Source organism: Gemmatimonadota bacterium (assembly GCA_009692115.1).
Classification (GTDB): Bacteria; Gemmatimonadota; Gemmatimonadetes; order Gemmatimonadales; family GWC2-71-9; genus SHZU01.
Genome location: SHZU01000010.1, coordinates 57,672 through 152,939 on the forward strand (window position 1 = coordinate 57,672; position 95,268 = coordinate 152,939).

At 65.5% G+C, this 95,268-nt stretch carries 83 protein-coding genes and 2 tRNA genes (1 of these 85 cut by a window edge); 18 read left to right on the forward strand and 67 right to left on the reverse strand.

The window, feature by feature from the left end; genetic code table 11:
• Both EXR94_12045 and smpB read right to left on the reverse strand, forming a co-directional pair.
• Positions 1-251, reverse strand: the 5' end (the start) of a protein-coding gene (locus EXR94_12045) for an N-acetylmuramoyl-L-alanine amidase (GenBank protein MSR03450.1). It extends 988 nt beyond the left edge of the window; only the first 251 of its 1,239 coding nucleotides appear in the window; the start codon lies at positions 249-251; the stop codon falls past the left edge of the window.
• Positions 248-733 (reverse strand): SsrA-binding protein SmpB, encoded by a 486-nt coding sequence (smpB, locus tag EXR94_12050; protein ID MSR03451.1) that lies wholly within the window; start codon positions 731-733, stop codon positions 248-250. The genes EXR94_12045 and smpB overlap by 4 nt, the downstream gene beginning before the upstream one ends.
• A 93-nt stretch (positions 734-826) precedes the next feature.
• On the opposite strand from smpB, the gene EXR94_12055 reads away from it, so the two are divergent.
• Positions 827-910, forward strand: a tRNA-Leu gene (locus EXR94_12055).
• A gap of 73 nt (positions 911-983) precedes the next feature.
• On the opposite strand, the gene EXR94_12060 is transcribed toward EXR94_12055, so the two are convergent.
• From EXR94_12060 to EXR94_12080, 5 genes are read right to left on the reverse strand one after another with little or no spacing between them, the layout of a single operon-like run.
• Positions 984-1,454, reverse strand: a complete 471-nt coding sequence (locus EXR94_12060) for an Rrf2 family transcriptional regulator (protein MSR03452.1) — start codon at positions 1,452-1,454, stop codon at positions 984-986.
• A 37-nt stretch (positions 1,455-1,491) separates the two neighbouring features.
• Positions 1,492-3,153, reverse strand: a complete 1,662-nt coding sequence (locus EXR94_12065; protein ID MSR03453.1) for a carboxypeptidase regulatory-like domain-containing protein — start codon at positions 3,151-3,153, stop codon at positions 1,492-1,494.
• A 10-nt stretch (positions 3,154-3,163) separates the two neighbouring features.
• Positions 3,164-4,363, reverse strand: coding sequence for an MFS transporter (locus EXR94_12070; GenBank protein ID MSR03454.1), 1,200 nt, complete (start codon positions 4,361-4,363; stop codon positions 3,164-3,166).
• Positions 4,360-6,018 carry an enterochelin esterase-like enzyme gene (locus EXR94_12075; GenBank protein MSR03455.1) on the reverse strand — a complete coding sequence of 553 codons (1,659 nt, stop codon included), beginning with the start codon at positions 6,016-6,018 and terminating at the stop codon, positions 4,360-4,362. Before EXR94_12075 ends, EXR94_12070 begins: the two co-directional genes overlap by 4 nt.
• Complete coding sequence (locus EXR94_12080; protein MSR03456.1) at positions 6,018-7,436, reverse strand: aspartate ammonia-lyase; 1,419 nt, start codon at positions 7,434-7,436, stop codon at positions 6,018-6,020. Before EXR94_12080 ends, EXR94_12075 begins: the two co-directional genes overlap by 1 nt.
• 28 nt (positions 7,437-7,464) lie before the next feature.
• Between EXR94_12080 and EXR94_12085 the strand changes: the two genes are divergently transcribed.
• Both EXR94_12085 and EXR94_12090 read left to right on the forward strand, forming a co-directional pair.
• A complete protein-coding gene (locus EXR94_12085) occupies positions 7,465-7,794 on the forward strand; it encodes a cupin domain-containing protein (GenBank protein ID MSR03457.1) in 330 nt (109 codons plus the stop codon).
• An 87-nt stretch (positions 7,795-7,881) separates the two neighbouring features.
• Positions 7,882-8,109, forward strand: coding sequence for a hypothetical protein (locus EXR94_12090; protein ID MSR03458.1), 228 nt, complete (start codon positions 7,882-7,884; stop codon positions 8,107-8,109).
• A gap of 43 nt (positions 8,110-8,152) precedes the next feature.
• Here EXR94_12090 and EXR94_12095 read toward each other — a convergent pair whose 3' ends face one another.
• The 3 genes from EXR94_12095 to EXR94_12105 all read right to left on the reverse strand — a co-directional run bounded on the left by EXR94_12095 (position 8,153) and on the right by EXR94_12105 (position 10,589).
• Positions 8,153-8,794, reverse strand: coding sequence for an MBL fold metallo-hydrolase (locus EXR94_12095; GenBank protein ID MSR03459.1), 642 nt, complete (start codon positions 8,792-8,794; stop codon positions 8,153-8,155).
• Complete coding sequence (gene trxB / locus EXR94_12100; protein ID MSR03460.1) at positions 8,791-9,735, reverse strand: thioredoxin-disulfide reductase; 945 nt, start codon at positions 9,733-9,735, stop codon at positions 8,791-8,793. Before trxB ends, EXR94_12095 begins: the two co-directional genes overlap by 4 nt.
• 176 nt (positions 9,736-9,911) lie before the next feature.
• Positions 9,912-10,589 carry a hypothetical protein gene (locus EXR94_12105; GenBank protein ID MSR03461.1) on the reverse strand — a complete coding sequence of 226 codons (678 nt, stop codon included), beginning with the start codon at positions 10,587-10,589 and terminating at the stop codon, positions 9,912-9,914.
• Between the two features lie 122 nt (positions 10,590-10,711).
• Between EXR94_12105 and EXR94_12110 the strand changes: the two genes are divergently transcribed.
• On the forward strand, positions 10,712-11,263 hold the full coding sequence (locus EXR94_12110; GenBank protein ID MSR03462.1) for a phosphatase PAP2 family protein: 552 nt from the start codon (positions 10,712-10,714) through the stop codon (positions 11,261-11,263).
• On the opposite strand, the gene EXR94_12115 is transcribed toward EXR94_12110, so the two are convergent.
• The 10 genes from EXR94_12115 to EXR94_12160 form a co-directional block, all read right to left on the reverse strand.
• Entirely contained in the window at positions 11,238-11,990 is a 753-nt protein-coding gene (locus EXR94_12115) for a hypothetical protein (protein MSR03463.1), read from the reverse strand. The genes EXR94_12110 and EXR94_12115 overlap by 26 nt on opposite strands.
• Positions 11,987-12,919, reverse strand: a complete 933-nt coding sequence (locus tag EXR94_12120) for a PHP domain-containing protein (protein MSR03464.1) — start codon at positions 12,917-12,919, stop codon at positions 11,987-11,989. The genes EXR94_12115 and EXR94_12120 overlap by 4 nt, the downstream gene beginning before the upstream one ends.
• Positions 12,838-13,095, reverse strand: a complete 258-nt coding sequence (locus EXR94_12125; protein MSR03465.1) for a hypothetical protein — start codon at positions 13,093-13,095, stop codon at positions 12,838-12,840. Before EXR94_12125 ends, EXR94_12120 begins: the two co-directional genes overlap by 82 nt.
• Before the next feature lie 19 nt (positions 13,096-13,114).
• Complete coding sequence (locus EXR94_12130) at positions 13,115-14,422, reverse strand: 2-oxo acid dehydrogenase subunit E2 (protein MSR03466.1); 1,308 nt, start codon at positions 14,420-14,422, stop codon at positions 13,115-13,117.
• A 9-nt stretch (positions 14,423-14,431) separates the two neighbouring features.
• Complete coding sequence (locus EXR94_12135) at positions 14,432-15,409, reverse strand: alpha-ketoacid dehydrogenase subunit beta (GenBank protein MSR03467.1); 978 nt, start codon at positions 15,407-15,409, stop codon at positions 14,432-14,434.
• 1 nt (position 15,410) lies between these two features.
• Complete coding sequence (locus EXR94_12140) at positions 15,411-16,430, reverse strand: thiamine pyrophosphate-dependent dehydrogenase E1 component subunit alpha (GenBank protein ID MSR03468.1); 1,020 nt, start codon at positions 16,428-16,430, stop codon at positions 15,411-15,413.
• A 6-nt stretch (positions 16,431-16,436) separates the two neighbouring features.
• On the reverse strand, positions 16,437-16,727 hold the full coding sequence (locus EXR94_12145; GenBank protein ID MSR03469.1) for a hypothetical protein: 291 nt from the start codon (positions 16,725-16,727) through the stop codon (positions 16,437-16,439).
• A gap of 11 nt (positions 16,728-16,738) precedes the next feature.
• Complete coding sequence (locus EXR94_12150; GenBank protein ID MSR03470.1) at positions 16,739-18,070, reverse strand: inositol-3-phosphate synthase; 1,332 nt, start codon at positions 18,068-18,070, stop codon at positions 16,739-16,741.
• A gap of 17 nt (positions 18,071-18,087) precedes the next feature.
• Positions 18,088-18,720, reverse strand: coding sequence for a CDP-alcohol phosphatidyltransferase family protein (locus EXR94_12155; GenBank protein MSR03471.1), 633 nt, complete (start codon positions 18,718-18,720; stop codon positions 18,088-18,090).
• A 108-nt stretch (positions 18,721-18,828) separates the two neighbouring features.
• A complete protein-coding gene (locus EXR94_12160; protein MSR03472.1) occupies positions 18,829-20,040 on the reverse strand; it encodes a DUF1343 domain-containing protein in 1,212 nt (403 codons plus the stop codon).
• Here EXR94_12160 and EXR94_12165 point away from each other — a divergent pair.
• From EXR94_12165 to EXR94_12180, 4 genes are all read left to right on the forward strand, one after another.
• Complete coding sequence (locus EXR94_12165; protein ID MSR03473.1) at positions 20,029-21,768, forward strand: hypothetical protein; 1,740 nt, start codon at positions 20,029-20,031, stop codon at positions 21,766-21,768. The two genes, EXR94_12160 and EXR94_12165, sit on opposite strands and share 12 nt — an antisense overlap.
• Positions 21,749-22,927: a class A beta-lactamase-related serine hydrolase gene (locus EXR94_12170; GenBank protein MSR03474.1), complete on the forward strand. Its 1,179-nt coding sequence runs from the start codon at positions 21,749-21,751 to the stop codon at positions 22,925-22,927. The genes EXR94_12165 and EXR94_12170 overlap by 20 nt, the downstream gene beginning before the upstream one ends.
• A gap of 140 nt (positions 22,928-23,067) precedes the next feature.
• Complete coding sequence (locus EXR94_12175; protein MSR03475.1) at positions 23,068-23,352, forward strand: iron-sulfur cluster assembly accessory protein; 285 nt, start codon at positions 23,068-23,070, stop codon at positions 23,350-23,352.
• Positions 23,353-23,452: 100 nt separating this feature from the next.
• Positions 23,453-24,358 (forward strand): ATPase, encoded by a 906-nt coding sequence (locus EXR94_12180; GenBank protein ID MSR03476.1) that lies wholly within the window; start codon positions 23,453-23,455, stop codon positions 24,356-24,358.
• Here the strand turns inward: EXR94_12180 and EXR94_12185 are convergent.
• The 10 genes from EXR94_12185 to EXR94_12230 form a co-directional block, all read right to left on the reverse strand.
• A complete protein-coding gene (locus EXR94_12185) occupies positions 24,325-24,756 on the reverse strand; it encodes a hypothetical protein (GenBank protein MSR03477.1) in 432 nt (143 codons plus the stop codon). The two genes, EXR94_12180 and EXR94_12185, sit on opposite strands and share 34 nt — an antisense overlap.
• Positions 24,757-24,820: 64 nt before the next feature.
• The gene (locus EXR94_12190; protein MSR03478.1) at positions 24,821-26,323 is read right to left on the reverse strand and encodes an amino acid permease; all 1,503 of its coding nucleotides are present in this window, start codon (positions 26,321-26,323) and stop codon (positions 24,821-24,823) included.
• A gap of 11 nt (positions 26,324-26,334) precedes the next feature.
• Entirely contained in the window at positions 26,335-26,883 is a 549-nt protein-coding gene (locus EXR94_12195) for an energy transducer TonB (protein ID MSR03479.1), read from the reverse strand.
• 330 nt (positions 26,884-27,213) lie between these two features.
• Positions 27,214-27,618: a biopolymer transporter ExbD gene (locus tag EXR94_12200; GenBank protein MSR03480.1), complete on the reverse strand. Its 405-nt coding sequence runs from the start codon at positions 27,616-27,618 to the stop codon at positions 27,214-27,216.
• Between the two features lie 11 nt (positions 27,619-27,629).
• Positions 27,630-28,097 (reverse strand): biopolymer transporter ExbD, encoded by a 468-nt coding sequence (locus tag EXR94_12205; protein ID MSR03481.1) that lies wholly within the window; start codon positions 28,095-28,097, stop codon positions 27,630-27,632.
• Entirely contained in the window at positions 28,081-28,827 is a 747-nt protein-coding gene (locus tag EXR94_12210; protein ID MSR03482.1) for a flagellar motor protein MotA, read from the reverse strand. Before EXR94_12210 ends, EXR94_12205 begins: the two co-directional genes overlap by 17 nt.
• A gap of 61 nt (positions 28,828-28,888) precedes the next feature.
• Positions 28,889-29,590, reverse strand: a complete 702-nt coding sequence (locus EXR94_12215) for a TonB family protein (GenBank protein MSR03483.1) — start codon at positions 29,588-29,590, stop codon at positions 28,889-28,891.
• Between the two features lie 101 nt (positions 29,591-29,691).
• Positions 29,692-31,137: a HAMP domain-containing protein gene (locus EXR94_12220; protein ID MSR03484.1), complete on the reverse strand. Its 1,446-nt coding sequence runs from the start codon at positions 31,135-31,137 to the stop codon at positions 29,692-29,694.
• 3 nt (positions 31,138-31,140) lie between these two features.
• Positions 31,141-31,809 (reverse strand): response regulator transcription factor, encoded by a 669-nt coding sequence (locus EXR94_12225; GenBank protein ID MSR03485.1) that lies wholly within the window; start codon positions 31,807-31,809, stop codon positions 31,141-31,143.
• Positions 31,806-33,335 (reverse strand): PAS domain S-box protein, encoded by a 1,530-nt coding sequence (locus EXR94_12230; GenBank protein MSR03486.1) that lies wholly within the window; start codon positions 33,333-33,335, stop codon positions 31,806-31,808. The genes EXR94_12225 and EXR94_12230 overlap by 4 nt, the downstream gene beginning before the upstream one ends.
• Positions 33,336-33,398: 63 nt before the next feature.
• Here EXR94_12230 and EXR94_12235 point away from each other — a divergent pair, with 63 nt between their 5' ends.
• On the forward strand, positions 33,399-33,953 hold the full coding sequence (locus EXR94_12235) for a LemA family protein (protein ID MSR03487.1): 555 nt from the start codon (positions 33,399-33,401) through the stop codon (positions 33,951-33,953).
• Positions 33,950-35,659 carry a DUF2207 domain-containing protein gene (locus EXR94_12240; GenBank protein ID MSR03488.1) on the forward strand — a complete coding sequence of 570 codons (1,710 nt, stop codon included), beginning with the start codon at positions 33,950-33,952 and terminating at the stop codon, positions 35,657-35,659. The genes EXR94_12235 and EXR94_12240 overlap by 4 nt, the downstream gene beginning before the upstream one ends.
• On the opposite strand, the gene EXR94_12245 is transcribed toward EXR94_12240, so the two are convergent.
• The 6 genes from EXR94_12245 to EXR94_12270 form a co-directional block, all read right to left on the reverse strand.
• Positions 35,656-36,216, reverse strand: a complete 561-nt coding sequence (locus EXR94_12245) for a hypothetical protein (GenBank protein ID MSR03489.1) — start codon at positions 36,214-36,216, stop codon at positions 35,656-35,658. The two genes, EXR94_12240 and EXR94_12245, sit on opposite strands and share 4 nt — an antisense overlap.
• Positions 36,209-36,778, reverse strand: a complete 570-nt coding sequence (locus tag EXR94_12250; protein MSR03490.1) for a redoxin domain-containing protein — start codon at positions 36,776-36,778, stop codon at positions 36,209-36,211. Before EXR94_12250 ends, EXR94_12245 begins: the two co-directional genes overlap by 8 nt.
• Complete coding sequence (locus EXR94_12255; GenBank protein ID MSR03491.1) at positions 36,669-37,268, reverse strand: superoxide dismutase; 600 nt, start codon at positions 37,266-37,268, stop codon at positions 36,669-36,671. Before EXR94_12255 ends, EXR94_12250 begins: the two co-directional genes overlap by 110 nt.
• 112 nt (positions 37,269-37,380) lie before the next feature.
• Positions 37,381-37,692, reverse strand: a complete 312-nt coding sequence (locus EXR94_12260; protein MSR03492.1) for a hypothetical protein — start codon at positions 37,690-37,692, stop codon at positions 37,381-37,383.
• 60 nt (positions 37,693-37,752) lie between these two features.
• A complete protein-coding gene (locus tag EXR94_12265; GenBank protein ID MSR03493.1) occupies positions 37,753-39,009 on the reverse strand; it encodes a membrane dipeptidase in 1,257 nt (418 codons plus the stop codon).
• A gap of 109 nt (positions 39,010-39,118) precedes the next feature.
• Positions 39,119-40,603 carry an amino acid permease gene (locus EXR94_12270; GenBank protein MSR03494.1) on the reverse strand — a complete coding sequence of 495 codons (1,485 nt, stop codon included), beginning with the start codon at positions 40,601-40,603 and terminating at the stop codon, positions 39,119-39,121.
• Here EXR94_12270 and EXR94_12275 point away from each other — a divergent pair.
• Both EXR94_12275 and EXR94_12280 read left to right on the forward strand, forming a co-directional pair.
• A complete protein-coding gene (locus EXR94_12275) occupies positions 40,562-41,359 on the forward strand; it encodes an enoyl-CoA hydratase/isomerase family protein (protein MSR03495.1) in 798 nt (265 codons plus the stop codon). The genes EXR94_12270 and EXR94_12275 overlap by 42 nt on opposite strands.
• Positions 41,352-43,166: a CocE/NonD family hydrolase gene (locus EXR94_12280; GenBank protein MSR03496.1), complete on the forward strand. Its 1,815-nt coding sequence runs from the start codon at positions 41,352-41,354 to the stop codon at positions 43,164-43,166. Before EXR94_12275 ends, EXR94_12280 begins: the two co-directional genes overlap by 8 nt.
• A 16-nt stretch (positions 43,167-43,182) precedes the next feature.
• Here EXR94_12280 and EXR94_12285 read toward each other — a convergent pair whose 3' ends face one another.
• The 17 genes from EXR94_12285 to EXR94_12365 form a co-directional block, all read right to left on the reverse strand.
• Entirely contained in the window at positions 43,183-45,264 is a 2,082-nt protein-coding gene (locus tag EXR94_12285; protein MSR03497.1) for an acylase, read from the reverse strand.
• Positions 45,252-46,874: a fatty-acid--CoA ligase gene (locus EXR94_12290; GenBank protein ID MSR03498.1), complete on the reverse strand. Its 1,623-nt coding sequence runs from the start codon at positions 46,872-46,874 to the stop codon at positions 45,252-45,254. Before EXR94_12290 ends, EXR94_12285 begins: the two co-directional genes overlap by 13 nt.
• 9 nt (positions 46,875-46,883) lie before the next feature.
• Positions 46,884-48,341: a hypothetical protein gene (locus tag EXR94_12295; GenBank protein ID MSR03499.1), complete on the reverse strand. Its 1,458-nt coding sequence runs from the start codon at positions 48,339-48,341 to the stop codon at positions 46,884-46,886.
• Positions 48,338-51,616, reverse strand: a complete 3,279-nt coding sequence (locus EXR94_12300; GenBank protein MSR03500.1) for a hypothetical protein — start codon at positions 51,614-51,616, stop codon at positions 48,338-48,340. Before EXR94_12300 ends, EXR94_12295 begins: the two co-directional genes overlap by 4 nt.
• 87 nt (positions 51,617-51,703) lie before the next feature.
• A complete protein-coding gene (locus tag EXR94_12305) occupies positions 51,704-52,939 on the reverse strand; it encodes a RagB/SusD family nutrient uptake outer membrane protein (GenBank protein ID MSR03501.1) in 1,236 nt (411 codons plus the stop codon).
• Positions 52,940-52,962: 23 nt separating this feature from the next.
• Positions 52,963-56,073, reverse strand: coding sequence for a SusC/RagA family TonB-linked outer membrane protein (locus tag EXR94_12310; GenBank protein MSR03502.1), 3,111 nt, complete (start codon positions 56,071-56,073; stop codon positions 52,963-52,965).
• Positions 56,074-56,181: 108 nt separating this feature from the next.
• Positions 56,182-57,309, reverse strand: coding sequence for a methionine synthase (locus EXR94_12315; protein MSR03503.1), 1,128 nt, complete (start codon positions 57,307-57,309; stop codon positions 56,182-56,184).
• On the reverse strand, positions 57,306-58,562 hold the full coding sequence (locus EXR94_12320) for a hypothetical protein (protein MSR03504.1): 1,257 nt from the start codon (positions 58,560-58,562) through the stop codon (positions 57,306-57,308). The genes EXR94_12315 and EXR94_12320 overlap by 4 nt, the downstream gene beginning before the upstream one ends.
• Positions 58,563-58,564: 2 nt before the next feature.
• Entirely contained in the window at positions 58,565-59,770 is a 1,206-nt protein-coding gene (locus EXR94_12325) for an amidohydrolase (protein MSR03505.1), read from the reverse strand.
• 633 nt (positions 59,771-60,403) lie between these two features.
• Entirely contained in the window at positions 60,404-61,897 is a 1,494-nt protein-coding gene (locus EXR94_12330) for an amidase (protein MSR03506.1), read from the reverse strand.
• Between the two features lie 11 nt (positions 61,898-61,908).
• Positions 61,909-65,136, reverse strand: a complete 3,228-nt coding sequence (locus EXR94_12335; protein ID MSR03507.1) for a hypothetical protein — start codon at positions 65,134-65,136, stop codon at positions 61,909-61,911.
• Between the two features lie 4 nt (positions 65,137-65,140).
• Complete coding sequence (locus EXR94_12340; protein ID MSR03508.1) at positions 65,141-65,836, reverse strand: nitroreductase family protein; 696 nt, start codon at positions 65,834-65,836, stop codon at positions 65,141-65,143.
• Between the two features lie 4 nt (positions 65,837-65,840).
• A complete protein-coding gene (locus tag EXR94_12345; protein MSR03509.1) occupies positions 65,841-67,328 on the reverse strand; it encodes a CoA-acylating methylmalonate-semialdehyde dehydrogenase in 1,488 nt (495 codons plus the stop codon).
• 7 nt (positions 67,329-67,335) lie between these two features.
• Entirely contained in the window at positions 67,336-68,463 is a 1,128-nt protein-coding gene (locus EXR94_12350; protein MSR03510.1) for an ArgE/DapE family deacylase, read from the reverse strand.
• A 67-nt stretch (positions 68,464-68,530) separates the two neighbouring features.
• Positions 68,531-70,498 carry a S9 family peptidase gene (locus tag EXR94_12355; protein MSR03511.1) on the reverse strand — a complete coding sequence of 656 codons (1,968 nt, stop codon included), beginning with the start codon at positions 70,496-70,498 and terminating at the stop codon, positions 68,531-68,533.
• Positions 70,499-70,596: 98 nt separating this feature from the next.
• Positions 70,597-71,934, reverse strand: coding sequence for a hypothetical protein (locus tag EXR94_12360; GenBank protein ID MSR03512.1), 1,338 nt, complete (start codon positions 71,932-71,934; stop codon positions 70,597-70,599).
• 2 nt (positions 71,935-71,936) lie between these two features.
• A complete protein-coding gene (locus EXR94_12365; GenBank protein MSR03513.1) occupies positions 71,937-74,978 on the reverse strand; it encodes a SusC/RagA family TonB-linked outer membrane protein in 3,042 nt (1,013 codons plus the stop codon).
• A 328-nt stretch (positions 74,979-75,306) separates the two neighbouring features.
• Between EXR94_12365 and EXR94_12370 the strand changes: the two genes are divergently transcribed.
• The 3 genes from EXR94_12370 to EXR94_12380 are packed head-to-tail and all read left to right on the forward strand — an operon-like array spanning position 75,307 to position 78,010.
• Positions 75,307-76,092, forward strand: coding sequence for an SDR family oxidoreductase (locus tag EXR94_12370; GenBank protein MSR03514.1), 786 nt, complete (start codon positions 75,307-75,309; stop codon positions 76,090-76,092).
• Positions 76,089-77,558 carry an aldehyde dehydrogenase gene (locus EXR94_12375; protein ID MSR03515.1) on the forward strand — a complete coding sequence of 490 codons (1,470 nt, stop codon included), beginning with the start codon at positions 76,089-76,091 and terminating at the stop codon, positions 77,556-77,558. Before EXR94_12370 ends, EXR94_12375 begins: the two co-directional genes overlap by 4 nt.
• 14 nt (positions 77,559-77,572) lie before the next feature.
• Complete coding sequence (locus EXR94_12380) at positions 77,573-78,010, forward strand: RidA family protein (protein ID MSR03516.1); 438 nt, start codon at positions 77,573-77,575, stop codon at positions 78,008-78,010.
• A 17-nt stretch (positions 78,011-78,027) separates the two neighbouring features.
• On the opposite strand, the gene EXR94_12385 is transcribed toward EXR94_12380, so the two are convergent.
• The 5 genes from EXR94_12385 to EXR94_12405 are packed head-to-tail and all read right to left on the reverse strand — an operon-like array spanning position 78,028 to position 82,979.
• Positions 78,028-79,029 (reverse strand): tryptophan 2,3-dioxygenase, encoded by a 1,002-nt coding sequence (locus tag EXR94_12385; protein ID MSR03517.1) that lies wholly within the window; start codon positions 79,027-79,029, stop codon positions 78,028-78,030.
• A complete protein-coding gene (locus EXR94_12390; GenBank protein MSR03518.1) occupies positions 78,816-80,204 on the reverse strand; it encodes an FAD-dependent monooxygenase in 1,389 nt (462 codons plus the stop codon). The genes EXR94_12385 and EXR94_12390 overlap by 214 nt, the downstream gene beginning before the upstream one ends.
• Positions 80,158-81,495 (reverse strand): kynureninase, encoded by a 1,338-nt coding sequence (gene kynU / locus EXR94_12395; protein MSR03519.1) that lies wholly within the window; start codon positions 81,493-81,495, stop codon positions 80,158-80,160. The genes EXR94_12390 and kynU overlap by 47 nt, the downstream gene beginning before the upstream one ends.
• Positions 81,435-82,445, reverse strand: coding sequence for an amidohydrolase (locus tag EXR94_12400; GenBank protein MSR03520.1), 1,011 nt, complete (start codon positions 82,443-82,445; stop codon positions 81,435-81,437). Before EXR94_12400 ends, kynU begins: the two co-directional genes overlap by 61 nt.
• Before the next feature lie 6 nt (positions 82,446-82,451).
• The gene (locus EXR94_12405) at positions 82,452-82,979 is read right to left on the reverse strand and encodes a 3-hydroxyanthranilate 3,4-dioxygenase (GenBank protein MSR03521.1); all 528 of its coding nucleotides are present in this window, start codon (positions 82,977-82,979) and stop codon (positions 82,452-82,454) included.
• A gap of 151 nt (positions 82,980-83,130) precedes the next feature.
• Between EXR94_12405 and fdhD the strand changes: the two genes are divergently transcribed.
• On the forward strand, positions 83,131-83,940 hold the full coding sequence (gene fdhD, locus EXR94_12410) for a formate dehydrogenase accessory sulfurtransferase FdhD (GenBank protein MSR03522.1): 810 nt from the start codon (positions 83,131-83,133) through the stop codon (positions 83,938-83,940).
• On the opposite strand, the gene EXR94_12415 is transcribed toward fdhD, so the two are convergent.
• The 8 genes from EXR94_12415 to EXR94_12450 form a co-directional block, all read right to left on the reverse strand.
• Entirely contained in the window at positions 83,937-84,890 is a 954-nt protein-coding gene (locus EXR94_12415; protein MSR03523.1) for a 2Fe-2S iron-sulfur cluster binding domain-containing protein, read from the reverse strand. The two genes, fdhD and EXR94_12415, sit on opposite strands and share 4 nt — an antisense overlap.
• Entirely contained in the window at positions 84,887-86,767 is a 1,881-nt protein-coding gene (locus tag EXR94_12420; GenBank protein ID MSR03524.1) for an NADH-quinone oxidoreductase subunit E, read from the reverse strand. The genes EXR94_12415 and EXR94_12420 overlap by 4 nt, the downstream gene beginning before the upstream one ends.
• 7 nt (positions 86,768-86,774) lie before the next feature.
• Positions 86,775-88,688, reverse strand: coding sequence for a formate dehydrogenase subunit alpha (locus EXR94_12425; protein ID MSR03525.1), 1,914 nt, complete (start codon positions 88,686-88,688; stop codon positions 86,775-86,777).
• A 74-nt stretch (positions 88,689-88,762) separates the two neighbouring features.
• Entirely contained in the window at positions 88,763-89,188 is a 426-nt protein-coding gene (locus EXR94_12430) for a DUF4287 domain-containing protein (GenBank protein ID MSR03526.1), read from the reverse strand.
• A gap of 236 nt (positions 89,189-89,424) precedes the next feature.
• Entirely contained in the window at positions 89,425-91,050 is a 1,626-nt protein-coding gene (locus tag EXR94_12435) for a hypothetical protein (GenBank protein ID MSR03527.1), read from the reverse strand.
• The gene (locus EXR94_12440) at positions 91,035-92,141 is read right to left on the reverse strand and encodes a pyridoxal-phosphate dependent enzyme (GenBank protein ID MSR03528.1); all 1,107 of its coding nucleotides are present in this window, start codon (positions 92,139-92,141) and stop codon (positions 91,035-91,037) included. Before EXR94_12440 ends, EXR94_12435 begins: the two co-directional genes overlap by 16 nt.
• Before the next feature lie 3 nt (positions 92,142-92,144).
• On the reverse strand, positions 92,145-93,149 hold the full coding sequence (locus EXR94_12445; protein MSR03529.1) for an ornithine cyclodeaminase family protein: 1,005 nt from the start codon (positions 93,147-93,149) through the stop codon (positions 92,145-92,147).
• Positions 93,150-93,197: 48 nt separating this feature from the next.
• Positions 93,198-93,545 carry a hypothetical protein gene (locus EXR94_12450; GenBank protein MSR03530.1) on the reverse strand — a complete coding sequence of 116 codons (348 nt, stop codon included), beginning with the start codon at positions 93,543-93,545 and terminating at the stop codon, positions 93,198-93,200.
• Positions 93,546-93,632: 87 nt separating this feature from the next.
• On the opposite strand from EXR94_12450, the gene EXR94_12455 reads away from it, so the two are divergent.
• Positions 93,633-93,705: transfer RNA gene (locus EXR94_12455), tRNA-Ala, on the forward strand.
• A gap of 46 nt (positions 93,706-93,751) precedes the next feature.
• On the forward strand, positions 93,752-94,108 hold the full coding sequence (locus tag EXR94_12460) for a hypothetical protein (protein MSR03531.1): 357 nt from the start codon (positions 93,752-93,754) through the stop codon (positions 94,106-94,108).
• Between the two features lie 215 nt (positions 94,109-94,323).
• Here EXR94_12460 and EXR94_12465 read toward each other — a convergent pair.
• Positions 94,324-95,268, reverse strand: a 945-nt coding sequence (locus tag EXR94_12465; protein MSR03532.1) for a hypothetical protein, incomplete at its 5' end; no start/stop codon positions are given.

Consider the following 95,268-nt stretch of genomic DNA (forward strand, 5'->3'; position numbering starts at 1 on the left):
GTGTAGTACGGCGCACCAAGCAGGAGCCGAAACGGCTGACTCGCAATCTCGACATGGGCCCAGGCCCCCACGACGGACGCGAGCCCGCCTAACGCCGGCACCAAGGCCGTCGCGGAGACCAGGGGGCCCGACACGTCGGGCCGAATCGCGATCCGGACATCGCCCTTGGGCGTCGCCACGACGAGAGTCGCCGGCAACGCCGGCGAAGCACCGGGCACTGCCGCGACGGCCAACAGCAGGGCCGCGATCATGCCCGCACCTTCAGTGCCCGCGCCAATTCACGGTCAGCCATCCGGCGTTTGATATCCTCCCGGCGGTCATGGACCTTCTTTCCCTTCCCGAGCGCCAGGGCCACTTTGGCCCGACCGCCCCGGAAATACAGTTCCAGCGGCACCAAGGTGCAGCCCTTCTGCTCGGTAGCGCCGATCAACCGCTCGATCTCCCGGCGGTGCAGGAGCAGCTTGCGCGAACGAAGGGGCGCGTGGTTGTACCGGTTCCCCTGTTCGTAGGGAGTGATGTGCATGCCTTCCAGCCAGACCTCGCCGTTACGGACCAACCCGAACGCCTCCTTGATCGAGGCCTTCCCGACCCGGAGACTCTTGACCTCGGTTCCGGTCAGGATCAGCCCGGCCTCGTGGGTTTCGAGAATATGATAATCGTACGTAGCCCGCGGATTCCGTGCCACCGAAATCCGGACCTCGTCATCTTTGGGTGCCTTCGGGCTTTGACTCATAAGTCTCACTCTCACATAAAGATAGAGTGACTGTGGCGGGCTCGCAACGAGCGCTTGCCTTAACCGATTGGCTCCTCTAGGTTTGCGCTTCGCGCCGGAGTGGTGGAACTGGTAGACGCGCTGCGTTCAGGGCGCAGTGGGCGCAAGCCCGTGGGGGTTCGAGTCCCCCCTTCGGCACTCGCAAGAAACGGACGGCCCAGAGGCCGTCCGTTTTTTTCGGCGGATCCCGAGTCTCTGAGCGGGTCCGAACTTATGCCAGGCTGGGTGAGGAAGTCAGGGTGACGAATTCCGGGGCGGTGGCGCGCTCATCCTTGAGCAAGTCCGCGAGGGTGACGCTGCCCAGAAAATCGTCGATCCGGCGTTGCAAGGCCTGCCACACCGGACGGATTGCGCAGGCACTGCCCGGAGCGCACCGCTCGGCGTCCACCGGATGGCTCTCGCAGTTCATTTCGAAGGTCTGATGCTCCGAGGCCGCCATGATCTGGCCAACCGTGATGGCGGCCGGGTCGGCGGCCAGGAAGTACCCACCCTTGGCCCCTCGAACGCTCTCGACGATCCCGGCCCGGCGAAGCCGGAGCAGGATCTGCTCGACATAGTCCGCTGGGAGGCGTTCGACCTCGGCAAGCTCGCGGGCTGCCACCGGGGCCACCCCGCCCCGGCCCCGTTTGGCCAAATGGATCGAGATGATGAGGCTGTATTCGGTCCAAGTCGTAATCCGCATGCCGAGAATGTAGTGCGTCCGGAGAATTCCGACCAGCCTACTCGGGGTGACGGATGATCAGCTCGCGAATCGCGACCGTATCGGCCCCCATCCGCCGTTGGATCGGGCCCCGACCCGGCACCTTCGTATGGACGTCGAGCGGGCGACCCCGGGGTACCCCGCAGACCTGGAACGCCCCGTTGGAGCCCGGCGTGATCTCCCATTGGGTTCCCTTACTGCCGATGGATACTACCCGGCCCGTCCGGGCGACGGTTTTGATGTCAGAGCTGACCGTGATCATGGCGTCGGCCAAAGCCTGACCGGTTAGGCTGTCCGTAATAATTCCGACGAGGAGGGCCCGACTAGAATCGAGTTGATCCAGGCGACAGAGCCGCCGGAGCGTGGCCACGAGGCCCGGCGTCGCGACGTCGGTCGTGTCGGTTTGGCCCCGACGAAGCTGGGCCGAAGCCCGGAGGGGGGCGAGTCCGACCAAGGGGAACCCGGGGTGCTCGACCGTAAGGAGGTAGTCCCCCGTCCCCGGGGAGACGATTCGATATCGCCCGGCCTGGTCGGTGGTATCCGCAAAGGCCCCCTGCTGGAGGCTCACCACGGCGCCGGCCAGCGGACGCGCTCGGAGCGAGTCGAACACGGTACCCACCACGGCGGTCGCCCCCGCGACCGGAGGGAGATCGGCCACGGCCCGAGCCGAACCGCCGGCTTCCCGGTAGCCGGCCACGCTATCGCGCTGCCCGACTCGAACCAGGCGGCGGCGGGTAACCGGCATCCGAATCGACCAAGCCCCGACGATCCAGCCCCCGCTCGCCAGGCGGACGAACTCGATGCGGCCTCCGATTGCCAGGGTGCCCTGAGGCCATTCGACCCCGGTATAGGTGTACTGGAGGTCGCGAAGCTCGAGGGTCTTGGCGTCCAACCACAGCACGCCGGAAATATCAGGCACCGATCGCGACGAGCTCGGTTGAAACTCGAGCCCGACTCGGAGGCTCGAATCGGGACCCGGATTGGCCGGGCGGAAGCAGTGGTCGTCCAGGAATTGCTCTGAGAGGAGGAGGTCCGCATCGGGACCGTGGAACCAGAGCCCGTCGGCACGCTCCTGGACGTAGCCGAAACGACTCAAGCTGTCGGGATCGATGCTGGCGAAAGGCCGGGCCGTGGTAGCCCGGCGGGCATCACTCGTCTCGCTAACAATCCGGCTGCGGGTATCGAGGCGGCGCTCGAAGGTCTTGACCTCGAGCTCCATCGGCCGGGCGCTGGTTATCTGCGTGCCCGTGAGGGCCTTATGGGCTTCGTCCCAGAGGCGAGCCGCCGCCGTTCCGCGCGCCTCTCCGAGCTCACACTGGGCCGGCCGAGTGCTGGCCACTACCAACTCGTTCAAGTTGAGGGGCGCCGCCTCCAGCGTCACCACGCGTTCGGGGGCCAGACCGGCTTGCAGATCAATCGGATTGCTGACGGTCCCCTGGTATCCGATGGCGTCAACCCGGAGGCGGTACCGGCCGGGCCGGGGTGCCGTCAAAGTGGCCCGGCCCCGTTCGTCGGTCAGGGTCTGGACCACCCGGGTGCCACCGAGGTCCTGCAGGGACGCGAGCGCACCCACGAGTGCCCCTCCAGCCGGCTGACCGCTGACCCGAACCGCGACAGATTGGCCGACCGCCAGGCCGGGGGCAAGGCCGAGTGACAGAAGGACCTGGAACCGGAAGCGCATCGGGTGAAACCTAGGCGCTCAACCCGGCCGGGCCTACCCGCCGCTTGGCTGCCATCCGAATGGCCACGAAGCCGAGGGCGGGGCCGACGGCCAGCAGTGGAAATGCCCAGGGCGTTGCCGGCCCACCGAGGCCGGCGACCATTTGAATGGCCGCCATGGTGAGCAAGAAACCGATCGAGGTCTGGAGAGTCAGGGCCGTCCCGACGGCGTGCGGCGGGGCCAGTTCCGTGACCAGCGCGCTATACTGGGCCGAGTCGGCGATGATGGCAACGCCCCAGACCAAGATTACGACGAGACGGAGCCACCCGGGACCGTGGAACACCAGCGCCGAGGCCACTGCGGCTGAGCCGCTGACGGCCAACGACCAGAGCACGACCCGCTCGCGGCCAACCCGGTCGGCGGCCAACCCGCCCGCGATGCAGCCGACGGCGCCCACGGCGATGCTCAAACCGGCCAGCGTGGCGACGGCCCGGGGCCCGGCGCCGGGGAGCGAGGCCGCCCAATACACGGCGACGAAACTCCAGAACGCATAGAGTTCCCACATGTGCCCGAGGTACCCCGCGGTCACCAGCCGAAGATCAGCGATCCGAAAGATCTGGCCGACCAGCCGCCAAGAGAATGGCCGGGGCGGAAACGCGAACGGACCGTCGCGATACCCGACCGAGACCACGAGTCCGGCCAGCGCAGCCGCAGCGGCCGTTGAGCCAATCACCGCGTCGAGACTCAGGCCGCCTAACGCTTCGACCCAATACGGAGAGGCCTTCCCGATGGTCAGGGCCGCGACGACCGTCCCGATGGCGAGGCCGCGCCGGTCCTTGAACCAGGTCGCCGCCATTTTCATCGCCGGCGGATAGACCCCGGCGAGGCAAAACCCCAGCAGGAAACGAGTCAGCAGGGCCGCCCCGTAGCCTCCCGCCCATAGCAGCGACACATTGGCGAGCGCGGCACCGATGGCGGCCCCCGCGACGTACCAGCGAGCCGGGATCACATCGGCCAGATTGAGTAGCGCCGCCGTTAACGTCCCAGCCACGAATCCAAGTTGCACCGTCGACGTGAGCCAAGCCACCTCGGAGCTGGTGAGGCTCCACGCGGAAGCCAATTGGTGAGCCGCCACCCCTCCGGCAAACCAGCCCGCCATGCCGAGGAGTTCGACGGCGGCGATCAGCCCCAGCATCACCCAGGGGCGGGTTCCCCCGCCCGGCGCGGTCACCGGCCTTCGACCGACGCCCGCTTCGCCACATGACGCGCCATCTGGCGCACCATCTCGGCGTTGGTGACCGGCTGCCACCCGTGCGGTTTCATCGGGCGGCCGTATTGGAAGGTGGCCTGCCCTTTCAGCGCCTTGAACGTCTCTTCCATCTTGTACACGCCAAGATTGAGGAAGTAATTATCCATGTCGCCAACCCAGACGGTGATTTTGCCGTTCAGGTCCTTCCCGATCCTCGACCAATTCTGCTTGAGGTAGTGGTTGAGATCGTAGCCATTGTCCCGCCAATATGCGGCGACCGATTTGTCGATCGTTCCGGTGACCCGATCGAACAGGGGCTTCGGATATCCGTCATCTCCGACGGGTCCATAGGTCGCATCATAGGCCTCCAGCTGCTGCCCGCCCCGGACCCGGCTCCCGAGGACCCGCTCGAGCTGGGCCATTTGCCGGACCGTGGTTTGCGGCTGGCCGTCCTCGGCCCGGCTCAAGAACCGGTCGTGCATCAACCATTGGTTGGGACCGGCATTGGGCATGAAGGCATTGGTGTCGGCATAGTTGTCAATCATCTGGTTCCGAGAGAAATCGACCCCATCCGGATAGAGCGACCAGGTGCCGCCGAAAAACTTCGGTTGCTGAATTTGGAGGGCAAGCGCTTCCCAGCCTCCGGTTGACCCCCCGGTGAGCAGCCTGGCGTACGACTTCGGAATCAGCCGGAACTTCTCCTCGAGATACGGAATCAGTTCCTGAATCAAGGCATCCTGATAGGGGCCGGTATTGGCCGAGTTCACCGCGTACGAGTCATCGTAGTACGGGGTGGGGTGCTGGAAGGTGATGGCCACCATCTTCGGGAACGCCGGGCTGCTCCACGATTGAGCGAACTCGTACCCCGGCTCGCGGGCCGAGCGGACGGTGCGGGCCGAGCGCGCCTCGGCTGTTTCGGGTTTGCCATCCGGATTGAAGCCGAAGGGGGCGCCCTCCCCGAAGTGGCCCTGGATGTAGATCGCTGGATAACGGGTGGTCGGGTTGTCCTCCCACCCCTTCGGAAGCAGGACCGTGGCGCCGAGGTACACCGGTTTGCCCCACCAGGCCGACAGGAGCGGGCTCTGGATCTTGATGCGCTTGACCCAGCGGGTGTCGGCCAGGGTTTCGACCGGCGGCAGCACTTTGGTGAGCGTCATGGTGAGATGGGATCCATTCGGATCCCAGGTCACAGACTGGACGTCGCTCACCAAATTGCCCGGGGTCCGGTTCCATTGGCGGCCCTCCCATTGGTCCCACGGCACCCAAATCGTCTTCCCGTGCTTGGGCGTGACCTTGGTATAGACGACCATCAGGCCCTGGACGAAGTAGCTGCCGGCCGGGATGTCGCGGAGGCTTTTGGTCGGAAAGCCTAACGTGGCCGCGTCGATGACCGCGGGCTGGCCGGCCTCGAGCTCACTCACGTCGACGCCAAAGAATGGGACCCCGCCGGCGTACGAGCCCGCCTGGAGCCGCGGCTCTCGCGAGTTGTCGCGAGTGAAGATGACGAACGCCCGTCCAGTGATGGGCGTGCTGCCGACGCCCCGGCCGACCACGACGTCGACCCGCTGCGCGGCGAGCGAAGTCCCCGCGCCGACGAGCAGCGCGATCGCCGCCCCGCATCCTCTCACGGTCCGCATCAGCCACCTCCAGGCAAAGGTTTTCCACCCGGGACGCCAAGTTCGGTCATCGCCCGGAGGTCGAGGGTGTCCTCGAGTTCGGTTCCGGTCAGGATCCCCTTCTTGGCAACCAGGTCCCTGACCGTCAAGCCCGCCGCGATCGCCTCCTTGGCGAGCTTGGCGGACTCAGTGTAGCCGATTCTCGGGGCCAGCGCCGTCACCAGCGCCGGGCTTCGTTCCAGCCAATACGCGCACTGGCGCTCGTCCGCCTCGGTGCCCCGGATGCAGGCCACGTCGAACTGACGGGACGCGTTCGCCAGGATGATCATGGCGAGCACGATGTTGTGGGTGATGACGGGCATCATCACGTTGAGCTCGAGTTGGCCGGCCTCCGCCGCCAACGCGACCGTGGTATCGAAGCCCAGCACCTGATAGCACACCTGATTGACCATCTCGGCGATCGACGGGTTGACCTTCCCGGGCATGATACTCGACCCGGGCTGAACTTCGGGAAGGCGGATCTCCGCGAGCCCGGTCCGGGGTCCCGATGCCAGTAGCCTGATATCGTTGGCGATCTTGTTCAGATCGAGCGTATACGCCCGGATCGCCCCGCTGAAGGTGGCGATGTCGCCCATCGATTGCATCAACTGGATCCGGTCGTCACCGACTTCGAGATCGAGGCCGGTCAACCGCCGCAGATTCGCCACCATCAGGGCCGGATACTCCACCTCGGCGTTCAAGCCGGTGCCAACGGCCGTCCCCCCGATGGGCATGGGCCGAAGCCACCGGGCCGCCTCGATGAGTTTGTCGCGGTGGCGGGCAATGGTGTGTCCGTAGGCCGTGAATTCCTGCCCGAGGCGAATCGGGGTCGCGTCTTGGAGGTGGGTACGTCCCGACTTCAGGACATGGTCGAACTCGCGGCCTTTGCCCAAGCAGGCCTCAGCCAGCCCTGTCATGGCTTCGAGCAGCGCGGGCAGCATCGCAAGGGTGGCGAGACGCATGGCCGTAGGAATCACATCGTTGGTGCTCTGGGCCATGTTGACGTGGTCATTCGGATGAACCGGTGCGTAGGATCCCCGCGAAGCACCCAAGAGTTCGTTGGCCCGGTTGGCGAGGACCTCGTTACAGTTCATGTTGTGAGAGGTGCCTGCGCCGGCCTGATACACGTCGACGACGAACTGGTCGCGATGGCGGCCGGCGAGGACTTCGTCGGCCGCCGCGATGATGGCATCGGCCAGCTTGGGATCCAGGCGCCCGGTTCGCCGGTGGGTTTCCGCCGCGGCGCGCTTGACCCAGATGACGGCATCGATGAAGGCCGGCAGCGGCCGTAGACCGGAAATCGGGAAGTTCTCGACCGCCCGAACCGTTTGGATCCCAAACAGGGCGTCGACCGGGACCGGCTTCTCGCCGAGCGGGTCTTTTTCGATCCGATATGACATAACGGTGGCCACAGTTCGCAAAAGGGAGATGACCGTGTCAGTCTACTTAATCGATCCGGTGGCCCACGCCACGTTTTCAGCGGCGAACGGAACCAAGGCCGACTTGGCCCGCGGCGACTGCCTGTTCCTCGGCCTCAACTGCTTCGAGCCGGGACAGCACCAACGTGTCCACCGCCACGACCGCGCCGACAAATTCTATCTGATTGTCTCGGGAAAGGCGAGAATGGCCGTCGGTGAGGACGTGTTCGAGGCCGGTCCCGGCTCCCTGGTCTGGGCCCCCGCTGGAGTGCCGCACGGCGTCCTCGAGGTCCATGAGCACACGGTCATGATCGTGGGGCTTTCCCCGCCGCCGGGGTGACCGCCTAACCGTCGTGGGCGGATTGGCGCCGTCCCGTGACGCCGCCTTGACACGGCGGTGGCCGGTTCGAATCGTTAGGTGGCGATCATGGAACGTCTCGCACGCGGAGCGCTCCTGGTGGCCGATCCGACCCGGCTCAACCCAGTCGATCGATGGATGGGTTTCGCCAATCTGGCATTTCTGGCGTCCGAGCACGCCAAGGGTGGCGTGCGGCCGAAGCCGGGGCGGGAGATCCGACCGGGGGAGCCCGGCGGAGACAACGAGGGACGGGGTCGTTTGCAGCGCGAGGCGTCTGGTCATGAGATACAAGCCTAACGTGCCACCACCGCCATTTGGTCACGGGAAGGTGCCTAACAGGTCACACGCCCGCCAAGAACGGATTACCTCGCCGCTCGGCCCCAACGGTCGTCGCCGGGCCATGGCCGGAATAGACGACCGTGTCGTCCGGCAGCACCAGCACCTCGTCCCGGATGCTCTGGATCAGGCGCTCGAAGCTCCCGCCCGGCAAATCCGTCCGCCCGATCGACCCCTGAAACAGGACATCGCCCCCGATGACCAACCCGTCCGCCACAAAGCAAACACTGCCGGGAGAGTGTCCCGGCGTGTGGCGGACCGCGAACCGGGTTCGACCGAGGGTGACCGTGCCGCCATGGGCGAGATCCCGATCGGGCGGCGGCGGCGGCCCGACCGTCATGCCGAACCAACGAGCCTGTTCGGGCAGCCCCTCGTAGAGCGGCCGGTCAAGGGGATGGAGAAACACCGGAGCACCAGTAGCCTCTTTGACGGCACCGACGCCGGACACGTGATCGATGTGGCCGTGGGTCAGCCAGATTTCCCGAATGGTGATCCGGTGGCGGGCGGCAGTTTCCAGAAAGAGCGCGGGCTCCTCGCCCGGATCCACGATGACACCCTCGGTCGATCCGGCCTCCGCGAGGAGGTAGCAATTCTCCGCAAACTGGCCGTTGAGGATCGGAATGACCCGGACGGCTGGCGCGGTCATCCCAGGACACTCCGCGATTTGAGCCCAGTCAAATATTTCTCGACCGCGATCGCCGCGGTGGTTGCGTCGCCGACGGCCGTGGTGACCTGACGGGTCAACTGGACCCGGAGATCACCGGCGGCAAACAGGCCTGGAATCGAGGTCATCATCCGGTCGTCGGTGATGAGGTAGCCGGTCGAGTCATGGTCGACGTGTTCCTTGACCAGGCCGCTGTTCGGCGTGAAGCCGATAAAGACGAAGCATCCGGTTACCGCCAGGTCCGACGAGGCGCCGGTGACGGTGTTTTCGAGATTGATGCGCTTCAGGCCCGAGGGCTCGCCCACCATCGAGAGCACCTTCGTGTTCCAGACCGGCTCGATCTTCGGATTCCTCAAGGCCCGTTCCTGAACCAGCTTGGAGGCTCGGAACTCGGCCCGCCGGTGGATGATGTAGACCTTGGCCGCGTAGCGGGTCAGATAATCGGCTTCCTCCACCGCCGCATCGCCACCCCCGACCACAGCAATCGTCTCGCCCTTGAAGAAGGCCCCGTCACAGACCGCGCAGTAGGACACGCCGCGGCCGGCGAACTCGACTTCGCCCGGCACGTCGAGCTTGGTCGGAGTGCCGCCGGCCGTCAAGATGACCGTGGTGCCCCGGAATTCGGTGCCGGAACTCGTGGCCACCCGAAAGGTGCCGTCGGGTTCCCGGAAAATGCCTTCCACGTTCTCGGTCAGAATCTTGGCCCCGAATTTCTCGGCATGGGCGGCCATCCTGGCGGCGAGCTCCGGCCCCAAAATCGACTCGAACCCCGGGTAGTCTTCGATCTTCTCGGTATTGAGCAACTCGCCGCCTGGGATGCCCCGCTCCAACACCACGGCGTCGAGCATGCCACGGCCGGCGTACATCCCGGCACAGAGCCCGGCGGGGCCGGCCCCGATGATGATTACATCGTGTTTCGTCATTGACCGTCCCAAATGAGCCGCCCAAGCGACCATGGTAGTCGTGGAGCGGACTCAAATATAAGACCTCGGGCGGGGGATACCGCTACGGTCGCGACCCCGACAGTCCAGGCGCCACCTCAGACCGAGCGAGCCTCGGTTCCAGACGGGAGACTTCCCGGTAGCAGGCGTCCAGCCGGTCAAGCTCCCGATCCCACGATAGTCGAGTGGCGGTTTGGCGCGAGCCGGCCGACATGGAGGAATACGAAGGAGTCCTTGGCCCCAAGACTCCCGCGAAGCTCGGCCGATCGTTTGGCGGGATGAAACCGGTCGGCGTCGACGCCGCAGCCCCAGACGATGGCACGGTCGATGCCGCGATCGAGCAATTCGGCCCGGGTCGCCATCGACGGCGTGAGCGTCCGCGCGGCCCGGCGATGGAATCGGGTCAGATACCGGGTCATGGCCCCCTGGAGCCGAGGCACCCCATAGGACGCCATGTACCGTCCGAAGTCGGTGTGGTACGACGTGACGATCGGCACCCCGATCTTCCGGGCAACCCACTGCCCGAGACGGCCCCCGACGAACTCCGTGGCGCAGTGGACCACGTCGGGGGCGAAGCGACGGGCCGTTTCCAAGGCCCTGATCCAGGCGGGGGCCATCACGCGAATTTCGGGATATTTCGGGAACGCCCAGCTGGCCGGGGCCAGGAGCACTTCCGGTCGGGTGCCACCGAAGACGTCGGCGCCGGCCGGATATCTCGGGGCGACGACCCCGACCTCCCATCCCCGGGCTTCGAGCCCCCGGACCGACAACTCGGTAACCACGGAGACCCCGTTGACCTGAGGCGGATAGGTATCGGTGAAGTAGAGGGCTCGCATATCGTAGCATCGCCGGGTTTCATCACAGAGGCGTCAGGCTTCTGTCACGATCTCACGACGACGACCCGTGACGGTTCCGAGACACAACCGTTAGGTATACCTAACCCCTTACCGCGATCGTCATGCACTTGCCACCCTCTCGGAGCGACCGCATGACTCCAGCTGGCCTGCTGTCCCGGCTCGACGCCCGCGATCGAACCCTCTTCCTTCGGTGGGCCTTGCCGGGCGACGCCTCCGGGCTTCACCGCCGGTGCTGGATCGCCGTCACCGCGCTGGGCAGCGCCGGGGTCACCCTCGGTGCCGTGATCCTGCCCTTCCTCCTGGCCCCATGGCCCCGGGCCATCACGGCCCAAGCCGCCCTGGCGCTGGTGGGGTCGCACGTCGTCATTCAGTTGATCAAACGGATGGTGGGCCGGGAACGCCCCTCAGAACGGATCGGGGCCCGATCGATGATCGCCAACCCAGACCGCTTCTCATTTCCGTCAGGCCACTCCGCTTCAAGCCTGGCGATCGCTCTGAGCTATGCTATCGCCTTTCCCCAGTTGGCGGTCCCGCTGGTTGGACTTGGCCTGCTGGTCGGCATGAGCCGGGTGGTCCTCGGCGTCCACTACCCGGGCGATGTCTTGGCGGGGCAGACCATTACCGCTCTCATAGTACTCGCCCTGCATTGGTAACCCGCAGCATGCCCACCGCTCCGTGACAGGCCGAGACCGTGGCCATGACGAGATCGGCGCCCCGGCCGACCGCTTCGCCTAACAACGTCCGGGCTTCCCGGGCCTCGGCCACATCGAACATCCCGACTCCGAACGCCCGGTGCCGGGTCACGAACAACGCCGGGCCGGCGGTCGGACGGTCGCGGTCGAGCCGGGCCACGTAGGCCGCCAGGGCGTCTTTCATTTCCCAGGTCCGGGGGCCTCGGATCACGGGACAGCGGTGGGGCTCGATGCAATGGGTCGGACAGAGCCAGTCGGCGAAGGACACATACCGGGTGCCATCGGGTGCCAGCACGTCGTAGGGCGTGCCGAGCGGCCGGTCGACCGCCACCGCCTCGGCGACGGAGCCGGGCCAGTGACGCCCGGTCAGCCGCTGAAGCCAGTGGGCCATGAGGTGAGGCATCAGCGGCGACGGTACGATGGCGTCATCAGGCGACCCGTCCGGGGGCGGTTCCCGATTCAGAAACTCGTCGAGAAACGAATTCCACTCGGCGCCGGTCAGGGAGAAATCGGCCGGGAGCGGCCCACTGCGAACAGCCTGGCAGGCCGGGTCACGATCGACGAGGATCACCCGTCGAAAGGTGATCTTGCCGCGGGTCCTGGCTTCGGCCAGTTGCCCGGCGTAGAACGACCCGTAGCAGCCCCCGCCGATGACCACGACGTCGCGAAAATCGGTTCGGGGTGTCATGCCCGAGGCGCGACCGGCATCCGTTCCGCGGCCAGCCGCTCGATTGCCTCGACCCAAGCCATCGGGACTCGCTCGCCGCCGACCACGCTATGGGACGGGCTGACCGCGGGCTCGCCATGGGAGTCACTTCCCCCAGTTTTCAGCAGCCCCAGCAGATCGGCCGCCCGCTCCAACTCGGCCCGGACCGGGCCGCTTTGGCTCGGGTGGCGGACTTCAACCGCGTCGAGTCCCTGCTCCCGAAAACTCGAGAGCATGGACCGGCTACCGCGATCCCGAAGATGGGCCGCGGACGAAACCCCGCCGACTCGACGAATCAACCCGGTGATCTCGGCCAACTCGGGCAGGACCTTGGGCACGTACGCGGGGCGACCCCGCCCGAGGAACCGATCGAAGGCCTCGTCGAAGGTCCGGACGATCTTCCGCTCCATCAAGACCCGGGCAACGTGGGGTCGCCCAATCGGGGCCCCGGCGGCGGCTCGCTCGACATCCTCCACCGCGACGGGAAAGCCGATCCGCCGAATCGCCTCGACCATGGCGACACCACGATCGGCGCGTCCCGACCGCATCCGGTCGAGAGTCTCGATCAACTCCGGGTGCCGATCCGGGAGGCAATAGCCGAGCAAATGCATCTCGCCCCACTCGACTTTGACCGAGAACTCGCACCCGGCAACGACCTTGACGCCAAGCTCGGCGCCGGCCGATCGGGCCTCGGCCACCCCGGCGACGGTGTCATGATCGGTCAGCGCCATCGCCGCCAAGCCGGCGGCGGCCGCAAGACGAACGACCTCCGACGGCGGCAACGCTCCGTCGGAGGCCGTGCTGTGGAGATGCAGATCTGCGGTCTGGTTCAGCGGTGGTATCCGAGTTCTACCGAGGTCCACGACGGCTGCGAACGAGCCAACAGATCGACCAGTTGGGTGTCGGTCAATTCGGCGAGCGACGACTCCCGGGCCTTGGTGCCCGCCGGGGAATAGCGGGCCACTCGCTGCTCATCGGTGCCGACCCGGCTGAAGCAAACCGTGAACTCATCCTTCGCGTACTGGGTCCGGCGGCCGGTGGTGGTCACCGCCCACGTGGCGTCCGCCGTCGCAATCTGTCGTGGCATCAGTATCGGCTCCAAATCCTCAGGCGTTGTCAGGGAATTCGTGGAGAGCTTTCTTGACGTCGGCCAAGAACCGATCGGCCGTTGCCCCGTCCACCACCCGATGGTCGAACGACATCGCCAAAATGCCCTTGGTTCGGATCGCAATCGAGTCGGTCCCATCGGCCGCGGTGATCACCGCCGGCTGCTTCTCGATGGCCCCGACGGCGAGAATAGCCGATTGCGGCTGGTTGATGATCGGCAAGCCGACGATCGTCCCAAACCCGCCAGGGTTGGTGATCGTGAAGGTGCCCTTTTGGACCTCATCGGGCGACAGCTTCTTGGCCCGGGCCCGGTCGGCGAGGTCGCCAATCGAATGCGCCAGACCGAACAGGTTGAGCTCGTCCGCGCGCCGAACCACCGGCACGATCAGCCCCCAATCCAGTGCCACGGCAATGCCGAGGTTCACCTCGCGGCGAAGGACCGTGGCCTCGCCCATGACGGCCGAATTGACGACGGGGTGCTTCCGCAGGCATTCCACCACGGCCTTGGCGATGAAGGCCAGGAACGTCAGATTGACGCCCCGCTCGGTGAACTCGGCCTTTCGCTGGGCGCGGATTTTGGCAATCCGGGTGTAATCGATTTCAATCAAACTGCTGACATGAGGCGAGACCCGTCGCGACATGATCATGTGGTCGGCGGTCAACTTTCGAATCCGTGACCATGGTTCGACCTGGTCGCCTTCCCACGGCTCGACGACCGGGCCCGGAATGACGTGGATCCCGGCCGGGAGGCCCGCACGCGGAGCGATCGGAGCGGCCGGCGCCTGGTCGAGGTAACTCAACACGTCGTTCTTGGTGACCCGGCCCGCCAATCCACTTCCAGCGATCGCGGTGAGATCCAGGCCGTGTTCCGCCACCATTTTTCGGACGACCGGCGTGGACTTCCGACGGAGGCGCTCCTCCATCGTTTCTGCCCCGCCGGCGGGCGCCGGGGTCGGCGCCGGCACGGGGGCCGGTTTCTGGGCAGCCAGTGGCGCGGCTGCCGGCTTCGGGGCTTGGGGCGCGGCGGTCGGGCTGGTGGAGGCGGCCACGGGCACGACCGCTCCGGCCTCGGTCTCGATCCTGGCAACCAAGGTCTGGATCGGAACCGTCTGGCCCTCGTTCACCAGAATCTCAACGAGAATCCCCGCGTTCGAGGCCGGAATTTCGGCATCGACTTTGTCGGTCGAAATCTCAAACATCGGTTCGTCCCGCTTGACGGGATCGCCGAGCTTCTTGAGCCACTTCGAAAGCGTGCCCTCGGTGATGGATTCGCCCATTTGGGGCATTAACACATCGATACGTGCCATTGCGGTCTCCTAGTACCCCACCATCCAGCGTGCGGCCTTGACGATGTCGTCGGTTTGGGGCAGCACAAAATCTTCGAGCGTCGGGGCGTAGGGCAGCGGCACATCGTGCGCGCACACCCGACGAACCGGCGCATCCAACCATTCGAAACACTGCTCATTGATCCGAGCCGATAGCTCGCCAGCCATCCCGCCGGTCCGGGTGTCTTCATGGACAATCAAAACCCGGTTCGTCTTTTTGACACTCGCCATGATCGCGGCGTCGTCGATCGGCAGCAAGGTTCGGAGATCGATCACCTCCACCGACACCCCTTCGTTGCTCAGCTGATCCGCCGCTTCGAGTGCCTTGTGCACCATGGCCGAATAGGTCACAACGGTCAGGTGCTTCCCCTCCCGCGCCACGCGGGCCTTGCCGATGGGCGTCAGAATCTCCTCACCCGCCGGAAGATCCTCCTTAATCCGGCGGTAAAGATACTTGTGCTCGAAGTAGAGCACCGGATCATCGTCCCGAATAGCCGCTTTGATCAGCCCCTTGGCGTCCCGCACGGTGGCGGGCGCGACGATCTTCAGGCCGGGGGTGTGCAGGTAGGCTGCTTCCGGATTCTGGGAGTGGAACGGGCCCCCGCGAACATAGCCACCCGACGGGCCGCGGATCACCATCGGCGTCTGGAGATCCGCCCGATACCGCGCGGTCGCAACGTAATTGGTCAGGATGGAATAGGCGCACGACATGAAGTCGATGAACTGCATTTCGCAGACCGGCCGAAGCCCCATGTGCGCTGCACCAGCCGCCGCGCCGACAATCGCGGTTTCGGAAATCGGGGCATCCACGACCCGGTCCGCTCCAAACCGCTCCTGGAGCCCCTCGGTCACCTTGAACGCTCCCCCAAAAAAGCCGATGTCCTGTCCAATCAAGAAGACCCGCTCGTCACGGTCCATCTCTTCGCGGAGGCCGTCACGAATCGCCTCGAGATAGGTTACCAGCGCCATCTCAGAGCCTCCGGTACCATTCGAGCGGGACGGCCGGTTCCGACGCCAAGACGCCGATCAGCGCCGAGGCCGGCTCCGGGAGCGGTTCGTCTTCGCAGAGCATCACCGCGCTGTCAATTTCGGCGGTCACCCGTTGATCGAGGGCGGTAAGATCGGCGGTCGACGCCCACCCCTGTTCGGTCAGCCGGCGCAGGTACCGATCGATCGGATCGCGGGCCTCCCAGGCCTCGATCTCTTCCTTCGGGACATAGGATTGATTGTCATGCTCGGCGTGGCCTTTGCGCCGCCAGGTGATCAACTCCACCAACGTGACGCCGCCGCCCGCCCGAGCGCGGTCGACCGCCCGACGGGTCGTTTCGTACACCGCCAGGATGTCGTTCCCATCAGCCTGTTCGCCAGCCACCCCGTAGCCGGCCGCCTTCTCGACCAGAAACTGAACCGCCGTTTGCTTCCGCATTGGCGTCGAGTAGGCATACCCGTTGTTTTCGCAGATGATGACCAAGGGCAGCCGCTGCACGGCGGCGAAATTGATTCCTTCGTGAAAGGCACCGGTGCTCATGGCGCCGTCGCCGACGTAGACCATGCCGACCCGGGGTTGCCGCCGCATCTTGAACGACATCGTGACGCCGCACATGACCGGCACCATGTCGCCCAGGTGGGAGGTCTGGCCCAAGAATCCGCGGTCGAGGTCGTTGAAGTGAATATTCAACTCGCGGCCGCGAGTCGGGCTTTCGGCCTTAGCCATGTATTGGCGGAGGACTTCAAGCGGTGTCGCACCCTGCACCAGCATCGAGCCCAAGTTGCGGATCAGCGGCGATAGGATGTCGCCCTTGGACCGATCGAGGGCAAAGGCACTCCCCACGGAATCGGCTTCTTGACCCAGCGAACGAAAGAGGCCGCCGACGACCTTAGTTTGCCGGTAGAGCGCCGCCAATTTTTCTTCGAGCGATCGGGTCAGCCGCATCCAGTAGTAGAGTTCATGGAGCGCTGCCCGGGTCAGGCCGGCCGGAATCTCGGCCATCAGGATCTAATACGCTCCGCGAACCACGTGACGATCATCCGCCATCGTGTGAACCACCGAGAGAAACCGCTTGGCGAACTTGTCTAGTTCACTCTCGCCCGGCTGGTTGGTGTCGACGGTTACCAAGGTATAGTGACCGCCCTCGGCCTGGACGGTGACGCCGACCTGCCCGATGGCGCTGGAGAACCTCCGGGCGCGGGCGCCTTCCTCGATCGGGCTCATCCGGGCCCCAAAGTAGGACGCGGCCGACGCCATGGCCTGGTCCGGCGACACCGAGGTCCGATGAAAGTATTTCATGGCGGCCCCGCTCAGTCCTTGCCGTAGTCGTAGTATTCGACGCCGAGGTGGGTAATCTGGTCCTCACCCATCAGGAACCGCAGGGTGTTCTTGAGCTTGGTCTGCTGAATGAACAGGTCGTGCTCCGGATACAGGCCGGGCGCCACCTGCGGGCTCTTGAAGTAGAACGAAAGCCATTCCTGGACTCCGCTCATCTGCGCTCGCTGCGCCAAATCAAAGAACAGCGCCAAATCGAGAACCAGGGGCGCCGCGAGAATCGAGTCTCGGCAGAGGAAATCGACTTTGATCTGCATCGGATAGCCAAGCCATCCGAAGATGTCGATGTTGTCCCAGCCTTCTTTGTTGTCGCCCCGGGGAGGATAGTAGTTGATCCGGACCTTGTGGTAGAGCTTGCCGTAGAGATGCGGGTACATCTCCGGCTGCAGGATGTGTTCGAGCACGCCGAGCTTGGATTCTTCTTTGGTCTTGAAGCTCTCCGGATCGTCGAGAACCTCGCCGTCGCGGTTGCCGAGGATGTTGGTCGAATACCAGCCGGCCACGCCAAGCATCCGGGCCTTGAACATCGGGGCGAGCACGGTCTTGAGCATGGTCTGGCCGGTCTTGAAGTCCTTGCCGCCGATGGCCACGTTCCGCTTCGTTGCCAGTTCTTCAATTGCCGGGAAATCGCAGGTCAGGTTCGGAGCGCCGTTGGCGAACGGCACGCCCTCCATCATGGCCGCGTAGGCGTAGAGCATGGACGGGGCGATGGTCGGATCGTTGGCATCGATGGCCTTCTCGAACGCGTCGACCGACCGATGCTGCGGCCCGGGGACGATGAAGATCTCGGTCGAGGCGCACCACACCATCACCAGCCGGGCCACCCCGTGCTTGGCCTTGAAGTCCTGGATGTCCTTCCGCAGCGCATCGGCTTGCTGCCGCTTGGTGCCGGGTTTGACGTTGGTGCCCTGCAATCGCTTCACGTAGTGCTGATCGAACGCGGCCGGCATCGGCTTGATGGTCTTCAGAAAGTCCGCAATCGGCTCGACATGTTCGTGCTTGTCGAGCACGCCGCAGTGGAGACACGACTGATAGCAATCGTCCGGCACCGGGTCCCAGGCCCCGAACACCAAGTCATCCAGCCGGGCGAGTGGAACGAAGTCCTTGATCAGCGGCGCCCGCTTGTCGGTCCGCTTGCCGAGACGAATCGTCGCGAGCTGGGTCAGGGCGCCGGTCGGCTGGGCCCGGCCCCGCCGGACATTCTCGACCCCGGCAATGAACGTCGACGCGACGGCGCCGAGACCGACGACGAGCACGCCGAGTTTGCCTTCGGCCGGAGCAATCGGGCGGGGAGTTGTCTGTGCCACAGGTGTCCTTTCATGGGTTACTTCGGGCCCGGAGTTCCCTCCGTGACCTGGTATACGTAGACGAAACGCTGCACCACGGTGATAGTCGACAGAATCGCGAGCACCACGGTCAATCCCTGCAGGACGATCCCGTTCGGCCCGGCCCCGACGATGAGGGACGGCACCCCGATCATGATCATCCGTTCCGCCCGCTGGACGATCCCGACCTTGCAATCGAGGCCCAGCCCCTCCGCTCGGGCCCGGGCATACGACACCAGCAACGAGCTCAGGATCGCGATCATGCAGACGACCGCCGTCTCGATCCGGAGTGCCACGCCGGGCGCCTTCAGCAGATAGGCGGCGATCCCGATGAAGGTCGCCCCATCACCGACGCGGTCGAGCGTGGAGTCGTAGAAGGCACCGAACTTCGAGACCAACCCGCCTCGGCGCGCGACTTGGCCGTCGAACGTGTCGACGACGCCCGACGCAAGGAGCAGGGCCCCGCCGGTCCGAATCCAGCCAAACCCAAACGCCACCGCCGAGACGGCCACCAGCAATGCGCCAAGGGTGGTCAACGTGTTCGGTCGGACTTGGCGCTTGAGGAGCCAGGTGACCACCGGTTCCGTCAAGCCCATGTAGGCTCGTTCGAGGGACTTGGTGACCAGTTTCACGAGCCTCCGTCTACCCCGTCCACCACCGTAAGGCCCAATGGCTACAACGACTTACCAGCCCGAAAGATTAACCGCCCGACCATCGGATCGCAATTCGGCGCCCCGAGCCTACCGGTACAACAGGAACGGCCTCACCCGGTGACCGAACCGTTCCAGTTCGGCCTGCCAGCTCGCCAGGATGGCCCCCACCGGACGCTTGGCCTCCAGGTTGGCTCGAAGTGCGGCAGTGCCGGCCAGCCGGTCGAACGATTTGGGCAGGAAGCCGATCTGGTCGGGGTGGACCGCGATCACCGCTTCGAGGACGACGAGAGCCGTCCGAATCGGGTCGTAGGTTCGGTGGTCGGTCATGATAAACCGGATGCCCGCGACCAACCGGCCGGGGTGTTTCCCATCGCCGGGGTTCACAGGAGTGAAGGTCGTCGGCTCGAACCGAACTCCCTTGAGCTTGGCCCGCCGAACCAGGGTCAGGACCCGGGTGGTGTCGAGCCACGGGGCGCCGATTTGGCGGAAGCCAGCATCGGTGCCGCGCCCGACCGACAAGGCGGTTCCTTCAAAGAGACAGGTGCCCGGATAGTGAAACAGACTCTCGAGGGATTGGAGATTCGGACTGGGCGCGAGGAATGGGAGGCCGGTGGCCGTGGCATCGGCGTTCCTCCGCCAGCCACCAGCCGGGACGACGGTCAGCCTGGTGCCGATCCCGAGATCGGCGTTGGCGAGCCGGGCCTGTTCGCCGAGGGTCATCCCATGGCGGATCGGGACTTCGAGACTCCCAACGAACGAGCGCAAGGCGGGGTCGAGCACCGGCCCCTGCACCGTCCCTCCAATCGGGTTCGGCCGATCGAGGACCACGACCGGCTTGCCCGCGGCCGCCGCCGCCCGCATGACCTCAATCGTGGTGGAGATGTAGGTGTAGTGGCGGGCCCCCACGTCAGGCAGGTCGATCACGATCAGGTCGACCCCCTGGAGCATTTCGGCCGTGGGCGAGGAGGTTTTTCCGTAGAGGCTATAGATTGGTAAGCCGGTGGCCGAATCGACCGAGAACGCCACGGATTCCCCGGGATCGGCGGTCCCCTGGAATCCGTGCTCCGGACTGAACAACGCGACGAGCGTGACACCCGCTTGCCGAAGGCGTTCGACCGCGTGGATGCCGGCCCGATCGACGCCCGCGTGATTGGTCACGAGCCCGATCCGGCGTCCGGCCACGACGTGCAGACTGTCGGTCAGCAAGACATCCAGACCCGGCCGAACCGGCGGGCGTCCCCTCTGGGGCCCCCCGACCAGCCCCAGCACAAGGACCGCGACATTCCAGTGACCCGTCATCTCCGTCGTCTCACGTTAGGCGTTGCCGGGCTGTTGGCGGTCGCCGAGGTCCTCGCCGCGCAGATTACGCCGTCCGCTTCGGCGCGGGCCCGGATCAAGCGAATGCCGCTCAAGGACCAAGTTGCCCAGCTGGTCATGCCCTGGCTGCTTGGCAACTACGTCGGCTTCGATGCCCCGGGCCTGGCCCAGGCCCGGGGCTGGATCGACTCGCTCCACGTCGGGGGCATCATCATCTCCATCGGGTCTCCGGTCGACGTGGCGGCCAAGCTCAACTTCCTCCAGCACCGTTCCCGGCTGCCGCTCCTGATTGCGGCCGATCTCGAAAGCGGGGCCGCCTACCGGTTTTTCGGGGCCACGGCCTTCCCCACCAATATGGGGATAGGAGCAACCGGGCGGGAGGAGGACGCCTATCAACTGGGGCGGATTACCGGGCTCGAAGGCCGGGCCTTGGGCGTCCATCTCAACTTCGCGCCGGTTGCCGACATCAACAACAACCCGGCCAACCCGATCATCAACACCCGCTCGTTCGGGAGCGACCCCGCGGCCGTTGCCCGATTGGTGGCTGCGGCCATCCGGGGGACCAAATCGACCGGGATGCTCGCAACCGCAAAGCACTTTCCCGGTCACGGGGATACGGACACCGATTCTCACATTGCGCTCAGTTCCGTCCGAGGCGACTGGCGTCACCTCAACTCGGTCGAACTGGTGCCCTTTCGGGCCGCCGTTCGCGCCGGCGTCGACGCCATCATGTCCGCGCACTTGGCCCTCCCGGGGTTTGACGCGGACTCGACCCGCCCCGCGACGCTCTCGCCCGCGGTCCTCACCGGGGTGCTCCGGGATTCACTCGGATTCAAGGGCCTCGTCGTCACCGACGCGCTGGATATGGGCGCTCTCGTGACCCGGTACGGCGGCGGCGAAGCGGCGGTCCTGGCCTTCGAGGCCGGCACCGACTTGCTCCTGATGCCGGCGAACCCGCGCGAGGCCCTCGAGGCCATCACCGCCGCGGTCACCTCGGGGCGGATCCCGCGGGCCCGGCTGGCCCATTCCGTCCTCAAGATCCTGACCCTGAAAGAGCGGCTCGGGCTCTTCAAGCGGCGGACGGTGTCCCTCGATCGGATCGGCCGGGTGGTGGCCCAGCGGGCTTTCATGGACACAGCGCGTTCGATTACGTCCCGATCATTGGTGTTGGTGCGGGACAGCGGCGGGGTGGTTGCCAAGGTTCGACGCGGCGTGAGCGAGCTGGCCATCGTCACCTATGGCGACCCCGACTGGACGACTGCCCTCCCGCGGCGGCTGACCCGGCGGGCAGCCCGGACGGTGAGCTTTCGGCTCTACCCGACCAGCGGGCCCGCCAGCTATGACTCCGCCCGCGGGGTGCTGACCGGGGCGGAAACCGCCCTGTTCTCGGTGGCGGTGCGGGTGGCCTCGGGCACCGGAACGATCGCGATGCCCGCGGCGTTAGGCGACTTGATCGAGACCACCGCCCGAGTGCAACCCACGATTCTGGTGTCGTTCGGGTCGCCCTACCTGCTGGGGCAGGCGCCGAGCCCCGCGGCCTATCTCCTGGCCTGGACGGCCAACGCCGCCACCGAGGAGGCCGTCGCGAACGCGCTGTCGGGCGCCGCGATCACCGGCCGCCTCCCCATCGAGCTCCCGCCCCGATACCGGATCGGCGACGGCCTCATCCTGCCCGCCACGACTCGGTTCGATGCCAACCCGGTTCGCTAGATCGATCGGGGTGGCGGCGGCGCTGTTCCTCGCCGCCTGTCGGAGCCAATTGACGCCGGTGCCGAGTTGCGGCCCCGTTCCCTGCCGATTCGAGGCCCTCGCCCGAGCCGTCGACTCGGCGGTGCAGCATGGCGCGGCCCCGGGGGCGGTGGTAGCCGTCTCGGTCCGGGGCCAGCGATTTCTCCACGCTACCGGACAGATCGGTTTCGAGGAATCCGCCCCGGTCACCCGACGGACGGTGTATGATCTGGCCTCGCTCACCAAGGTCATCGCCCTGACCACCCTCACGATGATGGCCGTCGACCAGGGGCTCTTCCGTCTCGACGACTCCGTCAGCCGCTATCTGCCCGCCTTTGGCGGAGGCACCAAATCCGGCGTCACCATCCGCCACCTCCTGACCCATTCCAGCGGTTTGCCGGCTCACCGCCCGTTGTGGCGGGACGCCGCCGACCCAGCGGCCGCTATGGCCTTGGTCCTCGACACGCCGCTCGATACGGTGCCCGGGGCTCGCATGGTGTACTCCGACCTCGGGGCGATCGTCCTGACCCAGATCGTCGAACGAGCCTTCGGACAACCGATCGACCGGTTGTTCGCATCCAAAGTGGCCACGCCCCTCCGGATGACGTCGAGCCGGTTCACGCCGCCTGGCCGCTGGGTCAAGCGAATCGCCCCGACTGAGCGCGATCCGTGGCGCGGGCGGTTGATCCGCGGCGAGGTCCACGACGAAAACGCCGCGTTCCTCGGCGGCCGTTCCGGGCACGCCGGTTTGTTCAGCACCGCGGACGATCTGATTGGGTTCGGTGAGTGGCTGCTCGGCCAACGGGCCGGCCGGGGCTCCACCATCCGAACCGCGCCCCGGCTCCGCGAAGCGGTCGTGCTCGAGTTCACCAAGCGACAGGATGTGGTGGCCGGCTCGAGCCGCGCACTCGGATGGGACACGCCGGCGCCCGGCAACAGCGCAGGTACGCGGGTGTCGGCCGAGGGCTTTGGGCACACGGGGTTTACCGGAACGTCAATTTGGCTGGACCCGAGCCGAGACTTGGTGATCGTGTTGCTGACCAACCGGGTCAACCCGACGCGCGACAACACCCGGTTGACGCCGCTCCGTCCCCTGGTGGCCAATCTGGCCGTCGAGAGCATTGAGAACGGGGCGCGTTGACAGGGGGGAGGCGATTTCCTACCTTGCTAGTTGGAATTGTCACGCACCAGGAGGTACTCGTGAGCACCACCGAACGAACTCAGTTGGATGGCGTCACCATTCACCTGACAACTAAGGCCGCCGAAGAGGTCCTCAAATTCATGGAGGCCGAAAAGGTCACGGTCGAGCAGGGCGGGCTCCGCGTCAGCGTGATGCCCGGCGGATGTTCGGGTTTCAAGTACAGTCTGAACGTCGAGGAAGCGCCGGCGGAGGATGACCTGATTTACGACGCCGAGGGGATCAAGCTGTTTGTCGACGGCTTCAGCCTTCCCTATTTGAACGGCGTCAAGATCGACTACGTCTCGTCGATGCAGGGGTCTGGCTTCACGTTCGGAAACCCGAACGCCACCGGCGGCTGCGGCTGCGGCACGAGTTTCAACGCCTAGTCCCGGCCGGTCCACGGGTCGGTGACGGGGGGCCTTTGCCGGCTCCCCGTTTTTTTCTCCGTGCCGCTCCGATCCCCCGGCCACTTTTCGGGAACTCACGATGATCGTGATCACCGCCGATGTCGGCGGCACCAAGACCAGCGTCGCGATAACGAACGGCGATGAGCGCCTGAGCCAGGTCATCGGCCCAGGCGCGGCCGTCCGCCCGGGACGGGCCCTCGCCTCCGCCACGATCGTCGCCGGCCTGATGCGGAGCGCGCTCGCGCAGACGAAGCTCCTCCAGGCCGATGCGGTCGTGATCGGGGCCGCCGGCGCCGGCCGGGCAACCGACGCGGAGGAAATGCGAATCGCCGTGGCCCGCGAGCGGATCGCCGACCGGGTCGTGGTGGTGAGCGACGTGGCCCTGGCGTTGGAGGCGTTAGGTCTCGACGTGGCGGTCGTCCTGGTGGCGGGCACCGGGAGCGTGGCCATGGGCCGGGCTCCGGGCGGCACGCCGGTCCGCCAGGGCGGCTACGGATGGCAAATGGGCGATGAAGGGGGCGGCTACTGGATCGGTCAGCAGGCCCTCAGGGCCGCGGGCTTGGCCCATGATGGACGAGGGCCCGCCACGACCCTCTTGACCGCCCTGATGCAAGCCACCGGGGTCGGGGCCCTCCGAGACTTGGTCGGTTGGTCGACCATCGCGAGCGCTCGAGAAGTAGCCAACTTGTCCCGGGGGGTTGTCAGTGCCGCGGCCTCGGGCGACGCCGTGGCGGCCGGGATCCTGGACCAAGCAGCCGCCGCACTAGCCCAACTCGTCAACCAACTGGCCGAGCAGTTCGGGTCAGCCTCGGCGGTTCCGGTCGGATTCACCGGCGGGCTGGTGGGTCCGGACGGCCCGCTGCAACACCGGGTAACCGGCTTGATTGACGCGCCATTCGTTCCGCGGGCAGCGCCGCTCGACCCCCTCCTCGGCGGCCCCCGGCTGGCCCGTCAGGACGGCGAACGGAATCCGATCCGGTTGTGACTCCCGTCGCAGAACGGCGCCGTCCCGGTGGCGCCGCAGCGGCACAGGGCGCAGCTTTCCTTGGCGACCACCTCGCCATTTTCCTTGATCAGCCCGACGGCACCCCGAACCAGCAAGGGCCCGTTTGGCCGGACGGTGATTTCGGTGACCGTGAGCGGCGGGGCCGGCGGCGGAGTCCGAGCCTCACCGGCCCGAACCGCCTGGAGCGCGCCTGAGGGGCATTTGGCTACCACCGCCGTCACCTCGTCGGCGGACGCCGCTTCGGGGCGAATCCACCGTTTTTCCGAGACATCGAACACCGCCGGCAAGGCTCTCAGGCAGATGGCCGAATGGATACACACGTTGGGATCGAAGCTGACCAACACCCCGTCACCCTCGTACACTTGCAGCCGTTTCATGTGACCGAACCGTTCTCTCGGATGACTGGCACCGGGTTCAACCGATCAGCCGGCGCCCGTCGAATCACGACGCGCCGTCCAGTTCCTCAACCTCGACCCGCTTCCCGGTTCGGACGACGCTGTGCCGGTATCCGTACATGAAGTAGAGCGCCAAGCCGATGATGAGCCAGACGCCGAACATCTGCCAGGCCCGGACTGGAAGGCCTTGCATGACGAACAAACACGCCCCCGCACCGCCCAACGTCACGACCCACACGAAGGGGACCCGGAAGAGCCGTTCCCGATTCGGTTCTCTGATCCGAAGCACGAGCACTCCGACACACACCAGGGCAAACGCCGCGAGCGTGCCGATGTTGGTCAAGTCATAAATGGTGTTTTCCTCGGCGATGAGCGCCCCCACGGCCACCAAGACGCCGGTGACGATCGTGGTGACGTGCGGCGTCCGGTACTTGGGATGGAGTTTCGCAGCCCACTTGGGCATCAGGCCATCGCGCGCCATGGCGAAGAAAATTCGCGGCTGGCCGTATTGGAACACCAACAGCACCGCCGTCATCGAGACCACGGCTCCGAGCGACACAATCCAACTGGCGGTCTTCAAGCCGGCCAACTCGAGGGCGTGGGCCAGCGGGTCGGCCGACCGGAGCTGGAGATAGGGCACCAAGCCCGTGGCAACGGCGCCGACCACCATGTAGATCAGGGTACAGACCGCGAGTCCAATCAAGATGCCGCGGGGCAGGTTCCGCTGCGGGTCCTTGGTTTCCTCCGCGGCCGTCGAGATGGCATCGAACCCGATGTAGGCAAAGAAGACGATGGCCGCGCCCTGATGAATGCCGCGGAATCCGTTGGGGGCAAACGGGACATAGTTGGCCGGGTCGATATGGATGGTCCCGACGATCACGAACAACGCCAGGACCGCCAACTTGATGACGACCATGATCGTATTGGCGCGGGTGCTCTCTTTGACGCCGATGCACAGCAACGCGGTCACCAGGCCGACGATCACGAAGGCGGGCACGTTGAGGAGAATCGGCATCCCGAAGAGCTGGGGCGCCGTGTCCATGAGTGAATGGAGGGCTGGGTCAGCCGACATCTTGACCTGGAAGTACCCGTGTGAGAGCCAACCGGGTAATGCGATCCCAAAGGCGCTCAGCAGGGAACCGAAGTATCCGCTCCAGGCCACGGCCACGGCCACGTTCCCGATGGCGTATTCGAGAATCAGATCCCAACCGATGATCCACGCCAGAAACTCACCCATCGTGGCGTAGGTGTAGGCGTAGGCTGAACCCGAGGTCGGGATCATCGAGGCCAACTCGGCGTAGCAGAGCGCCGCCAATCCGCAGACCACGCCGAGGAGCAAGAATGAAATGATCAAGGCAGGCCCGGCGCCGGCCCGAATGATGGTCCCGTCGGCCGCCACCTCCCCGGCTGCGGCCGTGCCCAACGAGGCGAAGATACCGGCACCGATGACGGCCCCGATGGCCAACATGACGAGGTCCCCGACACCGAGAATCCGCTTCATGCCGCGGTCCCGCTCGACGGTAATTGGCTTCCGGGCGAATATCGACATTGGGATCCGAACTAGAAGGTCAACTCAACCGTGATGGTTCCGGCGATCGGAAGCCCGTCGGGCCCCCGGGCCGGTCTGAATCGGTAGTTCCGCATGACGTCTTCGAGCTTTTTGGCGAACCCGCGATCGGCCGGTTTGGGGGAAAGTCGGATCTCCTCGACTCGCCCCTCGGGACCGACCCAGAAGGTAACTGCAATCGTAACGCCCCGTAACGCCTTGGGAATGTCGGCGGGGGGCAGGATCAGTTGCCGGGGCTCGGGCGGCCTGGCTTTCCCACCTTCCCCACTTCCAGGCCCCTTCCCCGCCCCAACTTCCGATCCATCGCCGGAGCCCTTGCCTGACCCCGTCCCGGGGCCCGTGCCGGGCCCCGCGCCGGTGCCGGCTCCGGTCCCGGTGCCCGACACGGGGCCCGCATCGGGGCGAGGCGGCACGGTGTCCGGCACCGGACTTGGAGATGGGCTTTCGATCGACGGGACGACCGGCGGGACCACTACTGGAGGCGGAGGCGGTACCACGACCGGGGGCACCGGGAGTCTGGCCAGGGCCGGCAAGGCCACCATCCGAACTGAGCCCCCACCCCCGCCACCGCCGCCAACCCGACGGCCAGGCGCACCCTCGCTCGGTTCGTAATCGAGGTGCCGCAAGGGGGCGACTCGGATCAGCAGTGCCAGGAACCCGAGATGAACAAGGAGAGCAAGCGCCGGGTTCCATCCGGAGCGCCGAGGCTTCGGAAGGCCAAGTCCGATCGGCGCGGGGCGGATCGGGCGGGGGTCGCTGGTCGGGCTAGCCATCGCCCAGGGAGACGTCCGAGCGGGGGACAAAGATTCGGCCGGGGGAAACAACAAGGGCGGGCTTCCGCCCGCCCTCACGATTCCCGACGCCGGCCGGGCTCACCCCTTCGGCGTAAACCCGATGACTTGAACTCCCGCGCCTCGAACGATGTCGGACGCCTTGATCCAGTCCTGATAGGTCCGGCTGGCCATTGCCTTGATGAAAATCAGCTTGGCCGGCCGGTTGTCGTAGATGGCGTGAATCTGAGTATCGAGTTGGCCGGGTGGCACCGGCTGGCCGTTGATCTCATAGTTGCCATCCTCCAGAATATTCAGCACGATCTGGGACGACGGCCCGTCCGATGGGGCCGTTTCGAGCGGCGGCACTTGGACGTCGATCGCCATCCGCGACAGCGGCTGCGAAATCATGAAGATGATCAAGAGCACCAACATGATGTCGATCATCGGAATGACGTTCGGTTCCGAGCTCACCCCACCGTGACCGCCTCCAACTGACATTCCCATGGCAGTGCTCCTTACTTCTTCTTGGTTTTGTCGACGGCCCCGAAGAGACCACCGGTTTGTTCGATTTCCGTGATGGCGGCCATGACGCGGACGCCGGCCCGCCGGGCAATCTCGACCGCATCCTGGACCTTGTCGAACTTGAGGTCATTGTGGGCCCGGAAGTACAAAATCTTATCTTCCGAGCGCGCCGCATAAATGGCCTTGAGCTGGTCTGGCAAGACGTCGGGCGGAATCAGAGCGCCGTTCAGGAAATACTGCCCCCCCTGGTCGATGCCCAACACAACCTCTCCCTCACCCTCGGGCCGGGAGTCCAGGTTGACGCCTTGCGGCATCGTGGCCTGGAACCCGTTCGAGATCAAGGGCGTCACGATCATGAAGATGATCAACAACACCAGCATGATGTCGATCATCGGAATGACGTTGGGCTCCGAACTGACCGAGCTCTGACCCGCCAGCTGGTTATTAGCTGATGTGGCCACTGCCGCTCACCGCCTTCTGGGCCTGGAACTCCTTGGTGAAGATGGAACGGCCAAACTCGCTGCCGACGCTCTTGATGAGGTAGTCGATCAGTTCCTGCGAGCTGTAGGTCATCTCGACCGTGAGGTTTTCGATCTTGGTGGTGAAGTAGTTGTAGAACCACACCGCGGGGATCGCGACGAGCAGCCCGAGCGCCGTGGTGATCAGGGCCTCGGAAATACCTCCGGCAATACCCGCCAAGCCGCCCGAGGCGCCGCCGGCCGACATGGCGTTAAAGGCGGTGACGATACCCATGGTGGTGCCGAGCAGGCCGACAAAGGGGCCGGTCGATCCGACCGTCGCCAAGATGCCGGTCCCGCGCTTGAAGTCTGCCAGGGTGATCAGCATCTGCCGCTCCACGGCGCGCTCGGCCGAATTGATGTCGGCCGCGGTGATAGTGGCCCGGTCGCGGAGGAGGGGCTTGACCTCGGCTAACGCGCCGCCCAACACCTTGGCGATGTGGCTGGCCTGATTCTTTTCAGCGAGAGCGATGGCCTGGTCGAGCTGCTCTTCCTGAATGGCTCGCGAGAACTGGGGGGCGAATTTCCTGGTGGCGGCGGTGCTCTTGTTGATCTTGATCGACTTGCCGATCGCGATGGTCAGCGAGTAGAACGACATGCCCAACAACAGCCACACGATGAAACGGGCGAAGGTGTTCGCGTGCTCATAGAGAATCAGAATATCAATGCCCATCTTGCGACTCCTTACTCGTGAGGTTTAGCTGCACAGTGATTGAGGCGATCCCGTATCGCCGTCAGGACCCAATCGTGAACGACACCCGCTGCTGCACTAGCTGACGGACCGGCGATCCCCTGATCTTGGCCGGCTTGAAGGTCGAGGCCATGATGGCTTCCCGAGCCGGTTCTTCGAACGCCTTGTTCGTGCTCCGGAGGATCCGGAACGACTCCCGCTCGGCTCTTCCCTCGATGCCAACCACATACTGTACGTCGACGCTGCCGGCAATACCGGCCTGCTGGAGCACCGGCGGATACCGCGGCTTCTGGAAGTTGATCGGCGAGACCGGATCATCCACTTCAGCTTCCAGGAACGTCTCCGTCGTGGACACCGGACCGGTGCCGCCGACGATGCCGGCCGCCACACCGCCCTCGACGCCCTTACCACTGAAGTCCTTGGCGTCGAACCGCTCGTTCAGATTGACCGGCGGAATGTCCTTCGGGATTTCCGTCGGCGGCATCACCGTCTGGAAGCCCATCGGCGGCGGATTCTGGGTGACGATCGCGTCCGGAGGCGGCGGCGTCGGCGGGGGGGGCGGTGGTTCCGGCGGCTTCAGGAACACCATTGTGGTGTCCTGGAGGATTGCCTTGAGCGTTTCCGCTGCGCCCGAGGTGGCCTGCAGCGCGCCATAAATCACCACGACGTGTAGCACCGCCGAGGTAATCGTCTGGCCAAGGGTTCGCTGCTTCTGGGGCTTTGACTCAATCAGGTTTTCGAACATCCAGACGCCTCCGATTAAGGAGTCAACGATTATGCATCACAATCAAGCAGGGCCGAGTTGCACTCGGCTGACCGCCAGATGACAAAACGATGACAGAACGATTAGTCAGCGGGTGACACAACGGACGACGGCAACCTTGGCAAAGATACGGTAAATACGGTCCCCTTGCCAGGGCGGCTTTGGACCGCAATCGAACCACCATGGGCCTCGGCAATCCACTTGGTAATCGCGAGACCCAACCCAGTGCCGGCCCGCTCATCGTCGCGGGTGCGGGCCGGGTCGGCGCGCCAGAACCGATCGAACACGTGCGCCAGATCGCCGGCGGCGATCCCGATGCCGGTATCGCTGACCACCAACTGCACGGCGGAGCCCAGATCGGCGAGCTCGACGCCGATTTCCCCGCCCTCCTGGGTGTACTTGACCGCGTTGGTGACCAGATTGAGGATGAGCTGGCGAACCCGGGTCTTATCAACGGCCAGGATCACGGGCACCTCGGGGATCGCGGTTCGAATACTCAGGCTCTTGGCCTCGCCGAGTATCTGGGCGGTCTCCCCCGCTTCGCTGACAACGTCCCGGAGATCGAGTTCGGCGACGGCCAGCGGCGCCCGGCCTTCATCGGCCCGCGCGAGCATCAGCAGACTGTCGACCAGTTCGGACATCCGGTTGATTTCTTCGAGCGACTCATCGAGCGGCTGAAGGCTCTCGGAGGGCACTTTCGGGTTGGTGAGGGCCCGTTCAACCCCCACCCGGAGCACCATCAGCGGCGTTTTGAGTTCGTGGCTGGCCTCGGCGACGAACCGTTGCTGCGCGGCGAAGCTTTGTTCCAAGCGGGCGAACATCCCGTTGGCCGCGTGTGACATCCGGGTGAGTTCATCGGTACTCCCCGGATCGACCGGAAGCCGGCGGTGGAGGCTTCGCCCGTCGGTGATCGCGGTCAACTCGTCGATGGTCGATTCGAGCGGCTTGAGACTGGTCCTGGCCAACCAGGACCCGGTCAAGATCGAAATCAGCAGCAGAAACGGAGCGATCAGCAACATCGATCGGGCCAGGGCCGCCGGCCCAAACAACACCTCGTCCACCCCGGCGCCGACCAGCATCGACCGGAGCGACGGATCGGCGCCGGTGACCTCCACGATGTAGTACCGGATGGCTGGGCGGCCCGGAATCACCGTGGCGGTCCCGAACTTCGGCCGCTGGCCCGGGGCATCGGCCAGATCTCGGAGCTGATTGACGGCCCGGGAGTCGAGGCCACCCGTTGGGTCGATCGAGAGAATCGTGCTGCCGTCGTGGTCGACCAGCACCAGGTAGTGGCGGAACCGCTGGAAGAACGGCTGGACGCTTTCCATGACCGGAGGCAGCCGGCCCATCGTCCGGGTGAGGTCCCGCATGAACTGCAAGGTGAGGTCGGCCTCGACCTCGAGCCGGCTGTCGAGCTCGGTGAGGTTGGCCTGGCGGCGATCGAGGTAGAGCACGGTACCGAAAATGGCGACCGTCAGCGACAACGCGACGATGTATCCGATCGTGAGCCGCTGGCGGATGGATCGCATCGATCAGGCCTTGACCACGTACCCGATGCCGCGAACGGTATGGAGGGTTTTTCGGTCGTGCTCGGCGTCAAGTTTCTTGCGGAGCCGATTGATCACCACATCCACGATGTTGGTGCCGGGATCGAAGTGGTAGTCCCAGGCGTACTCGGTGATCAGGGTCCGAGACATCACTCGGCCGGGATGGCGCATCAAATACTCCAAGACCGTGTATTCCTTCGGGGTCAGGTCGAGCAGCTTTCCGCTCCGGCGGACCTCCCGGGTCGCCGTGTCGAGTTCCAGTTCGCCGACCACCAGGCGGGTCGAGCGGATCTGAGGAGGGCGGCGAGCGATCGCCTCGACCCGGGCCAGCAGCTCCTCGAAGGCGAAGGGCTTGGTCACATAGTCGTCGGCTCCGGCCCGGAGCGCCTGGACCTTGTGGTCGACGGCATCTTGGGCGGTCAGCACTAGAATTGGGGTCGTGACACCCCGATCCCTGAGGGTGCGGAGCACTTCGTACCCGGTCATGCCCGGCAACCGCAGGTCCAGAATCACGAGGTCATAATGGCCCCCTGACGCTAGGCGAAGGGCCTCAAGGCCGTCATCGACGAGATCGGCGTGGTACCCCTGCTCTTCCATTCCGCGTTTGACGTACTGGCCGACGATCCGATCGTCCTCCACGACCAAGAGCTTCACGAGCTGCCTCCGGCGTCAGTCGGGAGAACCACGGTGAACAGGCTTCCGAGCCCAAACGCACTCTCGACATCGATCCGGCCCCGGTGATCCTGAATGATGCCGTAGGCGATCGACAGCCCCAATCCCGTCCCCTGTCCGGGCGGCTTCGTGGTGTAGAACGGCTCGAAGATCTTGGCCACTTCGGCGGCGGGAATGCCGAGCCCGGTGTCCCGGACCTCGATCAAGGCTTCCGCGTCGGCCGCCGCCGGCCGAGTGGTGAGGGTGAGGGTGCCGCCGTTGACCATGGCATCGACGGCATTGAGCAGCAACGCCATCAGGACCTGGATCAACTGCTCGTCATTGGCCTGCACGGTGAGATCGCCGGGGTGGAGCTCAGTTGTGACGGTCAGGCGCTTGAATCGCTTGTGATGTTTGAGGAGGAACAGCGTCCGTTCGACCACGTCATTGATGCGGACCGAGTTCTTGGGCCGAGTCGAGGAATGGCGGCTGAACTCGAGGAGCCCGTCCACGATCTTGCTGCAGCGCTGGACCTCTTTGTCGATGATGTCGAGGAACTCTTTGACGCTGGCGTCGGCGTGGCTGCTGAGCCGGGCGTCAACGGCGGCCGCGCACGCCGCGATGGTCGCCAGGGGATTGTTGATCTCATGCATGACCCCCGCCGCGAGTTGGCCGACCGCGGCGAGTTTTTCCTGCCGGAGGATCTGGTGCTGGACGTTTCTGGCCTCGGTCACGTCCTCGCCGATGGTAATGACATGAGTGACGTCAGCCCCTTCGAGCCGCATCGGCACCCGCGACGTCAGATAGACTCGCCGCCCCCCCCCCTGCCCCACGACGATTTCCGCCTGGCGACTCTGGCCGGTTTCGAAGACCTGATCGAACTCTTCCTTGAGCTGGTCGGCCGGTTGTCGGGTCAACACCTGGAAGACCGAACGGCCGACCACGTCATCCCGCGGGACGCCCTGGGTGCCGGTTTCTCGTTCCCGATTCCAGAATTGAATCCGGTACGATCGGTCGACCACATAGAGGCCGACCGGGAGGCTGTCGATCACCAAGCCGGTAAAGCGCCGCTGCTCAGAGATCTCGCGAGACCGACTGGCCACCTCGAGGGCCAGATCTTCGGCCAAGGTCATCGAGTCGAGGAAGGGGGCCAGCAGGTCCTGGAGGACGTCGACCACTGCGACCAGCACGTCCGGCTGGCCCGGGTCCCGCTCGATTTCGAGCACCCCGAGCCGTGAGCCGGCGTGAATCAGCGGAACCCGTAACGTGTCAGGAGGCGCCGGCGGGAGCTCGTCGAGGGTCGGGGCGAACGCCAGCCGGGGGGGGCTCGCAATCCCCGCGCACCGATTGGCACTGGCCTCGCGGTGCCAGAGGCAGACAGAGCGGAATTGGTGGCCCTGTTGGATTGCCCCGGCAGCCGACGCCAGCGTATCGTCTGGCGGAAGGCCGCTGTTGATGATCCGGGCCACCCGGCCCAGCAGGTCCAAGGCGGTACCGCCAAGCGAGGTCTGCACGCGAGAGGGACTCACGGCCTTAAATTAACCCCACGGCCCCGATCCGGCCCGACCGATTCCACCCGAGGAGCGCTCCACATGGGACTTGCCCTAGTCATTCTGTTCATGGTGGCCGGGTTTGCGATCCTGACCTATAACGGGGTGACCAGCCTCCGAGCTACCGCCGACAACGCGTGGGCTGATATCGACGTCCAGCTGAAACGTCGCCACGACCTGATCCCCTCGCTGGTTGCCGCGGTGCAAGGGCACGCCGGCTACGAACGAAGCACGCTCGAGGCGGTCGTCGCCGCCCGCCAGCGAGCCGCCTCCGCCACGGGCCCTCGGGCAGCCGGCGAAGCGGAGGGCATCCTGGCCGGATCAGTCCACCAGGTGCTGGCCTTGGCCGAGGCCTACCCCGATCTCAAGGCCGCCGAGAGTTTTCTCTCACTCCAACAGAACTTGACTGAGATCGAGGATCACGTCCAGCAGGCCCGCCGGTACTACAACGCCGTGGTCCGGGACCTCAACACCAAGATCCAGCAGTTTCCGTCGAACCTGCTGGCCCGCCCGCTCGGATTCGCCGAGCGAGAGTCGTTCGGCATCAATGAAGCCGAACGGGCGGCTCCCCGCATCGACCTCGGACGGGGCGGATGATCGGGCTCCTGATCGCCCTCGGGCTCGGGATGGCGGTGCCGCTCCATGGCCAGGAACGGTCGCTCGCGATCGAACGGTTCGACGCGGCCATTACGGTGAACCGGGACGGAACCATCGACGTGGTCGAAACGATCACCGCCCGGTTCGCGGGGTCCTGGAACGGGTTGTTCCGAACCATCCCGGTCGAGTACCGGACGCCGCAGGGCTTCAATTGGACCATCCGGCTCGATTTTATCGACGCGACCGACGAGCAAGGCCGGGTGCTCAAGACCGAAGCGGCGCGCGAACGCCATTATCTCAAGTACAAGGTGTGGGTCCCCGGCGCTCTCGATGCCACCAAGACCATCGTCCTCCGGTACCGGGCCAAGAACGGGCTTCGGTTTTTCGAGGATCACGATGAGCTGTATTGGAACGCGACCGGCGATGAATGGGACGTTCCGATCCAATCGGCGAGCGCCACCGTCATCCTGCCACCGGACGCAGCCGGCATTCGGGCCACCGCCTTCAACGGGTCCTACGGCGCCACCTCCCGCGATGCCTCGGTGATCACCGAGGGCACCACGACCCGAGTCACCCTGCCGGCGCCACTCGCCTTCCGGGAAGGCTTGACCATCGTCGTCGGATGGAACAAAGGCCTGGTGTCGGAACCGACGACCGGCGATCGGGCGCTCGGTTTTCTGGCGGCCAATTGGCCGCTCCTGATTCCGATCCCGGTGTTTTTCGGGATGTTTGCCCTGTGGCGGCGCCGCGGGCGGGATCCCAAACGGCGTCCGATCAGCGTGCAGTACGACCCCCCGCCCGGAATGTCCCCAGCCGAGGCCGGGACGTTGCTGGACAATTCCGCCGATATGAGGGACATCACGGGGACCTTGATCGACTTGGCCGTCCGGGGATATCTCAAGATCGAGGAGAAAGAAGAGAAATCTCTCTTCGGGCTGATCAGCACAGAGGAGTTCGTCTTTCACCGCCAGCCCGTCCCGGCCGGCTCGACGGACCTGAAGGAGCATGAACGCGCCGTCCTCGACGGCATCTTTGGCGGGAGCGGCCGGTCCACGATCGAGCTCTCCGAGCTCGAGAACCGTTTCTACAAAATCCTTCCGACGATCCGGAACGGCATCTTCGCGGAACTGGTGGCCAAGAAATACTACCGGACCCGACCCGACTCGGTTCATGGGGCCGCGATGTTCGGCGCGGTGGCCCTCGGCGCGGCCATTGGCATCGGCGGCGCGATCCTGTCACCTCATGTCAACCTCACCCCGGTGCCGTTCATCGTAGCGGGTGCCCTCTCGGCCATCATCGCGGGAATTTTTGGCTACTTCATGCCGGCTCGCACCGAAGCGGGCGCCCGGGCGCTCGAACGGGTGCGCGGGTTTGAAGAGTTCTTGGAGCGGGTCGAGGGCGACCGGCTGCGGGACTTCGTCAAGACGCCGGAGCTCTTCGAGCGATGTCTGCCGTTTGCGATGGCGTTTGGGGTCGAGAAACAGTGGGCCAAGGCGTTCCAGGGGATCTACACCACACCGCCAACATGGTACGCCGGCGGGAACTATGCCTCGTTCAACGCCGCGAGCTTCTCGCACCGGCTCTCGACGATGTCGACCCGGGCCGAGTCGGCGATGACGTCGGCCCCTCGAAGTTCGAGCGGCTCGGGATTCAGTGGCGGGTCGTCTGGTGGCGGCGGCGGCGGTGGGGGCGGCGGCGGGTTCTAGGCCCCAAGGTATAAGGTTACTTCGTGTTCGCCGGCGGCGGTGAAGATGGCCCGCTCCGCCGGCAGCGGCACCTCATCTACCGCCACCCGGGCCACGCCAAAATGACCGGGGAGCCCGAGGGCCACGGCGATCGGCGGGCCGAACGCCACGGCCAGGCGTACCGTGACCCATTCGGCCCGGGCCCGGATGTCCACGTCGACCAGGGTCCGGTGGACCCGGAGCCGACGGACGACCAACGTGCGCCATCCGTCGGGAAGCCAGGGGACGAGTTCGAGCCGCCCGCCGATCCCGTCAGATTGAGCACCGAGCAAGCCGCCGACGACCCGCTCCAGAAAATTAGCTGGGTCCATCACCGCATCCGACCGAACCCGGCACCAGAGCCGGGCATCGGCGAGCAAGTCCGCGATCTCCGCTTCGGTCCAGTCCCTGATTCGGGTGCCGGCCGGGCCGACACGCAACTGTCCCCCGACGCGGCCCAGCGCCCAAGCCACGGCTTGGTCGAGGGCTGCCTCGGGGGACGACACCGCCGAGTAGTGCCGGCTTAGCTGCTCAGCCAAGCGCCTTGATCTGGGTCAGGAGATCGGCGGTATCACGCTTGTGGCCGAGTTCGGCCTCTTCGTGGGTCCACCGAACGGTGCCCTTTTTGTCGATCAACACATAGGCCCGTTTGCTGAAGAACTTGTCCTCGATGAGCGTGCCGTACTTCCGGGTGACCTCCCGCTTGAAATCGCTCAAGAGATCCACGGCCATCTTCTCCTTGGCTTTGAATTCCTTGAGGGTCGGGACCGAATCGACGCTGATGGGCAACACGACCGTGTCGGCGGATTGAAACTGGGAATAATCCTCGGAGAACGCGCACATCTCGGCGGTACACACGCCGGTAAAGGCCAACGGGAAAAACGCGAGCAGGACGTTCTTGCCCTGGAGCGCCGAAAGCTTGACCTCGGCCGCACCGGTCGAGGGCAACGCGAAATCGGGGGCAGCGGAACCGAGAGCGGGTAGCGACATGTTAGGCAGCCCGCTTCGCGACGAGCGTCCAGTTGACCGTCGACCACCACGCCCCGAGATACTCGGCCCGGCGGTTTTGGTACTTGAGATAGTAGGCGTGTTCCCAGACATCGCAGCCCAAGAGCACTTTCTTGCCGTCCATGACCGGGCAGTCCTGGTTCGGCGAACTTTCGATGGCCAAGCCGCCGGCTCCTTGAATCAGCCACGCCCACCCGCTGCCGAAGCGGGTCATCCCGGCCTTCTGGAACTGTTCCTTGAACTTGTCGAAGCCGCCGAACGCGGTGTCGATGGACTGCGCCAGGTCGCCGGTCGGGGCCGAGGCGCCGCCCGGCGTCATCAGCTCCCAGAACAGGGTGTGATTGTAATGGCCGCCGCCGTTGTTCCGGACCGCGGTCCGAATGGCCTCGGGCACCTGGCTCAAATTCCCGATCAGCTGCTCGATCGAGAGCTTCTCGAGATCCGGGTAATCCTTGAGCGCGGCATTCAGATTGTTGACGTACGCGTCATGATGCTTGTCGTGGTGAATCCGCATCGTCGGCTCGTCAAGGTGCGGTTCCAGGGCGTTGTAGGCGTACGGGAGTGGCGGCAGAGTATGCGGCATCGATTGGCTCCAACCAGAAATTATTGAATTCCGACCAAAATCGAAGGGATTCGGTCCGCCAATAATGGCGACCCCGAGCGCTTGAAGCAACGGGCGGCGGCTGAGCACGCGACTACCTCGAGGTGACGGTGAACCTGATCAGCACGCCTTCGACGAATTCGACTTCGCACCGGCGATCTTGGCTGAGGTAGACCGAGCTACTGACCCTGAGCGAGCCCTCGGCGCGGCTAGCGATCGACTCCGGCCGGCCCAGCAGGGCGTCGACCTCTTCGACCAGCACCCCCTTGCGAAGCCCGCCCACCGGAGCGGCTCCCTCGCCGTGGAGCCCAGGGCGTTCCGTCTTGGACGCCAGCACCGGGGAGAAATCCAGGTACTCGGCGAGGGCCCGCATCACGCCATCCGGGGTCAGGGGCTCGTCGGGCACCACCGGCTTGCAGCGAAGATTGAACCGCGAGCAGAGCCAACCGGATGGTGTTCTCCTGGTTCAAGACACGGGCTTCCGGTCCAGCTGCTGGATGGTCTTGATCGACGCCGGCCGCTCCTTCTTGAGCCTAGCCGCCACCTTCTCGGCGGTTTCGATGACCCGGAGCACGTTCTCACCCGCGAGCTTCCGGAGGTCGGATTCACTCCATCCTCGGCGGGCCAATTCCGCGAACAGCGCCGGGAAGGTCCCGACATCCTCGAGGCCCTCGATCACATCGTCGATCCCATCAAAGTCGCTGCCGATTCCTACGTGATCGACACCGGCCATTTTTCGGACATAGTCGATCGAGTTGGCAACCTCGGCGAGAGTGACCTTCGGGGCCGGATTGGCGGCGTCCCACATCTTCATGTCACGAGCCCGATCCGCTCCCGCCTGCCGGGCCAACTCCGCTTGTTTGGCCGAGCGGGCCTTGTCGTGGTCATAGAGCCGCTGGGACACAAAGAAGGTCACAAAGGGCACCATGACGACGCCGCCGTTCTTCGAAACCCGGGCCAAAATCGAATCCGGCACGTTCCGGGGGTGGTTCGACATGATCCGGGCCCCGGAATGCGAGAAAATGACCGGCGCTTCCGTCACGTTCAACGCATCACTCATGACCCCGGGCGACACGTGCGACAGATCGAGGAGCATCCCGAGCCGGTTCATCTCGCGGACCACTTCTTCGCCGAACCGGGTCAGGCCCCCGTGGGTCGGCTTGTCAAGCGCGGCATCGGCCCAGTCAAGGGTCACGTTGTGAGTCAACGTCATGTAGCGGGCGCCGAGATCGAAGTAGGCGCGGAGGGCTCCGAGCGAGTTCTCGATGGCGTGGCCCCCCTCCATCCCAAGCATCGAGCCGATCCGGCCCTCGGCAAAGGCCTGCCGGAGACAGAGGGCGGTGGTGCAGTATTGGAGCCGGTCAGGATATCGTTCGATGATCCGTTTCGCGACGTCGATCTGCTCGAGCTGGACCCGGGCGTACCCGGAGTCCTTGATCTCGCCCGGGATGTAGACCGACCAGAACTGGCCCCCGAGCATCCCCTGCTTGAGGCGATCGAAATCGGTATGCCCCCCGGTCCGGCCGCGGAGGTTGTAGCCGACGACATCCATGGCCAGCCCGGCTTTGTCTTCCCGGAGGCGCCAGGGCAAGTCGTTGTGGCCGTCGATGAGGGGGGTGGTGGCGAGGACCTTCTTCGCCAGGGTCAGGTACTGATCGTCCTGGGCCGCCAGGGGGGCCGCGACGACGCCCGTGAGCACGAGAAGCAGTTTGAAGCGACGCATAAACGAATCCGTAGGCAAGGGTCAACACCGGACCACCACCTCAATTCTAGCTCCTTCCACATCCAAGGAGAACGCTGCACCCGTCTGCCGGAGGCCGTGACGCGATCGCTCAGCCTTCGGCCGTGGCTCCGGCTCGGAGCACCGCGTCCATATCGTAACCCGAGGCAGCCAAGCGGCGGCGGCGGATAGCGTAGTAGGCCGCCCCGGCGGCCAGGACCGCGAGGTACCCCGCCGAGATGACCAGGTTGTCGAGGAAGCCCAGGGCGAAAAATCCGGCCGACATCAGCAGCAGCAGGGTGACCACGACCGTCCGGCTGGCGCCCTCAAGCCGGAAACCGGCCGCCGCCCATTCGGACGGCATGGCCTTGGACATCCGGAGTAAGGCGAGACCCTGGAGCACCTGCAGGATCATGACGCCCATGACAGCCATCATGGCGTACTGGCGAATCGTCCCGCCGAGCAGCACCGCCACGATCGAGAGGACCGTCATGAGCCCTACCGCCTGGGCCGGGACACCGGCCCGATTTCTGGCGGCCAGTCCCTCGGGAAAAACCCGGGCCCGGGCCATCGCCAAAATATCCCGCGAGTGGATCAGCAGCATCCCGTTGATCGAGGTGGCGGCGGCCAGGACCGCAGCGATCGCGATCACGCCGCCGATCCACGACGGCAGAAACACCTCCGCCGCCCGAGCCACCGGCGCACTGGTCTCCTTGAGGCTCTGCCAGGGCAGGAGCGCCGGAACGGCGAACGACACCAGGGCGTAGCTGGTGAGCACGACGACAAATCCGATCAGCAGGGTGAGCGGAATGGTCCGGGCGGGGTTCTTGATCTCGCCGCCGAGTTCGGTGATGACGGTGATCCCGGCATAGGAGAGAAAGGCCAGCACCGCGCCGTTCGCCACCGGACCGAATCCGTTCGGCATGAACGGCGTGATCAGTTCCGGCTTGGCGTTGGCGACTCCTCCAATGCCGAACCCAAACATGATGACCAAGAACCCGATGGTCATGGCAATCTGAACCGACACGGTGAGTTGTACGGTCGTCAGATTCAGCACCGCAAACACCACCACCGACGCGAGGGCCACCCAGCGCCGGTCGGCCGCGGGCCAGAAGTAGGCGATGTAGTCGGCCAGGCCATAGGCGACCAGCGCAATACTCACCACCACCGAGACCACGGTGATCCAGACCCCAAGGAACCCGTAGACCGGGGCCAGGGTCCGGGCGACGGCGACGTTGGCGGCGCCGCTCACGTGCACCGCGCTCCCGATCGAGGCACCAACCAGACAGGAGATGGCCGCCAGTCCGCCGGCGATGAGGTAGGAGAGAAACGCGGCGGGGCCCGCCTCGGCCGCGAGCTGGCCCGGGAGGACGAAGATCGAGGCCCCAATGACGTAGCCGACCAGGGTAAACACGGCGGCGGCGAGGCCGATAGTGCGATGGCTGGTTTGGTCGGTCATCGGGTAATTTCTCCGCGGGGGATGCGGGGTGGCCCAACCGCTTGACGCCTGAACATAACGGTTGTTGTTTTCTGGGGTACCCTCTCTGGGATAATCATGGCTTCCGACCGGATCCTCTTCGAATCGACCGGCCCCCATACCGCCCTGATCCGGTTTAACCGGCCGGACCGGCTCAACGCCATGGACCGGGCATCCCTGACCGACCTCCACGCGCTGGTGGGGCGACTGGCGCTGGAGCCTGGGCTCCGCTCGGTGGTCATCACCGGCACCGGCCGGGCCTTCAGTGCCGGCGCCGACTTGAAAGAAATGGATGCCACGCCCCAGCGGGAGGCCCTAGTCCGGGATGCCCACTGCCAGCTCCATCAATTTCAGGATCTGACGCGGCGGATGGTCGAGAGCCCGGTAATCTTCATCGCCGCCATGAACGGGATTGCCGTCGGCGTGGGTGCGGAGTTGGCCTTGGCCTCCGATATCCGGATTGGAACGGATGCCACGGAATTGATGTTGTCCGAGGTCACGCGGGGGCTGTTTGAAACCAATGGCGTGATGCACTACCTGCCGAGGATCGTCGGCCATGGCCGGGCCGCGCAGTGGCTGCTGACGGGCGAGCGGGTGCCGGCGCCGACCTTGCTGGCTGCGGGACTGATTACCGAACTGGTACCCGCCGACCAGCTTCTGGGCCGAGCCACCGCGCTCGCCACGACGGTGGCGGCCAACGCGCCGATCTCGGTCCGGCTGATCAAGAAACTGCTTCGGCGGACCTGGGAAGTGGACCTCGAAGCGATGCTGCAGTATGAGGTCGATGGCATGATGGCCTGCATGGCCAGCGAGGATATCGAAGAAGGCCTTCGCGCCTTCATGGAAAAGCGACCACCGGTATGGAAGGGTGTCTGAGATGAATCGAATCGGACTGGGACTCGTCCTTGGTATTCTGGCCGCCACCCCACTCGCGGCCCAGCAACCCGAGCCGCTCCAGAGCTGCCCCGCCCCGGCGAATGCCGGGGCGGTCGAGGTCGCGCGGACCTCGGTGTACGTTCCCATGAACGACGGGGTTCGGCTGGCCGTCGACATCAATTTACCCAAGGGCCTTCCGGCCGGCGCCAAACTCCCCACAATTTTGGTATCGACGCGCTATTGGCGGGCCGCCGAGGGCCAGCCGGCGGGCCCGAATGAGCGGTTCTTCCTGGCGCGAGGATATGCCTACGTCTATGCGGACGTCCGGGGCACCGGCGCCTCGTTCGGACAGTGGTACTACCCCTGGGCTCCCCGGGAGGTGCAAGACATCGGCGAGTTGGTAACCTGGATTGCCAAGCAACCGTGGTCCGATGGCCAGGTCGGCTCGATCGGCACGTCGTACACCGGGAATACCGCGCAGTTGGTGGCCGCGGCGAACCACCCGGGTGTCAAAGCGGTGGTGCCCCGGTTCATGGACTTCGATGCCTACGCGGACTTGACCTATCCCGGGGGCGTCACCAACCAAATGTTGCTCCGCGACTGGGGCACGATGGTCTACGCCATGGACATGAACAAAGTCCCGGATGCCCCGATGGGCGTCAGGCGGGTCGACGCGGACACCGACGGCAAACTCCTGGCCGGGGCGGTGGCGGATCACCAGAAGAACCCGCCCCTGCATCTAGCCATGGACAGTGCGATCGTTTATCGGGACGACGTCGTGAAGCAGTTCGGCGGAGCGACCAACGACATGTCGGGCACCTACCGGTATCGCGACCCGGTGGAACGGTCGCGGGTGCCGATTTTCGGCTGGGCCGGCTGGCTCGACGCCGGCACGTCGCAGGGCGTCCTCAACCGGTTCCTCAACTGGTCCAATCCCCAGATCGTGGTCATCGGTCCGTGGAGCCACGGCGGGGGGTTCCACACCAGCCCCTTCTTCCCGGCCGACCGGCCGACCGAGCCGAGTTCCCTCCGCCAGACCGAGCAGGCCACCTGCTTCTTCGACCAACACATGAAGGGCAAGCCGAACCAGATGGCCGAGAAGGCCATCATCTACTACACGTTAGGCGAGGACACGTGGAAGAAGACGACCACCTGGCCGGTGGCCGGGACGACCGCCCGCCGGTTCTACCTGGCCGGCGACAAGGGACTGGCCGCGGCGAAGCCGGCCGGCGGCGCCGACCAGTATCAGGTTGACTTCGACGTCAGCACCGGGACCCGGAATCGGTGGTACACCCAGTTAGGCGGGGCGGACGTGGTCTATCCGGATCGAGCGGCCCAAGACGCCCGGATGCTGGCCTATACCTCGCCGCCACTCGACCGGGACCTCGAGGTCACCGGGCACCCCGTCGTCACGCTCGAGGTGGCCTCGACCGCCCCGGACGGCAACGTCTTCGTCTACCTGGAAGATGTCTCGCCGGAGGGCGTGTCGACCTACGTGACCGAGGGGATGTTGCGGACGCTGCATCGGAAGGTGTCCACCGGGAAGGCGCCGTACCGGACCCTCTACCCGTACCGGAGCTTCGAGCGGAAAGACGGCCAGCCGATGATCCCGGGGCAGCCGGCCACGCTGACCTTCCAGTTGATCCCGACCTCGGTGCTGTTCAAGGCGGGCCATCGGATCCGCATTGCGGTGGCCGGTGCCGACAAGGAAACGTTCCAACGCCTCCCGTCGAGCGGGAACGTCACCCTGACGGTGCGGCACGGCGGTTCGTTCATCGACCTTCCGGTGGTGCCACGCCGCCGGTGAGCGGCGCCCAACCCGGTCATTTGATTGCTTCCCGGAGCTCAAGGTTGGCTTCGATTTCCTTCCGGGTCCGCCACGCATCGCGCATGGCTTTCTTAGAGTACAATTCGAGCTGATCGCCGATGTGCTTGGACCCCGGCTGGGTCGAGTTGCCGTAGGCGGTCAGCACCTTGGCCCGGACCGGCTTCGAGAACTCGACGGCCTGGTAGTAGGTATCGCCGCCGATGTTGGTGAACTTCCCGTCCTTATCCGGAGCATAGTCGGCCACCCGGAAGACTCCGAATGGGTCACCACTCGCCCCGTTGCTGGGGAAATCGTACTGGCCGGAGCGGAGCCGCATGACGTCGCCGTACGGACGATCGAGGGCCCCGACGGATTTTTCGGTTTCCTTCGTCGCCAGACTGAGCGCCTCCGCGGCTTGGGCCGGGTTGGCCAGCCCGGCCGGCGTGGTCAGGGCCGAGTCGGGCCGCCAGGGCCTGGCAAAGATGTTGCCCTTGGAGGCCTTGAAGAGCGCCAAGACCCAATTCTGAAACAGCACCGTGCCCCGACTGCTGGCGTCAGCGCTCCGGTCCCACTTCTCGAGCACCTCGGCGGCCCGTTTGGCATCGGCGTCACCCCGGGTCCGAGCGGCGTCGAGGAGCTCAGGCAGGAGGCGGTCGGCCAATCCCATCCGGGTCGAGTGCTTGTACTCGATCAGTTCCTCCAGTGTCACACTCGAATCGGCCAGCTGCATCGAGGCTGACTGTTGGGGCCGGAAGCTCATCCCTCGGGGCGAGACGTAGGCGGCGAACGAATCCGGATTGAAGATCAGCGGGAAGCTCACCGTCCACGGTGGATCGTTGGCGTTCTGGAACCACCCGGTGACCGGATCCATCAGGTGAGGCAGCTCCTGGTAGGGTAACATCTCGCTCCACACCAAGGCGGAGCTGTCACCTCGGACCGGGCCGGACCAATAGCCGAAGTCTCCGCGACTTCGTTTCGGGGTCTTCCCGCCGAAGAAGTAATAGATGTGGCCGTCCTGACTGGCCGCCATGACGTTGAAGAACGGGACATGGATCTCCTTGACGACGCCCTCGAACTCCGCCATCGACTTGGCCGCGCCCATCTTCCACCACTGGTCCCAGGCATTGGGATCATCGAGCCCGGCCACCCGGACCGCGAGGGCGGTCGTGGCGTCCTCGCTGAACACCGGGCCCTGGATGGATTCTTTGACCAGCAGGGTGTCGGTCCGGATGGTGCCGCCCGCCCCCTTCACCGGGATCAACTCCGTCCGGCTGACGAATGGCTGCTCGGCGCCGTCGTAGCGGTAACCAGCGCCCTGCTTGACGAGCCGGTAGACATCGACCCCGTCTTGGGTGTTGACGGTGTGCGACCACCCGACGAAATCGTTGAAGCCAATGGCCGGGGTCGGCATCCCGACCAGGGTCGTGCCGTAGAAATTCCGATCGCCGGTTACCAGATGCGCCTCGAAGAACAGATAGAGATCTTTCCACAGCAGGTGGGGGTTCCCGAGCAGCAATGCGTTCCCGGTGGCTGACCGCTGGGGGCTGATAGCCCACATGTTGGAACCGGGCGGCGCGTCGTTGTTCATGGTCTCGGGCAGGTCGGCTTGGCCGAAGAACATGAACAGGAAGTTGATCACCCGCTGCCCGTGGGCCAGCGCATCCTGGGCCGTTACGGGTAGGACGACCTTGACGCTGTCGACGATCCGGTCGGGATGCTGCGCCGCGTACTGATTGAACCCGGCGGCGAAGGCATCGAGATTGGCCCGGTAGGCAGGATTCACCTGCTGATACCACTGGGCCGCCCGGCCGGGGATTCCCATGGTCCGGACGAACCGATCGGTCCGGAGGTTGGCCTCCCCCCAATACTCCGAGGCCCGCCCCCGGGCTTCACCGTACAGCTTGAGGACGAGATTGCCGTGGGCCGCCGCCTGGGCATAGCCGAAGGCCTTGAAGGCCTCGACATCGTTCGTGGCGTAGATGTGGGGCACGCCCCAGGTGTCCCAGAGAATTTCCGTCTTGGTTGGAGCCTCCGGGCCGGCACAGCCGGCCGCCAAGGTCAGACCCACGAGAAGTCGCTTCATGGCTATTGGGTCCATTGGTGATGGCGGAATTGCTCGCGGAGCACCTTCTTGTCGAACTTGCCGACGCTGGTCTTCGGAACCGACTCGATGAAGACCACGTCGTTCGGCAGCCACCAGGTCGCGAACCGGTCCTTGATGGCGGCGATGATGTCGCCGGCAGTGAGCGTGATGCCCGGCTTCTGGACCACACACGCCAACGGCCGCTCCTCCCACTTGGGGTGATAGATCCCAACGACCGCCGCTTCGAGGACGCCGGGATGCATCATGATGGCATTTTCGAGCTCGACGCTCGAGATCCACTCGCCGCCGCTCTTGACGACATCCTTGGTCCGGTCGACGAGCTGGAGGTACCCTTCGGGGTCAATGGTAGAGACGTCCCCGGTCCGGAACCAGCCATCCTGAAAACACTCGGCGCTCCGGGGATCGTTGTGATAGCCCTTCACGATCCAGGGACCCCGGATCTGGAGCTCGCCGAACGCGACCCCGTCCCAGGGCAACTCCTTCCCCGCCTCGTTGACGATCCGGACTTCGACAAAGGGGGCCGGGGTGCCCTGTTTCAACCGGTATTGCAGTTCTTGCTCAGCCGGCAGATTCTGGAGATGTGGTTTGATGACGCAGAGGCTGCCGAGCGGAGTGGTCTCGGTCATGCCCCACGCGTGGGTAATCCAGACCCCGAAATCGTTCCGGAACCCTTCCATGAGCGAGCGGGGGCAGGCCGATCCGCCGACGGCGATGCTCTTGAGCGAGGAGACGTCGTGTTGGTCCCGATTAACCTTGAGGTACTGGTATAGGGCGCCGATGATCGTCGGCACGCCACCGATGAACGAGACCCCCTCGCTCTCGATCAGCTCCGCGACGTCCTGGGGCTGAAGGAACGGACCGGGCCAGACCATTTTGGCACCGGTCATCACGCCGGCGTACGGCAAGCCCCAGGCGTTGGCATGGAACAGCGGCACGATGGCCAAAATGGCGTCGACGGCCCGGAGGTTCATCATATCGGCGCCGACCTGCACCATGGTGTGGAGCACGATCGCGCGGTGAGAGTACACCACACCTTTGGGGTTGCCGGTGGTGCCTGAGGTATAGCACATGGCGGCGGCCGAGTTTTCGTCGATGGCCGGGTAGCCTTGCGCTGGCTCCGACTCGGCCAGCAGCTGTTCGTAATCGAGCCCGACGGCCGGGTCGACCGGCTTTCCGTCGTCCGGGATGACAATGACGTGTTCGATGGTGCTGAGCTGCGGCCGGATCTTCTGGAAGAGCGGCAGCAACGTGGCGTCCACGCACACCACCTTGTCAGCGGCGTGGTTGGCAATGTAGACGAGCTGGTCGGGAAACAACCTGACGTTCAGAGTGTGAATGACGGCCCCCATACACGGCGCCGCAAAATAAATCTCGAAGTGCCGGTAGGAATTCCAGGCAAAAGTCGCCACCCGATCGCCGGGCTTGACACCCAGTTTGGCCAGGGCGGTTCGGAGCCGGTCCACGCGGTCGACGTATTCTTTGTAGGTGTACCGGTGCATCCCGCCTGGGGTTCGGCTCACGATTTCCCGGCGGCCGTGGAGGCGCCGGGCCCGCTCGAGCATCGTGGTGAGGTTGAGCTGCCAACCCATCATCAAGCCGTCCATGGAGCCTTCCTATTGTTTGGCGTAGGCTTCGGCGTCGCGGAGCATCCGATCGAGCACGGCCCGGTCGAGGAGCCGCCCGCGAAGCATGACTGTTTGAATGGCCTTCACGTTCCGAATATCAGCGAGCGGGTCGGCGCTCAGCAGCACCAAACTCGCGATCTTGCCCGGCTCGATCGTCCCGAGATCGGACTTGTTCATGGCTAGCGCGGCGTTCCGGGTGGCCGCCTGCAAGGCGCCCAGGGGGGTCAATCCCATCTCGACCAGCAGGGCGAGCTCCCGGTGGAGGCTGAATCCAGGTACCAACGGCATGACCGCAGCGTCGGTGCCGGTCACGAATTTTGCCTTGGCCTCGACCAGGGCCCGGAAGGTCCGCATGGTGTGGGTCCACCGAACCCGCCCGCGATCGATGTCAGCCTGGGTTGACGTCGCCGGAACGCCATCCTCGAACTCGCGCGCAGCCTTCGGAACAAACCGGAGTTCGGGAAGATCGCGAGCGGCAGGCTCGTTCTTGAGCGCCTGGGTATGAAGAACGACCAAGGTCGGATCGAACCAGACGTCCTTGCCGGCCGCCGCCTTGGCAAAGGCCAACGCCGTATTCCAATCGTAACTCGCATTGGCCGAATCACCCACGGCGATCCGGTACGACACATATGGCCAGAGGCGGAACCGCGTCTTGGCCGTATCGATGTAGCGACCCAACTGCTCGAGCAACCAGCCTTGAAGCGCGGTGCCGCGGCTGGAGTTGGCCAAGCCAATTCCCCAGTCGTGCTCGATGGTACGGTGACCGGAATCGATGGCCTCGGAGGCGAGCACCCCGTCCGGCACATGGCCGGCCACCACCAGGTGATGCTTCCGAGCCTGATCGAGGATCGCAAAATACGACGCCCGGGGCGTCTGGGAATGGACCTTGATGACGTCAACGCCGATGGTTGCGAGGGAGTCGACGGCCCGTCGCGCACTCTCTGGTGTCGGGACCGCAAGTCGACCGAGCGGGCGGGCTTTCGTAATCTGAACCCCGTCGAGTATCGGCCCGGCAATCAAGACGTCGGGACCCAACATCCGGCCGGCCCGGACCTCCTGGCGGACGTAGCCGCTTTCTTTGAGATCGCCGCCGACCTCGCGAATCGTCGTGACCCCATTGGCGAGGAACAGCGGCATCGCCCGCTCGCGATAGCCGGCGAGATGCACGTGCATGTCCCAGAGCCCGGGGATCAGGGACATCCCCTTGCCGTCGATCTTGGTGGCCGGGGTCCCGACTTTGAGCTTCCCGGTGCGCCCAACGGCCACGATCCGGTCGCCGGCGACGGCGACACTCATGCCGGATTGGGCCGGGGCGTCGGTGCCGTCGATCAGGGTGACATTCTCGATCAACACCGTGACGGCAGGGCCCTCCGCGCCACCGCAGGCCGTCAGGAGTCCCGCGAGCAGCCAGGCCGCGATCGGTTTCACCGGGGCTCCGGTTCTCATTGGGGTCGGTCGAACGTCCCCACCGGCTTGGTGTCGCGCCGATACATCTCCGGCACGAGCCAGTAAGTGTCCCCAAACTTTCGGGTTCCGGGCCAGATCTCGTCCAGCGAATTCGCATCGTACAGGGTGCCGGCCTTCATCACGTACTGGATGTTGGCAGTGTTTCGAATGTCATCGAGCGGATTGGCATTGAGGATCACCAAGTCGGCCAGTTTGCCGACCGAGATCGAGCCCAGATCATCCTCGAGCCCCAGGAAAATGGCGCCATGCATACTGGCGATTTCGAGCGCCGTCATGTTCCCGGTTGCCTTGGCCGCCATCCAGACATCCCAATGACTCCCCAGCCCCGGTTGCTGCCCGTGGGAGCCCACCGCCGAATACCCGCCGGCCGCGATAATGTCGGCGATCTGCTGGGCTTGGATGCCCATCGAGTAGTCGGTTTCCGGCCGCTTGATGAACCGGCGAGTGTGCGGAATCAGCTGGCGCCATGGCGTCCACTTCTGCTGCTTGGCATCGAGCCAGATCGGGCTTTCCTGCCAGAAGTATTCTTCGTTCCAGCCGCCGAAGCCGCTGACCAGCGGCGTATGGGAATAGACCGACCGGGTCTTGCCCATGAAAGTGGTGAAGTCCCGATAAAGCGGCGACTGCACGGTGACGTGTTCGAAGCCGGTGTGCCCGTCCATCGCCATGCCGACTTTGTGATTGAGATCCGCGCTGCCTTCGGAGGTAACCCGAAGGCCCAGTTCGCGGGCCGCGTCGACCGCCCATTGGCGCTGTTGGCGGGTGGGCTGGAGGTACTGTTTGAGCAGCATGGCCCCCCAGGACATCCGCCGCTTGACCTCCGTAACCGCAACGTCCCGGCTGGTCACCTCGTTCGTGCCCGGTGAATCGCCGGCGGTCAGGGCTTCGGCTACGCTGAAGACCCGGGGCCCCACCGTCTCACCGGCTTCGATCAGCTCGGCCGTCGGAAACGCCGCCGTCGAGGAGGTGGAGGGATCGCTGGTCGTGGTCACCCCGTACGCCAGGTAGACGGCCGATTCGAAGTTGTGCTTCGGCATCATCCCGACATGTTCGCGGTGATGATGGGCGTGCATGTCGACCCATCCGGGAATGATGGTCTTGCCCGAAACACTGACGACCCGGTCGGCGCCTTTGGTGCTGCACGACCCCACACAGGTGATCCGGCCCGCCTTGATGAGGATGGTCCCGTTCGGAATGACCCGTTTGTTCTCCAGGGTAACGATCCGGGCCCCGGTCAGGGCGATGGTGCCGGGTGGAATGGCCCGAGGACTCGAGAGCGTGATCGTGGCGGAGTCAGTTTTTCCGGTGGTGACATCGTGGGAAAAGAACCGGTTGGCGCTCGCAAAATCGACGGCGCCGGCGTGCCGCCATCGTGGGTACAGCCCGCCCACCGTCGAGAGCGGCACCGCGGTGAACGATCCGCCGGTCTTGGCAATCAGCGGGACCTGATCACCGGCGCCACCGGGGGGCAGCGGAGCCAGGTAGATGTTGTTGCCCTGATTGAACGCGATCCACTTGCCATCGGGCGAGACGGCCGCGTCGGCCGAATTCTTGACGGTGGCGTGGATCCTCCGATCGGTGCCGTCCATCCGGACGGACGCGACCTGGAGCCCGGCGGGTTTCGTCTGGCCGTAGTAGAGCCGGCCGTCGGTTCCGACGGTGACCCGCACGTCGTCGGGGCCGCTGCCGGCGACGACGACCTGGGTGACGTCCGTTTCCTGGCCGCCTGCGACTGGGATCCGGACCAGGTCATAGTACGGATTCCGAACCAGCGTCGAGCCCCTGGCCGTGGCGCCCGACCCTCGGGCCACCACGATCTCTCGGCCATCGGGAGTCCAGGCTGGGTTCAGATACTCACCGGAATCGGCCGTCAGGCGGACCGGGGTGCCTCCCGCCACCGGTACCCGCCACAGGGCGCCACTGCGGGCGTCGTCGACCGTGGTAAAGGCAATCGATTGTCCGTCGGGCGACCAGGCCGGCTGGAACTCCTGCGGTTCAAACCCGGCCGGCGTCAGGCGCCGCGGGGTCCCCGTCGGGAGGTCCATCAGATAGATCCGGCCGAGCGCCTGGAACGCGAGGGCCCGGCCGGTGGGCGAGGCACTGGCCCACCGAACAAACCGCACATCAAACGCGCCGTCAGAAAGCTTGTTCTTGGTCCACACTTGTTCCGAGATGGTCCGGTGGACCCGAGCGGAGAACGGAATGGTGGACACCCGCCCGCTCGCCACATCGACGCGGCGGATCTTGCCCCCTTGATGGAGGACAATGCTCCGGCCGTCGGCCACCCAGCGGTATCCTGGGTACGTGCCGTTGAGCGGGATGCTCTCCTCCGACAGGTCCATCTCGACGGGGTCCATCAGGAGCCGCTCAGTCCCGAGACGGAGGTCGCGGATCCACAGCGCCGACCGCGGCCCAAACACCTGGCCCTTGAACTCGAGGGTCCCGCCGGGAACCTTCCGCATGAACGCCAGGTAGCGCCCATCCGGACTCGGCTCGGCGGCGTAGGCCCCGCCGCTGGTGGAGCGGTCCTGCTGCTGCGACTCGCCGGCGGTAATCGGCCTGACCTCGCCGGTCTTGAAATCGTAGCGGTGGATTTGGATCGTGCCCTTGAGTACGTCTTCTTGGCCCCAAAACCCGGTGGGTTGGGCGGTATATACCTCGTAGTACAGAAACCGGCCGTCGGCCGAGGTCGTGGGCCGGGAGGGCATCTTGCCCGGGGCACCTTTCACCAGTTCGACGCCTTGGCCGCCACTCCGGTGATACATCACCAGCGACCGGCCGGCGACCTCCTTGATCACAACGATGTACTGGCCGTCCGACGTCCACACCGGCGAGCGCATCAGGGCCGTTGGTTCGAGGGCCACCGAACGGGGGTTCCCGCCATCGGCATCCATCAGCCAGAGGTTATTCTGGCCCTTCCGGTCTGAAATGAAGGCAATCGTCTTCCCGTCGGGCGAGAATCGGGGATGGAAGTTGACCGCGATCCCGGCGCCCTGGGTCAGGCTCTCGGCCTGACCACCCGTTGCCGACACTCGGTAGATCTGACTCAGCAGATCGAATACCACCCATTTCCCGTCGGTGGACACATCGATCGAGGTCCACGTCCCTTCATCGACCGTGAAATCGATGTCGCGGGTCCGGCCCCGGGGCTTGGTGACATCCCAGCCGGTATCCGCCGGCGCTTGGGCCGCCAGCGGCTGAACAAGGGAGGCCAGCGTCAAGACGAGTCCGCACCGGAGCGCCATTCTGATCATGATTCCTCGAGGGTACCAAAGAAAAGGGGCCGGAAGCAACTCCGGCCCCCCCAAATTATGCCAATTGCCCTATATCACCATCCCGGCTCACGCCCCGTTGATTTCCTTGGTCGGGTGCGGCCAGCAGGTGGTGGGCCCGTAGGCGCGGTTGGTAAACGGATTGGCACCGACCTTCCAGGCGATGTTCTTCCGGAGGAGGTCGTTCAGCCGATGACCACCCTCGAACGACAGTTCCTTGCGCCGTTCGGCGATGACATGGGCCACCGCGTCGGCCTGGGTTTGGGCCACTAAGGGCGGGAGGCTGACCGCCGCCCGGCGGGCGTTGAGAATCGTCATGGCGTTGGCCACCTGCCCCTGTTCGGCCAAGGCCTCGGCCAGGATCAACTGGGCCTCGATAGAGCTCGCCAAGCGCATCGGGGAGTTGAGCCCAGCGTACTTGGTGGTCCGCCACAACCGAACTTCGGCGTTGAACGAACCGCGGCCGGCATCGGCCACCAAGACCCGGGGATCGCCCATGTCCCGGTAGGCGGTGGCTACCGTGTAGGCGCCAATTTGGTCGGCCAACCGCCAGAGCTTGTTCCAGCGCCGCGGACTCTCGGCGCCCCGGTCGACGGTCTTGGAGTAGGCCACCGGCACCAACTGGGCCGCCGCCGCCGCCTCGGCGTACTTCTTCAAGTCTAACTTGACCCGGGCCAGGCCGACCCGGGCCAGGTTCAGTATGTCTGCGTTGCCCGCCGTGGTGGCGAGCGTAACGGCCTCGCCGAGCTTGGTTTCAGCGGTCGTCAGAGCAACGGTCTTGGATTGGCGGGGCCCGCCATCAAACGCCACCTCGCAGAAGCCCTCGCCCATTAACAGATAGGCATAGCCGCCGTAGGCCCGAACGGTGGCCATCAACCCAGCTCGACCGGCCACTTGGGCGTCGGTCCAGCCATTCAGCCGGTTGTAGATGTCCTCCGCCTGAAACCGGGCGGTGTGGAGGGTCCGCTGCATCCCGAAGTTGCCTTCACAGGAGCCGACGACGTAGTCGTCTTGGTCGGCGTCGATCGTCCGTTCTCCCCAGTTGGCGAGCGGCACGTTGGAGTTGGCGGTTTCGTACTCGTCGGAGTGAACCGCCGAGCCCGACATGTAGTTACTGTAGGCGCACTCGAAGTCGCCGATGACGCTCCGGGTCAACACCGCGGCCAGACCGGGATCATTGATCTGTCCGGATGGGATCCGACCCGGAAATTCAACGTCGAGCAAGCTACCGCAGGCGCCCAGAGTGGCCACGAACGCCGCCGGAATCATGAGTCGGCTGATCTGCCGAACAACCATGGTATTCATTGAGGTTTCTCCTTGGTCGTCGGTTAGAAGGTGAACCGGAACGTGGTCCGGATTCGGGCCAGCTGCGGCCACGACTCCTGGGTATAGCCGAAATTGCCGTTGGTGTCGCTAGACCGGTTCGGGAGCAACTCCGGATCGATCCACTCGGCGCCGAACGAGGTTTTCTGCGCTCGCCAGAGGAACATCATGTTCTCCGCCGAGAGGGTGACCGAGCCGCGCGAGGCGCCCAGCCAGTTGGTCAGCGTGGTCGGGAAGTCATAGCTGGCCGACACGGTCCGCAGCCGGGCAAAACCGGCGTTGAAGAGGCCGGCGGCGCCAGGGCCGTTCGCGTCGAGCCGCATGGCCTCGACGATCGGGTTCCCCTCGAGCGAAGCCCGGGAGTTCCGGAAGAACGTGTGCTGAGCCCCGACGTCGCCGACGAGGGCCGAGTGGCCGCCGACGTAGTCGACCAAGCCGAGCAACCGAAGCCGCTGGCCGAGCCGCACGGTGGCGCTGAAGGAGCCGTTCCACGACGGGGTCGGACGGCCGGCATAGAGCCGGGGAGCGGTGCCGCACGGAACATCGGTACCGTTCCCTACGCCGGCATTCGGATCGGCGGAACCATTCGCCAACTTGGCGGCCAAGTCCGTGCCGCCCTCGCAGATCGGGTTGGTCCCCAACGGAAGGGTCCACGGACCGACCTGAACATTGCTGATCGTCGAGCCCCTCCACCGCTTGTAGAAGAACGAGTTCGGGGCGTACCCCCTGGCGTTCCACTGCTGGATGTAAGAGTTGCCGACAAAGGCTGTCGGGGTGCCGCCGAGATCGGTGATTAGGCTGCCGTTCGTGGCGATGGTGCCGCGGAGATCGAGGCCGAAGGTCCTCGAATTCACGACCGACCCGTCGATCCCGATCTCGATGCCCTTGTTTTGGACCGCGCCGATGTTGAGGAATTGCACCCCGGGGAACCCGCGCGACGGCCGGTTCGGTACCGAGATGATCGCATCCTTGTTGGTCTTCTTGTAGTACGTAAACTCGATCCCGACCCGCTGATTGAACATCCCGGCATCAAAGCCAAGTTCAAGCTCTTCGCCGACTTCCGGCTTGAGATCGGTGTTACCGATGTTTTGCGGGGTCACGTTGCCGCTGCCCGACGGACCAACACTGGGCTGATAGGTCTGAATCGCCGAGAACACGTCCGGCTGCTGGCCGGCCCGGCCCCAGGCACCTCGGACCTTGAACTGGGTGAGCCAGTTCAGGTTCGAGAGGAACGACTCCTCAGAGAGCACCCAGGCCAAGGCGACTTTCGGATAGTACACCGCGTCGAAGTTGCTGCCGAAGGCCGAGTTGTCGTCGGCCCGGATGGCGCCGGTCAAGAAGATCCGGTTCTTGAACGCGAACTGCTGCTGAGCATACATTCCGAAATTCTTGTTCTGGATGAATGACTCGGCTCCATCGCGGCGAGCGCCGCCGCCGACGTCCGAGGGGCCGGGGATCGGAAACTCGAACCCTTGCGCCAGGACCTGATCGAAGACCTTCGAGTAGTACTGGGCCCCGACCGAGGTGGTGGACACCAGGCTCTTGCTGAGGTTCCAGTCGGCGTTCGCTCCGTAGTCCAACGTCAGGAAGGTCGATCGGAGCTGGAGGGCCTGCTTCTGCCCCAAGCTGGAGGCAAAGAACGGGTTGTAGCCGGTGGCATCCCGGAAAACTAACTGCGAGGACTTGTTGTTGGTGTAGTCCGGACCGACGGCCAACCGATGACGAAGCCAGGGAAACGGGCGGTGGGTCAGCTGAACGGACATCGTCAGCTTGTCGATGTTGTCGTAGCCTTGAACGCTCTGATAGTCACCGGGGCGATAGAACTGGAAACCCTCACCCGGGCCGTTCCAGCCGGTCTTGGTCGTGTCGCCGGTCGGCTCGCACCACGGGAAGTTACAGGCCCAGAGAATTGACGTCGTGATCGGCTGCGTGCCCGAGGCACCCCGAGTCCGGCTCCGGACGTAGCCGAGGGACAAGTCCATCTTGAACTTGTTGCTCGGGCTCGAGTAGCTCAGGTTCGACCGAATGGCCTGCTTGTTCTGCCAGTTATAGTCGACCGGGCCTTCGTCTCGGTTGTAGTCGCCGGAGAAGAAGTACCGGAGCTGGTCGGATCCGCCGCTGATGCTGGCGCCGGCGGCGAGGGGCGTGCCGGTGCTGAAGATGTCGGGGAAACCGCGCGACTGCCGGAACCGCTGAACGTCGAACATTTTGATCGAGTTGTCGACCCGGCTCACGTAATAGTTCTTCGGGTAGCGATCCCACGGATTGGAAATCCAGTTGGCACCGGCATCGACATGGGCCTCGTAGGTCGGTCGGCCGCCGCGGCCCCGCTTGGTGATGATCTGGATCACGCCGTTCGAGGCTTCGGTGCCGTAGATCGTGGCGGCCGAAGGACCCTTGAGGACCTCGATCGACTCGATCTCCTCGGGGTTCAAGTCATTGATCCGGGACGGGCTTTCCTGGCCGTTGAACCCAAGACTCCGGGTGGCGGCTTGGTTGTTGACCCGAACGCCGTCGACATAGAGGAGGGGCTCATTGGAGAGGCTCAAGCTGCCCGACCCGCGGATCCGGGTGGTACCGCCGGTTCCGATCGCACCGCTGGCCCGAACGATCCGGACGCCAGGCACGTTGACGGACAGCATGTCTTGAAGCTTGGCCGGCGAACCGGCTAAGGCGATCGTGTTGGCGACCTGGACCTGGCCGATCGCATTGCCGAGCGACCGTCGAGTGGCCTCTTGCACGGTGCCAGTGACGACCAATTCGTCGAGCTTGACGACGAGTTCGGTCAGTTTGATCTGGATCGGCGCGCCAAGAGTCGTGGCCTCGGTGACCGAGGCTTGGTACCCGATCCGGGTGACCCGGAGCCGGACCGATGCCCCGGCCACGTCTTGGAGGCGGAACTCGCCCCGGGTCCCGGTGCGGGCCGTCAGGTCGGTGCCTTCGACCCGAACCGTGGCGTCAGCCAGGGGCCGACCGCTTCGCGAATCGACGACGGTCCCGTTGACCACGTTGGCCTGCGCGGCGAGGGCCGATGGCGCCAAGACACCGCCAGCCAGAGCCAGCAACAGCAACGTTGCTCCCCGGCCTTGCAGTGCCTGCCCGACTGAGTAAAACATGACGTGCCTCCTCAATGAATCTCAATGAATGGTGTCGGGGAATCGAATCGGGGGGGGGTAAACCCCTTTATATAAGCTCGGCCCAAGCCCAAGAAAGCGCAAGGGCCTTCAGCCCCACACTTTGGCCGCAACGCGGGCCACCAGGTTGAGCTTTCGCTCCTGAAGCTCGAACGGGATGTTGTTGCCCTTGGCAACCGACGCAAACCCGCACTGGGTCGACAACGTCAGGCGTTCGAGGGGCACGTACTTGGCCGCCTCCTGAATCCGGGCAATGACCTGATCCTCGGTTTCTTCATGGGGCCGTTTGGTCGTAATGAGCCCCAAGCAAACGATCTTGTCGTCGGCGGTCTTGGCCAGCGGAGAGAAGTCGCCGCTCCGTTCGTCGTCGTATTCGAGGAGGAGCACCTTGGCGTGGGTTCGCCGGAGGATGTCCTCGGCAATGGTGGCGTAGCTTCCCTTTCCCATGTACCGGTTGGCGTCGTTGCCACGACAGACGTGGAGACCAAAGGTGCAGCGGTCGTGGAATCCTTCCATGATCGCGTTCATCATGTCGATCCCATCGTGCACCATCTTCATCGGCTCAAAGCCCTTCCGCCGGAACCACTCCTGTTGGTGGGGGTCGAGGACCATCCCGAACTCCGGGGCGTCGAACTGGATATAGGGACAGCCGAGCCGGACCAACTCCCGGACCTCGTCGCGCAGAATGTCGGTCACGTCGGCCATGTACGCATCGGGATTCGGATAGGCCGCGGTGCTGACCCCCGGCACCCAGTAGTAGGCGTACATGGTCGGACTTGGAATCGTCATTTTGATCGGCATCCGCGTCTTCGCCCGGAGGTACACGAACTCCTCCGACGATAGATGCCGCTTCCGCTTCATCTTGCTGACTAGCCCGACGGTGACCGGGCTGGTCTCCTTCTTCCCGTCCATCGTAAACCAGTCGACGGTGTTGCCGGTAATGGTGTCGAACCCCTCCACCGCCTGGGCCAGGCTCGACGAGAACACGTTCCGGCGCATCTCGCCGTCGGTCACCACGCCGATACCCGACAACTCCTGGACCGCGACGCAGTAGTCCACGGCCCGGTCCTCGACCGCTTTCAGGCCCGCGTCATCGAGGGTGCCGGTCTTGTGGCGCTCGCGGGCGGCCAGCAAGGTCGGAGGGCGAAGCATGGAGCCGATAGTGTCGGCTCTCGGCACTCGGCGCTCGGCACTTGGCACTCGGCTTGGGGGGGTCATCGGGTATGGACCAGTTCGCCGTTGAGGTAGACTTGGTGGACCCAGGTTTTCACGCTGAGGGGGGGGCCGTCGAGGATGAGGATGTCGGCGTCTTTGCCGACCTCCAGACTGCCCACCCGGTTTGACACGCCGAGGATCTCGGCGGGGACGAGGGTCACCGACTTGAGGACATCGGCCTCCGACATTCCGTAGCCCGCGGCAATCCCGGCGTCGATCAGGAGCCACTTGCCGGCGCCGGCGGGGGCGAGGGATCCGAAGGCCCGGGAGAACGTGGCGATGGCGGTCTTGATCCCGGCGGCCGTGAGTTTGGCCGGCAACCGCTCGTCGACCGGCGGATAATCGCCCTTGTCGGGGATCTCTTCGTTGCTGATGTACGGATGGGAGACCTGGCCCAGCACCACCGGGACTTTCCGGGCGGCCAACTCGGCCCGGTATTCCCAGGCGGCGGCCCCGCCGTCGATGATCAGGTCAAACCCGAACTCCTGGGCCAGACCCAGGGCCGAGCGGATGTCGGTGGCGGCGTTGGCCTGAATCCGGGCCGGGATTTCCCGGCGGAGGAGCTTGCCTAACGCCTCCATCCCGAGGTCCCGGGCCAGCGTCGGCGTTTGTTGTTTGTTTCGTTGGTACTCGGTGGCCCGAATCAGGGCCTGGCGGAGCATCGCCACTTCGGCCATTCGGGTGTAGGGGTCACGATTCCGGGCCCGGGCGGCGGTTTTCGGCGGAGTGCCCAGTGTCATGTCCATGGCGGCGGGCTCCCGGACGATGACCCCGTCGAACGTCGGACCGGCGGTCTTGACGACGGCCCCTTGGCCCCCAAGCAACGAGGCATCCGCCGGGGCGATGTACATCGTCGTGACCCCGCCGGACAGCGCCTCGGCGTTCCGCAGCGGACCGCCTTTGCCCGATCCGAAGTTCCCGAACGGATTGTAGCTCTCGATCGCCCGGAGGGCGGGGGTGACCGGATCGCTCGCCTCGTTGAGGTCGCTGCCCTCGATCCCGATGTGCGAGGCCGCGTCGACCACTCCGGGCATCACGTATTTGCCCCGGGCCTCGACGATCAGGGCGCCGTTCGGGATCGCGACGGTGGCCCCAACGGCCACGATTTTTCCATCTTTGAAGACGACGATGCCGTTGGGGATGGCCGGCCCGCTGACGGGCAGAACGGTGCCGCCCCGAATGACGGTGGCCCGGGATTGGGCCGACGCATTGCCGCCCGCCGCGAGCAGCAAGGCGAGGGATCCTGAGATTCGCATGATCAGTTGTCCTCCTTGGCGCGCTCGAAGATCACCTGGCCGTCGCCGATGACGAGTTCGACTCGAGACCGCGGCTCGTACCAGGGGCCGTTGAACATCACCAGATCAGCGTCTTTCCCCACCTCGAGGCTCCCGACCCGATCGCCGACCCGGGCAATTTCGGCGGCGTTCCGGGTCACCATCTTCAGGGCCTCGTCTTCAGGAATCCCGTACCGCATCGCCAGCGCGGCGCAGAGCCGGAGCCATTTTTGGTTGATGACCGGCGCGTCGGTGTGCATCGCGATCTTGACGCCGGCCTTCCAAAGCACGTAGGGACCGGCCATGGCGTCCTCGCCGACCCCGATGCGAGGGCCTAACGGGAGGACGACAGCTGAAATCCCCCGTTTGGCCAACTCCGGAGCCACCTTGTACGCTTCGGTCGAATGGTGCAGGGTGAGGTCGAATCCGAACTCGTCCTTTAACCGCACCAAAGTCATCACGTCGGTGGCCGGGTGGACATGAGCGCGGACGTAGGTTTTCTTGGCCAGCACGTCCGCCATCGACTCGTAGCCGAGGTCCCGTGCCGGGGGATTGCCCTTCCGGCCATCGTCCTCCCATTTCTTGCCGGCCGCGACGTACTCCTGGGTCTTAATGAGATATTGGCGGAGATTGGCCGCCACGCCCATCGTGGTGGTGGGGTAGCGGTCGCGCGACTTGGCCCCCATCGCGAACTTCATTCCGCCTTTTTCGAGCAGCATCCGGCCGGCCAACTCAGGGCCGAACGTCTTGATCACCACCGCCATGCCGCTCACGTTTTCGCCGCTGCCCGGTCCGGTCACGATCGTGGTAACGCCGCCCGACACCGCATCTTTCCAATCCGGATCGCCAAGGTCGAGGGCATCGAGAAACCGGTGCTGGGGACCGATCAACATCGGCGAGTCATTGAGATCGGTGACCTTGGCCCCGATATGGGAGTGGTTGTCGATCATCCCGGGCGTCACGACCTTGCCGGTGCCGTCGATGATCCTGGCGCCGGCGGGCGCCGGAACACTGGGTCCAAGGGCAACGATCTTCCCACCGCGGAGCACGATGCTCCCGACGAACGGGGCCCCGTTGGCGGTGTGAATGGTCGCGCCCCGAATCACCGTGGCGGGCTCGGTCTGGGCGGTCAGGGAAGGCGGCGGCGGCGGCGCCGCGAAGGCGAGCAGCCAATACCAGGTGAGTCTCATTGGGAGTCCGAAAAGGGTTGCTTGGAACCGGACACGATGGCGCGGAGCACCACGACGGTCACGTTGTCACTTCCCCCGCCAGCCGACCTTCGGCGTCGGATCAACAGAGCCTGAGGAGGTCACCCGTTCAAACTAGGCCCGGTTTCGCCCTCGCGCTACCCGATCCGGCCGGCACGACCGTCGCCAGTCGTCCGGCCAGGCCGCAACTTCGGGTCGAGCACACTATCCGTACCTTCCCGACGACCGAGACCCATGGCCAAGAACTAAAGAGAAAGCCCGCCCCCTGCCCGCCGAGACCCCGCCCGATCACCCGCGACCAGACCATCGGCGAATACATGATGGATTTGGGGGCCTGGACCGAAGCGCAGGTATCGACAGCGTCGGCCGCCAAATCACTGGCGAGCGCCATCGGCGGGTCGGCGTTGACCCCATCGGTCGGCTTGATCGACCTCGAGCCGGGCGACACGCTGCTCCTCTGCAGCGACGGGCTCACCAAGCACGTCGACGATGCTGCCATTGCCGCGGTGCTCGGCAAGCCGATCGGCGCGGAAGCCCAAGCCCGCGAGTTGGTGGCCCTGGCCTTGGCCGGCGGCGGCACCGACACCGTCACCGCCATCGCGTGGCCCGGGTCGGCTAGATCAGCGGCGCTTTCCACCCACCCAGGGCGGTCTCGATCACCTTCGCGGCCGCCAGCGCCACGTCCTCCCGCCACGGCTTGGCCACGCATTGGACCCCGATCGGCAATCCCTCGGGCGAGGTGCCCCCGCGGACCACCGCCACCGGCCACCCAGTGATGTTGTGGGGTTCGTTGTAACTGTCCCCGTACCCCGCGGCATTCGAGCCACCGTGCTTGACCGCCGGGAACGCCATGGCCGGACAGACGATCAGATCGACCGACTCCATCATCCGGCGCAACTGTCCCCGGACCTCGTCGAGTTGCTCCACCAGCAGCGTCAGCTGTTCGGCGCTCACCGGCTTGGCGCCGGCAAACCATCCGCCGACGGTCCCACCGTTAGGCGTGCCGGCCCCTTCCAGCAGCCGCTTGAGCCAAGCGCCCCCATCGGCCCCGGCCATCTCATGCCAGAGTTCGGTGGCCCGGTTGAGTCCGGCTGGAAGCCGCTCCTCGACCCGGGCGCCGGCTTGCTGGAGGGCCAGGGCCGCGGATCGAACGACCTCGACCGTTTCAGAGGTCGGCTTCTGGACGCCGTTGTCGGTAAAGAAGACCACCCGAAGACCGGGAATCGCCACCCGCCGCGAGTCGAGCAACGGCACCGGCATCCCGTACGGATCTTCGTCGTCGATCCCGGACATGATCGGAATCAATCGGGCCAGGTCGTCGACCGTCCTCGCAATCGGGCCGAGCTGGGTCCACGACTCCATCAGGCCGCGGTACGATACGGCATGACCGGTCTTCGGAATCCGGCCGTGGGTTGCCTTGAGACCCGCCACGCCGCAGTAGTGGGCCGGCATCCGGATACTGTTCCCGGTATCGCTGCCGACATCGAACGGCGAACCGCCCGTTGCCACCAGGGCCACCGGTCCGCCGCTGCTTCCGCCCGGGGTTCGGGTCAGATCGTAGGGGTTGTTGGTCCGCCCATACACCGCGTTGTCGGTCTCGTCGGACCAGGTGAACTCTGGGGTGTTGGTCTTGCCCAGCAAGATCCCGCCGGCCGCCCGAAGCCGGGCCACCACCGTGGCGTCCTTGGTCGGGACCCGCTTGGCCCAGCCGATCGTTCCAGCCGTCGACACCACCCCGGCCGTATCGAGCGAATCCTTGATCGAGAACGGGACGCCATGCAGGGGCCCGAGCAGCTTTCCCCGGGCCAGTGACGCGTCCGCCGCTTTGGCCGCAGTCCGGGCCCGGTCGTCGGTCAGGTACACCATGGCGTTGATCTTCGGGTTGACCTGGTCGATCCGCTTCAAGCAAGCCTCGACGACCTCGAGGGACGAGACCCGTTTCTGCCGGATCGCCACCGCCAGTGTCCCCACCGAGGCGTAGTGGAGCGTGGCCTCCGTCAGGGCCGCCGCCAGAGTACCCTCGGCGTCGAGCTCCGGCCACGGGAGTGCGGCACCGGCTGCGAGCGTGGCCACGAAGGCCCGTCGGGGAACATTCCGAGTCTCGTCCATGATCGGGAACCTCAGTTGGGCAGAATCGTGGCCAAGCGGTCGAGCCGCCCTTCGATCGGGTCGAGGCCTTCGACTGAGAGCCGGACCGTCGAAGGGCCCCCGTTCACGAATGGATCGGCCCGCTCGACGATCAGGGTAAATGACCGCGCCGCACCGGCCGAGTTGATGCGAGCCCGACCGGTGATCGAGGCCCAGCCCGATTTGCTTTGAAGGGTGCCGAGGGCCACCGACCGAATGGTGGTCTTGGTCGCGCCATCGACGAGGGTGATCGTGCCCGTCGCGTGCCGGCTCTGGCGCGCCTGCTGCACGGCGATCGTGACCTGGATCCGCGATCCGCCGGCCAACGGCGTCGCGGCGCCACCAACGGCAACCCGCCGGGCCACGGCGAGATCCATCGGCCGGCTCGGCATGTTGCCGGTTCGGCGGAGCACGACACCGCCTTGGTCGCCGGTGGCCTTCCCGTCCCGAAGGGCCACCCGGCCGTTCACCAGCACGTGGCGAATCCCCTCCGACCAGGCATCGGGCTTCTCGAACGTGGCGTGATCGATGACCGTGGCCGTATCAAAGACCGTGATATCGGCGGCCATGCCCGGCGCGAGCAGCCCGCGGTCCACCAACCCAATCATGGCCGCCGGGAGCCCGGTCATTTTTCGAATCGCGTCTTCCCAAGTCAGGGCGTGGGTTTCCCGGACGTACCGGCCCAGCACCCGGGGAAAGGTCCCATAGTAGCGCGGGTGACCCCGGCTGCCGGTTGCCGCCCCGCAATCGCAGGCAATGGCCGCCGAATGGTACTGCATGATCTTGACGAGGTCCGCCTCGATGCCGAAGCCGAGGATGGCCCAGGGCGACTCGGTCTCCAGAACCTTGACGACGGCGTCACCGGGGGAGGTGGCGCCCGACTCATGGATGATGTCGGAGAGCCGGCGGGTGCCCAAGACCATGATCGATTCCGGCCCGTTGAACCGGGCCTTGATGGCCTCGTCGGATTCCTTGACGATCCGGGCCCGAAGCGCCGGGTCCTTAAACCGGGTCCGCATGGCCTCGGTGCCGCCGTCCTGGGCCCAACCCGGAACGATCAAAGCCGAGAGCGCGGTCTGGCCGGCCAAGTAGGGATAGACGTCCGCCGCCACCCACCGCCCCGCGGACGACGACCGGGTCATCATCTCGATCACGGCGGCCGCGGTGCCCTGTTCGTGACCCTGGATCTTCATGTGGGTAAACTGGCCGACCAAGCCGGCCCGCTCGCCGATCAGCCGGGTTTCCTCGACCCCGGCCCGAGAGCTGTATCCGCTTTCAGGGGTGGACCGGTCATGGTTTGGAAAGAAGGTCCGCCACCGGCCGGCCGGCTTGAGGATCTCGACCACTTCGTCGGTCGTGGCGAAGTAGGCCGGCTTGTAGTCGAGCCCCGAGGCGACTCCGAACGCCCCCGCCCCCAAACCCGCGAGGATCAGCGATTGCATCTTTTCCACTTCAGTAGAGGACGGACGTCGGTTCGTAGGTCCCATCACACTCTGCCACACTGAGTTGAACCCAATGCTGGCCGCGACGTTCAGGGCGAGTCCTCCCTGCCCGATCGGCCGAAGCTGGGCGGCCAAATCGGTCGGACCGCCGCCATCGGCGTTGAGCAATTCGGTCGTGACCCCCTGGGTCAGCATGTTGACAGCCGTCGGCAGGGCGGCCGGACTCGCATGGCTGTGAACGTTGATGAATCCCGGTGCCACCATCAGACCCCAAACGTCGAGGTCGGTTGTCGCTTGCACCCCCGCGAGGTTCCCGATCCGGGCGATCCGGCCGCCGCTGATCGCGATATCGGCCCTGAACCGCGGGGCCCCGGAGCCGTCGACGATCGTGCCGCCGCGGAGGATGGTTTCGTACCGGGGCGACGGAAGCGCCTGAAGCACCTGCTCGATGAACCCGTCGAGGTCCCACTCGCGGCCGGGGGTATACCCGAGCCGAACGACCACGAGCCCCCGGGACGGGATGACCGCCACGTTCTGCTGATCGTAGCCCATGAAAAAGAATGCGTCAGTCGGGAGGCGTTGGTGGGGCCGCTTCCCGTTGGCCCCCCCGGCATTGATCCAGACCTGGGCTCCGTACCCGCCGGTCGAATCCGCCTTGGCCGGGGAGGTTGAATACTTCACCCACCCTTCGGGCAGAATCCGGACCCCGTTCCAGACCCCATCATTCAAGTACAGCTGTCCGAACCGGGCCCAATCGCGGGCGCTCGCGAACATGAACGACGACCCCACAAACGTCCCCGAAGGGTCCGGCTCCAGCACGGCCGTGTGCATGCCAAGCGGCTCGAACAGGGTCCGGCGGGGGAACTCCCGGTAGGCGCTGTCGTTGCCGATCGTGTGCCGAATGATTCGCGAGATGATGTTGGTGGTGCCGCTCGAATACGACCAGCGGGCGCCGATCGGGTCGGCCAGCGGGAGGCCCGCGGCAAACCCGCCGGCGTCGTGGGTCAAAAAGAGGTCCCGGGCCACATCGCTGGTTCCCAGGCTGTAGCTCTCGTCGAACGCCAGACCCGAACTCATTCGCATCAGGTCCTCGAGCCGAATGGCCGCCCGGGGGTCGCCAGCCTGCTGCCACTCCGGCACGGCCGCCGAACGATCCAGGGCCACCTTGCCCTGCCGGACGAGAATCCCGATCAGGGCATTGGTGACGCTCTTGGTCATCGACCAGCCGAGTTGCGGCGTCGCGGCGTCGTACCCCTTCGCGTAGCGCTCGGCCACGATCCGCCCGTTCCAGGCCACCACGATCCCCCGGGTCTGTTTCGGCTGGGCCGCTGTCGGCTCAGCGAAAGCCCCGTCGAGGGCCGCCCGGAGCTTGGCGGCGTCGACCCCCTCGGGCAGTTGGGTGGTATCGATTCGTTCACCGGCGGGCCAGAGCGCCTGGGAACGAACCAGGCTGGCACGCCGGGCCCCGGCGGAGCCGGCCCACGGCATCGAATCCGATCGCAGGGAGCAGCCAAGGCCGGGTTGCCAAACGGCCCGGCGGGACTCCGCCCCGGGAATCCAGGCCACCACCGATCGGGTGGCACTGTCGACCCGGTACGGGATCGGGGCGGCCAACTTGAGCTCCTGGCTCAACGCCTCGGCCGCGGACCGGTGGGAGACGAAGACCGTGGAGCAGAGCATCTTCGCGGCATATCCGGTCACCAGACCGGCCGGCGCCTGAGCCACAGCAGGAGCCGCCGCCACGGCGGTCAGGAGCAGGGCGAGACCGGGTCGGTTCATGACGTCACTTCCAGATCGCAATCGTGTCGAGGGGCTTCCGGGTCAAATCGGGGACCAAGGCACCGGGCGCGGGATATCCGACCGGCATGACCAGCATGGCCTTCTCGTTGGCCGGCCGGCCCAACAGCTCCGCCAAGAACCCCATCGGATTCGGGGTGTGGGTCAAGGTGACGAGGCCGATCTGGTGCACCGCGGCGATGAAGAATCCCGCGGCGATGCCGCAAGACTCCTGGGTGTAGTAGTAGGTTCGCTTCGACCCATCGGGCTTGACCCCGTAAGCCTGGCGGAACAACACCACCACCCAGGGCGCGTCGGTCAAATGAGGTTTGTGCTCATCGGTGCCGAGTGGCGCGAGCGCCTCGACCCACTCTTCGGGGGCCCGGCCGTGATAGAAATCGTGTTCCTCGAGCTCCGCAGCCTCCCGGATCTTTCGCTTCAGCTCGGGATCGGACACCGCGACAAAGGTCCACGGCTGTTGGTGGGCGCCACTCGGCGCCGTGCCGGCCACCCGGAGCGCGCATTCGATCAAATCCTTCGGCACCGGTTCAGGGGAGAAATGGCGGGTGGTGCGCCGCCGATTCATCTCCTCGTAGAACGCCCGGCCCTGTTGCCGGGACGCCTCAAGCGACTGGCGGGTGAACACCAGTGGCACGAACGGATGGGCCTTCCCGGCGAACTGCGATGCGGTGGTATCACTCATGGTGTCAGCGAGTTTGGGGAAAGCCAAGGTTGACCGAGCTGGTGGCCGGGTCGGGCCACCGGCTGGTGACGACTTTGCCACGAGTGTAGAAATGCACCCCATCGGGTCCGTAGATATGGGTGTCGCCGAACAGCGAATCTTTCCAACCGCCAAACGAGTAATAGGCCACCGGTACCGGGATCGGAACGTTGATCCCGACCATGCCACAGGTCACCTCGGACTGAAACCGCCGGGCCGCCCCGCCGTCCCTGGTAAAAATCGCGGCGCCGTTCCCATACTGATTCTGGTTGACGATATCGAGCGCCTCCTCGTACGTCCCCGCCCGGACCACCGACAGCACCGGGCCGAAGATCTCGTCCCGATAGACCGCCATACTGGGTGTGACTCGGTCAACCAGCGACACGCCGAGGAAGAAGCCCTGGCCCGCAAAGGTCTGGCCCCGGCCGTCGGTCACCACCGTGGCCCCCTCCTGCTTAGCCAGATCGAGGTAGGAGGCCACCTTGTCGCGATGCTCCTTGGTAATCAGGGGACCCATCTCCGCGGCCGGGTCGGTACCCGGCCCGATCTTGATCCGGCCGAGCCGGGCCGCAATCGCCTCGACCAAGGCATCGGCGATCGACCCCACGGCCACCACCACCGAAATGGCCATACATCGCTCACCGGCCGATCCGTACGCCGCACTGACCGCCGCGTCGGCCGCCGCGCCAAGATCGGCGTCCGGTAGCACCACCATGTGGTTCTTCGCTCCGCCTAACGCCTGGACCCGCTTTCCGGCGGCGGTGCCCCGCTGGTAGATGGCCCGGGCCACCGGGGTCGACCCGACGAAACTGATGGCCTGGACGGTCCGATGATCGAGCAACCGGTCCACCGCCACCTTATCTCCGTGGACCACGTTGAGCACCCCGTCGGGGAGGCCGGCCTCGGTCAGCCACTTGGCGAGCACCAACGCGGCGGAAGGATCCTTCTCCGACGGTTTCAGAATGACCGTATTACCGCAGGCAATGGCGTTCGAAATCATCCAGAGCGGAACCATGGCCGGGAAGTTGAACGGCGTAATCGCGGCGACGACCCCAAGCGGCTGGCGGATCGAATAGACGTCGACCCCGGTCGACACGCCCTCGCTGTAGCCGCCCTTGAGCAACTCGGGAATGCCCGCCGCAAACTCGACGTTCTCGATGCCCCGGGCCACCTCGCCGGCCGCGTCGGACGGGACCTTCCCGTGCTCTTGGCTGATGACATTGGCCAACTCGGCCCGTCGCTCCACCAGAATGTGCCGGAACCGAAAGAACACGTCGGCCCGTTTGCCCAACGGGGCGGCGCTCCACGACACGGCCGCCTTGGCCGCGGCCGCGACGGCCTCATCGACTTCCTCGGCCGAGGCAAAGTCGACCGCGGCCTGCTGCTCGCCGAGGGCCGGATTGAAGACCGGACCGCTCCGGCCGGAACGACCCTTGACCTCGTGGCCGCCGATGTAATGAGAAATCGTTCGCACAGAAAACCTATTGGCAGTAGTGACGGGCGGTAGCCGCGAGAACGTCCGCGGTCTGATAAACACTTTCCAGATCGACCCATTCGACGGCCGCGTGGGCCCCGGCGCCGGTCGGGCCGAACACCACGGTCTCGACGCCGGCGGCGGCCAGCAAGGCCGAGTCCATCCACGGGGTGTCGCCCACCATCTTGGGCGTCGAGCCCAGCACGCCGAGAGCGCCGACGGCCAACGACCGAACGATGCCGGCCTCGGGCGAGACTTCGAACGGCTCCCGCGCAAAAAAACATTCCACCCGAGACTGAAAGCCGGGATCCTCGGCCTCGAGTTCGGACCGGAGCGCCTGGATCTCGGCCATCGCGCTGGCTTCGGTTTCGCCGGGGATGGTCCGCCGCTCGATCTCGATCCGGCAATTCGCCGCGTAGGTGCTGAGCCCGGTGCCACCATGGAGGGTCGCGGCGTGAAGCGACGGCGGGCCGACCAATCGGTGGGCCAACCGGCGCCGGAGCTCTTGCTCCAACCGATCGAGGCGGCCCAAGAACCGCCCCATCCGCATATTCGCGTCAAGGCCTTGGTCGACCTTGCTCCCATGCGCCGCCCGGCCCTGGGTTTCGACCGCAATCCAGAGATACCCCTTGTGGGCCAGGCAGATCTCGAGCGCGGTCGGCTCGGTGACGATGGCACCGTCGACCTTGATCCGTTGAACCAGATCGGCGGTGCCGCAGCTGCCGTACTCCTCATCAGCCACCGCGGCCACGATCACGTCCCCCCGAAGCCGGGCGCCGCTTTCCTGGAGCAGCTTCACGGCGGTGATGCTGGCCGCCACACTGCCCTTCATGTCGAAGGAGCCCCGCCCATAGAGCTTACCATCCCGCACGGCACCCGAGAACGGCTCCGCCATCCCCTCGACCTCGACCGTATCATAGTGGCCGTTCAGCATCAAACTCTTCCCGCCCCCGGTACCCCGAAGCCGGCCGGTGACACTGATCCGGCCCGGTTCGGGCTCGTACCGCTCGACCTCGAGGCCAAGTTCCGCGAGCCGGGCCGCAGTGTAGTCGGCAATCTCCCGTTCGCCGGGCGCCCCAGCGACCAGTTTGGGGTTGACGGAGTTGATTTGGACCAGGCGCTGAAGGATGGTCAGGCACCAGGCTCGGCACTCGGCACTCGGCACTCGGGGCTCGGCGGTCAGAAGGTGCGGGGGAAGGTAATCAGGGGAGTGGGGTTGGTTTCAGGTGGCGGTTGAACCACGAGAGGGAGCGGGTGATTCGGTCTTGGATGTGGACGGGGTTTCGAATCCCATGGCCTTCGCCGGGGTAGATCATGAATTCGGTTTCGACGCCGTTGTGCTGGAGGCCTTTCCAGAATTCGTAGGATTGGGCGGCCGGGGTTTCGATGTCTCCCTCGCCGACGAGGATGAGTGTCGGGGTTTTGGCCTGTTTGATGAAGGTCATCGGGGCGCTCCGGGCATAGACCTCGGAGTCGTCGTAGACGGCGGCGCCGAAGTAGCCCAGCAACCATTCGTTGATACCGTTTTGGGCCCAGTAGCTCAGCCAATTGGCAATCCCGGCACCGGCCACGGCCGCTTTGAAACGCCGGGTTTGGGTCACCGCCCACATCGTCATGTAGCCGCCGTAGCTCCAGCCGGTGATCCCGACCCGGGCGGTGTCGATCGGCGCTCGGAGGCCGGCCGCGTCGACACCGAGCAGGATGTCCCGGAGGTCGCCGTAGCCGAAGTCTTTCACGTTCGCCCGCGTGAACGCCTGGCCAAAGCCCTGACTCCCGCGCGGATTCGGCAGGAAGACGTAGTAACCGGCCTCGAGCAGCGACCGCTCCGTAGTGGTGGCGCTGCTCAACCAGCGCGGTTGATGGGCCGAGGCGGGGCCGCCGTGCACGATGACCACCATCGGATGGCGGCGGGACGGGTCGGCGTTCTTCGGGTGGAGGAGCCAGCCCTGGATCGTCAAGGCGTCGCTGGTCCAATGGAGATTGGCGCTTTGTCCAAGGACCGGCTCGAGTCCGTCATTGACTCGGGTGACCTGCTTCCACTGACCGATCGGCCCGGCCCACACTTCCGGCGGCCGCTCGAACGAATGCCGGATCAACCCCGACACCGCCCCGTCCCGCGAAAGGGCGAGGCCCCCAACCCCGACGCCCGCCACCGCGTGGATACTCTCGCCGGCTTGCCAGAGCAGCTTGGTCTCGCCGGTTCCGGGGTCGACGGTGCCGATCGCGCTCCCGCCATCGGCCCAGGCTGTGAAGACGATTCGGTTCGGACCGGCGGTCCAGGCGAGCCAGTTGGGCGAGATTTGAATGCCCGGCGTCAGGTTCCGGGGCACGCCACCCGCGGCATCGACCAGGTACACGTCCCCGCCGGGAACCCCCTCGTCGCTCATCAACCCGCCGACATAGGCGATCCGGCTTCCATCTGGCGACCACCGGGGCGAGGCGATTTGCATCCCAGGCTTGCCTAACGATCGGGCACCGCTCCCGGTGGCGTCCATGATCCAGATTTCATCGGTGTACCAGCCGCTGTCGCCCGGGCCGGGGGCCGCCGCGGCCAGGAATCGGGAACCATCCGGCGACCAGGCAAACTCGTGGACGTAGAGATCGGGTCGCGAGATCTGCCGAACCACGCCGGTGGTCAGGTCGACGGCCGCGATCCGCTGAGCATCGAATTGCCGGCCGATCAGCCCGGTGTCCCGGGCTTGCGGGGCCAGCGGGCCCGACGGGCGGGTTGGATTCTCCGTGTTGAGCAGCGCGATGGTCCGCCCGTCGGGAGACCATCGGAGGCCGGCGGTGTTGCCGCGGAGCCAGGCAACTTGGCGGACCGCTCCCGACGCCCTCGTCATGACGTAGAGGGCCGGCCGCCCACCCGATTCGGCAAGCAGGGCCAACCGGGTCCCATCCGGCGACCACGCCAGGTCTCGTTCCGTCCCCCGAACCGCCGGGACGACCACCCGCCGGGCCGTCCCCCCGGCGACCGCGACGACGTTCACGCCCGGGGCGTCCGCCGGATCCCGGGGACCGATCCAGGCGAGCATCGTCCCGTCCGGAGTGAGCGACAGATCGCGAAACGACCGAGCCTCTCGGGTGGTGTTCGGACGTTGGGCACCCACCGAAACCGCCGTCGCGAGCAGCCCGAGCACGATCCCAAATGATCGGAAGGGTAAAAGCATGGAGACTCCGCAGCCTGGTGAGGTGTGACCAAGATAAAGCAATCGGGGCGAGCTTTCGCTCGCCCCGATGCGCCAAAGTTACCCAACAGCCCCAAGGGTCAGGGCGTGTCGACGGTGCAGTCGGCCGGTTTGTAGTTTGGGTTGTTCTCTTCCGGCTGCGGGACGATCAACGCGGCTTGGGTACCCCGCGTCAACCCCTGTTTGTGGTACGCCCCGGACGGATAGACCGCCTGTTTCGCCCGACCGTACTGGCGGACCATCCGGCGGAGATCGCCGAGACGGTGAGCGGTCAAGTACATCCAGAACGCCCGCTCCCGGAAGGTCAGGTTTTCCTGCGCGGTCCTGGTGCCGGGATCCACCAGCGGAGTAAGCGCCGGCACGGTGGCCCGGGCCTCATTGAGCTTCTGGAGCCAGAGGCCGGTGCTGTTGGCCTGGAGAGCTGCCTCGGCCTCGATCAACCGCGCCTCGATCCCGGTCGCCATTGCAACCGGCGAGTCGATCGTGAGGTACTTCCTCTGGACCACCATCGGGGTCACGGTGTCGTTCCGTGACAGACCCGTCGCGGTCACTGGAACCCGCGGGTCCGCGGCGCTGGCGAAGTCGAGGCCGGTGCCCCCTTCCAGATTGGAGACCGAGTAGATGTCGCTCGCCGTCTGGAGTTGGACCTGGTTGGTCTGCCGGCCCGGAGGGGCGGCATGGAGGAAGTTGTAGACGAAAGTCGTGGGCACGGCGGCCACCGCGGTGGCCGCCTGGGCATATTGGCTCAGGTTGAGCAGGGCCCGGCCCCGAATCACCGCGATCATGTTCTGGATCCGGGCATCGCCACCGGTGCTCCCGGCCGCCGTGGCCAGCCGCTCGAGCGCCCGATTGAACAGCTGCGCCGTGGTAAAGGGGGTCCCCAAGCTTATGGCCGGATCCCGCTCGGAAATCGGCGTCCCCGAGCAGAACATTTCACCGAACATCACGTAGCTGAGCCCAGCCAAGCCCCACATTTCACCGGTCCGAGGATCGCTCGCCGGCAGCCGGCGAGCGGCGCCCTCGAGCGCGGTTCGAGCGCGTTGGAGCGCGTGGAACGGGCCGCCGTTGCCCGAGGCGACGCTGTTGGTGGCCAACACGCTGCGGAGATCCCATTCACGAACCGCGGGCGGCGTGCTCGCGTGCATCAACTCGTCGACAAACATGCCTCCGAAGATGACCACGCCGCTGCCGCCGGTCGTCGCCACCACGATGTCGGAAATGGCCCCGGAATAGAGCGCCGCCTGCCCCTCCGGCGTCTCCAACTTGTCCGGGGTAATCACGTCCGGAGTATCCGGCATGAGAATAGTGTCCTTCGAGCAGGCCGTCGCGAACCCGGCAAGCAGCAACGTGCTCCCGACGACGCGGGCCAAGCTCGTGAATTTGCTGGTCATGACCTGATAATCCTTTCGAGCTGGCATGGTTAGAAGCCGAGGTTGACGCGGAAGATTCCGATCAGCGGCTGGGCCTGCTGAACGAAGTTGTAGTTCGGACCGTCGACGGATTGAGTGTTGTTCTCCGGGTCCCAACTGGTGAAGCCGAACGTCTTCAGATACAGGTTTCGGCCGGTCAAGGTGATGTTCATGGTCCGGGCCCCGAACAGACCGGCCAGCGACTTGCTGCCGGTATAGGTGATCGACGCCTCGCGGAGCCGCAAGTGTTCGGCATTCTCTCCGTAGGCGCCGAACGCCCGCGGACCGGCAATCGCCTTCGCTTGCTCCTTGAGCGACACGGAGGGGTCATGGAGAGCCTGGCAGTTCACCTGGAAGGCGCACTGGAACAGACCGTTGACGTTCAGGGTGACGAAGCCACCGCGATAGTCGAACTGCCCACCGATTCGGAGCCGGTTGTTGAAGAGCGACAAACTGGTGTTAACTGCCAAGTTCCGACTCGGTACGGTCGAGCCGAGGAACATCAGGGTATCCGTCACGGTCACTTCGCTCGGATCGATGGCACCGTCGCCGTTTTTGTCCGCGAAACCGGTCAAGCCCTGCCACCAGAGCCCGAACATCGGGTATCCGGGAATGTTCTTGAAGCCGAACCCGACGATCGGCGGTACCCCGGGCGCCAACGAAACCAGCCGGTTTTTGTTGCCGGAGGCCTCGACTTGGACGTCCCAGGTAATGCTCTTCTTCTCGATCACCCGGGCATTGATGGATATCTCGACGCCCTCGTTGGTGACGACCCCAACGTTTTCCAGCCGGGCGGACACGCCACCCAACGAGAACGGCTGCGTCCGTTGCACCAAGGCATCACTGGTCTTCTTGTTGTAGTAGGTAACCTCGAAGTTGACCCGGTTGTTGAGAAAGCCCGCATCGAAGCCGGTCTCGAATTCCCGGGACCGCTCCGGCTTCAGGCCGGCGTCGCCCAAACCACCGAGGGTCACGCCCGGAACCGCGGGCTGTCCGAAAATCGACGCGGTCACCGGCGTTGCATACGTCAGCGCATCGAGCGGCCGCGGTGACTGCCCCGTGACGCCGAAGGCGGCCCGGAGCCGGAGGCTGTTGAGCAAACCGCCATCCTTGGGCTCGATGGCCACCCACGACCCGGCCACCTTGGGATAGTAAGCCGAACGCGACGCCGCACCGAAGGCACTGTTGTCGTCGATCCGGAGCGCCCCGCTCAAGAAGAGCCGGTCGTCGAGGCTCACCTGTTGCTCGACATAGGTGCCCAAGGTGATGACGTCGAAGGTCACCTCCGACAATGACTTCTGGGCACCGGCGGACAGGGCGATGATGCCCGGAGGCAGGATATCGGCTTGGCCGTTCACGGCGAATAACTTGTCGTGGTTGTACTGGACGCCGAGCGAAGTCTTGGCTCCGATTCGCCCAGTCAGCGTGTACTGGGCAGTGCTGTTCAGATCGACCGTGTACTTGGTGTCGATCGACCGGTTGAACATCCGTTTGCCCTGGTTCTCCGTGCCGCAGGTCAAGCAACCCTGGCCCCGGAACACGTTCTGTTCATCGACGTAGTTGAGGTAGTCAAGCCCAAAAGTACCGCGGCTCGACAGCCACGAGAACGGCCGCCAGTTGACGGTCCCGCTGTTGATGAAGTGATCGTTCTTCCGGTAGGTCTCTTCCCCGATCGAATTCGCCGGCCGGGAGAAGCCGTAGCCCCCTGTTGCCGGGAACAGAGCCGGATTGGCCGAGCCAAACATCGCCGTCCCGATCATCGACTGGAAATTGTCGCCGGTCTGGGGCAACCGGATGTTGTTGACGACAACGCCCGAGGAAACCGAGACCTCGAGGTTGCTTCGGGGACTCGCGTTCAGATTGAGGCGGAAGTTGTACTTGTTGAAATGGTTCGGGCGGACCTGGGAGTGCGGCAGATCGGCCACGGTGGCCAGGCCCCGCTTGGTCGCCAAAAAGTCGGCCTCAGCGTCGGCGAGCTTCAGAACCCCGGTCTCGAGTTCCGATTCAGCCGATACGAAGTACCGCATGACGTCGGTACCGCCGGCAACGCTGGTACCCAACTGGTTCCGGAACCCGGTCGTGAACGGCGTCGTGGCTTGGGGATTGAGCAGATCCAAGACGTTCCGTTGCGCCACCTGGCAGACGCCGGCCTTTTCCTGCCAAGTAAAGCAGTCAGAGTTTAGGGCCCCGACCCGGCTGTTGAAATACGTGCTCGGATAGTGGTAGGTGTCTTTGATCCCGCCGCCTTCGATCCAGCTGTTCCACAGCGGCGCCCCGGCCCGACCCCGCTTGGTCGTGACCCGGATAACGCCGTTGGCGGCCTGGGTTCCGTAGAGCGTCGCCGCCGACGGGCCTTTCACGATCTCGATCGATTCGATTTCTTCCGGATTAAGATCGTTCAACTTCGACACCGTACTCCCACCGACGAACCCGCCGGCCGCGGCGTCAGCCGCCACCCGGATCCCGTCGACGTAGAGCAACGGATCGTTGGAGAGCGACACCGAGCTCAAGCCGCGAATTCGGATCCGGGCGCCGGTACCGCTGGTCCCGTTGCTCTGCATCACGGTCACGCCGGACACCCGGCCGCTCAACACCTGCATCAGGTTGGTGGTCGGGCTCGTCTCGACCAACTGGGCCGCCTGGATCTTGCCGACCGTGTTGCCGAGTTCCCGGGAGGCCTGCTCACCGGTGGCCGTGGTCACAATTTCTTCCAGTTGGAACGGCACCGATTTGAGGCTCCAGTCCAGGGTCACGCCGCCGCCCGCCGCGACCGTGACGGATTTGGTCTGGGAGGCATAGCCGAGCATGAACACCCGGAACGTGTGCGGGCCGCCGGTGACACCCCGAATGGTGTACTGCCCCTGCTGGTTGGTCACGGCGTACACCTGCTGCGTCGTGGCCTGAACCCGGGCCCCGACCAACGGCTGGCCGTTCGACTCGTCGGTGACCTTGCCGGACACCGTGGCTTGTTGCGCGGCCGCCTGGCTCGTGACTAGGAAACCGAGTGCGAGTGCCAGAGCGCCTCGCATCCATCGCGTGACTGAACGTCGCATGAAACCCCTTAACTAAATGGAGGTGTAGATCGAACCGCTGTCCACTGATAATCTTTCGTCCAAAGAGCAAGAAGTATTCCACCTAACCAGTTCCGCCAAGTCATTCACCGGAAAGGACCTACTTCTCTTCACCATGCCGCCGCGTTGAATCACTGCGTGTCAATTCGACACACCAGACCCCAAACGCCGATCGGCGTTCACGTGCTCAAAATGATGGCATTTGTATACCAATAACTCTACGACATCAACCCCGTACTCGCAAATCTGACTTCGGGGCTTGGGCGTTGATCAGTAGACACCGGGCCGGCCCCGGCCGTAGTTTCCCCCGATGCAACTCCTTGGAAAAACCGCGCTGGTCTGCGGGAGCACGCAGGGGATCGGGCTCGCGGCCGCGATGGCCCTGGCCGAGTCCGGCGCCAATGTCGTCCTGATGGCTCGGAGTGAGGAGCGCTTGGCTGCCACCCTGAGCCGGCTTCCGCGCCCCAACCAAACCCAAAGGCACTCGACCGCCTCCGCCGATTTCAGTCACCCAGCCAGCGCCGCCGCCGCGGTGGACCGGTGGCTTGCCGGAGGTGATTCCATTCACATCCTGGTCAACAACAGCGGGGGCCCCCCCGGCGGGCCGATCGTCGCGGCAACGGCCGAGGCCTTTGTCGCTGCGTTCCAGAGCCTGCTGGTCACCAGCCACCTGATCTCCCAAGCTGTGGTCCCCGGGATGAAGGCCGCCGGCTATGGCCGGATCATCAACGTGGTGTCCACCTCGGTCCGGCAACCCCTGAAGGGGCTCGGCGTTTCCAACACCGTCAGGGGCGCCGTCGCCAGTTGGGCCAAGACCCTGGCCGGCGAGCTCGGCCCCTTCGGCATCACGGTCAACAACATCCTCCCCGGCGCCACCCGCACCAGCCGGCTCGACGCCGTGATCGACAACCGCGCCCAGGCCACCGGCCACCCCCGCGAGAAGGTCGAAGCCGAAATGCTCGCCGAAATCCCGCTGGGTCGCTTCGCCGCCCCCGAAGAAATCGCCCACGCCATCCGCTTTCTCGCGAGCCCCGACGCCGCCTACATCACCGGCGTCAGCCTCCCGGTCGACGGCGGCCGAATCTCGAGCCTATGACCCGCCGAGTGCCGAGTGCCGAGCGCCGAGTCCCGAACTACATCAACGGCGCCCTCGTCGCCCCCGCCGCCGGCCGCTACCTCGACAACATCGACCCGGCCACCGGTACCGTCATTTCCCTGGTGCCCGACAGCGACGAATCCGACGTCGCGGCCGCCGTGGCTGCGGCCGTGGCCGCGTTCCGCCCGTGGGCCGAGCTCCCGGCCTCGGAGCGGTCCCGATACCTCACCCGGATCGCGGATCGGATCGAAGCCCGGCTGGCCGAGTTTGCCCGAGCCGAATCGATCGACACCGGCAAGCCGTTGGCGCTCGCCACCACGCTCGATATCCCGCGCGCCGCGGCCAATTTTCGATTCTTTGCCACGGCCATTCTCCACACCGCGGCTGAGAGCCACGCCACCGACTACTCCGCCATCAACTACACGCTCCGCCGGCCCCGTGGGGTGGCGGGCCTGATCTCGCCGTGGAACCTGCCGCTCTATTTGTTGTCGTGGAAAATCGCGCCGGCCATCGCGACCGGGAATACGGCGGTTGCCAAACCCTCGGAACTCACGCCGACGACCGCGGCTTTGCTCGCCGAAGTGTGCCAAGAGGTCGGGTTGCCGCCGGGCGTCTTGAATCTGGTCCATGGCCTTGGCGCCTCGGCCGGCGCGGCGATCGTCGCGCACCCGGCCGTCAAGACCATCTCGTTCACCGGCGGCACCGCCACCGGGGCCACGATCGCCCGGAGCGCGGCCCCGGTGTTCAAGAAGTTGACCCTCGAGCTCGGCGGGAAGAATCCGACGATCATCTTCGCCGACACGGACCTCGACCAGCACCTCGGATCGATCGTCCGGTCATCGTTCGCCAATCAAGGCGAGATCTGTCTCTGCGGCTCGCGGATCTTGGTGGAGCAGTCGCTCTACGATCAGTTCGTGGCCCGGTTCACTGCGGCGGTCGCGGCCCTGACGATCGGCGACCCGCTCGAACCGGGCACCGATCTCGGACCGTTGATCAGTGCGGGGCATCGGGACAAAGTGATGGGCTACATCGCGCTGGCTCGATCGGAAGGCGGCGTGATCCGGACCGGCGGGGGTGCTCCCGCCACAGTGCCGGCCCGATGCGCCAACGGCTACTACGTGGCGCCGACCGTGATCGCCAACCTCCCGATGGGCTGCCGGACCAATCAGGAGGAAATCTTTGGGCCCGTCGTCACCGTGATGCCGTTCCGGGACGAAGCCCATGCCATCGAGCTGGCCAACGACAGTCCGTATGGCCTGGCCGCTTCGCTCTGGACCAATAATCTGACCCGGGCCCACCGGGTGGCCGAGCAGGTCCAATGCGGCACCATCTGGGTCAACTGTTGGCTCCTTCGAGACCTCCGAGTCCCGTTCGGCGGGATGCGACAGAGCGGCGTGGGCCGGGAGGGTGGCGACGAGGCGATCCGGTTCTTCACGGAGCCCAAGAACGTCTGTATCAAACTTTAGCCAGGCACTCACCCATGTCGGACACGATCCGCTCAGCCCGCGCCCCCGCCCCGGTCGGCGCCTACCCCCACGCCCGCCGGGTCGGGAATCTGTTGTTTCTGTCAGGCATCGGCTCGCGGGTGCCCGGCACCAACGAGATTCCCGGCAACGTGGTCGACGCCGCCGGGGTGGTGGTGGCCCACGACATCGTCAAGCAGACCCACCAGGTCCTGACCAACATCCGGACCATCCTGGAAGACGCCGGCTCGAGCCTCGAGGACATCGTCGACATCACCGTCTTCCTGACCGACATGCAGCACGATTTCCCAGCCTTCAACCAAGTCTACGCCGAGTACTTCACCGCAAACCAACCGACCCGAACCACCGTCCAAGTCGGCGCCCTGCCCACCCCGATCGCCATCGAGTTGAAGGTGATCTCGGCACTCGGCGCTCGGCACTCGGCACTCGGCTGACCAGCCGAGTGCCGAGATCACATCCTGTGGCGGACGGCCCAGAGGTCGGGGAAGAGCGGCAAGAACAACGATTGTTTCAGGAAATCGACTCCGGCGGAGCCGCCGGTTCCCTTCTTGGCGCCGATGGTTCGTTCCACCATCTTCACATGGCGATACCGCCACTCCTGCATCCCCTCATCGAAGTCCGTCATCAACTCGAACAGAATGACCAACTCCGGCTGGGTCTGGTAGAGCCGGAAGAGTTCCTCTTGGACTCGTTCGTCGGCCTGGGTCGGTAGCCGGACGTCCTTCTCGAGCAGGTCGGTTGGAACCGCGGCCCCGCGGTGGACCAAGAACCGGTAGAACGCATCCACTACGCTCGGCTCCCCCAACCGGCGTTCGGCCTTAGCCCGTCCCGGCTCGGTGACGGGAATGGCGTGGGCCACGTTGCTCCGTTTGTAGCCGAAGGCAAACTCCACCTCTTTGAATTGATAGGATTGGAAGCCCGACGCGGTGTCGAGCCGGTTCCGAAATGACGCGAAAGACATCGGCGTCATCGTCTCGATGATATCGAGTTGGCCCACCAACGTCTTCATCATGGTCCGCATCCGTTTCAGGGTCGAGATCGCCCCGAAAAGGTCATTGCGGTGGAAGTCGCCGACGACTTTGCCGGTTTCATGGAGGAGGAGCTTGAACCAGAGCTCGTAGGTCTGGTGAATGACGATGAACAGCAGTTCGTCATGCTCTTCGGGCGAGGACTTCGGCTGCTGCAGGCCAAGTAATTCTTCGATCTTAAGATAGGATGCGTAGGTGACGGGCGACACGGTTACCTCGAGAGTAGAAGCCAAACAACAGTGACCACGAGCAGCGCCCCGAGCACCCGGCCGGTCCACCGGAGGGTCCTGGCTTGATCCGCCGCCCGCGCCCGGGCCTCGGCGTACGGGATCAGCGAGAACGCGATCATCGGATAAAGTGGGCGGTACCAACCGGGCAACAGCGCCGCCAGGAGCTTTTCGAACCGCTTTTTCCACAAGAACCATGGTGACGCGACATGGTCGCGCATTTCATGGAAATTGGCCAAGGCCAAATCGGCAATGGCCTCGGCATTCGGTTTGCGGACCTGCTGATAGCGTTCAAAGGCTTGGGTGAGGTTGCCCGGGCTCGCCGTGACCTGGGCCACAAACTCGAGGCAATCCTCGAACCCGCAGTTGGCACCCTGCCCGTAGAACGGGACGATCGCATGCGCGGCGTCGCCGATCAGCACGGCCTGACCGCCGGCATGCCAGGGGTAGGTCCGGACGGTCACCATCGCCCCGGTCGGATTGCCGAAGAAGTCCTCGATCAAGGTCGGCATCAGGGGCACGGCATCGGGAAAATCCCGCTCGAAGAATGCCGCCACATCCGCCGGGGTCGTCAGCCGGTCGAAGCCGTTTTCGCCGGTCCGCGGCAGGTAAAGGGTCACCGTAAACGAGCCATCGCGGTTGGCCATCGCCATCATCATGAACCGGCCCCGCGGCCAGATGTGCATGGCGTTGACCTCGAGCGCCGGCGTCCCATCGGCCCTGGCCGGGATGAACAGCTCCTTATATCCGTGTTCCAGATAACTCTGGGCGTATTCCTGATACTCCCGCCGCTGCATCACCGGCCGCACCGCCGAGAACGCCCCGTCCGCCCCGACGATCACCCCCCGACTCACCCGGGCGTCGCCCCCCGTGGCCGCATCGACATGGCTCACCGTCCCCGCGAGCACATCGACATCCACACACCGCCGCCCAAACACCATCGTCACATTGGCCGTCCGCCCCGCCGCCACGATCAGGGCCCGATTCAACTCCCCCCGCGAAAACGAGTTGATCGCCTGCCTCCCATCCCCATACGGCTGATACGCCACCCTCGCCCCCCCCGCCGAGTGCCGAGCATGAATCGCCCGCCGGTAGAGGGGCACGCCCAAGCCTACCAACGCGTCATCGAGGTCGAGCCGGGCCAATGCGTTGAGCCCCCGGGCCGAGATCGCGAGGTTGATGCTCCGCCCGCCCTCCATCCGGCCGTCGCGCGGATCGACCCGCCGCTCGATGACCTCCACTGGAAATCCCTCGCGCCCGAGCAGCGCCGCCAGCATCGATCCGACGAGGCCGCCGCCCACGATCACGAACGCCGGCCGATTCTCGTTAGGCACCGAGCACCTCCCCGAGCGCCGTCCCGGCGCGCCAGACATCGTGGAACGAGTTGTACATCGGGACCGGGGACATCCGGATCACGTCGGGCTGGCGGAAGTCGGGGAGAATCCCCCGGGCCCGGATCCCGTCGAACGCAGCCCGGGCTCCCTCCGGGATCAGCAGCGACAGTTGACAGCCCCGGGCTTCCGGGTCCGCCGGGGTGAGGATCGACACTCGGCCCGCCGGAGCCCGGCGGACCAGATACTCGAGGTAGCCGGTCAGCGCCAGCGATTTCTTCCGGAGCGCCGCGATCCCGATCCGGTCGAACTGGGCCATCGAGGCCAGCAACGGCGTCATCGACAACACCGACGGATTGCTGATTTGCCACCCCTCGGCGCCGGTGTGCGGCACGAATCGTTCGTTCAAGTGAAGCCGGAACCGGGTGGCCGGATCATTGCCCCACCATCCCGCAAACCGGGGCAGCGACCGGTTGGCCCCGTGCCGCTCGTGCACGAAGCATCCGCCGGCTGCTCCCGGGCCCCCGTTGAGGTATTTGTAGGAACACCAGGCCGCGAAATCCACATCCCAGTCGTGCAACTCCAAGGGCACGTTCCCGGCCGCGTGGGCCAGATCGAAGCCCGCCACGGCCCCGGCCCGATGGGCCGCCGCGGTGATCCGCTTGAGATCGAGGCGCTGGCCGGTGTAGTACTGCACCCCCGGCAGGAGCACCAGCGCGATCTCCTCGCCCTGTTCGGCGATGGCCCGTTCGATCCCCTCTGTCGTGAGGCACGACTGCCCCGGCTCCGGCTTGAGTTGAATCATGCCGTCGGCGGGGTCGATCCCCCGGGTTTCCAGATGGGACGCCACCGCATAGGTATCGGAGGGGAACGCGGCATCCTCGGTCAGGATCTTTCGGCGCCGGCCCACCGGCCGGTAGAACGACACCATCATCAGATGGAGGTTGAGCGTCAGCGAGTTCATCAACACCACTTCGCCGGGCCGGGCGCCGACCAGACGGGCGCCGGCGTCCCGGAAGTTCTCGTGGTACGAGTACCAGGGCGTCTTGGCGTGCATGTGCCCCTCGACGGCGAGCCGGCCCCAATCCGCGAGCTCCTGCGTCATCAATTCACGGACGGCCCGCGGCATCAGGCCCAGCGAATTGCCACAGAGGTAGGCCACCGGCGCCCCCCGATCGTCGACCGGGTGCTCGAACTCGTGCCGGATCGGGCCCAAGGGGTCCGCGGCGTCCTCTGCGTGGGCCCACGCTTCCGTGGGTTGGTAGTCACTCGTCACAGATAGGTCTCCAGCGGTCGGTCGAGAAATTCGAGCGCGGTCCGGAACAGCAGCCATTCCCGCTGCTCCGGCGACAGATCGGTCATCGACTCGATCATGGCGCCGGGGCGAAGTTCGCCAAGCGGGAACGGATAATCAGAGCCTAACGCGACCCGATTGGCCCCCAACCGGCTGATCAGGTGACGGAGGACATCCGGATCGTGGGTCAAAGAGTCGACGAAGAACCGGCCCAAGTACTTCGACGGCGGATGCGGATTGTCGACCGCCACCAGGTCGGGCCGGGCCTCGAACCCGTGCTCGAGGCGGCCCAGGATGCCGACAAAACTCCCGCCGCCGTGGGCAAAACAGATTCGGAGCGAGGGCAGCCGCTCGAGGACGCCCCCGAACAGCAGGGACGCGATGGCGAGCGCCGACTCCGTCGGCATCCCGACCAGCCAGGGGAGCCAGTACTTCCGCATCCGCTCGGGGGCCAGCATTTCCCAGGGATGGACGAAGATGGCCGCCCCGAGTTCGGCCGCCCTGGCAAAGAACGGGAACAACTCCGGAGCGTCGAAGTTCCACTCGTTGACATGGGTGCCGATTTGCACCCCGGGCATCCGGAGGTCCACCACACAGCGCTCGAGTTCCGCGATCGCCAAGTCCGGCGATTGGAGCGGCACCGTGCCAAGGCCGATGAACCGCTTCGGATTGGTCGCGACCACCCAGGCAAGATGGTCATTGAGGATCTTGGCGAGGTCGTGGCCGTCGGCGGGCTTGGCCCAGTAACTGAACATCACCGGCACGGTCGAGAGGACCTGAACGTTGACGCCGAGGTCGTCGCACTCGACCAACCGACGGCTCGAATCCCAACAGTTGTCCTCAATCTCGCGGAAGACTTTCCCGTCCACGACCATCCGGGCCCGGCAAGGCGCCACGTGCTGCAACTCCATGAACCCGCCGTAGCCGTAGCGATCCCGAAGGTTCGGCCACGACTCCGGCAGGATGTGGGTGTGCAGGTCGATCTTCAGCACCCGTTACTTCGCGGCGGGCGCCGGCGGCTGCATGACCGTGCCGCACTTCTGGCAGGTCCGCTTCGACTGATCGGCCCAGAAGTCTTCCATGACCGGCTTCAGCTGTTTGCCCAAATCGACCAATTGGAAGCTGGCATCGAAGATGATCTCGCCGCACTTCTCGCAGAACCAGCGGAGGTGGTCGTGCTCACCCTCGACCCGACGCCGCTCGATGACGAGCCCGACGGTGTTGGCCGGTCGCTGGGGAGAATGCGGAATCCCGGCCGGGAGGAGGAACATCTCCCCTTCCTTGATCGAGATTTCCTTGACCTGGCCGTCGTCGACGATCCGGACCACGATGTCACCTTCCACCTGATAGAAGAATTCTTCGCCGTCCTCGACGTGGAAATCCTTCCGGGCGTTCGGGCCGCCCACCGCCATCACCAAGAATTCGGCGTCCTGCCAGATCATCTTGTTGCCGACCGGCGGCTTCAGCAGGTCACGATGCTCGTCGACCCAGCGTTTCAGATTAATGGGGGGCATGACGGCCATGGCGACGGGCTCCGGTGTTCGGGTGACTGGGGACGTGATACAGAGGCCGAAAGATAGTGGCCCCCGGGAGAGGGAGTCATTCGGGATTCCATCGGGGTGGTATGTTTCGGGCTCGGCACTCGGCACTCGGCACTCGGCGGGAGGGATGAGGATGAGGCGGTTGGGGTATGGGGGGCCGATTCTTGAGGTCGGGGCTCGGCGGTGGCGGGGAGGGGTGGTCAGCGACGGGGTTGAGCGGGTAGTCGAGGAAACGCCGGTTGCCCTTATCTACAACGGGGTGCCGCATGTGGTGATGATGGCCACGCCGCAAGATCTCGAGGACTTTGCCCTCGGGTTTAGCCTGACCGAGGAGTTGATCCGAACCCCGGCCGATCTACGGCACGTCGAGGTGGTCCGGTACAGCCAGGGGATCGAACTCCAATTAGCGGTGGCGGCGGAGTGTGACGAGGCCATCGGGGCGAGAGCCCGGCGGTTTACCGGCCGGACTGGGTGCGGCATTTGTGGCGCGGACGGAGTGGCGAGCGTCTTGAAAACGGTGCATCAGGTACCGGCTGGGGGGGCCATTACCCCGGCGGCGATTCGAACCGCGCTCGCGGGCCTCGCCTCCCGCCAGCCGCTCAATGAGATCGCGGGAGCGGTGCATGCGGCAGGTTGGGCCGGCGCGGACGGGGTACTCGCATTGGTCCGGGAGGACGTTGGCCGCCACAATGCCCTCGACAAGCTCGTCGGCGCCATTCGACAAACCGAGATCGATCCGGGCGGTGGATTCGTGGTGGTAACCAGCCGGGCCAGTTTCGAAATGGTCCAGAAGACGGCGACGCTCGGGGCGCCACTGTTGGCCGCCATTTCGGGGCCCACCGGGCTCGCGGTCCGGGTGGCCGAGCAGTCAGGGTTGACGTTGGTCGGGTTTGCCCGGGGCAACGACCTCACGGCCTATACCCATCCCGGCCGAGTCGGCTAGGTCGGCTTCGGCCGCCGGTTGCCGCTCGAGACGTACTGCCAGCCGAACCGCCCCTTGATGCAGAGGTTGCCCAGGGTCACCTCGTGGTCAAGCGGCGAGGTGACTTTGACGATTTCGTTGTCCTGGACATGGAGTTCAAGGTTGCAGCCGACCCCGCAGTAGGGACAGACGGTCTGGGTCATCGTTTGCCGGGACTCGTCCCAGGTGCCCGCCCGCCGGAGATCGTGTTCGGACTTGAACATCAACGCGCCGGTCGGGCACACCGCGATGCAGTTCCCGCAATAGACACAAGCCGATTTCGGCAACTCGACGGCGAACTCGGTCGAAATCCTGGCATCGAAACCCCGTCCGGCCACGGTCAGCGCGAACGTGTTCTGATGATCCGTTCCGCAGGCTTCGACGCATTTGTAGCAGAGGATGCACTTCCCGTAGTCACGCACGTAGAGGTCGTTGTCGACCTTGACGGGTTGGGCCACGGTGGCGCGGTACGCCGGGTCCGGCGGCGCATGGTGCCCGGGCATCAAGTGGTCTCGATGACCGGCCGGCGCCGGCGGCGCGGGTGGGCCGTAGCGGTCCGGATCGGCCGCGTACTCGGCCAGCCACTCCCCGACGTCCGGCGTGGTCGAGAGGTCCACTGACGAAGCCAGGAACTCGAACACCATCTTCCGGCTGTGTTTGACGCGGTCGGAGTCGGTCTTCACCACCATGCCGGCTTCCACGGCCCGAGAGCAACTCGGCACCAGGACCCGGGAGCCCTCGACCTCGACCACACAGACCCGGCAGACATTGACCGGCCGGAGGGTCTCGAGATAGCACAACGTCGGGATGGTCCGGCCCAGCCGCTTTGAGGCCTCCAGGATGGTGGTGCCTTCGGGCGCCACCACTGTTTCGCCGTCGATCGTGAGTTCGACCAGGCGCCGGCGAGTTTCGAGTTGCACCAACGCGCTCATCCGGTCTGTGCTCCCGAAAAGAGGTGAAGCCGTTTGACCGCCGACTCGACGGCGGCATAGGCCGTTTGGCCCAACCCGCAGATCGAGGCGTCCTTCATGGCCAGCCCAATTTCCTCCAGCAACGCCAACTCGGTCTCGAGGCCGCCCCGGGCCCGGCCCGCCTTGAGGCGATGGAGCGCCTCCTCCTGGCGCACCGTCCCGACCCGACAGGGCACACACTGACCGCACGACTCGTCCCGGAAAAACGCCGCGATCCGGAGCACCACGTCCAGCATGTCCACCCGGTCGTCGAAGGCCATGATCACGCCGGAGCCTAACGTAGCGCCGGCCGCCCGGACCCCTTCAAACGTCAACGGCATATCTAACTCGTCGGGCCGGACGAAGACCCCCGCTGCCCCGCCAAGCAACACCGCCTGGAGCGGGCGGCCGCCCGCGACGCCACCCGCCAGCGTGAGCAGATCGCGGAGGCTCGCGCCAAACGGCACTTCGTAGACGCCGGGCCGTTCGACCCACCCGGACAGGCAGAACAGCCGCGGGCCGGTCGAGCCCTCGGTCCCGATGGCGGCGTAGGCACTGCCCCCGATCCGGAGGATCTCGAGCACGTTGACCAGGGTCTCGACGTTGTTCACCAAGGTGGGTTTGCCGAACAAGCCGGCCTGGAACGGAAACGGCGGCTTGTTCCGGGGCTCGCCCCGGAAGCCTTCGATCGAGTTGAAGATCGCGGTCTCTTCTCCGCAGATGTACGCCCCGGCGCCCTCGCGAATCTCGATCTCGAACCGGAAGCCCCGCCCCATCACGTTGGCTCCGAGGAGCCCAAGGCGCCGGGCCGCCTCGATAGCATGGGCTAACCGGGCCCGAGCCTCCGGGTACTCGCCCCGGAGGTAGATGAACCCCCGTTCCGACCCGGTGGCAAAGGCCGCGATGGTCATCGATTCGACGATCGCGAACGGGTCGCCCTCCATCAGGGCTCGGTCCTTGAACGTGCCCGGCTCCGATTCGTCCGCATTGCAAATCACATAGTGGGGACGAACCCCCTGCCCCGCGACCGCGGCCCATTTCCGCCCGGTCGGGAACGCGGCGCCGCCCCGGCCGGCCAGCTTGGCGTCCGTCACCTCGCGGATCACCGCCTCGGGACCGATCTCAAGGGCCCGCCGAAGACCGAGATATCCACCGTGCGCCCGGTAGTCATCGAGACTCGCCGGATCGACGACGTCGACCCGCCGAAGTAACCGAAGGTCGGGGTCTCCCGCTTGGGGAATCCGGATTCGATTCGGACCGGCCGGACCGGCGCCGCCCGTAAGCACCGCGAGCGCCTGGGCCGCCGTCACCGGCCCGAACAGCCGCGCCACCGGGGTTGGCCCCGCCTCCGTCAGCAGCGCCGCGGGGGCGTGATCGCAGAGTCCGAGGCACGGACTCCGCATCCAGGCGGTTGCCTCGGGGATGGTATGGTGAGTGCCGTCCGGACCATGGTAGGCCGGCCCGGCCTCCTGCTCCACCGTCCGGCAAAGGGTATCCCCACCCTGGCCACGGCAGCCGATGTCATCGCAGAGGTGCAGGACCCGTCGAGGGCGGGGCACGGTCGACAGGAGCCCGTAGAACGTGGCCACCCCGAAGATATCGGCCGGGGGCACCGTTAGGCGCTCGGCGAGGTAGTTGAGGGCGCCCTCGCTGATCCAGCCGATCCGCGACTGGACGGCATGGAGAGCCGGAAGCAGCCGATGCCGTTCGGCGCGGGCCTGGTGCCCGCCCGCCGCCGTGTGGGCGTCACGGGGTTGCCGGGCGCCGCCGTCCCACCCGCTCGTCGGCGGGCCGAGATGGGCATCCACCGCGTCCCGCTCGTCCGGGGTGGCGACGGCCTTGAGAAGATGAAGGTCCACGGCGCTCCTACGGGGTCATCGGTTCGAGCCGGACCGCGCAGGCCTTGAACTCGGCCGTCCCGGACTTCGGGTCGGTGGCATCGATCGTGAGGACGTTGGTTTTGACCTCGTCCTGGAAATGAAGCGTCATGAACACCAGCCCGGCCCGAAGACTCGGGTCGATCCGGGCCGGGGCGACCACTGCCCCTCGCCGCGAGGTAACTCGGACCGCCGCGCCGTCCACCAAGCCAAGCATCGCGGCGTCCTCGGGCGAGAGATCAACCGATTCCCCCCGCCGAAGCGGCGACGCGTAACCGGCGGTCTGCACCCCGGTATTGTACGAATCGAGCCGGCGGCCCGTGGTCAGCTGGAACGGGTACTCCGCGTCGGGCATCTCCACCGGCGGGTCATGCTCCACCACCGAGAACGGCGCCGCCGGACCGTCCCGCGGTTCCTTCCAGAGTCGGCTGTGGAGATAGGTCTCCCCCGGGTGGCTTTCATCGTAGCAGGGCCAGTGGAGGCCGCCGGCTTGCTCGAGCCGCTGGTAGCTCATCCCGGCCAACATCGGGGCCAGCGACCGGACCTCGTTCCAGACCGCCTCACCGGTCGGATGGCCCCAGTCGTGACCGAGCCGACGGGCAATCTCGCCGATGATCCACTGGTCGTCGCGGGCGTTGCCGGGCGGCTCCAGGGCTTTCCGGACCCGCTGGACCCGCCGCTCGCTGTTGGTCACGGTTCCTTCGGATTCGCACCAACTCGACGACGCCGGAAGCACCACGTGGGCAAACTCTGCCGTCTTGGTGAGAAAAATATCCTGGACCACCAAGTGATCGAGCCCGGCCAACAGGCGCTCCGTCCGGCCCTGATCGGCTTCCGACTGGGCCGGGTTTTCGCCGATGGCGTACACCGCCCGGAGTTCCCCGTGTTCCATGGCCTCGAACATCTGGGTCAAGTTCAGTCCGTAGGTCGGCGCCATGTCGATGCCCCAGGCCCGGTCGAATTTCGCCTTGACCGCCGGGTCCTTCGTCCAGTCCTGGAAGCCGGCCAGACGGTTGGGGATGGCCCCCATGTCGCCCCCGCCCTGGACGTTGTTTTGGCCGCGAAGGGGATTGACGCCCGAGCCATGCCGGCCGACATGCCCGGTCAGCAGGGCAAGATTGATCAGGGCGAGGACATTGTCGACCGCGTTGTGGTGCTCGGTAATGCCTAACGTCCAGCAGATGACCGCCCGGTCGGCCCGGGCATAGGCTTCCGCCGCGCGGGCAATGACATCCGCCGGCACGCCGGTAATCGCCTCGGCATAGGCCAGGGTGTACCTCTCGACCGAATCCCGGTAGGCGTCAAAGTGTTCGGTGGCCCGGCGGATGAACGCCTCGTTGGCGAGCCCCTGGTGGATGATCTCCCGGGCCATGGCGTTGGCCAGCGCGATGTCGGTGCCGACGTGGAGCCCGAGCCAGGCGTCGGCCCACTGCGCGGAGGTGGTCCGGCGCGGATCGACGACGACGAGCGCGGCTCCCCGGCGGAGGGCCTTCAGGACATGATGAAAAAAGATCGGGTGGTTTTCGCGGGCGTTCGCGCCCCAGAGGAAGACGACGTCGGTCTCTTCCACTTCCCGGTAGGTGTTGGTACCCCCACCGGCGCCGAACACCGTCGCCAGACCGACGACGCTAGGAGCGTGTCACGTTCGGTTGCAGCTGTCGATGTTATGGGTCCCAAAGGCAACCCGAGTCAATTTCGACGCCAGGAAATTCATCTCGTTGCTGGCCTTCGAACAACTCATGGTTGCCAGGGCATCCCCGCCGTATTGCGCCTTGGCCCGCCGGAACCCCTCCGCGGCGCGATCGAGCGCCTCATCCCATGTGGCGACCCGAAGGACCCCGTGCTCCCGAACCATCGGTTCGGTAATCCGGCTCAGTGGCTTTCCCATACTGGCTGTCTCCATGGTGACGAGGCCGCTTAACCTGGGGAACCGGCCTCTGCGGAAATATGCGGCGCCGGGGTGGGACGGCACAAGGATCAGCCGGCTTCGTCGTACGAGGTCTTGATCCATCCCCGGAGCGTGGCGTCCACTTCGGCCGCTGAACCGACCCGGGTCGTGTAGCGGCACATGCCGGCGGGGGGCATCTCCTTGAGCCGGGAATCGGCCGGGAGCGATTTGACCGCGAGCCCTACTTCGATGGCCGTCTTGGTCTTCGGACCGACCCCGACAAACTGCTTCTTTCGCCGGTAGCTGAGGGAGCCCTTCTTCGGGGCCGCCGCGGCGCTCTGGCCATCGGACTTGAGCGCGAGGTGGACCACCATGTTGGCTTGGCCGTGGCCGAGCTCGAATTTCTCCATCAACATCGACCGAAGCTCGCCATGCTTGGTGAGCCCGCTCTTGGTGAGGAGCTTGGCAAAGTCGGGCAGCGTCTTCCCGGTCTTCGCCTCGATGTTCTTGAGCATCGTCAGAACCGTCTTGTCCAGGTCAGCCCCGGGTCGCTCCTTCCAGGGGCCAGTATGCGCTCCGGCTCTTGGCCGGCGTCATGATGGGGGTCAGCACCGAGAACACCGCATCAATGAACCGGGTCAGAATGGGAGGTTTCCCGCGTTCGACCACCGCTTAGAGGGTCGCCGCGATGAAGTCACCGCCCTGGCGCATCGACTTCGCTGTCCTTGGGCCAGAGGGACTGAACCGAAGACTACCGCCGCGCCCGGAGGTACCGGCCGGGAGACTTGCCGGTCAATTCGCCGTTCATCAACACAGCCTGGCCGTTCACAAAAACGTCCCGGACGCCGACCGGCATCTTGGCCGGCTCGTCCCAGGTCGAGCGATCGATGATCGTCCGCGGATCGAAGATCACCAAGTCGGCTGCCTGGCCCTCGGCGATCCGGCCCCGGTCGCGGAGCCCGCTGAAATCGGCCGGCAGCGAGGTCATCTTGCGAACGGCTTCCTCGAGGGTCAGCACCTTGGTTTCCCGGACATAGTGGCCCAGAACCCTCGGGAATGTCCCGGTCGAGCGCGGATGCCCCATCTGGTCGGACTTGCCGTCGGCGTACCCGCCGTCACTCGCGATCATGTTCCAGGGTTGGACCAGCAAATCGCGGAGATCCTTCTCCTTGATGGCGCCGAGGGTTATGCCGACCGGCTTGGTGCTGGCCATGATCAAGTCGGCCACGGCGTCGAAGCGGTCCTTTTTCTCGCGCGTCGCGATTTCTGAGAGATACCGGCCAACCAGCGCCGGCCGCTCCGAACTCGTGGTAACCCGCATGGCCGTGTAGCCGGTGGCTTTGAGCCAGGCAAACCCGCCGTCCACGCCGTTCTCGCTGGCCTCTTTGATCTTGGCGCGAGTGGCTGGGTCTTTGAGCGCCGCCTTGAGGTCGAAGCCGGCCTGGCCCCGCAGTTCTTTGGGTAGCACGATGATCCCGGTCAACGCCGAGGTGGCGGCCCCGTCGTAGGGGTACTGATCGGACACCGCATCGACGCCCCGGAGCCGCGCCGCGTTCACCATCTTGATGACCTCTTGGATCTTCCCCTCGTTCTCGAGCCCGACGGCCTTCTCATGGCCAATCTTGGGGGCCACCCCGGCCCGCTCGCCGATCTCGATGCACTCCTGGTCGGACCAGAGAAACCGCTTGACCGGGTCGCGAACATGAGAATCGTAAACCCCGCGATACGGTGCGACGACCCGGGCCAGCTCCACCACTTCCTCGGTAGTGGAGAACATCCCGGGTTCGTACATCAGGCCGCTCGAGAGCCCAACGGCTCCGAGCTCCATCCCTTCCTTAACCATGGCCTTCATCCGGTCGAGCTCATCGGCCGTGGGCGGTCGTTGCGGGTTGCTCATCACGGCCCGGCGCACCGCGTTGTGCCCAACGTAGAGGGCCACGTTGGTTCCGGCTCCTTGCGTGGCGAGCGCCGTCACGACCCGCTTCATCATGTCCGGCGCGTATCCGCCGTCCGGCCCGCCTAGCACCGTGGTGACGCCCTGCCGCACGGCGCCCTCGTTCCAGCGCCGCTCCGCTCCGATGATCGCGTCCACCGTGTGCGAATGAACGTCGATGAACCCGGGTGCGAGGACCAGCCCCGCCGCCCGAACCCGCAGTCTGGTCGGACGGGTGCCCAACGCGCCCGGCTTGGCCACGACGGTGATCCACCCGTTCTGGACTCCGACATCACCGAAGTAGCCGGGCTGGCCCGACCCATCGACGATCCGGGCCCCGGCAATGATGACATCGAGCGAATCGGTCATCGCAGGAACCCGCTGCGCCGCCGCGGGCAGCGACAGGCCAGCCATCGCGGCGAAATGGATCAGGATGCGAGGCATCGTTCGAACTCCAGTTGGTCAATGGCGGCCTCGGTGCACACGACCAGCACGATGCTGGCCGGACCCAAGGCAAGGTGGTCTTTCAACCCGCGGCAAGCGGGGTCTTCCATGATGGCCAGGAGCCCGCCGGTGGTGGCCGCCCCGGAATTCCCGGCCTCGATCGCCGGCTCACCGGGAGCGGCGCGATAAAGGAGCCGCACGGCCTCTTCGGCATAGCGGTCGTCGATGGCCAGGACTGCGTCAACGCCGCGCCGGATATTGGGCCAGGACGGGAGCGACACCTCGCCGCAATTGAGGCACGCCATCGTCGTCTGGCGATTCCCGGTCGCCTCGATCGGCCGACCACCCGGGGCCAGCAGCGATTCGGTGAGACACGCCCCTTCCGCCGGTTCGACCCCAACGACCCTCGGGCCGTCGGCTCGGGACCGGAAGTGATCGACTCCGGCGTGGAGGATGCCGCCGACCCCGCCCGGGATCAGCACCGGGTCCGGTGCCGGCCACCGGTGCTCGGCCAGTTGCTCGTCGATCTCCTGATAAAGGGTCCGGTAGCCCTCGACCACCAGGGGCGGAATTTCGAGATACCCCTCGTACCCGACATCGGAGATGATCTGCCAACCCCGCTCCCGGCTGACCCGGTCGCACTCCCGTACGGCATCCTCGTAGGTACCGTCCACCAGGACGACCGTAGCGCCCTCGCCCCGGATGTTCTCGATCCGAGCCGGCGCGGCGTGGGCCGGCAGGAAGATCACGCACGGCACCTTCATCAGCCGCGCCGACCAGGCCACCGCCCGCCCATGGTTCCCTTCACTCGCGGTGGAGACGGTATCGAACGAACCAGGACGGAGCTCGAGCAAGCGGTGGAGCGCCCACGATCCGCCCAGCCCCTTGAAGGCTTTGAGACCAAAGCGAGTTCCCTCGTATTTGACGTAGAGATCGCCGATGCCGAGCCGGTGGGCCAAAGCCGTCCGCCGAATCAACGGCGTAGGCGCGTAGCCGGCCAGGCTCCGGTGAAACGCCCGGACGCCATCCGGCACCGGTGCCGGAAGCGCGCCCGGCTCGCGATAGGAATTGAGGACGAACCGGGTGGTCACCGCTCAGTCCTCGTGGCGGAGCCCGCCGATTTCGATGACCGTCCCGATCCCGAGTTCAGCCGCCCGAGCCGCCACATAGTGCGCCGAGGCCAGATCTTCGATGGCGAGGCCGAGCGATTTGAACATGGTAATGTCCGACCGGCCAAGCCGGCCCGGGGCCTTCCCCTCAAGCACCTCGCCGACTTCGCCCAGGAGATGTTCGTCGCCGAACCGGCCCTCAGACTTCGGCGTCAAGAAATCGCCACTCTCGTTCAGCAGCGATTCGCGGCGGTCGGCGTAGAGCCGGGCCACGGCCACGGTATCGCTGTCGATTTCCCGCGCTCCCGGAAGCGACGCGCCCACCACGTTCAGATGGGCCCCATCGGCCACCCAACGGCGCTCGACGATTGGCTGCCGGGCCGAAGTGACGGTGCAAATGAGGTCGGCCCCGTGGAGCGCCGCCTCGACTGAATCAACGGCTTCCGCCGTCACGCCGTGGCGGCCCGCGGTGTCCTTGATGAACCGGGCCACATTGGCGGCGTTTCGGCTGTAGACCCGAACCCGCCGGAGGGTCCGCACCGCGGCCATCGCATCGAGATGGGTGACCGCCTGGACTCCGCTGCCGAGAATCGCGAGATCGCCCGCATCGGGATTGGCCAACGCCCGGGTGGCGACACCCGAAACCGCAGCGGTCCGAATGGCGGTGACCGAACTGGCATCAAGAATGGCCGTCAGCGCCCCGTGGGTGGCCTCGAACAGCAGCACCACGCCCTGGTGGGAATCGAACCGGGTGCCCTCGTTGCCGGGGAACACGGTCAGCGCCTTGAGACCGATGGCGTCCGGTGGGTTGAGATAGGCCGGCATCGAACCGAAGACGCCACGACCATCGGGAAGCCGGAGCATGGTCCGAAGGGGCAGAACCGCGCCGCCCCGGGTCAGGGTCCGAAGGGTCTGGTCCATGAGGTCGACACACGCCGGCATGGCCAGTAACTGATTGACTTCTGCTTGGGAGATGATTCGTGCGGGCATAACGAACAACAGTCGATCAAGTCCCCGTCACAGTCAAGGGGACCGGCACTACTTGGCGATGACCGGCGCGTTCCCCGTTCGCCACCACCGAACCCCGGGCTGGTTGACGAAGTGGATTTCCGGCCGCGCCACGTCGCGGTAGGCGATGGCGAGGGTAATCGGGTTGCCGTCCTGGACGTAGTCAACGCTCAGGAAAAGCGTATCGGCCACCTGCCGGGCCTTGACCCACTTCACGTCGTGGACCGAGAACTGATCGGTCTCGACCCCATTCTGGAAGGCCACGGCTTTTTGGTTGAGCCAGCAGCTCCGGCCGGCGTATTGGCCGTCGTCGGTGGTCCACGTCCCAGCGATGCCGGAGGGAATCGGAACACTGGAGAGCCAGTTGTCCCAAACCAAGTGGTCTCGGCTGAAAAGGTGGCTCCTGGCCGAAGGTTCCGCAACGGCTGGAAAGCCTCAAGGCGCCGGGTTAGCTTCCGGCCGCACGGGGCGGTAGCTCAGTTGGGAGAGCACCTGCTTTGCAAGCAGGGGGTCACCGGTTCGATCCCGGTCCGCTCCACTCGCAGTAACCCTCGCTCGTCCTTTCACTATCGTCGGAGTGTCCGGTGATCAACTGGATCTCCTTCGTCGGAACCACCGACGGGCCCAACTGGTACTACAACTTCGCCAAGTTCCCCTGGGAGGATCCGTCGGAGCATCTCCGGCGCTCGCCGCTGATGTATGTCGGCAACGTCAAGACGCCGACGATGGTGCTGACGGCCGAGGGCGATCTCCGGACCCCGATGCCGCAGACGGAGGAGTATTACATGGCGTTGAAGATGCGGCAGGTACCGACCGTGATGGTGCGGCTCAAGGACGAGTGGCACGCGTACTTCAACCGGCCGTCGAATTTCCTCCATACGATTTCGTTCCGGGAAGGTTGGTTCCAGAACTTCAAGAAGAAGGACGGCCCCGTGCCGTGATCTGACGGCTGGTCTACCGGCCCGCCCGCCGGCCCGGTACGGGTTCTCGACCGACGGGCGGAGGTTCTACTTGACCGTCGGGAGCAGCGAGAGCGACGTGTGGGTGATGCGGTTGGAGGGGCGGTGAGCGCGGGGGACCGCGTCAGTCGCTGGGGGCCATAGACATAGGTGTCGCTCCGGGGGCCACCGATTCGGCCCCATCACGAAGGCCCGCCCTACTTGAATCGGCGGATCCTCCCCCCGATCATCACCATCTCCGGTTTGCCGAGTCCGGCGAAGGAGACCAGGGGGTTGGTCGCGAGCACCTGGAGGTCGGCCAGCTTGCCGGCCTCGAGGGTGCCGATCTGGTACTCGTCGCCGATGATCGCCCCGCCGTTCTTCGTCGCCGCGACGATCGCCTCCATCGGCGTCATCCCCAACTCGACGAAGTAGCGCATCTCCTCGAAGTAGAGGTCGGGGTAGAGCTTCATCATGTCGAAGACGGCGTCCGAGCCGACCCCGAGCACGATGCCCCGCTGGTGGGCCTTCCGGAACAGCGCTTCGTGCATTGCCACCTTCCAGCCCCGGCGCTCGATCATCTCGCGGGATATCTGGTTCTCCCGGTAGAGGTGCCGGTAGATCGCGATCGTGGGAATGATGGCGACGCCCTTAGCCGCCATCAGATCGAGCGCGTCGTCGTCCATCTGATTGAGGTGTTCGATCGACTGGACCCCCGCGGCGACCGCGAGCTTGGTCATCGAGGTGGGCCACGTGTCCGACACGCCCCCGCCGTGGCTGGTGATCCGCATCCCCCGGGTCTTGGCTTCGTCGACGGCCGCCTCCACCTCTTCTCGGGTGTAGAACGGCGAGAGCTTGATGTGCCGGAAACCTTGATCGTGCATCATCCGGACGGCGCGACGGAATTCGACGGGCCCATCGGCGTAGATCGAGGCTCGCTCTCCCGCTGCGTGACCGCCCGTCGAGGTAATCAACTTGCCGACACCGAAGACGCGGATCGCGCTCTCGAGTCCCTCACCGAGGGCGGCGGCCGCCGCCTTGATCGGCCCAACGGACGCCGCCACGTCGCGGACGCTGGTGATCCCGAGTCGCTGGAACATCTCCATGTAGTACCACGCCCTGAGCGTGGCCTCGGCGTCGGTTTGGAGCTGGTAGGTGGCGTA

What these genes read in the sequence shown, in the direction of transcription:
- EXR94_12300 (MSR03500.1), bottom strand. Translation starts at nt 51,616, where the DNA reads ATGATCAGAATGGCGCTCCGGTGCGGACTCGTCTTGACGCTGGCCTCC.
- EXR94_12210 (MSR03482.1), bottom strand. Translation starts at nt 28,827, where the DNA reads ATGGGCATTGATATTCTGATTCTCTATGAGCACGCGAACACCTTCGCC.
- EXR94_12325 (MSR03505.1), bottom strand. Translation starts at nt 59,770, where the DNA reads ATGAGACTCACCTGGTATTGGCTGCTCGCCTTCGCGGCGCCGCCGCCG.
- EXR94_12255 (MSR03491.1), bottom strand. Translation starts at nt 37,268, where the DNA reads ATGCCGCATACTCTGCCGCCACTCCCGTACGCCTACAACGCCCTGGAA.
- trxB (MSR03460.1), bottom strand. Translation starts at nt 9,735, where the DNA reads ATGACGAAACACGATGTAATCATCATCGGGGCCGGCCCCGCCGGGCTC.
- EXR94_12190 (MSR03478.1), bottom strand. Translation starts at nt 26,323, where the DNA reads ATGTCGATATTCGCCCGGAAGCCAATTACCGTCGAGCGGGACCGCGGC.
- EXR94_12415 (MSR03523.1), bottom strand. Translation starts at nt 84,890, where the DNA reads ATGAGCGCGTTGGTGCAACTCGAAACTCGCCGGCGCCTGGTCGAACTC.
- EXR94_12340 (MSR03508.1), bottom strand. Translation starts at nt 65,836, where the DNA reads ATGAGTGATACCACCGCATCGCAGTTCGCCGGGAAGGCCCATCCGTTC.
- smpB (MSR03451.1), bottom strand. Translation starts at nt 733, where the DNA reads ATGAGTCAAAGCCCGAAGGCACCCAAAGATGACGAGGTCCGGATTTCG.
- EXR94_12105 (MSR03461.1), bottom strand. Translation starts at nt 10,589, where the DNA reads ATGCGAGCCCTCTACTTCACCGATACCTATCCGCCTCAGGTCAACGGG.
- EXR94_12220 (MSR03484.1), bottom strand. Translation starts at nt 31,137, where the DNA reads ATGCGATCCATCCGCCAGCGGCTCACGATCGGATACATCGTCGCGTTG.
- EXR94_12435 (MSR03527.1), bottom strand. Translation starts at nt 91,050, where the DNA reads ATGCCTCGCATCCTGATCCATTTCGCCGCGATGGCTGGCCTGTCGCTG.
- EXR94_12445 (MSR03529.1), bottom strand. Translation starts at nt 93,149, where the DNA reads ATGCCCGCACGAATCATCTCCCAAGCAGAAGTCAATCAGTTACTGGCC.
- EXR94_12160 (MSR03472.1), bottom strand. Translation starts at nt 20,040, where the DNA reads ATGACGGGTCACTGGAATGTCGCGGTCCTTGTGCTGGGGCTGGTCGGG.
- EXR94_12170 (MSR03474.1), top strand. Translation starts at nt 21,749, where the DNA reads ATGCCAACCCGGTTCGCTAGATCGATCGGGGTGGCGGCGGCGCTGTTC.
- EXR94_12200 (MSR03480.1), bottom strand. Translation starts at nt 27,618, where the DNA reads ATGGGAATGTCAGTTGGAGGCGGTCACGGTGGGGTGAGCTCGGAACCG.
- EXR94_12335 (MSR03507.1), bottom strand. Translation starts at nt 65,136, where the DNA reads ATGAACCGACCCGGTCTCGCCCTGCTCCTGACCGCCGTGGCGGCGGCT.
- EXR94_12135 (MSR03467.1), bottom strand. Translation starts at nt 15,409, where the DNA reads ATGGCGCTGGTAACCTATCTCGAGGCGATTCGTGACGGCCTCCGCGAA.
- EXR94_12310 (MSR03502.1), bottom strand. Translation starts at nt 56,073, where the DNA reads ATGTTTTACTCAGTCGGGCAGGCACTGCAAGGCCGGGGAGCAACGTTG.
- EXR94_12110 (MSR03462.1), top strand. Translation starts at nt 10,712, where the DNA reads ATGCACTTGCCACCCTCTCGGAGCGACCGCATGACTCCAGCTGGCCTG.
- EXR94_12430 (MSR03526.1), bottom strand. Translation starts at nt 89,188, where the DNA reads ATGCTCAAGAACATCGAGGCGAAGACCGGGAAGACGCTGCCCGACTTT.
- EXR94_12125 (MSR03465.1), bottom strand. Translation starts at nt 13,095, where the DNA reads ATGCCACGACAGATTGCGACGGCGGACGCCACGTGGGCGGTGACCACC.
- EXR94_12195 (MSR03479.1), bottom strand. Translation starts at nt 26,883, where the DNA reads ATGGTGGCCTTGCCGGCCCTGGCCAGACTCCCGGTGCCCCCGGTCGTG.
- EXR94_12330 (MSR03506.1), bottom strand. Translation starts at nt 61,897, where the DNA reads ATGGACGAGACTCGGAATGTTCCCCGACGGGCCTTCGTGGCCACGCTC.
- EXR94_12405 (MSR03521.1), bottom strand. Translation starts at nt 82,979, where the DNA reads ATGGCCGTCATGCCCCCCATTAATCTGAAACGCTGGGTCGACGAGCAT.
- EXR94_12215 (MSR03483.1), bottom strand. Translation starts at nt 29,590, where the DNA reads ATGTTCGAAAACCTGATTGAGTCAAAGCCCCAGAAGCAGCGAACCCTT.
- EXR94_12235 (MSR03487.1), top strand. Translation starts at nt 33,399, where the DNA reads ATGGGACTTGCCCTAGTCATTCTGTTCATGGTGGCCGGGTTTGCGATC.
- EXR94_12365 (MSR03513.1), bottom strand. Translation starts at nt 74,978, where the DNA reads ATGCGACGTTCAGTCACGCGATGGATGCGAGGCGCTCTGGCACTCGCA.
- EXR94_12095 (MSR03459.1), bottom strand. Translation starts at nt 8,794, where the DNA reads ATGACCGCGCCAGCCGTCCGGGTCATTCCGATCCTCAACGGCCAGTTT.
- EXR94_12075 (MSR03455.1), bottom strand. Translation starts at nt 6,018, where the DNA reads ATGCGGACCGTGAGAGGATGCGGGGCGGCGATCGCGCTGCTCGTCGGC.
- EXR94_12180 (MSR03476.1), top strand. Translation starts at nt 23,453, where the DNA reads ATGATCGTGATCACCGCCGATGTCGGCGGCACCAAGACCAGCGTCGCG.
- EXR94_12250 (MSR03490.1), bottom strand. Translation starts at nt 36,778, where the DNA reads ATGTCTGGGAACACGCCTACTATCTCAAGTACCAAAACCGCCGGGCCG.
- EXR94_12140 (MSR03468.1), bottom strand. Translation starts at nt 16,430, where the DNA reads ATGGCCGAGATTCCGGCCGGCCTGACCCGGGCAGCGCTCCATGAACTC.
- EXR94_12090 (MSR03458.1), top strand. Translation starts at nt 7,882, where the DNA reads ATGGAACGTCTCGCACGCGGAGCGCTCCTGGTGGCCGATCCGACCCGG.
- EXR94_12080 (MSR03456.1), bottom strand. Translation starts at nt 7,436, where the DNA reads ATGTCATATCGGATCGAAAAAGACCCGCTCGGCGAGAAGCCGGTCCCG.
- EXR94_12390 (MSR03518.1), bottom strand. Translation starts at nt 80,204, where the DNA reads ATGTCTGGCGCGCCGGGACGGCGCTCGGGGAGGTGCTCGGTGCCTAAC.
- EXR94_12175 (MSR03475.1), top strand. Translation starts at nt 23,068, where the DNA reads ATGGAGGCCGAAAAGGTCACGGTCGAGCAGGGCGGGCTCCGCGTCAGC.
- EXR94_12085 (MSR03457.1), top strand. Translation starts at nt 7,465, where the DNA reads ATGACCGTGTCAGTCTACTTAATCGATCCGGTGGCCCACGCCACGTTT.
- EXR94_12360 (MSR03512.1), bottom strand. Translation starts at nt 71,934, where the DNA reads ATGCCAGCTCGAAAGGATTATCAGGTCATGACCAGCAAATTCACGAGC.
- EXR94_12115 (MSR03463.1), bottom strand. Translation starts at nt 11,990, where the DNA reads ATGACACCCCGAACCGATTTTCGCGACGTCGTGGTCATCGGCGGGGGC.
- EXR94_12305 (MSR03501.1), bottom strand. Translation starts at nt 52,939, where the DNA reads ATGAATACCATGGTTGTTCGGCAGATCAGCCGACTCATGATTCCGGCG.
- EXR94_12065 (MSR03453.1), bottom strand. Translation starts at nt 3,153, where the DNA reads ATGCGCTTCCGGTTCCAGGTCCTTCTGTCACTCGGCCTTGCCCCCGGC.
- EXR94_12130 (MSR03466.1), bottom strand. Translation starts at nt 14,422, where the DNA reads ATGGCACGTATCGATGTGTTAATGCCCCAAATGGGCGAATCCATCACC.
- EXR94_12290 (MSR03498.1), bottom strand. Translation starts at nt 46,874, where the DNA reads ATGGACGGCTTGATGATGGGTTGGCAGCTCAACCTCACCACGATGCTC.
- EXR94_12240 (MSR03488.1), top strand. Translation starts at nt 33,950, where the DNA reads ATGATCGGGCTCCTGATCGCCCTCGGGCTCGGGATGGCGGTGCCGCTC.
- EXR94_12285 (MSR03497.1), bottom strand. Translation starts at nt 45,264, where the DNA reads ATGGACCCAATAGCCATGAAGCGACTTCTCGTGGGTCTGACCTTGGCG.
- EXR94_12295 (MSR03499.1), bottom strand. Translation starts at nt 48,341, where the DNA reads ATGAGAACCGGAGCCCCGGTGAAACCGATCGCGGCCTGGCTGCTCGCG.
- EXR94_12370 (MSR03514.1), top strand. Translation starts at nt 75,307, where the DNA reads ATGCAACTCCTTGGAAAAACCGCGCTGGTCTGCGGGAGCACGCAGGGG.
- EXR94_12060 (MSR03452.1), bottom strand. Translation starts at nt 1,454, where the DNA reads ATGCGGATTACGACTTGGACCGAATACAGCCTCATCATCTCGATCCAT.
- EXR94_12320 (MSR03504.1), bottom strand. Translation starts at nt 58,562, where the DNA reads ATGCGAATCTCAGGATCCCTCGCCTTGCTGCTCGCGGCGGGCGGCAAT.
- EXR94_12145 (MSR03469.1), bottom strand. Translation starts at nt 16,727, where the DNA reads ATGAAATACTTTCATCGGACCTCGGTGTCGCCGGACCAGGCCATGGCG.
- EXR94_12270 (MSR03494.1), bottom strand. Translation starts at nt 40,603, where the DNA reads ATGGGGGCCGGTCGATTCGAAGAGGATCCGGTCGGAAGCCATGATTAT.
- EXR94_12185 (MSR03477.1), bottom strand. Translation starts at nt 24,756, where the DNA reads ATGAAACGGCTGCAAGTGTACGAGGGTGACGGGGTGTTGGTCAGCTTC.
- kynU (MSR03519.1), bottom strand. Translation starts at nt 81,495, where the DNA reads ATGGCTGCTGTTCCGGACCGCGCTCGAATTTCTCGACCGACCGCTGGA.
- EXR94_12375 (MSR03515.1), top strand. Translation starts at nt 76,089, where the DNA reads ATGACCCGCCGAGTGCCGAGTGCCGAGCGCCGAGTCCCGAACTACATC.
- EXR94_12315 (MSR03503.1), bottom strand. Translation starts at nt 57,309, where the DNA reads ATGACCCCCCCAAGCCGAGTGCCAAGTGCCGAGCGCCGAGTGCCGAGA.
- EXR94_12385 (MSR03517.1), bottom strand. Translation starts at nt 79,029, where the DNA reads ATGGTTCTTGTGGAAAAAGCGGTTCGAAAAGCTCCTGGCGGCGCTGTT.
- EXR94_12355 (MSR03511.1), bottom strand. Translation starts at nt 70,498, where the DNA reads ATGCTTTTACCCTTCCGATCATTTGGGATCGTGCTCGGGCTGCTCGCG.
- fdhD (MSR03522.1), top strand. Translation starts at nt 83,131, where the DNA reads ATGAGGCGGTTGGGGTATGGGGGGCCGATTCTTGAGGTCGGGGCTCGG.
- EXR94_12275 (MSR03495.1), top strand. Translation starts at nt 40,562, where the DNA reads ATGGCTTCCGACCGGATCCTCTTCGAATCGACCGGCCCCCATACCGCC.
- EXR94_12380 (MSR03516.1), top strand. Translation starts at nt 77,573, where the DNA reads ATGTCGGACACGATCCGCTCAGCCCGCGCCCCCGCCCCGGTCGGCGCC.
- EXR94_12265 (MSR03493.1), bottom strand. Translation starts at nt 39,009, where the DNA reads ATGCGTCGCTTCAAACTGCTTCTCGTGCTCACGGGCGTCGTCGCGGCC.